The following is a 95308-nucleotide window of genomic DNA, read 5'->3' as shown; positions in this document are numbered from 1 at the left end:
GCGACTTGCCACCGATTCTGCTCGGTAATGGCAGCCAGAAATAGCCCTAGCAACACGATCGGGACACCAAACGCAATCCCAAGCTGTTGCCATATCAATCGATTCCGAAATGGCGACGCATTAACGTTCCATTCGAGGAGTAGTTTGGCATGATTCACAGCAGCCTCTCTTCCCGTGCAGACCGGTTTATGGCCTGCACGATACATGAACGAGAGACCGCTGAAAAGGGGAACGTTGTCAACCGTTAGCAGATATGTTACGACGGTGCCTGACGCTCTCATCCCATTTCCAGCTCGCGCCGGCCTAATGTGCTCATACGACCCCACATCACTGCCAACGCTGCCACGGCAAACGGCATCAGCTCAACAGTTGCCATCAACGCCACATCCTCGGCAAGCGTCGTCTCTTCGTCGAGGAAGCGCAGCACACGCTGGATCGGGTTATGACGGAACAGATTGGCAAAAAAGCGATGCCCCGGTGTGCGGCCCGCATCGAGCACATTGAGCAGCACGCTATCCATCCACGCATGGCGGTTGAAGCGCGGTTGTGGGTAGAACGGGTGGCCGTGCTTAAGCAAACTCTCAACAATCTGCCGCGTCTGCCATTGAATGCGTTGGAAGGTATAGCCAGTAGACGGCTTGCTCATCCCGCCGGCGGTGCCGATATTGAGCACGTGAGGGCTAGGACGCAACGGCAGCGGTACATCACTCATCGGGATGACGCCATATTCGATGTGGGTAATCTCGTACCGGTCGATCCCTAACTGTTCAGCAATGTACCGCTGCAAGCCGGCTTCATACTCGGCTTGGCTGACCAATTGTGGCGAAAAGATAGTGTACTCGACAAGTGCAGTATGGGTATCGAACGGCAATACGTAGCCAAACCGCACATCGTTTGACTGCGGGATGCGAAAGTCCATAAAGGTAGCTGCTTCGGCGTCGAACACCGGTTGCGGGGTCGTGATCACCCACCCTTTAAAATGCTGCAACCACGAATGATAGCCGGGAGGCGCTGGCATCGGTCGATACACACTGTTGAAGCCAAATCGTGCCGTATAGGTCTTCCCGCCAACAGTGACCGCCACCCCGTTAGGCACGTCAATAAACCGCTCGACCGTGCCTTGCAGGCGGGTAATCTGCGGACGCTGCGCCATCCATTCTTCAACAAAACGATAAAAATCGATCCCCTGTATCAACTTGTACTGATACGGAGCGATCGCCAATCGCGCTGACCAGTGTTTGTCGTACAGCCAAAGATGATCCCAGCGTCGTGACACCACTGCTTCAAATGGGCCGGTTCCTATTTCCCAAAAGCACCATGTGCGATCGTTGCGCCGCATTTGGTTGGGGTCTATCAAGAGGATCGTGTGTTCGGCCAGTGCGCTCTGCCCAAGGTGATAGGCCAAACTGAGACCGGCGGCACCGGCGCCGGCAATGATGTAATCGTAGTCCATACGCCCTGTTCTCCCTGCGGCCATTTGGCCTGCCCTCTTTGCATTATAACCCGGAGTGCTATACTAAAAGCGGCAAGATCGACCCAATGCTGGTCGATTGGCCCATTCGTCGCCTATCTTTAAGAGGTTTTGTATGGGAGCAGTCATCAACGCCAGCGTTCGCCTACGAGAGGGCCTTCACTTTACCGCCGTCGCCAATTCAGGCCGCCCGATTGAACTCGATAGCCCCCATGAGGGCAATACAGATCTGGTCGGTCCTTCGCCAATGGAGACGGTGCTTATGGCGTTGGCCGGTTGTTCAGCAATGGACGTGATCAGCATTTTGCGAAAAAAGCGCCAACCGGTGGCCGGGCTGGAAGTGCGCGCCCAAGGGGTGCGCGGCGACGAGTACCCTAAACCGTACACCGAAATCGAGCTGGTCTACCGCTGCGCCGGTGAGGTTGATCCGGCGGCGCTCGAACGCGCGATCGAGTTGTCACGCGACCGCTATTGCCCAGTCTGGCGTATGCTTGGCGCCACGGTGGATATTCGCTATCGCTACGAGATCGTGCCGTCGTTGGATGAGGCAAACTAGCGCGTTCCAGTCGGCAGCACCGAGACGGCCCAGCGGGCCGTCTTTTTTACCCCACCACCCTTCGCCCGCTGTTCACGCTCCTGTCTACGCTCTTGTTGATGCACGCCTGTTATGCTGCTTGACGTGAACAAGCTATGCTGAACAGGAGCACTAACTGTATGACGTGGATTATTGACGCTTCCCACTCGACTGTGACCTTTTCGGTTCGCCACATGATGATCTCGAAGGTGCGTGGCCGCTTTAGCCGGTTTGACGGCACGGTCCATTTTGATGAGCAGAACCCGGCCAATTCGTCGGTCAATGTCACCATCGACGCGACCAGCATCGACACCCGCGACGAGCGGCGCGACGGTCACCTGATGTCGCCCGACTTCCTCGATGTCGCCAACTATCCAACGATCACGTTTGCCAGCAAGCGAGTTGAGATCATTGATGAGACGCATGGCCGCATTATCGGCGATCTGACCATCCGCGGCGTCACTCGCGAAGTGACCCTTGAGGTTGAATACAACGGCCAATCGAAGTCGCCGTGGGGCACGATCAGCGCCGGCTTTAGCGCCAGCACCAAGATCAACCGCAAAGACTGGGGCCTGACGTGGAATGTCGCGTTGGAGACGGGTGGCGTACTGGTTGGCGACGAGGTGACCATCGAGATCGAGATCGTCAAGCAGGTGCCGCAAGAGGAGTCGGTCGCAGCGTAAGCCACTGGTCCATTATCCCGTCGCTACAGTGGGAACACAAAAAACTGGTATACTTGATCATGAAGCCGCGTGACGCGGCTTCGTTCGTGGAACATATCTGGTGAGGAGGCTATGTCGCTGCAACCTATCGTCGTCTACGGCACCAACTGGTGTCCTGATTGTCGCCGCGCTCAGCGTGTGCTTGACCAGCATGGCGCGCCGTATACGTACATCAACATCGAACACGATCCGGACGCAGCCGAGTTTGTCGTGAAGGTCAACAACGGCAATCAGAGTGTGCCGACGATCGTCTTCCCCGATGGTTCGATTTTGGTGGAGCCATCGAACCGGGCTTTGCAAGAGAAATTGAGCCAGTTGGCGTAATTGGTAGGGGCAGAGCGCTGCTCTATCCGCATCAGGCAGAGCAGCGCTCGTTGCTGAAGCGGGCACAGTAGCAGGGTACAGCGGCGCTGTGCCCGTACTGTTTCCTGTTTAGTGTTCCTCAGAACGTTTGGCTGTTTGTGCGCTGTAGGTGCTCTCGAAAATCTTATCAGCGTTGCCGGCCTCAAATCCTTCGCGGCGATGTTCGCGACGCAGTTCGTGCGATGGCAGATTGGCAAAGGCATCAAGCGGGCGCCGCTCGGCAAATTCGACATACGACCCCGCAATTTGGTGGCGCTCGCCGCCGGCGAATTCGGCCCAGATCATCTCGGCGACGGTGCTCGACTGTAACAGTTTGCCATCGGGGCTGACCTTTATCTTGCCGCCGGCGTCGTTGAGCTTGAAGCCGTGCCGTTCAAGGAAGGCGTTGAAATCGGCAATGGTGTTGTAGCCGTTAGGTAAATTATGCACCGTAATCGTAAAGTGATTGAGGTAGTAGCGGTTGTAGATCACCCACGCGGCATACTCACTCTCGACGGCCAAGCGTTGATAATCGGCCCACGTGGGCAAGCGCCAGAGCGGACGGTGCAGGAAGTCATCTACCCGCGCCGCATCATCCAAATCGAGCGAATCAACCGGATCAGCGGTCACTTCATCGGTATAGCTGCGAATAATAGCTGCCGCTTCCGGCGAAAGATCGCTAACACGCAACTCAGAGATGAAGATGCGCGGCAGATCAGGGCGTGGCGGAGAGTACCAGAAGGCATCGAGCTTCTTGGCCGGGAAGTGATAGCGGTCGCGCCGCTCGTAACCGTAGTGCAGAAAAATCTTCTCGAGCGAGCGAATGCCAAGCTGCGGTACTCCCATCGTGCGGAACGCGATATGGTCATTCTCGATCTCTTCAGGGGAAGCAATAATCCCTTCGGCGACCATCGCCTGCGCGATAGCAGTCACATCCGGCACCCGCTCACGGTAACGGCGCATCAGTCCAGCTAATACCTGCTCGAAGATGTAGATGCGGTCAGTGGTTGTCGTCGTCATAGCTCCTCGCCTACAATAATCACCACCACACCGGCGTGGTGGCATATTCATAGTGGTATCTTACCTTACCACCGGAGCTATGCGGTATCGGTCAAAAGTTGCACTCGACGGGGCCAAGCCATCACATATGGGCAGAGCAGCGCTCTGCCTCTTACGACACCGCCACCACCGAATAGATCAACGGCAGCCAAACTCGCACCTCGGTACCGTGGCCGGGACGTGAAATAATCGTCACCTGCCCATCGAGCGCCGCCGCCCGCTCGCGCATCTGGCGTAACCCCAAATGGCCAGCCGGTGGCTCTTCGCCGGGATTAAAACCAACCCCATCATCACGCACGTGAATAATCAGACCATGATCGCGCACGCCGAGTTTCACCCATACCCGGCGCGCTTGGGCGTGTTTCGCCGTATTGTTTAACGCCTCCTGCACAAACCGAAACGCCGCCAATTCCAATACTGGCGGCAGATCGGGCGGTAGTTCGTTCAAATCAATGCTAATATCCCAGTCGTTTTGCTCGGCGAACTCAGCCACAAACCGGCGTAGGGCACCGGTAAAGCCGAGTTGACCAATTTCAATTGGGCGAAGGGCAAAGATCGCGCGCCGCAATTCTTCTATCTGCGCCCGCAGATTGGCTTTGAACGTGGCAAATTCTTCACGGAGTCGGGCCGGGTCTTGTTCAAGCCAATCTTCCCACAAATTGATCCGCATGCGCATGAAAGCCAGCGACTGGGCCACACCATCATGCAGATCACGAGCGATACGGGTTCGTTCGGCACTGATTGCCCGTTCAACTGCTGCCACACTCGCGATAGCTCGATCACGCCGCCGACTATTTACGATCGCTTCAGCCAGCTCGCTGGCAACCGTCGCGAGTAAGGGTTGACGCGCTTCGTACAGTGCAGTTTCACCCTCCTTGAGAAACGCTTCGATCCAACCGATGGGCTGCACTTGCCGTTCGGCAAGGGGGAGAATAAGACAAGATGCCCAACCGCACAGGTATTGCGGACGCAATATCGTTGGCTGTGCCGGCAAGGTTGGCATTATCCGTAAGCCAAATGCCGCTCGTGCTCGTTCGAGGGCGCCAGCATCGATGCCGGTCACCCGTGCCGTATACGGCTGGCCCTGCTCATCGGTTAGCACAATCGTCGCTGCGGCAGCATCGACCAACCGCGCCGGCAGCGTGATCGCGTAATCAAGTACCTCATCAAGCGTAGCACTTGATGCTACGCGCTGGTTAATCTCGTACAACAGTTCTAGCCGCTCGTTACTCTCGCGCAACGCTTCGAGCATCCGCGCTTCGTTCGAGATCCGCTCACGCTCTTGCCGGATCGCCCAACTGAACACGATCCAAATCGCGGCAAACGCGAGCACCCCCCATACAATCGGATCAACCGCCCGCCCAGCCGGTGTCTCCATTGCTGTATCAAACAATAATCCTTCAACCAGCCGGGTGAGTGCAAACAGCAACCCGACCACCGCTGCAAACGGCCAGCGCAGCCGAACGAGTAATTCGATAGTGTTCCGCGGCGGCGATTTCATGGGTAGCTCACTAGCACTCGTTCAAACGCTCGATAGTGTAATGGCAACGCCTGCTCAAGATGTCGGTCAGCCACTGCCCATGTATGTGCGCCATCGGGCAAGGCAGCTACCGGCACAGCGTTTGCGATACCCAACGTCGCCAATGCGCGCAAGAGATACTCGCCGCGGTAGAAATTAGAACCCCACGGCTCGATATGTTCAGGGCCGTATTGTATCATCCACGTAATTCGTCGCAGTGCCGCCCGATCAGCTTGTAGTAACAGGCAAACCGGATTATGCATACGCATACGTTCCGGGTCACGCGGACGCCCAAGCGCCGGATCGAACATCGTCGCGTTGAGCAGGGTATCGTAGCGCCGCGCCATTCGCCCGCCGTCGCTGGCATACGGAAACGAGCCATCGTAGGCGCTGACGCTGACAAACAGCTCAGGGCGGAGCGCCACTGCCTTGACTGCCATATAGCCACCGAGCGAGAACCCGGTCAGTGCCCGCGCTGCTGGATGCGCACCGAATTCGCGCTCTAATAACGGCAACACCTCATCGAAAAAGAAGGTGGCGAAGCGGCCACTGCCAACACCGGGGGCATCGGCTAGCGCCGGCGCGACAAAATCGGCCAACAAACCGGGAATGCGATTATCGGCGCTCGCCAAACCGGGCATTGCCAACAACAACGGCCCCACCTCACCGCGCGCCCGTACCCGCTCGTAGACATCAATCGCGCTGCCGATCCGGCTCTCATCTTCACGCCGGTTGACCCACTCGCGCTCGTGGCCGCGCAGCAAATAGACCACTGGCAGCGGCGGCCCGTCTGGCTGATAATCTGGCGGCGCATAAACATACATCCGCCCGGTCACACCTAACGCTGCGCTCGGCCATTCCAACAGGCGAGCGCGTGGATCAATCTCCATACTCCTGCTCCGGTCTTCACGTTGATGCTAAACGCAAAGGCGCAAGGATGCAAAGCTACGCTAAGGCCCAGAGAGTGCACCTAGTATGTCCCCCCCACCTCACACCCTTCGCTCCCTTCGCGCTCTGGGCCCTTTGCGTTAGGCCGACATTGCACTCTGCGCGCTTTTCGGCACTACTTGCTTTGGCTCGCACGCGGGGGTAAAGTGTGCTACATGTATAGGCCCAGCGTTCCACCAAAGACTTGAGGACGCCCAACTTGCGTATATCTTCCTCACCCCCAACACCCTTCGCGCTCTGTGCATCTTTGCATTTCCCATCCTTCGCACCCTTCGCGCTCTATGTGCCTTTGCGTTGCTTCCTTTACGCCTTAGCCCCCCCGCACCTAAACCTCAGCGATGGCCTGCCGCGATTTAGCCTGTTCGCGCAAAATAAACTTCTGAATTTTGCCGGTCGAAGTCTTCGGTAACGGCCCAAAGGTAAACTTCTTTGGAATCTTATAACTCGCCAACAACTGCCGACAATGCTGTTGCAACTCCTCTTCCGTCACAGAAGCCCCCTCGCGCAATTCGATAAACGCATGCGGCACTTCACCCCACTTCGGATCAGGGGCTGCCACTACCGCCGCTAGCATCACCGCCGGATGCTTATACAGCGCATCCTCAACCTCGATCGACGAAATGTTTTCACCGCCCGAAATGATAATATCCTTTGCCCGATCGGTAATCTTGATGTAGCCATCGGGATGCACCACTGCCAGATCGCCAGAATGGAACCAACCACCCCGAAACGCCATTTCAGTCGCCGATGGGTTCTTGAGATAACCTTTCATCACAATATTACCGCGGAACATGACCTCACCCATCGTCTCGCCATCCCACGGCACCGGCTTCATCGTCACCGGATCGAGCACACTAATCGCCTCTTCAGCATGATAATTCACCCCCTGCCGCCCATTCAAACGCGCCTGCTCTTCAATCGGCAGTGATACCCACGCTGGTTGCTTGGCGCACACCGCCGCCGGGCCATAGGTCTCGGTCAGACCGTACACGTGGGTAATGTCAAAGCCAAGCTCAGTCATCGCCTGCAGCACCGCCACCGGCGGCGGTGCAGCCGCAATTAATCCGCTCACCTTATGCGTACCTTGACCGGCGCGCCAGTGGGCCGGCGCATGATTAGCAATCAGCGAATGGACAATCGGCGCGCCACAGTAGTGCGTCACGCGATACTGTTCAATCGCGTGCCAAATCAACTTGGCATCCACCTTCCGCAAACAGATGTTCGTCCCCGCGTTCGCCGCCATCGTCCACGGGAAGCACCAGCCATTGCAATGGAACATCGGCAGCGTCCACAGATAAACGGCATGGTGCGGCATTCCCCACGAAACGATATTCGAGAGTGCATTGAGATACGCCCCGCGATGGTGATAGACCACGCCTTTAGGATTAGCGGTCGTGCCCGACGTATAATTGAGCGAAATCGCCTCCCACTCATCAGCGGGATAGATCAGCTCGAACTGCGGATCGCCACTCGCCAGAAATTGCTCATAATCGAGCGCACCAAGCCGGTCACCGGGGCCAGTGTACTCTGGATCATCCACATCGATCACCAACAACGAACGGCCCAACCGGTCAAGCGCGTCTTTCACCACCGGGGCAAACTCGCGGTCGGTGATCAACACCTTGGCTTCGCCGTGATCAAGAATAAACGCGATGGTCGCTGCATCGAGCCGGACATTAATCGTATTGAGTACCGCACCGGCGCCGGGCACGCCGAAATGGCACTCGTACATCTCTGGCGTATTGCTCAGCACAGCCGCCACCGTATCGCCGTGACCAACCCCGGCGGCGCGTAGAGCCGACGCCAATCGCCGTACACGCTCATAGACCTGTACCCACGTATAGCGACGCTCGCCGTGGATTACTGCCGGCAACTGCGGATGCACCAGCGCTGCCCGTTTCAGAAACGACAATGGCGTCAGCGGCACATAATTCGCAGCGTTTTTCTCCAATCCGATGTCGTAGATGTTACCCATGACCTCCTCCTGCGCTCGCGCTGTGGCATGCGCTGCACCACCCATGCAACAGCCAACAGCGAATCACACCTTCGCGGTTTTACTTTTAGATCCAAATGATATGTATAGTATCTCCTATAACCCGCCCCCACGCAAGTAAGAGCATAGCGGTGCAATGCCCCCAGCCAGCCAGTAGAGACGGCGCAGTACGCTGCTCACAGTTAGTACGATCCGTCTGCCGCTCTGCCCCAACTAGGCCGTAAGGGCAGAGTGCTGCTCTGCCCCCACTTCCCGCTCACATTAACGAATCTCTATCGCAAGACCGATTGACAACGTGATCAAACGGTGTATACTTCACATACGGGTTACGGGGATGCTCTGGTTTCGACAGGGAGTGAACGTCGTAGACTGCAGGTCGTGCCGCCCAGTCACGTAAAAGGGGCAAGGCAATAACTGCCAACAATAACACTCGGGTTCAGCCTCGGCTGGCCCTCGCTGCCTAAGAGATTTGGCAGCGCGCTCCCCGCAGCTCCCCCGATGGCTGCGGCTTGAGCGTCATGAGTCGGGTGCTCCGGTAGCGCTCGCCTAAGCGCGACCGGCTAAGACAATAGGCTGGCCCACCGGTCGCTCTGCCACTCGCGCGACCACGGGCGAGATAAAGCGAGGGGCTAAACCTGTAGATGTCTACGATCTAGCTTTCTGGACGGGGGTTCGACTCCCCCCATCTCCACCAATCAAGGGTTGTGAGGCTTCACAGCACGCAGGGCGATCAGATGATCGTCCTGCGTGTTGGTTTTACTGCGCTCACCCCACCCCCTCTCCCGCAAACGCGGGGCGTAACGGCAGGCCGGGTTGAGTTGGTACTCGTTGCCAATCCCTCTCCCGCAGGCGCGGGGCGTAACGGACGGGCGGCTAGAGACGTGGCCTGAGACGATCCCCTCTCCCGCAGGTGCGGGATGAAACGCCACGGCGCGAAGCAAGCCAAGACGCAGAGGGATGAAACGCCACGGCGCGAAGGACGCAAAGGGCGAAAAGGAGTTTTGAATGAGGAGCATCCTTGACGCCCTCGGCGGTAAATGTCTTACCCCATCCCTTACCCCTCCCCTATGTTCGGGCCTTTTGTGTCTTTTTGTGGCTATGCCTCTCAGCAGCTTGCTCGCTCCCGCCGTCAGGTAGGTGTGGGGACTAAGAAGGTGAGAGACGAAAACTCAAATTCCCCTATCCATGTGACCGTACATGTCACAACGCCCTGCTATCCTGTACATAGCCGAATCGCACGACGACATATCGTAATTTTAGAACTAGGCTGCAACCCTGCGGTCAGGTATGCTAATTACAACAGCGTTGCGGTGCCTGTGACCATCAGCATCTCGTAAAGGAGCTTGTATGGCCACCCAACCACCCGATCCTTCTCCTATCCCACCCCACCATTTCGCGACGCGCTGGCTCGGACGTGCGCTCTTGCAAACGCCAGAACTTGTTGTCTTACTACCGTGTATGGTGTGGATTAAAGTTACCGGCTGGTCACCGGTAGCGTTAACGTTTGGCGCATTGAGCGGTCTTTGGTTTCTTGCTCGTTATCTGCTGTTATGGCGCGCCTGGCAGCACTTTCAGAACGGACACTACCACAAAGTCACTGCTTTGGCCAGCACCGCGCACCGCATGTACCCCTACTCCGCGGAGGTGTACTGGCTGTTGGGTATTAACGCGTTACAACGCAATCGCATCAAATTAGCTGTTGAGTATCTCCAGCAGGCTTGCCGGCTTGATCAGGATAACCCTAAGTTCTACGCTGCGCTAGCTGCTGCGCATGTCTTAGCCGAAGAAACGGACGCAGCACTCCGCTGTGCGCGGTATGCGCGCTATTTGCAACAAAGCATGTCTGAGGCAACTATGACTCTGAGTAATTGCGCTAAAGAGGATCGGCAGATCGAGAACTATTTGCGCGCTGCGCTCCCCTATGCCCGCCGCCCATCTGATCGCGCCGTCATCTATTGCGCGCTCGTCGACCACTTACTCAAGACTGGGCGACGCACCGAAGCGGTCTCCTACCTTGCACAAGCGATCCGGCTGGCCCCGGCTTGTCCGCCTGCCACTCGCAGCTCATTGCACTACCAGCTTGGTACGCTGCTTTGGCAGTGCGGCGAAACTGAAATGGCCAACGAGCAATTCCGCGCCAGCCTGAAGGTTGACCCGCACGGCCTGTATGCCGCCAAAGCATGGCGTGCAGCGACGCTTGGCCTTGCCGATCAGGCAGCGACGCCGGATTGCGGGCAGCCACAGGCACGCGGCGAGGTCATTGAGTTTGCACCGGAACAGGAAAAAGTTTCAAACTCGGCGTAGCACGAGCAATCGGCTCAGTCACCTAACAACCGGAAGGAAATAGCGCATATTACTATCATCACGCGCTCGTCAACAGAATCGAAAGGCCAACGAGGAAAAGAATGATCACCTCCTTGTTGGCCCGATTCGTTTATTCGTTTACTCATTCCCCCATTCGTTGGATATAATCGAGCGGGTTTTGGTTCACCCACCGGCCATCGCGCCAGACCCATACCTGATAGTCGAGGTGCGGCCCGCTCGACATACCGGTCGAACCGATGTAGCCGATCAGATCACCGGGATTGACCCACTGCCCATCGCTGACCGCAAAGCCGGCAAGGTGAGCGTAGCCGGTGCGGTACTGCTCATTCGTCACCCAAATGTGATTGCCGGCTGGCCAGCTCTCGCGCGTCAACGTCACGCGCCCGGCATGGGTCGCATACACCGGTTGGTTCCACGTCCCTTCGGGATCAGCTTTGCCGTCGCCATCGCTATCAAGGGCGAGATCGATCGCACCCCAGACGCTAGCCGGCGCATGCGTCCCCACCCCATATCCTTGCGTTATCACCGTATGAGCTGCCCGCAACGGGTTGCCGCTTGGCACGAGCGCCGCATCGAAGCCGCGTCCTTGGGGCTGGGCCACACCGACTAACGCCTGAGCCGGCGCTGCTGCCGCATTGGCAACACTCGCCTCGCCAGCGCCCACCGGGCCGCGCCAGCCGCTCAACACGCGCCGGTTACTGTTGGCCATGCCGAGTAAGACAAAGGCAGCGAGCGCGATGATAAGGATGATTGCGATGTTCCGCATAGAACTTCTGAGTGTATGGTTGCCAATACTATGATGGAGTGCGGCAGTTGCACTGCCGCATCAAGAACTAGTATTACCCCACGATGCCCTAGACACTTCATCACGGATTAGACCAGCGCAGCAAAAGCTGTAGACCAGCGTCTTCAGGTTTCACATCGTAGCGACAAGCGTCTGAGACCAAACCGGTACAACGCAATACCGCCACGTCGTGACCTCACGGCACCTGCCCGGCTCGCCACCGGTCAACAAGGCTCGTCACCACGGTAATATAGCCCTGCACATCATTCTCAAAGGACGGCGCGTAGATCGGAATCACGTCGGCTACCGTCTGCAAGCCACGCCCGCGGATATATTCCACGTCGATGAGGCGATACCAATCAGCAATCCCGGTCTCCCAATCGGGATAATCGCGGAAGCGGCCATAGCAGGTAGGATAGCCGGCGCAGATAATGTTGCCGACATTGTGGGTCGTGCTGCCATCTGGCTTGCGCCCGGCCCAATTGAGGTTGGTGCCCGCGCTGCTCTCGTGGATGAAGAACGCGACGGCGTAAGCCGGATCGATGTTATATTCAACACCCAGCCGGTACCAGATCTCGCCAGTGCCAGCCGCTGGCGAGTCGTAGCTGCGCAAAATCTGGTCGATCTGCGCCGGCGAGAGGCTAGGAGCAACGCGCAACCGGTGATCACCCGGTGACGGCATAGCAGCCAAAGCCATATTCGCGGTCACTTCCTGGCTGCCGATGCCAGTACGATTGTACTGGAAACTCAGAATTGGCGATGAAGGCGACACCATCCACGCAAGGGCGATCACCACCACACTTATCACCCCAACCACGGCCATGACCAGCGGGTGGCTGAACCAGCCAGCAACCGGTGACGGTGTGAATCGCCGCGCCGGTAGCGGCAATGCTATTTCTTCAGCAAACACCTCATTTGGCAACCGTTCGGCGAACGTGGTAGAGACAGAGCGAACAGGTTGCGCAGGCCGTTCGGCAACGGCTACCTCTGCTGTTGTGCGGGTGCGGGCTGGTTCGTATTGGACTGGCGTTAATGGCTCACGCGCCATCGGAGCCTGCGCTGCCCCGTATCCGCCGGCACCACTCTTCACCGGCGAGCAAGGGGTAGCGGCTATATCCGCTTGGGATGTACGTACCCCGAGCGTGGATATTGGTCGTGTACTGCCAGTTGGTGCGCTTGACCTACCTGCTTGCTCGGTACCACCACGCACCGACGCGCGATCTGGCACAGTACGGCGCGGTTGGGATGCGCTTGCCGAACGCACTGGCCGCTGAGCTCGCTCGTATGCTGCCCGTACATCGTCTGGCACGCGCAGACCGGGCAGCGCTTCTAGCGCGCGCACGCAGTGGGGCCGCTCGGCGAACGCCACGTCGAGATCGGCGGTCAGATCGGCCAGTGGTTGCGACGGAACGCGCTCGGTAGCTGGGTCTTCGATTGGGAAAAGCGGTTGACCCAATTTTCGAGGCCGCTTACGGTGAGGGTGCGCGCTCACTTGCTCCGCTCCTGCGCCAGCCGGTGCCACTCTTCCGGGGTGGGCAAACGAAACATGCCATCACGGTTGAGATAGACCAGTTGTTCGTGGTGGATGGTGACCAACAGATCGGCAAGACCGTCACCATCGATATCCTCTAATGATAATACCACAGGCGTCAGATCTTCGTGTAACCCAAACAGGTAGGGGCCTTGCCACGTCTGCGCTTGGGCCGGATCGCCGCCGGGGAAGGCAACGATCACCACCTGCCGGTCGAGATTCATCGCAATGAAGCGCGACGGCTGGCCAACCCGCTCCGCAGGCAAGCCCGCGTAGCCGGTGAGATGCGTGGTGCGCGGACGCCCATACCGCCAATCGTCGATTATGATACGACCAAAATCGGCGACAGTTCCCACAACGACAATCAAGGCCGCCACTGCCAACACCGTCACCATCCCTTTGATGATACGACCAGCCGCATCTACGCGCCGCGTCGGTTGCAATTCTCGACTGGTGGTCGCCATGCCAGCCCTCCTTTCGCGATCATCACGTTGCGACCTGCCCTGCCGCACTACTCTTCCCGTGGCGCCGATCAGTGATGACCGGTTTAATGAACACTTTTTTTTCTCGAACAGGTCGAACAATTGTTCTAATTGTAGCAAGAAACACGCGGTTCGTCAAGCGGTTGTTTTGCGTTGTAATCGGGCAAATCCGCTATAGAAACTGAACGCTGGTAGTACGATGGTTCGCCGGGCAGGTACAATATGAACAATTAGTAATGCGTGCTCGCGCCAGCGCCGGCGCTTGTCTCCACCCGCGCAACGGCAGTTTCCCGTAAGTTTTTTCATCGATAAGGAGTGCTATGCGGTATCTGCTTGATCAACGCTCATACGAGGAAATGTTGGCCCGCAAGAGCCATCCCCGTGATTGTTACGTGCGCAATCAAGAGTATTGCCACCACCTCTATATCGATGGCGTCAAACACACGGTCGCCCGCGCGTATATGCCTGCTTGAAAGAAGCACAAGCCAAAAATGACATTGACGCGCTGCTTCACTTGCAGATGCATGTGACCGACCTCGAACGCTTGATTGGCGAAGCGCGCGCTCGCGGCGAGAATGTGGCTGCGCTGCGTATGCTCGGCGACCCACCGCCCTCTGATGATGAAGCTCGCCCCCAAATGAGCAATTCGTTTCTGCCGCTACAGCCGGCCACGATTGATGAGACCGGCCTGAACCGCACCTTCCTTACCGAGCAATTTTTGCGCATTCTTTACAATAAAGGCCGCGCTACCGGCATGGAATTGGCCGAGTCGATGGGGCTGTTTTACCGCGTGATCGAACAGATCATTATTGATCTGCGCAATGTCGAACAGATCGATATCGTCGGCCAGCGCGGGTTTGGCGATATTAACTACGAATATGTCTTGACGCCGCGCGGCCACACCGCAGCTCAAGCAGCAATGGAAAAAGTGCAATATGTTGGCATCTGCCCAGTGCCGCTCGACAAGTGGATTGAGTCGGTCAAAGCACAGACGGTGAAGAATGTCAAAGTTACTCGCCGCAATATCCGTGATGCCTTTGAAGGGCTAGTAATGGATGAGTCAATCTTGAATATGGTTGGCCCTGCCGTCAACTCCGGTTCATCGGTGATGCTTTTTGGCTATCCCGGCAACGGCAAGACGACCATCGCCGAGCGGATTACTTATCTGATGGGTGATGATATCTTCATTCCGTATGCCGTTTACGCCGATGGCGCGGTGATCAAAATGTACGACTCGGTCATTCACGAACCACCCCGCCGCCCGCTCCCCGAAGAGACCGAGTACGACCGACGTTGGATCCGGATTAGTCGTCCGGTAGTAATCGTTGGTGGCGAGCTGACGCTCGAACAACTCAATCTGGTCTATAACCCGACATCAAAGGTCTATGAAGCGCCGTTCCAGATGAAGGCCAAGTGTGGCATCTTCCTGATCGACGACTTTGGCCGCCAGCAGGTGCGGGTGTTTGATCTGCTTAACCGCTGGATCGTGCCGCTCGAAAAGCGGTATGACTTTCTCAATACCGTCTCTGGGCAAAAGATTCAGATTCCGTTTGACCAATTGATTATGTTTAGCACCAACCTTGACCCCAAGGATTTGGGTGACGATGCACTCTTGCGCCGGATTAAGTTTAAGATTGAGGTGATTGACCCCACCGAAGAGCAGTGGCGCGAGATTTGGAAGATTATGTGCAAAGTGCGCAAGGTTCCATACGATGATCGCAGCATCGATTATCTGATCGCGAAGTGGTTTAAGCCTGATCAACGGCCATTCCGTATGTGCCAGCCGCGCGATATTCTCGATCAGTTAATTGCGATCGCCCGCTATAATATGGAAACGCCGACTTTGAGCCCTGATCTGCTCGATGCGGCGTGCCTGTCGTATTTCCCCAGCAAGGAGAAGAAGAACTTTGGCGCCAAAGTGCGGCTGGATTTATAATCGTATTGTGCCAAACCAATGGTATGGCAGCGGCGCACGGCTGTGCGCCGCTATTGGTTTCGCCACACCGCGCATCACCCCCGAGCTATGCCTAACACCTCTAGCCACCCACCATACATTGCGCCATAATACACAGACCATTTCGCTATTGATTCAAGATCAACAGGTTCTTTTCATCAGCAAATGCCCTCGTTCTGATTGAGCTGGATAGCTTTCTAATGCCTCGCGTCTTTCTTCACAAAGAATCAAACCACAGTTGCAATCGGTAGACAATTGATCGTAATTCCGTTATAATTCTAAAGCGGTACAATACTTTGTGGGGCAAGTCACAGCTATATTACTGCTGCCAGCACGGGCTGGCAGCCGGTTATTGTCTGTTTGTTGCGCAGATGTTGGTTTGGGGAAGGATGGAACGATGACAGGAGTGCTCACCCTCACCCGCACGTCGGTCGGCAAGAAGGTGATTATGGCGCTGACCGGCTTTGTTTTGGTCGGCTTCGTCGTGTTTCACATGTACGGCAATCTCAAGATGTATCAAGGGCCTGAAGTCTACAATGCGTATGCCGCCGGCCTGCGCGAACTCGGCTACCCCGTTTTCGGTCATGAACACTTGCTCTGGGTCGCGCGCTTTGTCTTGATCGCTTCGGTCTTTCTGCACATCTGGGCAGCCACCAGCTTGACCTTACAAAGCCAGCGTAGTCTGCGCGCCAGCAGCATTTCCACGGTGCGCCGCTATGGCCAGCATAAGCGCCAATCCGGCTATGCCGACTATACGATGCGGTTTGGCGGCGTTTTAATCTTTCTCTTTATCGTGTATCACATCTTGCATTTGACCTTCGGTGTGGTCGGCTACGAGCCGGGTCAATTTATCCATCCCCACGGCGACACCTACGAGACCTATCAGAATGTCGTCTTCGGTTTCCAGAATCCTCTCATCGTTGGCTTCTACCTGTTGACAATGGTCTTCCTTGGCTTACACCTCTACCACGGCGTCTGGAGCATGTTCCAAACGCTGGGTTGGAACAACCACACCTACGATCGGCTGTTGCGCGGCTTGGCCATCTTAGTGGCGGCAGCCGTCTTTATCGGTAACGTCTCCTTCCCGTTGGCGGTCTATTTCGGCTTCGTCGCCTAACGGGCCGCCCCAACGCTAGAAGAACGAGGAATTCCGCATGAGCGAGATCAAGCATGAGACGACAGTTCGCACCGGGACGCGACAGGTTGAGTTCGTGAGCGTGCTCGACTCTAAAGTGCCAAGCGGGCCAATCGAGCAGCGCTGGGATAAGCATCGCTTCGAGATGAAGCTGGTCAACCCAGCCAATCGCCGGAAGTACACAATTATTGTCGTTGGTTCCGGCTTGGCCGGCGCCTCAGCCGCTGCGACCCTCGGCGAAGCAGGCTATAACGTGCTCTGCTTTTGCTATCAAGACAGCCCGCGCCGCGCCCATAGCATCGCTGCGCAGGGCGGAATCAACGCCGCTAAGAACTATCGCAATGATGGCGATAGCATCTATCGCCTCTTTTACGATACGGTGAAGGGTGGCGACTTCCGCGCCCGCGAGAGCAATGTCTATCGCCTTGCACAGGTCTCGGTCAATATTATCGACCAGTGCGTTGCTCAAGGCGTGCCGTTCGCCCGCGAGTACGGCGGTCTGCTCGATAATCGTTCGTTCGGCGGCGCGCAAGTGGCCCGCACCTTCTACGCTCGCGGCCAGACCGGGCAGCAATTGTTGCTCGGCGCTTATCAGGCCCTTAGCCGCCAGATTGCCGCCGGCACAGTCAAGATGTTCCCGCGCACCGAGATGCTTGATCTGGTGGTGGTTGATGGCCGCGCGCGCGGGATTATCACCCGCGATATGGTGACCGGCAAGATTTCGCGCTATGTCGCTGATGCTGTGGTGCTGGCCACCGGCGGTTACGGCAATGTCTTCTACCTCAGCACCAACGCCAAAGGCTGCAATGCCACCGCGATCTGGCGCGCCCATCGCCGCGGCGCGTTCTTCGGCAACCCCTGCTTTACCCAGATCCACCCGACCTGCATCCCGGTCAGCGGCGATTATCAGAGTAAGCTGACCCTGATGTCTGAGTCGCTGCGCAATGATGGCCGGATTTGGGTGCCAAAGAAGAAGGGTGATCCGCGCCGTCCGCAAGATATTCCCGAATCTGAGCGCGATTATTACCTCGAAGAGCGTTACCCCAGCTTCGGCAATCTGGTGCCGCGTGACATCGCCTCGCGCGCAGCCAAGCAGGTCTGTGACGAGGGCCGCGGCGTCGGCCCCGGCGGTCTAGGGGTGTACCTCGACTTCTCTGACGCGATCAAGCGCCTTGGCCGTCAGAAGATCGCCGAACGCTACGGGAATCTGTTTGACATGTACAAGCAGATCACCGGTGAAGATCCGTATGAAACGCCGATGCGTATCTATCCCGCCGTCCATTATACGATGGGCGGGTTGTGGGTTGACTATAACTTGCAGAGCACCATCCCCGGCTTGTTTGTGATCGGCGAGGCCAACTTCTCGGATCACGGCGCGAACCGCCTCGGCGCATCGGCCTTGATGCAGGGGCTGGCCGATGGCTATTTCATCTTGCCCTACACCATCGCCAACTTCCTCGCCCAAGTCAAACCCGGCGGCCTGAGCATTGACCGGCCTGAGTTTGCCGAAGCTGAAGCTGAGATTAACCAGCGCATTAATCGCTTGCTCAGCATTCGCGGCAAGCGCACGGTCGATTCGTTCCACCGCGAATTGGGCAAGCTGATGTGGGATAAGTGCGGCATGGCGCGCAACGCTGTCGGTCTGCGCGAGGCCTTGGCCCGCATCCCTGAGATCCGTGCCGAGTTTTGGGAGAATGTTAACGTGCCCGGTGAGGCCGGCGATCTCAATCAGGCGCTCGAGAAGGCTGGCCGTGTGGCCGATTTCCTCGAGTTGGCCGAGCTGATGTGCCTCGATGCCCTCCACCGCGAGGAATCGTGTGGCGGCCACTTCCGCGAGGAGTACCAGACACCCGATGGTGAGGCGCTGCGCAACGACGAGCAGTTCTCGTATGTGGCGGCGTGGGAGTTTACCGGTGATTTGGCTAAGCCGCGCTTGCACAAAGAGCCGTTGGTCTTTGAGTACGTCAAGCCGACCCAGCGTAGCTATAAGTAAGCATAACTGCCGCCGGTTGGGAAACCAGCCGGTGGCCGGAGACACCTATGAAGACGATGAAGATTACGCTCAAGATCTGGCGGCAGAAGAACCGCTCGACACCCGGCGAGTTCAAGACGTATGTGATGGATAATGTCAACCCTGATATGTCGTTCCTCGAGATGCTCGATGTGCTCAACGAGGAGCTGATGTCGCGGGGTGAAGAGCCGGTGGCGTTTGATCACGATTGCCGCGAGGGTATCTGCGGTATGTGCTCGCTGATGATTAATGGCATCGCCCATGGCCCCAAGAATGCCATTACCACCTGCCAATTGCACATGCGCAGCTTCAACGACGGCGATACGATTACGGTTGAGCCGTGGCGCGCAGCGGCGTTCCCGATCCTCAAGGATTTGGTGGTTGACCGCAGCGCCTTCGATCGCATCATTCAAGCCGGCGGTTATATCAGTGTCAGCACCGGCTCGGCTCCTGATGCCAATACTATTCCGGTTCCCAAGACCGCTGCCGATCGGGCAATGGACGCAGCGGCCTGCATTGGGTGCGGCGCATGCGTGGCAGCCTGTCCCAATGGCTCGGCGATGCTCTTCACCGCTGCTAAGGTGACGCACCTTGCCCTCTTGCCGCAGGGCCAGCCCGAACGCTACCAGCGCGTGGTGAATATGGTGGCGCAGGCCGATTTCGAGGGTTTCGGCAACTGCACCAATATCGGCGAATGCGCCGCCGTTTGCCCCAAGGAGATCAGCCTCGAAACGATTGCCCAGCTCAACCGCGATTTGATCGGGGCGGCATTGCGCGGGATCGAACCGAATACGCCGATCGCGCCGGCTACCGCGCGGTGATGACGTCATTCAGTGTTGTTGTTATTGGAGAGACGCACATCCGTGCGTCTTTCCATTTTACCCCAACCGTTCTGCCCGGTACCGTTCCCGTAATTCGTCGATGCTGGTCAACCGGCCAGCATCGTCTTCCATATACCAATATTCCCACCCGTTATACGCCGGTTTACCCTGCGCTCTGGCCGCAATGGCATGGATCGACCCGCTGACTCCGTTCCATACCACATGGCCATCGGCTTTGACTACCGCTACCACTGTCCGATCACGCGAATAGAGCCGCTCTCCAACCTGCACATAACCGGCGGCTACCAACTCGCCGAACGCTACCCGCGGCGCCTCCCGGCGCGAGGGTGTCATCAGCAACGCCACGCTCTCTGGTGCAGGAATGGCATCAATCCGCTCGCGCGCAATCGCAACATACGCCGGGTCTTGTTCAATCCCAATAAAACGCCGGCCCAGCTTTTTCGCCACAGCCCCGGTCGTTCCGGAACCGAAGAATGGATCGAGCACCACGTCACCCGGCTGCGATGAAGCTATGATCACCCGGTAGAGCAACGCTTCCGGTTTTTGGGTTGAATGCGCTTTCTGACCGTTCAGCTTGATGCGTTCCGCTCCGGTGCAAATCGGAATGCGCCAAACGTTTTGCATCTGTTTGTCGTCGTTCAGATGCTTCATGGCATGATAGTTGAAGGTGTATGTCTTTTGATTGGCTGACGTTTTGGCCCAGATGAGCGTCTCGGTGGCGTTCTGAAAGCGAGTGCCGCGAAAGTTGGGCATCGGGTTGGTCTTGTGCCAGATCACGTCATTCAAGATCCAAAAGCCGAGATCCATCATAATTGCCCCAACCCGAAAGATATTGTGGTACGAGCCGATGACCCAGATTGTGCCGCTCGCTTTCAAGACCCGCCGGCATTCGCTGAGCCATGCCCGCGTAAAGGCATCGTATGCTTGGAGATCGCTAAACTTATCCCATTCGTCATCCACCCCATCAACAATCGTCTGATTAGGTCGGCGTAACTCGTTGCGCAATTGCAAGTTGTAGGGTGGATCGGCAAAGATCAGATCGACCGATTGTGCGGGAAGTTGCGGCAATATATTGAGACAATTTCCACAGAGAATCTGATCAATTGGCAGTAGTGATGTGAGCATAGAAAATACCATGTTTCGTTCATAGAGACAGACTGGCGGGCCGTCTCTACCCGATCAACGCCAGCGGCTGGCGTGATGATTATCGCACCGCCTTCCGTATATGCGCATATTCGCCTGCCACCTGCTCAAGCACTGTCAATGTCGTTGCTGCCGTACGCTGGTACGAAAAGCTAGCCGCCCGCGCCAACCCGCGTGCGCTGAGATCTTCCCGTAACGCTTCATCTTCCAGCAACCGGTTGATCGCCGTCGCCCAACCGGCGACGTCGTCCGGCGGGATCCGGATCGCTGCCGCCCCGGTTACTTCTGGCAACGAACTCGCATCGCTGACAATCACCGGCGCGCCGCAAGCCATGGCTTCCAGCGGCGGTAGCCCAAACCCTTCATAACGTGATGGATAGACAAAGATGGTGCATGCCTGATACAGCAGTGGCCCATCATCCACCGGTACGTCAATCCGGCAAACCGCCGCGCCAAGATCGAGATCGGCAATCAGGGCGTCAATGTCGGGGAAGAGGCGCGGATCGCGCCCTAGCGCCCGCCCAGCGATGGCTAACGTTACTTGCTTATGTCGACTTCGTACCAGCGCGAATGCCCGCAACAAGGTTTGCAGATTTTTGCGTTCGTCAAGCCCGCCGACGTAATAGATAAACGGCGGTTGGATACCATAGCGGGCAGTAACGAACGCCTGCGCCACTGCCCGATCAACCGCCGGACGGTACTGCTCGCCGGCAGCAAGATATGCAACGGTGACTCGTTCCGGTGGCAAGCCAAGATAGTTGAGAATGGCGCTGCGACTAAAGTTCGAGAAGGTCAGGACATGCGTGCTGCGCAGAGCCGCACGGCAGGCCAGCGCCATATAGGCGCGCACTAGCCAATTGCCGCGATAGGCCGGTAACAGAAGCGGGATCAGGTCGCCAATTGTTGTCACCACCGGCAACCGCGATCGCAACGGCGGTGCAAAGTACGGCACAAATATCACAGTTGGCTGGCCGTTACGCGCCAGTCGCCCAGCAATGGCCGGCACGGCAATCTGCTCGAAGATCACTTTCGCAATTTGGCGCGGGCCGCCAATCTTAACCGTGATAGCCTCGATCCCAACCGGAACCGCCGGCAGCGCCGCATCAGCCGGTAGCAGCAGGACATAGCGATGCTGCGGGGCAAGGCGGTGCAACCATGGCAACAAATTATGCAGATATTGGCCAATGCCTACTAATGGCTGGGGCCAAAAGCTGCCATTAATGACGATCTGCACGCCGGACTCCTCAACCATATGCGAGGACGGGGAGATGGTGATAGCGGTGTCTTACTGTAATAATAGCCGATTTTGCCGGAGTTGTAGCAACCGCTCCGCACGCAACGTTTGACACAGCCGATCACCGGTGTGATAATCGCCGCTACGCCAAAGCACTTGCTGGTAGAAAGGCAGCTCGAATATGCAGAACCATTCTTCCGGACTCAAACTCGAATCATGGCTCGTCACCGCCGGACGTTCCGCTGAACCCGGCGCTCCGCTCAATGTGCCGCCGATCCCGGCCTCAAATTTCATCCTTGGGCAAGGACGTTCGTATGCACGCACCGATTCGACGCCAACGTGGGAAGCGCTCGAAGAGATCGTGGGCGGGCTTGAAGGCGGGCACGCCGTTGCCTTCGCTTCCGGGATGGCAGCCGTGGCCGCAGTGTTTGACCAGCTTGCCGCCGGTGCGTTGGTTGCCATCCCTGACGATTGTTACCAAGGCGTGGCCGGTTTAGCGATGGCCGGCGCTGCTCGCGGGCGCTGGTCGGTGCAGCGGATCGCGCTGACCGACACCGCCGGTTGGCAGCAGGCCTGCGCCGAAGCTGATCTGATCTGGCTAGAGTCGCCTTCAAATCCGCTGCTGACCGTCGCTGATCTGGCAGCGATCTGCGCTGCGCCGCGCAAACCCGGCGCGATCGTGGCGGTTGATAATACGTTTGCGACCCCGCTCAATCAGCAACCACTCGCCTTTGGGGCCACGGTGTCGGTGCAGTCGGCCACCAAGTTTATCGGCGGCCACTCCGATCTGCTAGCGGGGATCGTCACTACCCGCGACGAGACGCTCTGGCGGCAACTGCAACGCACCCGCGCTTTGACCGGCGCTACTCCCGGTACGCTAGAGGCTTTTTTGGCGGTGCGCGGCGCGCGCACGCTGGCTATCCGACTCGAACGAGCGCAGCGCAATGCGCTAACGTTGGCCCAACGGCTAGAACAGCACCCGCTCGTGACCCGCGTGCGCTACCCCGGCCTACCCTCGCACCCCACCTATGCGGTTGCCAAGCGCGTGCTCAAAGGCTTCGGCACGATTATCTCGTTCGATGTGCGTGGTGACGCCACTGTGGCTGATGCGGTCTGCCGCAACGTCCGCCTCATCCGGCACGCCACCAGCCTCGGTGCGGTCGAATCAACCATTGAACGGAGGGCCGCCATTGCAGGCCAAGAACACCTACCGCCTCCCTTATTGCGACTGAGCGTGGGGATTGAGGATGGCGATGATTTGTGGGAGGATCTCGACAACGCCATTCGAGCGGCGAATTAACCCAACCGCTTTCGTTCGGCCCGCAGATGGGCAGCTAGTGCTTCGACCGGCGGAAACTCGGCTGCCCAATCATCGTTAGCCGGCCAGAACGAATCGAGGCCCCGCGCGCCGGCTCGTTCGTAGGCGAGCGCCTGCGCCATCAGTTCAAGGCGATCAATCGCTTTGACGAGCCGCGCCTCTCGCGAGGCGCCATCAGCGTATTCATCCCACAGGGCGATATATTCGGCAGCGCGGGGCAGATGCCCGATCAAGCTCTCTAGACCATCCCGCTCGGCTTGGCGCTTTGCTTCTTTCCCCAACAATCGGGTCGCCGAAGCCGGTAGATCACCGAGAAGCGATTCGGCCAGATCATGCAATAGCGCAATGGCTAACAGCCGGCCCCGATCGATACCCTCAATCTGATCGCCGATCAGCAAGCAGAGCACTGCCACGCCATACGAATGCTCAGCAATGCTTTCGACATCGCGCACACCCCGTTGCAGCCAACCGGTACGCGGCAAGAGCTTTAACGATAGCAGACGCGGGATCAAGGCGCTCAGATCGGGCTGATCCATGCTTCTCCCTTCGGATATCAGACCACAAACCGCTAGCACAGCGCCACAACCGCAACTGCGCCTTAATCATGCGCTGGCTCAGACGACGGATCGACGCTACTCTCACGCGGCGCAAAGAGACGCACAGCGCGCAAGGTAGCAATCATCTGTGCCGCCTCCTCCGTCATCCGTACAATCCGATCAAGGCTGGCGCGCAACGACATATCATTCACCTCTTCGCGCACCAGTTGCGCCTCCCCCATCATGACGGTCAACGCCTGACTGATGTGATGAGCCACTGCGCGCACCGCTATCCGCGCCTCGTCTACCTCGGTTTTGAGCCGTTCATATTCACGCACCTGTAACCGGAGCTGGTCGTAACTCACCGCCCGCCGTAAGGTGTGGCGCAAGGTATCGTGATTGATTGGTTTCGTGAGATAATCAAATGCTCCCAGCGATAACGCCTCAAGGGCAGCCTTGGGCGAATCATTGGCGGTGGTGACAATAATCAACGGTCGATCTGGCTCCATCGCCAGCCAATTCAAAATATCGAAGCCGCTGCCGTCAGGCAAACCGAGATCGAGCAAAATAATCCGCGGGCGGCGGGCCAAAATCGCTAGTCGCGCCTCGGTCACATTGCGCGCTGTATCAACCGCATACCCGTCACGCCGCAACATCGTGGTGAGCGATAGTTGCAGAATGTGGTCGTCTTCGACGAGCAAAATTGGTTCTTGCACCGGATTGTCCTCTCTAACAGTGCATGAAATCGTAACACAACCGACCCAATTCTTTTCTACCCGCTATAATACTTGGCACTGCGGGCAAACATAGGTGCTGCGCTGCGCCACGACCATCCGCTCAACCGGCGTCTGACAACGCGGGCACGGTTCGCCCTCGCGATCGTAAACATTAAAATGCTCTTGTTGGCTGCCGCGGCGACCGTAACCATCCCGATAGTTGCGCAGTGAGCTGCCTTGATTAGCAATTGCTTCAGCCAACACCTCTTGAATCGCATGGTGTAAGGCTGCGATGTGTTCAGCCGCCAACGCCCCTCCCGGCGTGAGTGGATGGATGCGGGCCAGCCAAAGCGCTTCGTTAGCGTAGATATTGCCAATCCCGGCGATTAGGCGTTGATCGAGCAAGAGCGCCTTAATCGGTGCGCGCCGGTCGCGAAGCCGCTCGGCCAGCACCTCTGGCGTAAATCGCTCTGCCAGCGGTTCGGGGCCATGAGCTGCGTCAAGCATCGCCAACCCCTGCGGGTCGAGCAGATGTACCCGGCCAAACTTGCGCTGGTCGTCAAAGATCAAGCGCCGGCCATTGTCAAGGTCGAGGGCAAAATGGACGTGCGGCGCATCGGCGGCTGCCGGTTCGGCTACCAGCAGATGACCCGACATACGCAGATGGATTGCTAGCGTCCACCCACCATCGAGGTGCAGCAACAGCCACTTCGCCCGCCTCCCGATCACTTCGATCCTGCGCCCGGCCACTAAGGCAGCAAAATCCGACGCCGGCGGCGTTAGCATCCGCGGCCAATCTAGCTTCGCCAAGCCGATAATGGTGCGGCCCACTAATTGCGCTTCCAGCGAACGGGCTACCGTCTCGACTTCAGGTAACTCGGGCATCGCCGTCTTGCCTATTCACGCCACTCAGCCGCGCCGTCGGCCCAATGTTCCTGCTTCCAAATCGGCGCAATCTCTTTGATCCGATCCATAATGTAGGCAGCAGCAGCAAAGGCTGCATCGCGATGCGGCGCAGCTACCACCACCAGCACCGCTGTCTCGCCGATCTCTAGCCGGCCTACCCGATGATGGACGCACACCTTCCCGATCGGCCAGCGCTCCCGCGCTTCATCGGCGATCTGGCGCAACACCGGCACCGCCATCTCGGTATAGGCTTCGTAGACCAAAAATGCCGTTGGGCGTCCGCCGAAGTGATTGCGCACGACACCGCTAAACGTCACCACCGCACCGTCATCCGGCGTTTGCACTACCGCGACCAACGGGGCCGGATCGAGCGGTTCGGTGGTGATGACAAATGGTTCGACCATACTTGACCTCCTCGTTTTACCACCGAGGCGCAGGGGTACAGATCGATGCGCACATCGTTCCTTCCGCGCTCGTCCCCAGCGCCCTCTGTGGTAACCTCACCCGCCGCTGACCGGCGGGATGAAGGCGACCTCATCGCCATCGACCAGCACTGTGGTTGGCTGGCCAAACTGCTGATTAACGGCAAACAGCAGCCTTCCGGTATAGCCAGCTAGTCGCGGGTACTCGACCACCAACTGTTCCCACAACTGGCCGACGGTAGCGCCCTCAGCCAACGTGTACTGCGCGGTCGCCTTCCCAACAATATCGCGATGCCCGGCAAAAAACCGCACGGTGACGGTGATCATCCTCCACCTCCTCGTTACAACCGCGCTTCCATACCGCCATCGACAGTAATCACCGCCCCGGTCAGATAGCCAGCGGTCGGGCTGAGCAGGCACAAAATGACCCCGGCTACCTCTTCGGGAGTACCGAGCCGGCCTAGCGGCGCGCGGCGGGCAAAGGCCCGCAAGGCCTCGTCAGGACGTTGGGCATTAACTAGAGCGGCGTTGGCCCGCAAGAGGGAGGTATCGATCAAGCCGGGGCAGACACAATTAACCCGAATCCCGTCGGGTGCGCCATCAAGCGCCATAGCTCGTGTCAAGGCAATCACGCCGCCTTTGGAAGCCGCATACGCAGCCCAGCCCGCTTCGGCGCGCAAGCCGTACACCGAGGCTACATTGACAATCGCACCGCCGCCGCGCCGGCGTAGTTCCGGCATCACAAAGCGCGATACCAGAAAAACGCCGGTCAGGTTCACATTAATGATCTCCTGCCAGAGTTGGAGGGTTGTGCTTTCGATCGTGCCCGGCTGCTGAATACCAGCATTATTGACAAGCAGGTCAATTCCGCCAAACGCCAACACCGTCTCGTTGGCAATGCGCGCTGCATCGGCTTCATCGCTCACGTCGGCGATCACGGCGAGCGCGCGGCCACCCCACGCATTGATCCCTGCGACCAGCGCCGTAGTCGCCGCTTCATCGCGGTCGGCGATGACGACTGCTGCGCCTTCGCGGGCTAACGCCAACGCCGTTGCCCGCCCGATCCCCTGCGCGCCGCCGGTGACAATGGCGACTTTGCCTTGAAATTCCATACGACCTACTCCACATCGTGCTCAGCAGGCAAGACCGGTCCAGTTCCGGTTGGGCGCAGCGCCTCAGCGGCGACCCGCCGCCAGAAGGAGCTAAACCGGCGCGGTGGCTCGCCGCGCCACGTCACAAACGCCGGCAGTTCATGCACCACTACCTGCAACCCGCTGGCACGCAACTCTGCCACATACTGGCGAAAGCGCGGCGCAACGCTCGCTGTCACATGTACCGCCGTCGCCTGCTGCTCGGCGGCAAACGCCCGTACTTCCTCCACCACCACTCCGCGCCGGATGCTACCCGTCCTCCCGGCGATCGCCTCCAGCGCGCATTCGTACAGAAAGAAAAGCCGCTTGAAGCTCAGTTGGGCTGCTGCCAAGAACGGCTCGTCAAACACAAAGATCGCCGGTGCAACCGGGTTGGCCAGCAGCGCCGGATCGGTTGGGCTGAGGCTATCACCGTGGAGCCACACGACCGCGCCGTTCATCGCCGCCCCTCAAGTTCCGCTAGTGACACGCCAAACAGGCGCAGAGCCAGATTCTCGTAGCTATCGTCGAACGGGCAACCGCCGGATGCTAACGGGCAACGCGCACAAAACTCGCCGCCGCTAAACCGTTCGACATTTTGGCGATTGAAGATATACGGTTTATGGCTAAAGGTGCTCCCGACCCACTGCCACGACAAGCTGTTCGAGGCCGGATCGCCGTCGAGCAGGTGGCGGTAGAAGAGGTCAGCCCCTTCGCGCCAATCCACGCCGAGCCAGTGTTGCAGGTAGGCAGCCACCCACATGCGGGCATGGTTGTGCATATAACCGGTGGTGTACAACTCATGCAACGACTCGTCGATACACACGAGACCGGTAGCTGCCTCGATCACTTCTGGTGGCAACCGTCGGCGTGCAACCCGCGCACGCTGTTTGGCCGGCTCAATGTCCTGATGGATCCGATCACCAAGCTGAGCGTAGACGAGCTGCCAAAATGCACGCCATGCCAGTTCATTCACGAACTTTTCTGTATCAGGAGTGTGTCCAAACCGACTCAGAATCGAATCGCGCACTTCGGCTAGCGTCAGCACCCCGTGACGGATGTATGGCGAGAGGGCGGAAACGCCGCGTTTCGCAACATCATTCCGGGTCCGGGCATAGCCGCGCGCATCGAACGCGCGCAGCCGGCGTAACGCCGCCCGCCGCCCACCCCGGATTGGCGCAGGCGTCGCCGGGCCAGCGTACAAGCCATCGAGCGCGCCGGCGAGATACGCCACCTGCTCAGCACGAGTTGTCAGATCGGTCCGAAGCTGCATTGTTTTGTTTCGATATTTCTCTTCTTTATCGAGTATACCACGAGTTGGAGGGGCGATTGTAAGCACGATCAGAGTAGTGTTGGTAACACCCGTCTCCGCTGGTAAGTGCTAGTGAACAAAATGAGGAAGAGGCAAGCGGTTAACCATTGTTCAGAAGAAAGTATCGTACCTATTAAGATGCTTGACCGAGCAGAAATTCTGGTGTCAGTAGCTCGGGTGCAATCACTTGTTCACGAGGCAAATAAATAGCGACTGGGATCGACAAAGGAGCAAGATATTGACACATAAGCGGTCCAACCTCCCGCCACGAGAGACCACCTAAACCACAGCCGAGTGCTGGTATTGCCAATGACTGTATGCCTTCGGCCGCATAGTTTTCTTGCAACCATTGCAAACCACGCTCAATGCCTTTGAGGTCTGATTTTTCCCGCCAATGGCGCTTGGTGGCAAAGAGCAAAAACCATTTATTTACATTGGGATTAGTTAGTAAAACTGGATCATCAGCTAGTTCTTCTTCAATCAACGCTTCACGCCGATAAAGATATGGCTTTCCTATCTGTAACTGCTTCTTCCTACAAGCAGCTTGATAGACCACGTAGACGTCAGGAAATTGATATTTGGCCCGCGATGCCAACCCTTTTCCCATCACACAAACGGTATTGACGCTGATCGTCAGCGTTTGTTGGTGCGAGAAGAACATGTCACCATCAACCAAACTGATTGTATCGGTAAGGCGTTTTGCATAGTTTGGTTGGAAAAACATTTTTGGTTCAGGTACAACGTTACCTGAAAAAACGCCCAGAAGCTTACGAACGCTTTCAGCAACTTCTTGGTCTGAGGTGTAAATAGTTTGCAGATACGACGGCGGGATGCGATCTGGAACTAAACATTCAGCCATTATCTGACGTTTTGAACCATCAGCAACATTCCACCACTCATTATCTAAGATGTTCCTTAACGAAGCGATACGCTGTAATCCTTCAGCTATCGGCAGGATGCTTGATAACGAATGGGCGGCATTCCCATCAGAAACAAAACAACCCGGTACCTCCATCACGCTCGGATCTACTCCAATCACAACTACATTCCGCTTACCCATTTCACGAACGACGCGATAAAGCATCGGATTGCGCGGTTGAAAGTAGAGATTAGCGAATTCCTACAAGCTTCGTCCATCGGGAGCGCGCCGTTCACGGCGACGTGAAACGATGTGCATATCATATATTGGGGTTGGCGAGAGATTTTTCGTCTCTACTTGCGCATGGGACAAGATGCCATGTTCGACAATAGAAGGGAGGTTATGAAGATGGGTGATGTAGAAAAGGCTTCTGATGGTTGGTTTATTTCTTGGCATTGTGAAGCACAATGTAACTCTTATTTCCAAACTCGCTGATAACAAAATGATGTATAATGATAATACATTTGTTCTAATCTCGCAACTTATGAATACACCGCCTACGGATACGCCTTTGGCGTCGGCGTGCGGACATCAGGACGATAGATAGGCTGTAAGGAGGCTACGATAGCACGCACCTCGTCAAGCGTATAACCAGTTGCGTCAAGTGCGAGACGCACACTGGTATAACGGCGATCCGTATTTGATTCAACAGCTATCCGATAGCGTTGCCCACGTGTCGGCTCGATCCGTACTCGCCACGAACCGATAATCTCATTTGGGATGGAGCTATCGATTCCCGGCAGCCGGTCAAAGGTAATGATAAGCCGCTTCCCACGACCAACATAGATTGCGCCCGAGCCATTGTTACCATGCAAGCGGAGGAATAGCCATCGTTCGATCCCGGGGGGTGATTTCGCCGGTAATACTAATGAGTCCGTTGGTGGTAAACTGGCCAAATCTTGGAAACGAATAAGTGTCCATTCAGGATCGATCAGGGATTGCACCTCTAGCCCGGTTGCTTCGGCTCTGCCATTCCATGCCCGCTCGAAGGTGAAGGCGTCGCGGATCTGCTCATTGGTAACCAACCAATTGAATTCAACCAACTGCCAGACCACCCGGCTAGTCTGTGTGCCGCCGGACGGCTCAAACAGTTCGGTAATGCGCAACACATGACCGTCATCCACACCTATTGCCATCAGCACGGTCACCGGATCAGCTACATCAGCAGGAAAATCAACCGGACTCATCCCGCGAAAACTGACGATATACGCTAACCGCTCACCGATCCGTTGCCGGCCCAGCAAGCGCAGATCAGGCGCCGCTGCGGCTTGTTGCAAGTAGTTAGGCGGGATATTCCACGGCCCGCTGGCACGGCGGGCTAAAAATGCAGCCTGTTGCTGTTCCAGACTGGCTGAATGCACCGCTAAAGCCGGTTCGTTTGGCAGTGCCGGTACCGGCAGGTCACCATACAGCGCCGGCGCATATGCTCCGTCAATCGCGTAATACAAACGACTCGCGCCATCGCCTAACTGAAACTCATACGGCGCGCCGCCGTCAACGTGGCGCAATTGCAAGCGGTGGCGGGCCAGATTGTCGCGGTCGTGCCAGATTTCGGCATATAATGGGGCGACGGTGCGATTGTTGAAGTACCACAGGGTTTGATAACGCGCATACCACACCGGTGGGCCTTCCGGTTCGGGGATGCCGCCATGAGCCAAGGCCCACGCCACTAAATCGTCTGCCCGTACTACCGGTTCGTTTGCGCTGGTGGTCACGACCGTCACCGGATTTCTACCGGGCACTATGAGTATTGCAACAAGCGCCACCAGCGCCACCACCGGCGCCACCAGCGCAACTGGAGCGATGCGCTGGCTCGGTGTCGCCGCTGCGCGTAGCAACCGATCGGTCAGCTTCACCGGCATTGGGAACGTCTGCACATAGTGACGCAGAATAAGCGTCAGCTCGCGCGTCGCCGCCTGCCATTCGCGCTCGAAGATCCGGCAATGTGCGCATCCAGCCAGATGCCGCCGTACCTGTTCAAATGCGCGGAGATGCTGGGCCGGATCGATCAACGCTTGCCGCACCGGCACGCACTCATCACTGCTTACCTCCGCCGGCAGCGAATGGCGCAACATGGGAGCCAACGTATGCACGGCTTGCTCAAGAGTGTGGATCGCATCCTCCGGTTCTTGGCCGAGCATCTTAGCCAACCAGACGCCATCCACTCCCAACCCGCCATACGCCAACACGGCCATCCGCTGCGGCAACGGCATCGCCCGCAACGGCCCCAGCACCGGCGCGGCTGCCGGCGCCGGTCGCCGTTCCAGCGGGCGATCGGTATAGTTGGCAACTGCAAGCCGGTAAAGACGGGCAATCAGTTCATTAGATTGCCAGCGCTCAGGCTGATGCTTGCCGAGATCGGCCACCCATTGCCGCAATAACCGCTGCGCTGCCTGTTCGTCCGGCGCAAGTGCCAAGGCAATGCTATACAGCGTATCGCCCGTTTGCGCCAACCAACGTGCCAGATTAGCTTCGATCATGGGTTTGCTCAGAGTGCCTCGACGCAGCGGCATCATCTGCCAGTTGTTGCTGCAACCGCCACATTGTCTTAATCCGCGCTCGATGCCACGCCGCGCTCTTGGGGCCAGTCTCACGCAACAGGACGATCCGTTGCAAGGCGGTACGCAAGAGAGCGCGCCGTTGCGCTATCATTTCGTCAATATTCTCGGTCGTCATAGCGATACCACCACATCAATTGGCAACCATCCGCTCAAACCGCCGCCCGGGCCGCGCTCCCGGAACTGGCACCGATGCCAGCACTTCATCGATCACCGCATTCGCAGTCACATTGCGCACCCGCGCTGCCGGGCTGACGATCAGGCGATGGCCAAGCACCGGCTGCGCCAGCGCCTTCACATCATCAGGCATCACATAATCACGCCCGTTCAACGCCGCCCACGCTTGCGCCGAGCGGTACAACGCCAACGCGCCACGGGTACTTGCGCCAAGGTAGATGTCGGCATGGGTGCGGGTCGCCGTCGTCAACGCCACAATATACTCGACGATCAGATCATCAACGTGAACCTGCTTAATCTCGTCTTGGAGGGCCAGCAACTCGTCGATTTCAACCACCTTTGGCAACGTTTCCAGCGGGTGGCCTTCGCGCTGCCGTTTGAGAATTGCAATCTCGTCGATCCGATCGGCGTAGCCAAGATGCACCCGCAGCAAAAAGCGATCGAGTTGCGCTTCCGGCAATGGAAAGGTGCCTTCGTACTCGATCGGGTTTTGCGTTGCCAGTACCACAAACGGTTGCGGCAGCGGATGGGTAATGCCATCAACCGTGATTTGACGCTCCTCCATCGCTTCCAACAACGCCGACTGCGTTTTGGGGGTAGCGCGGTTGATCTCATCGGCCAGCACAATCTGGGCCATGATCGGGCCGGGCCGAAACTCAAATTCGCGGGTTTGCTGGTTAAAAATCGAGACCCCGGTGACATCACCGGGTAACAAATCGGGCGTACACTGAATCCGTTTGAAACTCGAACCGATTGAGCGAGCAATACTCTTGGCCAACATCGTCTTACCAGTGCCGGGCACATCTTCGATCAAGACATGGCCGCGGCACAAGAGAGCTACCAGCACGAGCTCGACAATCCGGCGCTTGCCGATAATCACTTGTTCGACATTCGCCACAATGCGCGTAGCTACTTGCTGAACATGTTCCACATGCACCTCAATTCGGATTATTGTCATCTTGATGCAACAGCAGTATACCACGATCACTGCGCGCAAGCCGGGCGCTCACTCGATAAACCTGTTCAACCACCAGCCCGATCCCTACTCCCTTCTCACTATTCCTATGGTATTCTGATGCAAACAGTATGATACGGAGGTCTAGCAATGCTTGAGCGCGTGGCGGTTCTCTACAACCCATTAAGTGATATCTCGATCCAGTTATCACGCGAAGTGGTTGACTGGTTTAGCGCTCGTGGTATCAACGCAACGCGAGGTATCTCGCAAGAGTTTCGCGATCAGCCGCAACTAGTCGCCGATTGCGACTTGATGATCGCCCTCGGTGGTGACGGCACTGTCTTGCGCGCCGCCCGGCTCTGCTTTCCCCATAACATTCCTGTCTTGCCCGTCGCGCTCGGGCATCTCAGTTTTATGGCCGAAATCGGCCCCGACGAGATATATAGCGGCTGCGAACAGATTATCAATGGCGGCGGATGGTTCGATGAGCGGGCACTGGTGCGCGCGCAACATTGGCGAAACGGACAAAAACTCGGCCAGCATACCGCACTGAACGAGGTGGTCATCTCGCGCAGCGATCTAAGCCGGATCGTCAATGTGCATGTAACGATCGATGATAGCCCGCTGACCACCTACCACGCCGATGGAGTGATTGTCGCAACGGCCACTGGCTCGACGGCGTATGCGCTCGCCGCCGGCGGCCCGATTGTTGATCCTCGTTCGCAGGCGCTGGTGTTGGTGCCAATCGCGGCTCACCTTACAAACATTCCTTCAATGGTATTGCACGAGGACGCCGTGGTGACGATGCAGCTCCGTTCGCGTCATCATGCGTTATTGGCAGTTGATGGCCGCGAGAACATTGATCTGATCGAAGGAGACGAAGTGGTAGTGCGCCGCAGCCCACAAGTCTGCACTTTTGTACGCCTGCGCCCGAGCAATCAGTTTTACACTCAATTAGTTGCCCGTTTGCGTCGCTCATAAGATGCGCCGATTACGCTCAACAGCACGATATGCGTTACACTACAAGTATAGTGGAGAGGGCATAAGGAGAAGACGAGGTATGATTCGTTACACAGGCGCTTCGGTAAGTGGGCGGATTTACGCTCCGGTCGAGGCCATTTGGGAACTGGTCAGCGATGTCGAGCGCCATCCGCAGATCGCCGGCAGCGGCGAAGTGCAGGCCGTGACCATCCGCAACGGGCGACCGCTCGAGGTTGGCGCAGTGTTTGAGTCACAACAATTTATGCGTGGCATTCATTATGTCACCGCTAACCGGATCGTGATATGGGATCCGCCGTACCGTTTTGCGTGGCGCGTTGGCCTGCCGAGCGCGCCCGGCATTGCCCAAATCTGGATGTTTACGCTCCAACCGGAAGCCAATGGCACCCGCGTCACAAATGGCGTCGCCCTGATTTACGCGCTGCCGACCTTCTTCCCATTCTCGTTGCTGCGCAGGAAGATGGCCAAAGGCTATGCCAATTCGATGCTCCCGACGCTCGATAATCTGGCCCGCATGGTCAATGCCCCGCCGCCAGACGATGTGCGCGTGATTACCGAGCCGCCAGCCGAGCTGACCGCAATGTTGCCGCCGTTAATTGTGCCCGGTGCGACGATAGTTGCTGCGGTGGTCGCCGCCGTCGCCGGCATCCTCGCCCTCCGCCGCCGCGACTCGCGGTAACATCAAGGCGCAGAGAGCGCAAAGGACGCCAAGTATTGAAACGCAAAGGGACGAAGAGCGCAGAGAACGCAAAGGTTGTTTAGATGGTCTCCCAAGTGTACTGGGAGACTATTTCATATTGTACGATGAAAACATTACCGCAAAGACGCTGAAGAGACATACCGCATGCACAGTTACGAAATGATCCAAAAACTCCACGCTCTTTGCGTCTTTGCGTTTAAATCATTTGCGTCGCTACCCTTTGCGCCTTTCGATCACGGCAACGGTATACCAAGCGTTGTGCTGCCGCCACGCGCCCCGCCACCGGGAAAGATCGACCGCTCGGCCACAATGGGCTGGTTGCTGCGCACGATCGCGGCCACCGCAGTTTCGTTCGGGAAGGCTTCGTGCATCGCTAGCGTATACCGCGCGCCTGCCGGAATCCGCACGCTCAGCTCGGTCTTGGTACCGTCACCGAAGATCGCTTCAACCGTCACAATTGCCGCCAGCGGACTCACATTGCTGAGGCAAAGGTAATACGCTGCATCGCTGGTGCGGCCATCAATGAAGGCCCACCGATAGGCCGGAGCATACGCTCCGACGCCAATCGTCCCCACCGTGCCGCCAGCAAAGCGCATCGCACGCTCAACCGCGACGGGCCGGTCGGCAACCACTTCTGTAGCAAAGCCAAGATCGGGCACGACTTCGTTGGCGTCAATGACCAATTGCGCCCGCGGCGGGATGGCGTAGCGCCGCGTCGCTGCCACTCCTTGCGGGTCGCGGAAGATGGCCTCGACATTGGCCGGTTGGTTATTGGGATTCAACACCAACAACTGGGTGCGAAACCCGCCTTCGGTAGTGCCCTCGGCAAATAGCCAGCGCCGCGAGAGCGTATCAATGCCTCGCCCGTTATGTAACCCGCTCCCACCGGGGCCAAACCGCATCGTGCGCTCAACGGCGACCGGCTGGCCGGCGATCACCCGAATGCCAAAGCTGGCATCGGCCAACGGGCGAGTGCCGTCGGACAAGGTAATATCATGTACCGCGACCACCAAGCGGTTGCGCGCCCCGATCTGCACCTCTTGCGCAAAGACCTTCCCGTCTCGCTGCATGTAAGTGATTTGAGCGCGGGTGTCGCTCGGCTGCGGGTTAAAGATGATCAAGTAGGTCTGCGTCTGCTCGGTGGTGCTGCCCTCGGCAAAATACCACACCCGCGAGAGCCGGTCGATACCCGGCCCACTGTCAATATCACTGGTCAACGCCATCGAGCGCTCGGCTAAGATTGGCTCGTTCGCTTCAACGATAGCTGGCAACGCATTTGCGCCGGGCACAACCTCGTTCGCATTCAAATCAGCTCTACCGCCGCCCGGCACTTGCACGTCGCGCACCACTGGCTGGCCGGTAGGCGGGAAGAAGGTGATACGAGCGGTAGCAGGCCGTGACGCCGGATTGTACAAGCTGAGACGTTGGCTATAGCCGGCAGTATTACCCTCGGCGAAATACCAGCGCGCGCGCACCGTCGCGCTATCGGCTTGCGCGCGCAGCGCCGGCAAGAGCGCGCGGAAGGCGGGATAAGGGTCAGGCGCAGCGGCGTACACCTCATAGTGGCCGGCAATCGTTGGGCGTAACCCGCCGCCCGCCGCCAGTTGCTGCCCGTTTGGCGCAATGTTGTAGGTCTGAGTGAGCCACGCCAGCAGCGCCACCAACCGCGCTTGGGCCGCCGGCGCCGGCGGTTGATCAGCCGGGGTGAGCAAGGCAATCTGTACATCAGCCGCGCTGCCGGCTACCCGCCGCACCAGCGAGGTCGGCCCGCCCAAGCGCCCCTCAAATAGATTGCCTTCGCTATCAATAATGTAATGGTAAATCAGATCGTCCCAATCGAGCACCTTGGTCTGATAGACCAGCAAGGCGCGCAGGTAGGCAAGTGTCGTCGCCGGCGAGGCATCAACCGGCACTTGGTGAATCACAATCCCCTGCGGATCGCGCCGGTCAGGTCGGGCCGCCGCCGGTTCCGCCCAATCGGTGCGCGCAATTTGCAACGGGCGCGGCGTCAGTACCGGCAGACCGAACATAATCGGGCGTTGCGGCAGGCCGGCAGCAAAGATTGGCGGCGTGATCTGCGTCGCCAAATACGAGACGGTCACATCATTCAGCACTGCCGAAGCGCGCGGGATTTGGCTGGTAAACGTCGCCCGCAGTTGCAAATAGCGGCTATCCTCCGGTAAGGCCAGCGGCACGGCTGTGGTCAGTGCATCAGGATCGGCAGCGGGCGGTTCATCGGCCACCACCAGCGGCTGCCACGGCCCCCACCCCTCGTCACCATCGGCTGGCGGTGTCGCCCGCGCCCGTAGCTCCAACCGGAGATCGGTGCCCTCAACCAGTTCGGCACGCCAGACAGCGCCGGCAGCATTCGTAGCAAACGCCGTTTCAAACGGCGCCGAGATGAAGCTGCCTTCACGCGCTTCGGCATCGAGCCGCAATTCACCGCCGGCATTATTCGTCACCAGCAAGCCAGTGATAGCGCCGGCTTGCCAATCGCGCACACTGCTCAACCGCCAACTCGATACTTGCGCCGCCAGACTGCTTGGTCGCGCCGCCACCGAATACGTCGCCGCTACCATCGCTGCAAGCGCGATCAGCAGACCAATCCTCAGCGCTACTTGTCGGATCATAACCTTGTGCCCCGCTGCCAGAGCGACCAATGCCACTCGGCCCAGATAGGCTGTTGTCAACCATGCGTGTGATTTGTGCAAATAATTATACTGGCAGCAACGCGATTTCGTCCACTTTTTTTCGCAAAAATGAATGACAATCACATCGAAGAGACGGCCTGTGAGGCCGTCTCTGCAACGTGTAAGTTCTACACCGTGGGAACGGCTGGTTTACGGCGCAGGCCGCGCCGCACCATTAAACGCACCTTTGTAAATATTGGCCGAGTCGTACAATAACCATCCTGCTGCTGCTTCCGGCTGCTCTTCGGTTGCATCAATCTGCGCCCGTACCTCAGCCGGGCCATACTCAACCACCACCGGCGCCCACGGGTCGGTATGGTCTTGCAACCATGGCCGCTGTTTGCCGTAGCTCGCCATCATCTGCCGACCACCGTTACGCACCGCAATTTGGATCGTTTCATAAGGAAACTTCACTGGGACCGCGATGTTCTCTAGCCCACCCCACCATAACGACGGATACGGCATCGGGCAGACGTAATCGGCAAACTCACCCATCCGGGCCATATCTTGCGCAATTGTCAGCGACGGGCCATTAACTACCCGTCCGAAGACATCAACCGACATAAACGCGCCGGCAGCGTTGACCGCATAATGCGCACGCTGCATAAACTCCAGAATCACTTCATACATCCGGCCCGGATCCGTCACTGGATCGATTGGCTCGCTAAAGAGCAGCTTTTCGCTAAACTCGGTGTATGGCCCAAACCAATCGGGGAAGCGGATGTAGTCAAAATTGATCTCGTCAAAGCCCATTTGGGCCGCTTCTACGGCTAACGCAATGTTGTAATCCCATACATTTTGGTTGGTTGGATCGAGGTAGGCGTACCGAATTCCCGGCCCCGGATAATCGGCATAGACTTCGCCGGTGGAACGCAGCCGGATCGACCATTCGGGCCGGGCATCTGACAAGGCATTGTCATGCGAGAAGAGCTGAACTCGCGCAATAGTATAGATGCCGCGTTCTTTTGCTTTGGCTAGTATTGAAGCGAAATCAATCCTTGGCGTGCTCAGACCCAATTCACGGGCTAGCGGCACTTGCGAGTCGTAGTAGACCATGCCAAGATCATCGCGGAGATCACTCTTAATATCGATCACTATGGTATTCAGCTCGGTGCGATCGATCAGGTCGAGGAAACGATCGACCAAGCGCGGTACCGACGCTACCGCCGCCGTGATATAGATACCACGCACGTAGAAGGGGTCCAGCTCGATCTGCTCCGGCATATTGCCCGGCTCAATCGGGATGACCTTCTTGGCGTACCCCGGCGCCAGTACTTGCACGAAACCACGTTCAGGCAGGTTGGGTAAGCGGAATCGACCTTCCCGGCTGTCGTTGATCCGTACAAAAGCGACGGCGGTTGACGTCAGTGTTTCAGTCGCGATGATTGCTGCGTTCAGCACCGGCTGGCCGGTTGTGGCGTCAACCAACCGGCCAAAGAGGGTGTCAGGCCGGAGCGTCACATCAAGCGCGGTCGTCCGGGCAAACGGCTGCGTAACCGCGGCAAAGCCCTCAGCCTCAACGGTGATTTCACCGCGTTCAGGTATCTCGCGCAACAGATAGCTGCCATCAACACCAGTCGTTGCGCTCAGTTCACCCAGTGTCACCTTCGCCCCGGCCACCGGCTGGCCAGTGTAGACATTCGTCACCACCCCGCTCAGCGTATTTGGACGTAAACTGACATCGAGCGCCGTCGCCCGCGCTATGGTCTCCGTAACCGGCGCGTAATCAGGTGCGCTCACCGTGACCGTAAACGATTCCGGCACACCGGTAAGGGTATACGCGCCAAAACTGTTAGTCACCGCTTGCGTAGCCTCGTTGCCCTCCAACCGCACTTGCGCACCACTGATCGGCTGGCCGGTATAGAGATCGGTCACTACGCCGCTGAGCACATTCGGGCGCAATGCCGTCGTGATGGTCACGGTCAAAACCCCGCTCTGGCCGACACCGGGTTGATCGGCGAGGGGCAGGTTGAGCGGCTCGTAAGCGGGAGCTTGCAGCGCCAAGGTATCTTCGGGCCGCCAGCGTTCAGTCTGAAAGCGGCCTTGCTCATCGGTGGTCAGCGTCTGATCGCCAATTGCCACCGTTACGCCAGACAGGGGAGCGCCGGTATACGCATCGGTCACAACACCGGTCAAGACAACAGGCTGGGCAGCACATCCAGCCAACACTGCGACAATCAGTGCGCAGAGAATCCAGAAGCGCACAATGCGCTGGGTAAACAACGTCATGGTTGCCAGACTCCTCTAGGTGGAATGAGCCGGGTGTCAGGTCTCACCGGTTGGGGGTATCTTAAAAGGTTGATGAGCGAATGTCAAACATTGGAACAGTTGATTCATGAAGCGCATTGCCACGCTACACGCGTTGCACGAACGGCGCCGGCTGCTCGATCACTACCTCATAAATGAGGTGTTCTTCCTGTTTGCCTTTGAGACGGGTTGCCCCCAATTCTCGCAGCGGGTACGGCGACTGGCCGCCGAGCGCGTTGACCAGATGCGACGAGACGATAATCTGGCCGGCTTGCGCAATCCCGCACAAGCGCGAGGCAGTGTTGACCACATCACCGATCAACGTATAGTCTTGGCGTTGTTCGGAACCAATATTGCCAACCACTGCCGGCCCATAGCTAATCCCAATCCCCATCCCGATCTGTAGATTCAGCTCTTCTTGCCACCTCTTGGTCAACCGCGCAAAGGCTTGCTGCATCGCCACGGCTGCCAATACCACTCGTTGCGGATCGTCAGGATGCGCGATTGGCGAGCCAAACACCCCGATTAAACCATCGCCAAGGAACTTATCAATCGTGCCGTCGTAGGCATAAAGCGCATCGGTCATCGAGGTAAAATAGCGGTTAAGAATACGCTCGACTAGCACCCGCGCATCGATCTGCTCGGTCAAGGTGGTAAAGCCGCGCATATCGGCAAAGAGTACCGCCACGGTGCGTTCAGTCGGCGCGCCGAAATCACTGCCGGCGCTAAGCAGCCGTTCGGCCACTTGCGGCGAAACATAGCGGCGAAAGACGCTGCGCACCCGCTCGCGCTCTTGTCGTTCGAGCTGTTTGATCGCGCTGATGTCACGGAATACGACTACTCGCCCTAGCTCCTTCGCTTCACTGCTGCACACCGGCGCAATGCTAACGCTATAGTGCAAGTTTGGTTGCGGCTCAATTTCCACTGTGGTCGGCGCATTGCGTTCAAGGAGCGGCATAATCGAGCGCAGCGCCGGACACACTTCCACTCCTTGCCCGTGATGCAACGCCGGATCAATCTGCAAGCGCTCACGCGCCGCCGGATTCGCCAGCAGCAAGCGCGCATTAGGGTCGATCAGCACGATCGGATCGGTCGCGCTGCGCAACACCGCATCGAGGGTTGATCGCTCATCATTCACCACCCGATACAGACGGGCATTCTCAAGAATTTGCACGATCAGACTCGCGACGGTAGACGCCATCTCTAATTCGGTCTTTTCAAACGGCCCGCGCTTCGTCGTGTCAAGACAAAGCACTCCCTGCGTTTGGCCATTGACCACGAGCGGCACCAACAACACGTCGCGCACGCCTCGCCCCGCTAGAAATGCCTGTAATGGCGCCAAATCGGCTCGTTCGGGCAAATTCTCAATGTGCTGCGGCTGCTGTAAAGCGGCCACTTGCGCAGCTAGAAACGGATGTTGTTGAACAAACTTGGCTAGATCAGCATCATGCAGCGCTACCATCCCACTCAACGCGACCACCGTATCGCTAGGTTGCAGGCCAAAGAGCAAGATCGCGGCCTGCTCGACCCGAAAGATGTGCGCCACCGTCTCGATCGTATGGTGCAGATTCTCTGGGGCAGCAAATTGAGCTGTCAATGCTAATGACAGGCGATTAATCTCACTCAATTGATCAATCCGGCGCTGCTCACTCTCAAACAGACGAGCATTGCCGATCGCAATCGCAAGTTGGTTGGCAATCGCCAGCAAGATCGCTTCATCGTTGGCGCTAAAGGCAGATGGATGCAGACTGCGTACCTCAATCGTACCTAACACCTCACGCGGCAACAACACCGGCACGCTGAGCGCCGAGCGCATGCGATCTTCCTCGGGCAGCACCGGTGCAAACCGCACATCTTGGGCCAAATCATCAATGCGCAACGGCTCACGATGACGGCACACCCATCCGCTAACCCCTTGATCGATCCTAAACGAAATATGGTTAGCATCTAACCGGTATGCGCCGGCAACCGCCTGTACCACAAGGCGATCATGCTGTCGAATAACAAGCGCGACTAGCGGGTAGCCAAACTGGTAATGGATCATCTGCACCAATAGCCGGCCTAGTTGATCCATCTGCATCAATTCTGACAACAGCCGGTTAATATCGTTGATCCGGCGTAATTCCTCCGCGCGCCACGCCAGCAACTCTTTCTGTTGTTCGCTGAGCCGGTAGAGGCGGGCGCTTTCCAGTGCCAACGCGCTTTGGGCTGCAACTGAGGCCAGTAATTCGAGATGTTCAACCGTAAAATATCCCGGCGTATGATGCACGAGCGTAATCACGCCCCACGCGCGGTTATCGCGGACGATCGGCATCACTGCCACTGAACGCACATCATTGTGCAGATCAGAAGTCACCAGCCAGCGCGAATCAAGCCGCGTGTCGTTGATCAAAATGGGGCCGCGATCGCGTAACGCAAACCCGGCCACGCCATACCGTAAGATATCTTGTAATTCGGCTGTCGCCGGATGGCGGCTGCTCGAATAGAGGAGCACCTTCTCTTCGACAAAACCGGTCAGAATAATGCTGGCTCGAATCGCACCGACTGCATCGGCGAGGTGGTTGAGAAAGCCGGTCAACAACACATCGAGATCAATACTGGAACTGAGGTCACGCGATAAGTGAAGTAATAGCTCGGTTTTGCGCTGCTCTTGCTGCAAGCTGCGTTGCGCCCGTTGTAACCGTAACAATGCCCGCACCCGTGCGAGCAAGAGGTTGAAATCAACCGGCTTGACCAGCACATCATCAGCACCAGCATCGAGGTTGCTGACGCTCGTATCAAGATCGGCATGGGCCGAAACAATAATGATCGGGATGAAGGGTTTGGAACGATCCGCTTTGATCCGCCGGGTTACTTCGGCGCCATCAACACCCGGCAGCGCCAGATCGAGTAGGATGAGATCGGGAGTGATTAATTGCAAGAAGCTTAACGCCTCTTCACCCGAAACCGCCACCGAGACGCGGAAACCGTCACGGGCAAGCACTGCCTGAAAGATGCGACGGATATCAGGATCGTCTTCAACCACCAGAATATGAGCCGGCTCGGGCATAGTCACTCCCAGACACGCCTGTATCTTTGCTTAAGTATAGCATGCCTAGGAACTGTATTCTCAAGAGTAACAATGAAAACAGCATCACGTAATTTGTCCGGCTATCACGATTGTTCCAGTCGGACCGGGACTACCGGGCGCTGGCTCGGCTGTTATCGCCAACGTTATACCTTGTCGAGCGCTTTCGTTCGGCAAAGGTATTACACCATAACCACTGGCATCAACCGTAAAGATACCACCGCTTACCGGTGCAGCATTGTTCTCGATCAACCAAAGTTGGTACACTATATGATCGGCTAACGGCGGCAATGAAACGATTAAGAATACATTCCCGGCTGTATCGCGGAAGATGGCACCCTTTCCGGCATCACCAACAAGCGTAGCCAACGGCGTAGGATTGGTAAGTACCACCATCATTTGCTGCGCTGAGGCCTGTGCCGTTGCCGCTAACGATTGTGATTGATCGCGCTGCTGGGTCACAATAGTTAGTTCATTACGCAAACTATTGAGTGATCCAATTAAAACCAGCAGAACGATGAGTAGGAACGTTGATAGACTGCCGAGACCAATCGTCCAAGCTCGCCAACGACTTGATCGTTGTCGGGAAGTCGATTGCTCTGTGGGTGAACGACGCCCCAGCGCATAATCTATTGTCCGTTGCCGCCACTCCGGCGGTAGCGCGGGCCGATCAAGACCGTATGGCAAGAGATCGGCTGCAGCACGCAATTCTGTTAACGTCTGGTATAATTCGGGGCGCTCCGCTAACAAGTGCTGCACCCGTGCCCGTTCAGACGGCGCTAACGCATCGAGTGCATACGCAGCCAGCAGATCAACTATTTCGTCAGGTTCCCCTGATAATTGCTCCATACGAATCACTCCCATCGCGACCGCAGTATATCGCGTAGTTTGATTAACCCAAGTCGCAATCTGGTTTTCACCGTACCGAGTGGTTCCCCAAGCCGTTCGGCAATTTCAGTTTGGGTGAGACCACCATAGTAGGCCATTTCTATCGCTTGACGTTGTGCTGACGGTAAATCGGCCAGCGCCGCCCGCACCGCCTCATACAGGATACGCTGCTCAACATCGCCTTCTACGCCGCCTGCTGATGGTGGCAACGTCCTTACGTCAATACCGGTAACTTCGCGATGACGCGCTCGTTCACGCTTACTCCGTAAGACGTCGATAGCTCGGTGTCGCGTAATCCCGATAATCCATGCCGCTACCACACCGGTCTGGCGCTGAAAACCTCCTGCCGTCTGCCAGATGCTCTGAAAGACATCTTGCATCACCTCTTCAGCAGTCTGGCGATCGCCGGTCACCCGCAACGCAATCGCGTAGACAAGTGATGCGTATCGATCATACAATACGCCCAAGGCGGCCTCTTCACGCTGCACTATTAAATCGATCAGCAGTTCATCGGTCAGAGTACGCAAACCGGATTCTTCAGACTGTTCAAGCGGCATCGGATGCGAGACCTCTTTTTTCAGTCGCACGATTACGTTGGTGTATTGTAGCGGAAGCGCGATTGCTCAAAATCTGTCTCTGCCTGTCTCTTCCATCACCGCACAAGGTTGTTATTCCAGATAAACCCTGTCATGACAGACACACAGGCCTGTCATAAGCTTAAACGCTCTGACAGGCCTGTGTCAATCCGGTTCGGCTTGTCTACGTTAGAACACCTTTGTGTACGGTTGTGTCGGATCAGATTTTACGTTGCCAAGTACGGCAGTAATCTGAGCCGCTGACGGAGCACTCACCGGCCCAATGAAACCTTGACCACCCTGCAAGAATGGCGCTAGCGTTGGCACCGCATCCGAGACGTTGTAGTAGATTGGCAGTGGCAGCGCCAGATTATTCGGTGCAAAACCGCCAATCTCGCGGATTAACGCCAAATGCTGCGCCTCGCTACACGCATGTTGGGCAGTCGTGCCGGCAATACGATCTAAGCCCAGCTCGGCAAACCGGCGCGTTGCAGCCAGATACGCACCCACAAATGCTGTCTCGGCATCAGCGCCTACCTGCACAAACAGCGCCGGATCGCTCAACAGATTGGCAGGTACGTAAAACTGATTGGTGAGTGCTCGCCCACCATTAGACACCAAAAAGTCGAGGTGATACTTCTCGGCATCGAGTGCTAACTTGAGATAAAGCACGTCTTCGTCATCTAGGCGAAACTTAGCGGCTGTCAGTGCGGCATAGTAGAATGTCGTAGCGAGTGTTTCGGCTGTCGCCGCGAGATTCAAAATGAGTTGCGGTTCGTCTTTGCGATCATGACCACTGGCAGAGGCAGGACGAACGCCAAACAGATTTGCAAAGCTTGCTACCACGAGTCCGCCACCAAGACCGGCCACCCCCTTGATCAGACTTCGGCGAGAGAAGACACTCTGCTGCGTGTGTTCTGCTGTCACGATGGTTCCTCCACTGAGATGTGTGATTGGCGCATACCCTTGTATGCCCCTTCACCATATCTATGCGAAGGATACGTGCTTTTGGATGTATCGAACTGCCAAAATGAGACCAGACTATCCACAGTGGGTGCGAGTATAGCGTCAGCTCTCTTAGCAGACTACCGTTACCCGAAACGAGATCCGTTCTAGCCTATTTCCACAGCTAGCGCGACTGTTTGCGCGTGAATATCAACCGTATCGCTCACCTGACGAGCATAGCCGCCGGCCATCGTCACTGCAACCGGCACCCCCACCGATCGACAATAGGCAAAGACTAACCGATCACGCTCGGCCAGACCGGCTTTTGTCAAGCTGAGCCGCCCTAACCGGTCATCATAGTACGGATCGGCCCCGGCGAGGTAAATGACAAGATCGGGTGTAATAGTAGCGAAGGTTTGGCGCAACCCCCATTCTAAGGCATCAAGGTAAGCCGAATCACCGGTCGCGTCAGGCAACGCTATATCGAGATCGCTCTGCTGTTTGCGGAAAGGAAAATTGTGCGCACCGTGGATCGAGAAGGTAAAGATTGTCGGGTCGCCGGCCAGAATAGCGGCCGTGCCATCACCCTGATGGACATCGCAATCGATAATGGCGATACGGCGCGCGCGACCTTCGGCTTGCATGACGCGCGCGGCAACTGCTGCGTCATTAAAGACGCAATAGCCGGCGCCGGCATCGGCAAAGGCATGGTGCGTGCCGCCGGCCAGATTGACACCAACCCCCTCACGTAAGGCGACGCGGCAGGCAGCTATTGTTGCCCCTACCGACCGACGTGACCGCTCGACCATCTGCGGCGACCACGGAAAGCCAATGCGGCGTAATTCGGCACTACTGAGTTGCCCGTTTAGCACTCGATCGATGTAGGCCGGAAGATGGGCATGGGCTAGTTCTACCACACGCGCCGGTTCAGGTACGTGCAATCGTTCAGGCGATACGATTCCCTCTGCCAATACCCGCTCACGCAACAGCGCGTATTTCTCCATTGGAAAGCGGTGGCCCGGCGGCAATGGTAAGACAAAAGTGTCAGAATAGAAGACCCGCATTTATTCAACCATACTCACAGTAGCTTTTCGCCGACGCTCTTCACCCAGCCAACGCAGTGCTCGCACGACCAGCAATACGACCGTGAGTGGCACTAATAAGAGGCCGACCACCGCGCTGTAGACTGGCAATTTGTCACTGCCATTCGCGCTCAGGATCAGGTAGAGCGTATAGCTAAGGTAATAGACCAGCAACAAGCTCCCCTCGCGCTGCGAAACGATCCGGCGCGTGATAAAAATGGGCACACAGATGAGGGCCGCCCCAACCATCACCGGCAGATCGAGCCGGATTGTTTCGGCAGGCACTGCAATTGGCTGGGGCGAGAACACCATAGTTAGCGCCAGCACAAAGAGCAGGTTGAGCACATTGCTGCCAATCACATTCCCCACCGCAATATCGCGCTCACCACGCATACCGGCAATCACCGAGGTAGCAATTTCGGGCAACGAGGTGCCGATAGCCACGATCGTCAAGCCAATGATCAGCTCGCTGACGCCAAACCACGTCGCAAAAGTCACCGCACTATCTACCAGCCAATTCGCCCCTAATACTAACAGGGCAAGACCGCCCACCATCATCGCCACCTGCCACACTCGCACCCTCCAGTGATGGTGATGAGCGCGTTGTGGATGGGGCTGACTAAGATGCACGCCACGCGGCCATATCACCCAAAGATACACGATCAATCCGAGCAGCATAATCACGCCGTCAACCCGCGACAGCGATTGATCAAGCGCCAACAGCAAGGTCAAGACCGACGCACCAATCATGGCCGGCAGATCACGGCGAAAGATCTGACGATCGACCGGCAGCGGGCCAAACATCGCCGCTACACCCAAAATCAGCATAACATTAGCGATGTTGCTGCCCACAATATTGCCAAGTGTAATAGCACCTTGCCCATTGAATGCTGCTTGCAGACTCACAGCAATTTCAGGCGAACTCGTCCCTACCGCCACTACCGTCAAGCCAATAATCAAGGGCGAAACGCCAAGGCTGGCGGCAAAGCTGGCGGCGCCGCGCACGAGCAGATCAGCGCCGAACACCAACAACACAATCCCGGCCCCAAAGAGAGCGATGACCATACGTCCTTCCTAACACAACGCGCCCCCTGTCAATGACAGGGGGCGGAGGAGTCCCGCGCACGAGCCAGTTGAGGCGCGACCGGCTCGAAGGGAAGCGTTAATAACGCCGACCGCCGAAGCCGCCGCGATCACCGCGATCACCGCCGGAACGAGGGCCGCGCGAACCCTTATCCTCGGCTTCATTGACCCGAATCTCACGACCGTTAATTGGCTGGCCGTTCGTTTGGCTAATCACCTTCGCCACATCGGCAACTTCCATCTCGACAAAGCCAAAACCGCGCGACCGGCCCGTCTCACGATCATTGATCACCCGCGCGCTGCGCACATCGCCATAAGCCTGAAAGAAGGTCTCGAGCGTTGCATCATCAACGCTCCACGCCAAATTGCCAACAAAGAGCTTCACGTACATCCGGTCCCACTCCCTCCGCGTTGCTTGCCCAACGCAGTCACTCACGGGGCTTGCGCCCACAAACCACGCCTCCAAAACTGCACGCTACTCACTTCGCCTCACAGCGGGTAGCGGTCCACAGCGCCGCGTGCTGATCCTCGGGCGTGGAGGTCGTGCGGACAAGGGAGTCGATCGGGCCCAGACGGACGAACAGACTCTCGCGGCGACGTGACGCTGTGTAACGGCTATAGTGTAGCACATTCGCCGCGAGATGAAAAGACCTTTGAAGTTTCAGTTAATAGATAGTTACGGAAATTCTTGCCATCCCCTTGTTGGCATTGTGTAGGCGCAACGCGCTCGACGCCGTCTCCCGCTGGTACGTTCATAATCCCTGAACGGACGGTTCCTACTCGCTCCTGTTATTGCGAGGGGCGGTAGGGCATCGCGGCGCTATGCCTGAGGGAGATGCCACGTCTCCGACGAGCCACGCTCGCGCCAGCCCTTTAATACTGCCGCCCGATCAAGCTTTGGGTAAGCGCGCGCAAGCGGTCGCGCGCGGCAGCCGCGGTTGCTGTCGGCGGTTGCACTACCTCCAGCGCGGCAAAGGCAGCTTGATGGTGGTCGTTCGCGATCGCCGCGCAATAGGCGCGTGAACCGACAGCGTCAAGGATCGCCAACACCTCGGCAACGGCCGCATCATCGAGCGCCGGTTGGCGATAAAGTTCGACCAGCCGTGCCCGATCTGGGCTATGGGTCAGGGCATGCACCACCGGCAAGCTCACCTTGCGCCGGTAGAGATCGGCAGCAAACGGTTTGCCCGTCTGTTCCGGCGCACCCCAAATACCCAGAATATCATCTTCGATTTGGAACCCTAGCCCCAACGCGCGGCCAAAATCAGCCAGCGCCGCCACCGTGGTGTCAGGCGCACCCGCAGCCCGCGCCCCCAGTTCGGCGGCACCGGCAATCAGCGCCGCCGTCTTCCCGCCGATCATAGCGAGATAATCCTCTGGCGTGATGCTCAAATCGCCCTCGAAGCTCAGATCGAGGTACTGCCCTTCGCAGATGCGCAGAATGACCTCATCAAACCGGCGCAGAATGGCCAACACGCGCTCAGCCGGCAAGCCAGCCTCGGCTAGCCGGTGAATGGCGAGGTGAGCTAGCACAAACATCGCATCGCCGGCATTGATGCCATGGGCTAGACCCCAGATATTCCAGAGTGTACGTCGGCCCCGTCGCAGCGCGCTGTCATCTTCGATGTCGTCGTGGATCAGCGAGAAGTCATGCAAGAGCTGGATGCCGGCGGCCAAGGGCAAGGCTTGCTGCGGATCGCCGCCAGCAGCCGCGCACGCCAATAACACCAACTGCGGCCGGATCAGCTTGCCCGGATCGGCCTCCGCCGGAGTCAAATCCTCGTTCCGCCAGCCGAGATGGTACTCCTGCATGGCGTAAAACCGATGCAACCGCCCTTCGACCACCGGAAACACTGCCCGCATTTCCGCTTGAATCTGCAATCTAACGTCATGTTCTAGCGTCATAAGCATTACAATTCCATTACAATTCGCGATAAACTTGCCAATCAGTGACCCAAAAACAACAAAAGTAAGGTTTTCTGAGAATTTACTCCCTTTTTACGACAGAACATCGTATAGATGTTTAGACAATAGTACTACATGTCATCATCGTGTAATGTTCATATCTTCTCTAATTGTGCTACGCAGCGTACACTCGCCATGTAAGAACTGACCGATTACCACGTTTCATTGACGCAAACGAACGAGGTGTTGTTATGGCATTTAACCTGCGCTTTCGCTTTAGCCCCACTAAAGATGGTCTCGTCAAGGTATTAGGCCCGCTCGAGACAGAGATTATGCAGATCCTCTGGCAAGAAGGTTCAAGCACCGTCAAGAAAGTGCATCGCAAATTGGCTCAACAGCGCGATATTGCCTACACCACCGTCATGACGACGATGAGCCGGCTGGCCGATAAAGGTGTGCTCAACCGCGAGCGTGATGGGCTAGCCTATGTCTACACCCCGGTCATCAGTGAAGACGAGTTTGTCAATCTAGTGGTACGGCAAGTGCTCGACGGGTTACTCGATGATTATAGTGACACCGCCATCTCGTACATGGTCGATTATCTCGCGCACAACAATCCCTCGGAACTCCGCCGTCTGCAGCGTGAAATTGCCCAGCGCTTGAATGCCTAAACCACCTCGCTTGGCCAACCTGCGGGCAGCCACCCAAGCAACCCGCAGGTTGGCGCTCGTTTACCCGGCTGCCTCTCCCCACAGATCGTAGGCGGTCGCCTGCGTTACCCGCACCGGTACCACGCTTCCTGCTGGATGCGATCCCCACACAAAGACCTGACCATCAATTTCAGGCGCGTCGCGGAACGAACGGCCCACGCTGAGCGGACTGCCATCATCGGTTGCCCCATTGCCCTCGATCAAGACCGTTAAGGTGCGGCCGATCCAGCGCTGGTTGCGCGCATACGAAATCGCTTGCTGCAAGCGCATCACTTCATGCCAGCGCCGCTCGATCACCTGTGGCCGCACTTGATCGGGCAACTCAGCGGCCGGCGTACCCGGTTCGCGTGAATAGCGGAAGACTCCCACTCGATCGAGTTGCGCAGTCTGCAAAAATTCGAGCAGCGCGTTAAACTCGGCAGTCGTTTCACCGGGATAGCCGACAATGAACGTCGAGCGGATGGCAATATCGGGCATCGCAGCGCGCAATTCGGCGATGAGACGCAACGTGCGATCGGTATCCGGCGGGCGCCGCATGCGACGGAGCGTAGCCGGATGGGCGTGTTGCAAAGGCATATCGAGATAATGACAGATCTGGGGATGCGCGGCCATCGTTGCGATTAGGCGCTCGCTGATGCCGTGCGGGTAAGCGTACATCAGCCGGATCCAGATATCCGGCGGCGTCACTTGGCACAGCTCTTCAAGCAGAATCGCCAACCCGTCTTGCAAGCCGAGATCACGGCCGTAGTCAGTCAGATGCTGCGCGACCAGCACAATTTCGCGCGCACCTTGCGCCACCAATTCTTGCGCCTCGGCCAACACGGCCCCAACCGGCTTCGAGCGCATATCACCCTTGAAGCTGGGAATGGTGCAGAAGGCGCAGCGCAGGTTACAGCCATCCGAAATCTTGAGATAGGCGGAAGGAGTGTGGCGCGTGCGCCGGATTTGCGTCGTGCGCCAATCGGCATACGAGACCGGCTGCTCAGCAGCAGAGGTCAGGATCAGGGGAATCGTGGCCGCTGCCGGCGCAGACGCCAACGGGATCACCGGCTGCGCTAGTTGACCAACCACCGCGCCGATCTGCGTCCACTGTTGGGTACCGAGCGTCGCATCAACACCTTGCACCTTCGCCACCTCACCCGGATGGCTCTGGGCCATGCAGCCGGCGGCGATCAGGCGCTGGTCGGGCCGTTTGCGCTCACCCAATTCCTTCAGCACGCCGAGGGTCTCGGCCCGCGCTGCGGCAATAAAACTGCATGTATTGACGATAATCACATCAGCATCCTCAGCGGTAGCCACGGCTTGATGCCCCTGCGCGCTGAGCAGGCCGTCCATTCCTTCGCTATCAACCGCATTTTTCGGACAGCCCAGCGTTACGATATGGTATTTCATTGGTGATGTACTCGTGATTCCTTTGTTTTGTTTATCTAGCTAATCAGCAATCTCTCTGCATTATAGATCGAGTTGGGCAGTACCACGGTGAAGCGCGTTGGTTGATATTTGTGTCGGGTTGCAGCTATACCAAAAAGAAAGGACAGCGCTCATCGCGAGCACCGTCCTCTCCTGCCACCAAATAGGATTACTCAGCGATAATTGGTCATTTGCAGCGGCACCGGAATCTCACCCTCGCGTTCACGCAGAAACGCAATCACCGCCTGTAACTCATCGCGGCTCTTGCCCACTACGCGCAGTGTATCGCCTTGAATCCGCGGCTGCACTTTAGGAAAGCGATCGCGGATCATTTTGCTCAGCTTCTTCGCCAGTTCGCTATCGATCCCGCGGCGCAACGTCACCACCTGCCGCACTCGTCCGCCACTCGCATCAGCCGGTTTGCCGTAATCAAAAATCTTCAACGACAGTTTCCGACGCACAGCTTTCGTTTCCAGCACATCGCGCACACTGCGCAATGACAGCTCGCTATCAGCTTCGATCACCAATTCGGTCTTGCTCAAGGTGATGGTCACGCCTGCATCTTTCAGATCGTAGCGCGTCTGCACTTCGCGCAACGTCTGATCAACCGCATTCACCAACTCTTGCTGATCAAAATCTGAAACAATATCAAAGCTGTTTTCGCTAGGCATTGTTACCTCCCACAACCAGAGAAACGCAGGTTTGACCGATCAATTCGGCGGCCACGACCAATTCACCGGCTGGCCGGGCACGGTGCCGAGCGGCCCTTGCTGTAACCCGTTCACCGTGACCTCGACATCGGTCGGATTACCGGCACGGATAAAGACCCGGCGCTGCGCGGCGAAGACCTGTTGCTCGCCGGCACGCATGATCGCCTCAAAGACGGTTGTGCCGTCAACCTGCACCCGCACCCATGAATTCTCATTGCCACGCACATTAGGCACCCGTACCTCGATCACGATCGGCGCTGCCGGGGTTGGGCTTGGCTCAGGCAGCACTAGTACGAAAGGCGTGACCGCCACCGGCGACGGGGTAGGCGTTGCGATGAGGCTGATCTCGGTCGGGAGCGGGCTTGGCGTCGGCAATGGCGAAAGCGGCTCAATGGTGGGAGAGGCTGCGACGCCGGCCGACGGCGTCGCACGTTCGCCAATGCGGCCAAGGGCGCTGAGACCTACATACGCAAGCCCGATCAACGTTAAGGTGATGAAGAAGATGGCAAAAAAACCGGGGAGGACATACATTCGGGTGCGGGGCGGATTGGTTGCCGGAACAATGCGGATCTTATCGGTTGCACCGCGCTCGCGCCGGTAGAGCTCGATCATCTCATCAACGGGCAAGCCGAGGTATTGCGCATAATTCCGCACAAAACCGCGAGCAACCACATCACTCGGCAATCGCTCGAACGCGCCTTCTTCCAATGCCTGCAACGATTGCAACAAAATACGGGTGTCCGCCGCCGCCTGCGCTAATGAAATACCATTTGCCTCTCGCGCTCGCCGGAGACGCGCGCCCAGCTCACTCATAATACCACCCTTCCACCGCACCAGTGACGTGCTACCACCCTCCCTATGGTATCGCCTATTAGATGCCTTTTGTCCTGCGGGCAGTATACCATACCCGCAACCATTTAGTGACAACCGTTTGACAAAGCAATCATAGCGGCGTAGGCGAAACGCTATGCCGCTATCGTTCGTATCATGGAACGTAGCAAACGACCACGCGATCCGGCTGCCGCCTTGCCCAATGCGCGTAGGCGCAGTCATAGCTATAGAATGAAAGGAACGCTTATGATGAGTAGCATATTTATGATCGCAATGATCATCGTGGGTCTCATTGTGGTAGCCCTCATCGGATCGGGCATTTTCTGGTTTTTGGTGCAGATCGGCGTGATCGTGCAAAAAGCGGCTGAACCGCCGACCCAAGACTACGGCAGCTATTCGCTTGATCAAGGGCGTGATATCAGCGAGCGCGAGCGTTAAGAGGAGACCTATGCTCAGTCAGCGCGAACGAGAAGCAGTTATCATCGGCAGTGCGGTCGGGGTAACGGCCACTATCATTGGCGTTGCGCTCGCCGGTGAGCCGCTGTGGATGCATGCGCTTGCCATTGGGGTGGCAGGCAGCCTCTTGTGTGGATTAGCAACGCTGTTCAAATAGAGCACCGTCAGGACCAAAGATTGACGATGCCCTATTCGCCAGCCGCCAGCTCAGGATAAACGGCCATCCGTTGCTCGGTTTGGCGTTGAGTAAGGCGTTCGATCCGTGCCGCCACCTCGCGCAACACTCGTGGCTTATCAATCGTTAGCAACACTCGATCGCGCATTACGATCCGGCCATCAATGATCACCGTGCTGACATCGGCAGGTTGGGCGCTATAGAGCAAGGCCGCCGCCGGATTATGGAGCGGTTGGATATGCGCGGTCGCACATTGCACCAGCGCCAGATCGGCGCGCGCACCCACCTGTAACACGCCAATATCATCCCATCGCAATGCGCGCGCGCCGGCGGCGGTCGCCAACTCAAGCGTCACGCCGATCGGTAAGACGCGCGCATCGCTGTTGCGCAGCTTTTCCAGCAGGGCCAACAGACGCGCCGACTCAAGCACATCATAGGTATTGTTGCTGGCCGCGCCATCGCTGCCAATTGCCACCGTAACCCCAGCGGCCCGCATGGCCGTCACCGGCGCCACTCCAATCCCCAGCTTCATCTCGGTCTTTGGAGTGACCGCCACTGCCACCCCATAGGCAGCCAGGGTCGCAATATCTTCCGGCGAGACATGGGCGACGTGGGCCGCAATCGCTGGTACATCAAACAGGCCGGTGTCGCGCGCGAGCTGCACCGGCGATTGGCCGTGCGCAGCTATACTCTGGGCGACTTGCGCCGCCGTTTCGGCGAGGTGAATGTGGATGCCAACACCCAGCTCACGCGCCGTCTGCCCCACCCGGCGCAAGAACGACGGCGTGCAAGTATACGGCGCATGCGGCCCCATCCAGACCCGGATCCGATCACCAGCGGCGCCGTGCCACTGTTCGGTAAACTGGCGGGCGCGAGCCAATTGCTCGTGCTCATCAGCGCCAGAGAAGAGCGTCCACGCCAGCAGCGCGCGCATGCCCGACTCTTGCACCGCTTGCGCGATCGCGTCGGCGACAAAATAATGATCGGCCACGCAAGTTACGCCGGATTCAATCATCTCGGCTATCCCCAGCAAGGCCCCCCAATAGACATCTTCTCGCGTTAGATTCGTCTCCAGCGGCCAGATAAAGCTATTAAACCACTCTGCGATCGGCACATCTTCGGCCACGCCGCGAAACAAGCTCATCGCAATGTGGGCATGGCTATTGATCAGGCCGGGAATGGCTAACTGGCCCGCACCATTCAGCGTCTCACGGGCAAGACCGGGGCTGATGGCCGGGGCTATCGCGACAATGCGTTGCCCGGCGATAGCAATATCATGCTGCGGCAAGATCGCAGGCGTGCCATTGGCGATCTGAAGGACATCAACGCGCTGAATGAGCAGATCGTACATTGCGCTTCACAATTAAACTATTGCATAGCGGATCGTATATCCATTGTAAGTGGAATACCAACTTCTGACAACTGCTTGTCAAAAACGAACATTTGTGCTATCCTTATTCTAGCGCCGGCACTGTATAAACGACAGAAATCGGGCGCGGCGGGAAGAACTCAGTACGGAGAGTCGGAGGAGGAACACTATGCCGGCCAAACCCCAAAGCGAGCGGAGCGTCACCCGCACGTATCGCACCGCGATCAAACTTGGCGACGATTTTATCACCATTGAAGAGACTATCACCCTACCAATTGATGCCGACGAGCAGATGGTGCAGCAAGCGGTTGATCTCGGCTGGCGCATCTTCCGCAGCCAGCGCGAGGCGGTTGAGCAACAAATTGCGCAGATTCGTGAGCAACATACCGCAGCCACCGCTATTACCGTGCGCGACCCCGACGCGCCGGCCAGCGAACGTCAGCGCAACTTTATCGCCTCGCTCCAACAAGCGCTGGGTTGGTCGGGTGAAAAGTTAGCTGCCTTCGCCCAAGAGCACGGCTACGATCTGGTTGCCCTCAACAAAGGCCAAGCCTCGGCATTTATTGACGAATTGCGGCGCGTGCAAGAAGAACAGCAGCGATTGGCGGTCGCCGAAGAACGCGCTCGCTACGCGAACCAACCGGTTTCTGACAAACAGCGCAACGCTATCTTATCATTGGCGCGCGAACTCACGCTCGACGCCGACGCCGAAGCCCAACGCCGGTTCAACGCTGCGGTTGATCAGCTTACTAACGAGCAGGCGGCAACCTTGATTAGCGAATGGCAAGCGCGCCAACGCGCCAGCGCCGCGAACAAACGCAATGGATAGCGCCAACGCATCGCCTCCCCGGTATGGGTACAACGTTGTTGCGCCTGTGGCCGCAGCTCAGCGCCGGGCCGCCAAGGTCGCGCACGGCGCGGCCCATCCCGTTACGGACGCTCCCTGCCCGGGCCCGGCAGCGCCGGGCCGCCGCCGGGCGCGGCGACTTGACACGGCTACTACGGCGCGTTAGACTGAAGGTGTCATTGCTGTTTTGTGCATTGGAATGCTGTTGCGAGACTATCATGGATCGTCCGCTGCCAGCCCGGGTGCCCCGCGCGCGCCGTTCATGGCCGTGGCGCATTATGGAATGGGTGCTCGTGCTCACCGCACTAGCCGGCTTGGCTGCACTGCTTAGCTATGGCGCGATCTTGTTGGGCGAACGGCTGCTGGCCGAACGGATCTATCCTAACATTAGCGTGCGTGGCTTGCCAATCGGCGGTCTGACCCGCGCCGAAGCCCGCGCTGTTCTCCAGCGCCGCTATGCCGATTTCCTTGCCGCGCCGGTCACCCTGAGCTTCGATGGTCAGCTCTGGCGACCGGCGGCTGAAGACCTTGGCCTCAGTTTGGCGATTGACGAGGCGCTCGACGCTGCCTTTGCCCTCGGTCACGATCTTCATTGGCAAGCCAATACCCGCATCGCCGCCGCCACATGGCAATACGGCGTTGATCTGCCGCTGCGCCTGCGCTTCGATCAGCGCATTGCCCAGCAAACGTTACGCGCCATCGCTGCCGAGATCGACCGCACACCGGTTGAGGCCAGCGTAGAACTGCGCGATGGGATCATCTTCGTTGGTGAAGAGCAGTGGGGTCGGCAAACGCTGATCGATGACACGATCGCCGATATGACCGCCGCCGTGCAGAGTCTGCAACCGCAAGAGGTGGTGATCCGCACCCGCCTACTCGAACCGCGAGTGCGCGATGCTGACCTCGCCCCCACCGTCGCCGAATTGCAATTACTGCTGCATGGCCCGATCCAGCTCGAAGGCCGGGGCGGCCAGTGCCCCGCCGGTTGCCGCTGGGAATGGCCGGTCTCGCACATCGCCGCGTGGATCAAGCTTCGCAGTCTCACCGCGATCGATGGCCGCCCGGCTATGGCAGTGATGATCGATCAGGCCGCTATCCGCGCCGCACTCACCCCCATCGCCGCCGTACTGCGCGAAGAGGGCGGCTTGCCCCGCGTTGATTGGAATAACGGCAACTTGCGTATCCGCACCCCCGGCACACCCGGACGCGGTCTCGCAGTCGAAGAGGCGCTGGCCCGTATTAATGGCGCGCTCTATAGCCACGAGCGCACCGTAAACTTGCCCATGCGCGAATTACCCCCACCGGTTACTGCTGATAACCTCGCCGCGCTGGGGATTACCGCGCCGGTTGGCGTTGGGGTGAGCTCGTTCCGCAACTCAGCCGAGTACCGCATTACTAATATTCAAGCTGGCGCACGCCAGATGGACGGCGTACTCATCTCTCCCGGCGCAACGTTCTCGTTTAATACAACTCTCGGCCCCGTCACCCCAGAACGCGGATTCGTCGAGGGGCTGGCTATCATCGCCAACCGCACCCAAAAAGAGTGGGGCGGCGGCCTTTGCCAAGTCAGCACCACTGTCTTCCGCGCCGCTTTTTTCGCTGGCTTGCCGATCACCGAACGCCACGAGCACTCGTTCCGCATCGGCTGGTACGAAGAGCTTGGCGAACCGCCCGGCCTCGATGCCGCCATCTTTACCGGCGTCCACGATCTACGGTTTGTCAACGATACCGGTGGCTGGCTGCTCTTGACCAGCAAGGTTGATCTGCAACGCCAACAATTAACGATGATCCTCTACGGCCCGCCGAGCAACCGCCGGGTAGAATATGCTTACCGCATTCTCGAACGCACCCCGGCCCCGACCCAGCCAATCTACATTGACGATCCCACCCTGCCGGCTGGCGTGATCCGGCAAACCGATACCGCGCGCGGTGGGTTGCGGGTCGAAGTCTATCGCACCGTCTATACCAACGGCGAAATCAACCGGCGCGATACGATCCCCACCACCTTCCAACCATGGCCCGACATCTTTGTACGCGGCACCGGTCGCTAAACGCACCGCTGTGCCTAACATTCCCACCACACCGCCAGCTTGGCAATCTCTGCTATACTAAGGAAGAGTTGTTTGTGCAACTACTCTCGTGAAGAACATCACGAATAGAACATAACGAAACGAAAGGTGTAGCGGAATGAAAGCGCGCGAGATCATGACCCGTGATGTGATTTGCATCACTGATGACGCCTCGGTCGAAGATGCCGCCCGCCTAATGGCGCGCAACCGAATCAGTGGCTTGCCGGTGATTAACGGTCATGGCATCTTGGTCGGCCTTGTCACCGAGCACGATCTGATCGCCAAAGAGGGGCGCACGGTCAAAGAGATTATGACCCGCAGCGTGATCAGCGTTAGCGCCGACACCGAAGTCGAACAGATCCAGCACCTCCTCACCAACCAGCGCATCCGGCGGGTGCCGGTGGTCGAAAACGGCAAAGTGGTTGGCATTGTCAGCCGGTCAGATCTTGTGCGCCAGATCGCAATGCGTTGGGTGTGCGGCGTCTGCGGTGAGATCGTGCGCTCGCTCGAATCGCCCAAACATTGCCCGCGCTGCGGCGCTGACGCCAGCGCTTTCACCCACGAAGTGGTGCCGCCGGGTATGTAACCGTGATGTGGCGTGGGGCAGCGGTTGCCGTTTGCGCTCACGTCATACTCGCAACCGATTGATCGGTCACCAAGCTGCTGCTGTGCCATCACGCAGTAGACTGTTGACCTGACGTTCATCAAACAATTGCGTCCCGCCAGACTAGGTGCGCGTCTGGTTCATTTCAAGCGCGTTACACGCCCACGGGGGCGTGGCGAACATACCAGATGGCGCGTCGCCGCGGCATATGGCAATACTAACCTGTGCCGAAGCGAAGCGCCCAGCATACGAGAGGAGTCTTTACTATGGCCGAAGTAGCCGAATCGGCTCAGCCCCTCCTTGAGCGCGCTACCGCCGATGAATTGAAGCATTACTACTATCAGATGCTCCTGTTGCGGCGATTTGAAGAGCGCGCCAGCGAAATGTACGTGAAAGCGAAAATTGGCGGATACTGCCACCTCAATCTCGGCGAAGAGGCCACTATCGTCGGCCTCATGGCCGCCCTTACTCCCGACGACTACATCTTCACCAATTATCGCGAGCACGGTTACATTATTGCCCGTGGCGTGCCACCCGGCCCGGTGATGGCCGAACTGTTCGGCAAAGAGACCGGCGTTTCCGGCGGGCGCGGCGGTTCGATGCACCTGTTCGACCGTAAAACCAACTTTATGGGTGGCTATGCGATCGTCGGCGGGCAAGTGCCGCTCGCCGTTGGCGCCGCGTATGCGCTGCGCTATCAGGGCAAGCCGGGTGTGGTCATCGCCCAAATGGGTGATGGTACCACGAACATTGGCGCGTTCTACGAGTCGTTGAATCTAGCTAAGATCTGGAAGTGCCCAGTGCTCTTCTTTATCGTCAATAATGGTTACGGTATGGGCACCTCGGTGGAGTCCGGTTCATCCGAGCCGGATCTATGGAAGAAGGGCGCTTCGTTCCGCGTCTACGGCGAACGGGTCGATGGCACCGATGTGCTGGCGGTGCGCGATGTGGTGCGTCGCTTGCGCGCCCGCGCCGAAGCCGAAGGCGAGCCAGCAATTATTGATGCGGTTAGCTTCCGCTTTCGCGGCCACTCGGTGATTGACGCTGATCGTTACCGCGACCCTGAAATGGTACGCCGCGGACGCGAACTGTACGATCCGATCCGTAAGTTTGCCGCGCTCCTGCTCGATCATGGCGTTGTTGACGATACATGGCTGAAGAGCGTGGCCGATCGGGTTGAGCGCGAGGTGCAAGAGGCGATCGATTTCGCCAACAATAGCCCCGATCCGAAGTTTGAAGATCTCTATAAGTATATGTATGCGACGCCGGTGCCAAATACACCGACCGCCGAAGACGCAATCCGCGCTGTGAAGATTAATCGCGGCGAGTTTTAGCGGTTGGGTGGAGCACAGCTATAACGATGATCCGGCGTGTCTAAACAAGTAAGAGGTTGCTCTATGCCTGTGATTACGTACCGTCAGGCGTTAAACGATACGCTTGGCGAGGAGTTAGCCCGCGATCCGAATGTGCTCTTGATGGGCGAGGAGATCGGGGTTTTTCAAGGTTCGTACCGTGTGACCGAGGGCCTGTTGGCCGAATTTGGCCCTAAGCGAGTGGTTGACACCCCAATCGCCGAGGAGGGATTCGTTGGCGTCGCCATCGGCGCAGCGATGCTGGGTCTGCGCCCGGTGGTCGAGATTATGACCATCAATTTTATTCTGGTTGCGATTGACCAGATCGTCAACCATGCCTCGAAAATCCACTATATGTTCGGCGGGCAGGTGAGCGTGCCGCTGGTGATCCGCACGCCCTCGGGCGGCACTGGCCAACTGGCAGCCACCCACTCGCAGTCGTTCGAGAATTGGTTCGCCTACTGCCCCGGTCTCAAGGTCGTCGCCCCAGCAACCCCCTACGATGCCAAGGGCTTACTCCGCACCGCGATCCGTGATGACGATCCGGTGATCTTTATCGAGTCGCTGGCCCTCTACGACACTAAAGGCGAGGTGCCGGAAGACGATGATTTCGTGGTGCCAATCGGCGTCGCCGAGGTGAAGCGGCAGGGTACCGATGTGACGGTTGTGTCGTATTCGCGCATGACCGCTATCGCTTTGCAAGTCGCCCAGCGTATGGAGCAAGAGGGGATAAGCGTTGAGGTGGTGGATTTGCGCTCGCTGCGCCCGCTCGACCGCCCAACGATTATCGAGTCGGTCAAGAAGACCAATCGCGCCGTAGTGATCGCCGAGGATTGGTATTCGTATGGCGTGACCGCCGAGATTGCAGCGACCATTCAGGAAGAGGCATTTGATTATCTCGATGCGCCGGTCTATCGGGTCGCCGGCCTCGAGGTGCCACTTCCCTACGCCAAAGACCTGTCGGCGGCCTCGAAGCCGAATGCCAATAGCCTAATCTATGCCATCCGGCAGGTTATGCGCGGCACGAAGCGTATGCGCTGAACGCAGCGATGTGAGGCGAAACGAAACACCTTCTCCCCGCCTGCAGGGAGAGGGGCTAGGGTGAGGGATTACACCCCCCCATCTATAAAGATGCATATGCATAGTATCAATCATGGGAGGCTCCATGGGTGAAGTAACCATGCCTCGTCTCTCCGACACTATGTCGGAAGGTACGGTGGGCCGTTGGTTGAAGAAGATCGGCGATCCGATCGCCGTGGGCGATATTATCGCTGAGATCGAGACCGATAAGGCCACGATGGAATTGGAGGCATTCGAGGCCGGTGTGCTCCAGCAGATTTTGGTGCCTGAAGGGCAGACTGTGCCGATCGGGCAACCGATCGCGATTATTGGCGATAGCTCAGCGCCGGTAGTGGCTGCCCCGGCTGCGCCGGCACCCGCAGCGGCAGCGCCCACGACGGCAACGCCCGCCCCAGCCCCGGCAGCGCCCGCCGCAGTGGCTGTGCCGCCTACGCCCGTCACCGTTGCTACCGCTGATGAGAACGGTCGCATCAAAGCATCACCGGTTGCCCGTCGTTTGGCAGAAGAACTAGGGATCGATCTGCGGCAAGTGGTCGGTACTGGCCCCGGTGGCCGGATTATCAAGGAGAACGTCGAGGAATTCGCCGCTCGCCGTGGTACGGCTGCACCGGCCCCCACGCCAGTCGCTACGCCAACCCCTGCCCCAGTTGCTGCACCAGCCCCTGCGCCCGCCCCCGCCCCAACTCGCACGCCGGCCCTCGCCCCCGCTCCTACGCTGGCTGGCGCTGAGCCACTAAGCCGGATGCGCAAGGCGATCGCGCGCGCGATGAACGAGAGCAAACCCGGCGTGCCTCATATCTACCTCACGATCGAGGTTCATGTCGATGCGCTAATGGCGCTACGCGACCAGATCGCCGCCAGCGGCACCCGTGTCTCGGTCAACGATCTGGTGGTGAAAGCGGCGGCCAAGGCGCTCGCCAAAGTGCCCGCCGTTAATACCAGCTTTAGCCAGACTGCTGACGGCCAGCCGGGGATTGTGCGCCATAGCCAGATCAATATCGGCGTGGCCGTCGCCCTCGATGATGGATTGATGGCGCCGGTCGTGCGCGACGCCGACAAGAAGAGCATTAGCGTGATCAGCGCCGAAATCCGCGATATGGCTTTGCGCGCTCGCGAAGGCAAAATCAAGCAGAACGAACTTGAAGGCGCGACCTTCCAAGTCACCAATCTCGGCATGTTCGGCATTGTCGAGTTTGGCTCGATCATCTCAGTGCCGCAGGCCGCTTCGCTGGCCGTCGGCGCAGTGCGTAAAGTGCCGGTGGTGCGCGATGATCAGATCGTGATCGGGCAGGTGATGAATCTGACCCTCAGCGCCGATCATCGCATCGTCGATGGCGCCGTGGCTGCGCAATATCTGCAAGAGCTGCGCAAGTTGCTGGAAGCGCCGATGACGATCATCGTCTGAAAAGGAAAACGCAAAGACGCAGAGTGCGCAAAGGGTTTTGGATGACCGTCTTTGGTGGAGGGTACTCATCCAACAACCCTTTGCGAGCTTTACATACTCTACATCTTTGCGTTAAAATCCCTCCGCACCTTCGCCCGCTTTGCACCTTCATCCCCATAGGAGGATTGCTATGACGCTCGACCTGCCATCCGGCCCGCTAGTTGAAACCGATTGGCTGGCCGCTCACCTCGGCCATCCCAGCCTGCGCATTGTCGATATGCGCGGCGTCGTCTTGCCGCCGACTGCTCCCAAACCCCATTACTTCCCCCGTCACGAAGACTACACCGCTGGTCACATTCCCGGTGCAGTCTATATTGACTGGACGCGCGACATTGTTGATCTCGACGATCCGGTGTTGGTGCAGGTTGCGCCGCCCGCCAAAATCGCCCACGAGCTTGGTCAACGGGGGATTGGCGATGATACGGTGGTGGTCGCCTACGATGACTGGTATTCGATGTTCGCCGGTCGCCTGATGTGGGTGCTGCGCTACTACGGTTTCGAGCAGGTGCGGATTTTGAACGGCGGCTTGGTTAAGTGGCTTGCCGAAGGCCGCCCGCTCACTACTGACGTACCCAACTACCCGCCGGCAACCTTCACTCCGCGTCCGCAACCGCATCTGCGCAAGACCGCCGATCAAGTATTGCAGGCGCTGGGCAGCGATCTGCTCTTGATCGACGCCCGTAACGAACAGGAGTATCGCGGCTTGGAATCACGCGCTACCCGCGGCGGCCATATCCCCGGCGCGCACAACGTCTTCTACCAGAGTCTGGTTAGTGGGCCACACCAAACCTACCTCTCACCCGATCAGCTCCGCGAACGCTTTCTCACCGCCGGAATTGATCCCGCTGCTGTCGCTGATCGAGAGGTGGTCGCCTACTGTAACGGCGGCGTTTCGGCTACTCCTGTTGCCATCGCTTTCGAGATCGTTAGCGGTCGCCGCGTCGCGATCTACGATGGCTCGTGGAATGAATGGGGGAACGATCCTGAAAAACCGTTAGAACGATGACGCTGGCTGAGGGTAGGTTAGCGCCCAACGAGAGACACGCCGAGACTGTCAGCAGTTATTTTCTCCAGTTATAGTACGTGGTTTCATAGTCCAACCTTGGAACCGTTGAGCAGAGGAGTATCCACAATGCACCCATCATTTGCAGGCAAGGTAGCTCTTGTGACCGGTGCTGCTTCTGGTATCGGGCGAGCGAGCGCGTTAGCCTTCGCACAGCAAGGAGCAAAGGTCGTTGTTGCCGATGTATCCGTCGAAGGTGGAGAAGAAACCGTTCGTATGATCAAGGAGATCGGCGGTGATGCACTCTTTATTGCCACCGATGTTTCTCGGTCAACTGAGGTAGAAGCACTCATTCGTCACACGGTCGCTCACTATGGCCGGCTCGATATTGCCCACAACAACGCCGCTATTGAAGGTGCGCTCGCGCCTACGGCCTCGTACACCGAGGAAGACTGGGATCGCACCATCAATGTCAATCTTAAAGGCACATGGCTTTGCATGAAGTACGAAATCTTACAAATGCTGCACCAAGGCGGCGGTGCGATTGTGAATACGGCATCAGTGGTCGGGTTGGTTGGTACGATGGGGCTGCCTGCGTATTGTGCATCGAAAGGCGGGGTCATCCAATTAACGAAAGCTGCGGCCCTCGAATATGCAAAGGCCGGTATTCGCGTGAATGCGATTTGCCCCGGCGCTACCTATACGCCAATGCTGAACCGCCTATTAGCGCAGCCGGGAGCCGAGACCGGTATGCTGGCTACGATCCCGCTTGGACGGATTAGCCAACCCGCAGAAGTTGCAGCAGCGGCGGTGTGGCTCTGCTCAGACGCGGCTTCGTATGTCACCGGTCACGTTATGGTGGTAGATGGCGGCTTGATTGCCCAATGACGTTTTGACACGCTTTACAACAGACATTCCGAAAACAGTGATGGAGTGCGACCGTGTAACCGCCGCACTCCATCTCTATAGCGATACACCCACTGTCTTATCGGATACCGATATTTACAGTCTACTCTTCTCACCTATGAAAGCAGCGGGTTTCCCATTCTTACTACGCCCGTTCCAACACACTCAAAATCACGTTCGGGAAAATACCCAATGCCAGCACTCCTACCGCCGTAATCGTCAACGCTGCCGCCACTCCGCGCGACATCGGCACCGGCGTCATGTCAACTGCCGGTTCGATGAACATGACCTTCAGCAAGCGCAGATAGTAGTAGAGGCTGACAATCGTCATTACCACCGCGATAACGACCAGCCACGTTGCACCGCTTTGCCAACCGGCCATGAAGATATAGAACTTGGCGAAGAAGCCGCCGAGCGGCGGAATACCAGCCAGCGAGAGGATGCAGACGGTGAAGAGCAGCGCCAAGGGTAAGTTACGCCGCGCCAGACCACGCAGATGCTCGAAATCATCGCCCCCCACCTGCTGGCCGATCAGCGCCAACGCACCGAACGCGCCGATGTTGGTTAGGCTGTAGATGATCAGGTAATAGAGCAGCGCGACCAAGCCTTGCTCGCGGTCGAATTGCTGCGCCGCCGCCCAAGCCAGCAAGCCCAGCACGACAAACCCAGCGTGGGCAATACTCGAATAGGCCAGCAGACGTTTGGCATTATTCTGCGGCAACGCCGCCAGATTGCCGAACACCACCGTCAGCAAGGCCAGCACCGCTAGCACCCCTGTCCAACCGCCCGCTGCCTCACCCAACACTGGCGCACCGGCCATCGCCGGGAAGGTCTCAGTTAGCAGACGGAAGAGTAGAATGAAACCCGCCGCCTTCGAGGCAGTCGAGATAAAGGCCGTGATCGGTGTCGGCGCGCCTTCGTAGACATCCGGCGACCAAGCGTGGAACGGCACGACCGCCAATTTGTACCCCATCCCGGCAACGATAAACAACATCGCCAACGTGATCAGTCCGCCGCCTGACGGCGTAAATGCACCGATACGGTCAAAACGGGTGAGATCGTTCATGTTGGCGGCTCCGCTCACCCCATTCAGCGCCGCGCCAAAGGCTATGCTCATCCCATAGAGCAAAATCGCCGACGAGATAGCCCCAAACAGGAAATATTTCAACCCCGCTTCCGCCGAGCGAGCTTCATTGCGGAAATAACCGGCTAGCAAGTAAAGCGGGATCGAGGTAAGCTCGATCGCCAAATAGGCTAGCAACAGTTCTTTGGCCCCCACCATCAGGCACATGCCGAGCGTGGCAAAAACAATGAGTGCATAGAATTCGCCGGGGTGCGCAGTGGGCCGCACATCGAGACAGAGCAGACTGATGAGCAGAGCCGAGCCAATTATCAGTAGCCGCGCGATCATGGTCAGATGATCGACCACAAACACACCGGCCACCGGATCGCCTCCCGGCCCGCCGCTCTGCAAGTTGCGGATGATGTTGGTAAAGAAATTGACCGGCGCTGTCTCTGGCAATTGATAGAGGTAGCCACTCTGCAACAGCGCCACGGCCAGCACCATCACCAACCCAATTGAGGTGAGCGACGCCGATGACTTGACCCGTTCAAGCTGTGCTTCCGGCGTGCGTCCCCATTTTTCGAGAATATCCGACCCTAGCACCAACAGCGCCAGCACCAGCAGCAAAATCTCTGGCAAGAGGCGCGGGATGTCGGTTAGTTGAAACATACGTCCCTCGTTGTGATGCTCACAAACCCAGCCGTGTTGATACTGAAACAATTCAATCCAAAATGTTTCTTGGTGGGGTCGGCGACAGCCGGCCGTCGCTACGGTTGTTGACTACCGCAACGCCACAGCCACCTCACTCAACCGCGCCGCCAGCGGGCGCACCGCGGTATCGATCAGCTCGGTCATCCATGCCGGATACAACCCCAGCCCAACCAGCACCACCGCCAGTATCAACGCGCCGGTATACTCTTGCCACGTCAGTTTGGGTAGGTGCAGAAATTCGGGATTCTTCACCTCATCGTAAAACACCGACCACACCGCGCGCAGGATATACGCACCAGTGATCGGAATACTCAGTGCCGCAATCACCGCTATCAGCGGATACCGCTCCCAGACGCCGATGAAGATGTTAAATTCGGCCCAGAAGCCGGCTAACCCCGGCATACCCATCGAGGAGAGACCGCCGAGAATGAACATCGCTGCCGCAAACGGCATCACCCGGCCCAACCCGCCCAATTCGGGCAATTGGCGGGTGTGGGTGCGGTCGTAGATCATCCGCCCCACGACCGCGAAGAAGAGGGCCGTCATAATACCGTGGGCAAACATTTGTAACACTGCCCCCATCAGCGCAATCTGTGTGCCGGCAGCGAGTGCCATGACCACCAAGCCCATGTGGCTTACCGACGAGTAGCCGATAATGAACTTGGCATCGCGTTGCACCATCGCGATGCTCGCGCCATAGACAACGTTAAAGATGGTGAGCACGGCAATAATCGGCAGCCAATCACGCGCCCCCACTGGCATCAGCCACATCGCCGCCCGCAGACAGCCATACGCGCCCAACTTCATCAGCACGCCGGCGTGCAACATACTCACCGCCGTCGGCGCAGCCACGTGGCCGGTCGGACTCCACGTATGGAAGGGGAACATGCCGGCTAACACGCCAAACCCGACAAACAGTGCCGGGAAGAGCAGCCATTGCAGGTTGCCGGAGATAAAGCCTTGCTCGGCCAGCACCAGCATGTTGAAGGTGCGCAGGCCACTACCAAAATAGAGACCAATCATGCCGATGATCACCAACGCGCTGCCGGCCATCAAAAACAGGGTCAGCTTCATTGCGCCGTACTCTTTGCGCGTGCTGCCCCAAATGCCGATCAGCAAATACATCGGCAGTACCGCCAGCTCATAGAAGACAAAAAAGAGGAAGAGGTCAAGCGCGCTGAAAACACCGTAGACGCCGGTAGTAAGCAAGAGCAGCCACACCCAATACTCTTTGGTGCGCACGTCAATATTCCAGCTCATCAGCGAGCCGGTGAAAATCACGATTCCGTTGAGCAGCAGCATCGGCAAATTAATCCCGTCAACACCGAGCAAGTAGCTAATGCCGAGCTGCGGAATCCAATCGAGCTGTTCGATAAACTGGAAGCCACCCTTCACCGGATCGTAGGCCAAAAAGACCGACAACGACAAGATGAGCGACAGTAGCGCGAATCCCGCTCCTACCCACCGCATAAGGTCGGGGTAGCGATCGGGAATGACGGCGATGATGATCGCCGGTACCAGCATGCTTAGCCAGATCAGGCTCAGCCACGGCACATCGGCGGGAAGTGTTATCAACCCCATGCAATCACCTTTGCGCAATCCGGCAGTGGTCAGAGCGTTTATCCCAACCACCGCGCTGGTTTCAGACCTACCCCAACACGCGCGTAAAGATAGCGACCAATTGCCCAGCGGCAGCGTTGCCCAAGGCCATCAATGGCGCCGGATAGACACCAATCAACAACGACAAGAGCAAGATCGGCGCCGTTGTCCAGAACTCTTGCGGACGTAGATCGGCGATTGCGCGCGGGTTGCCGGTGGCCGGGCCGAGGAAGATGCGCTGGAACATCAGCAGTAGTGCCAGCGCCGTCACCACCAACCCGATCACCGCCAGCGCAGTAAAGAAGGGCAGCGTCGCCCATGCGCCGCGGAAGATGAAGAATTCGCCGACGAAGCCGGCCAATCCCGGCAAGCCGAGGTTGGCAAAGAGGGCGATCCCCATCACCCCGGCAAAGGCCGGCGCGCTGGCGCGCAAGCCACCCAAACCGCTCAGCTCCCAACGTCCGGTCCGCTCGTACAATGCCCCCGCCAGATAGAACAGCGCGCCGGTGCTGAGGCCGTGCGCCACCATCTGCACCAAAGCGCCGTTGATCGCGCTGGCCCGCGCCGCAACACCCGCCTCGCCTGCCGCCGCTGCCCCAGCAATCGCCAGCATCACATAGCCCATGTGGTTAATCGAGGTGTAGCCGATTAGGCGCTTGATGTCGCCATTGACTTGGTTCAATGCGCCGAAGGCCCCGGCCACCACGCCAATCACCGCCAGCGCCGCCAACGCTGGCGCAAAATACTGCGCCGCGTCGGGAGTGAAAGGCAACAGCAACCGCAACATGCCATACGCCCCCATCTTGCTCATCACGGCCGAGAGCAAGATGCTGGCCGCAGTCGGCCCCTCGGCGTAGGCGTCGGGCAACCACGTGTGGAACGGCCAGACCGCCAGCTTAATCGCAAAGGCAATGAAAATCGCCCACATCGCGATGCTGCTGTAGAGCAGCGGATAGCGGCCTAGCGCATTGGTCACGCCGAGCTGCTCAAGATAAGCAAAGAGAATATCGCGCAGATTGCCTTCGACGCCAGCCACCGGCAAGCCTTGCCCCAATCGGCCCAGCGCGATCAGATCGAAGGTCGGATAGCCGGCCTGCCGCACCGATAGGTAGATTAGTTGGAAGAGTAGCAGCATGCCAAGTGAGCCGGCCATTGTGTAGACAAAGAACTTAAATGCGGCGTAGCGGCGCTGTTCGCGGCCCCAATTTTGAATCAGGAAGAAGGCCGGCACGAGACTGAATTCCCAGAAGATGAAGAAGAAGAAGAAATCGAGCGCGACAAAGTAGCCGAGCATCGCCGCTTCGAGCAAGAGCAGCAACGCCAGATGCGCCCGCACCCGCGCGCTAACGCCCCAACTGGCGATCACTGCCACCGGCGTCATCACCGCGGTCAGCAACACCAGCGGCATGCTCAGACCATCAACACCAAGAAAGTAATCAACCCGGATGGCCTGAATCCACGGTACTCGCTCGACCAACTGCACCACGGCTTGCCCGCTCGCCACCGCATTCGGATCGAACCGCACCCAGATCAGACCGGCTAACAACAGCGGCACCCCCGTCCACGCCAGCACACCGGTCTTGATCGTCCGCTCATCGAGCTTGAGCAGCCATGCCAACCCGATCAAGGCAATGCCGGCCAGCGGCGACAGCACCAACAAGGTCAGCCACGGCACGCCATCGGCGGCAGGAAGAAGATACTCTGGCAGATTCATACGCTACCGCCCAATCACATACAGCCAGAACACAGCCAGCGCCAAGAGACCGCTAAAGACATAGATCAAGTAATCTTGGGCCTTGCCAGTCTGCAACCGGCGCGCTTGGCGGCCAGTGCCTTGAGTACCGCTCGCCAAGCCATCCGGCCCGTCATTGAGCAAGGTGTCATCAATGATGAAGTTGACCTTGCCCAAGCCGAAGGTAAAGCGGCCCATACCATCAACCAGCCGGTCAATCACCGAGCGGTCGAGCAGCGACCACGCCGTCGCAAGGCTCGTCGTTAGCCGACCAATCGTCGCCGCGTACAACTCATCGATTCGGTACTTAGCGTTGAGCACGGCAAACAACCCCGGCGCGCGCGCCGCCAGCGGGTCGGTATCCATCGCAGTCGCGAAGGCGTTGCGGTAGCCATACCAGCCCAGCGCAATCCCGACCAACGCAATCAGCAACGACAACCCAGCCACTAGCGGATTGAGCTTAGCCGCCTCTTGCCCCCACAGGCTGGCCAGCCAATGCCCGCCGGGGCCGTCGAACGGTAGATTAAACGCGCCGGCAGTAACGGCAAAGCTGGCTAGCACCACCAGCGCCGCGATCATACGCGGGTCTTCGTGCCAGTGCTCACCGTGATCGTGATCGTGGTGATGATCCTCGTGCCCGTGCCCAGCATGGCTGGCGGGAGCGTCCGGGTTCTCAAACACCACCGGATGCGCGCCGCGATACTCACCAAAGAAGACGAGCCACCACTGGCGAGTCATATATACAGCCGTTAGGAAGGCAGCAACACTCAGAGTAAGATAAACCGCCAGATTATGCTTGAAGGCATCGAGCAAAATCTCGTCTTTGCTCCAGAAGCCGGCAAACGGCACAATGCCGGCCAGCGCCAGATAGCCGGCGGTATACGTCCAAAACGTCCACGGCAAGCGGGTGCGCAACCCGCCCATGTTGCGAATGTCTTGCGCCGTCTGCTGGGCAGCGTATTCGTCGTGGTGATGAATGCGCTGGATCGAGGGCTGCTGCTCCATCGCGTGAATAATCGATCCTGACCCGAGGAAGAGCAACGCCTTAAAGAAGGCATGGGTAATCAGATGGAACATCGCCGCCACCCAACCGCCCACACCGAGAGCCGCCACCATAAAGCCGAGCTGCGAGAGCGTGCTGTAGGCCAGAATGCGCTTGATATCAAACTGGGCCAGCGCAATTGTCGCCGCAAAGAGGGCGGTAAACGCACCGATAAAGGCCACCACTCCCAACGAGGTTGGGTCGGCGGCGAAGAGGGGGAAGGTGCGCGCCACCAAAAAGACGCCGGCAGCTACCATCGTCGCGGCGTGAATGAGGGCCGACACCGGTGTCGGGCCTTCCATTGCATCGGGCAACCAGACGTGCAGCGGGAACTGGGCCGATTTGCCGACTGTGCCGCCAAAGATCAGCAACGCAATCCCGGCGGCGTGGCTCAGACCGAGCGCACCGGTCTCGCTCGCCAGCCGCTCAAGCAGCGGCGGGTGGAAGATGCCGCCCTCCTCATTACCAAAGGAAATCCCGCCAGCCTGCGCATAGAGATAGACGATCCCCAGCAGCAGCAAGACATCGCCGATGCGGGTGGTGATAAACGCCTTCACGGCGGCGCGGGCCGCGCTGGGCCGCTCGTACAGGAAACCGATCAGCAGGTACGAGCAGAGACCCATAATCTCCCACGCCATAAAGAAGAGGAGCAGGTTATCGGCCATGCTCATCAGCAACATCGCCGCCGTAAAGAGTGCGATAAAGCTAAAGAAGCGGCTCTGGCGCGGGTGCGCAGCCATATACCCGATTGAGAAGAGGTGAATGCAGGTTGAGGTGATTGTCACCATAGCCAGCATCGCCGCCGCCGCGCCATCAATATAGATACCCATCTGCAAGGCGGTATCGCCGGTTGGCGCCCATACGAAACGCTGCACCACGTTCGGTTCAGGGAAGGCAAACGCGCCGTGCTCACTATGATGGGCCGCGAGTTGCACCAGCTCACCGTGGTGCAAGGCCCACCCGCCGGACACCGCCGCCAACAAGCCGAGCGCCAACACCGTCGCGACCATCATCAGGCCGGTGGCCAGCCACGCGCTCGCCATCGCCTGCCGCCGGATCGGCGTCAACGTGATGATGGCACTGGCCAATAACGGCAACAGCGGAATCAGCCATGCATTTTGCAAGAAAAATGCCATACGCGCTCCGGGTTAGATCAACACCACTCTCGTTCGCACGTACCGTTACCCACGCAGTTGATCCACTTCGTCGGCATTGACGGTCGCATAATGGCGATAGACCGCAATCACCATCGCCAAACCGACCGCTGCCTCGGCAGCAGCCACCGCAATAATAAAGATGGCAAAGGTCTGGCCAGTGATGTAGCGCGGCTCGAAATAGCGCCAAAACGCGACCAGATTGACATTGACGGCATTGAGCATCAACTCAACACCCATCAACACCCCAATCAGATTACGGCGCGATAGGGCGCCAAACAACCCAATGCAAAAGAGGGCGGCGGCCAGCGTCAGCACCGCCGGCAATGGCACTGCATTCAGCATCTGTCACCCCTCACTGGCGGGGCGCGTCTCGCGCGCCACCGGCTCGGCCTCAACCGGTTCAGGCGTTTCGGTCTGGGTTGTACGTTCACGCAGGCGCTTCAACTCTAATTCCTCCGCCAACGTCAACACTTTGCGCCGCCGCGCCCGCTCTTCAAACGCAATCACGATCGCGCCGATCAGGGCCACCGTCAACAGCACCCCAACCACTTGAAACTGGATCAGGAACTCGTTCACAAACCCACGACCCAACTCGGCGGGACCAGCAATCGGTTCCGGCGTACCCAACGGCGGGGCTGGCGGCACATTCCACTGCTGGTTAATCAAGGTTGGCGTCATCACGGTAGCAAAGAGCAACACAGTGACAACGAGCACCACTGGCCAGCGCGAAGTCAGTTGGCGTACCCCCTCGCCGCTGATCTGGCGCGTGAGCATAATCGCAAACAAGATCAGCACTGACACCGCGCCAACGTAGACCAGCACCTGCACCACTGCCAGAAACTCAGCTTCAAGCAGCAGATAGAGCGCGCCCACACCGAAGAAACAGGCGATCAGCCACAGCGCCGAGTGGATCACATTGCGCACCGAGACCACCATCGCCGCCGCAACCAGAATAAAGAGGGCGATTAGCCCAAACACCATTTGGACAACGACTTCCATCACACGTTCCTGCTGTCTGAATTGCGTAACGCAAAGGCGCGTCGCGCAGCGATTGTACAACTACGCCGCCGCGCTCAACTCTTCCAGCTCGGCCCGGCGCCGTTCGGCCTGCGACGCCGCATAGACGCGCGTCAGCCACAAATAGACCCCCAGATTGATCGCCAACGTCACCACAAACGCCGCTAACCAGCGCAGCACTGGCGACCAACCGACCGTGATCAACATCCCTTCGGCAGGACCCCAGCGGGTGAAAGCTACCCACAACGCCGCGCTAAACAGATTGGCCAGTGTCCACGGAATGAGAAACTTCCAGCCGAAATCCATCAACTGATCGATGCGCAGCCGGGGGAAGGCACCGCGCAGCCAGACCATCACAAAGAAGAAGATGTAGGTTTTGAGCAAGAAGTAAAACACGCCCAAAATACCGGCCAGCACATTGAACAACCCGTTACCGTTGGGATTCGCCGGAGTAATGCCTTGCGCGTAGAGCCAGCCGACCCCCGGCCCTTGCCAGCCACCGAAAAAGATGATTGCGGTGATCGCGCAGAGCAGGAAATTCAACACATATTGGGCAAGATAGAAGAGACCAAACTTCATGCCGCTATACTCGGTCATGTAGCCGGCGACAATCTCAGAATCGGCTTCGGGAATATCAAACGGGGTGCGTTCGCCTTCAGCCAGCGCAGCGATAAAGAAGGCGACGAAGGCTACAAAGCCAACCGGGGTAAATACAAACCAACCTAACCCTAGATCGGGAACGCCGGGCAGATCGCGGTTGCTGATGATCAAGCCGGCCTGATAGGCAATAATCTCATTGATCGAGAGCGAGCCAACTATAATCACTATCGCGATCAGCGACAACACCGCCGGAATTTCGTATGACACCATCTGGGCCACGGCCCGCATCGCCCCTAACAGCGAAAACTTGTTGTTGCTCGCCCAACCGGCCATCATCAAGCCGACTGCACTGATCGACGAGATCGCAAAAAAGAAGAGCAAGCCGGTCGGCAGATCAACCGGCACCATCCCCGGCCCCCACGGCACCACCGCAAACATCAAGACTGTTGGCGCCACAACCACGCACGGAGCGAGGAAATGCACAATCCGGTCGGCAGCCTGCGGCACGATGTCTTCCTTAGTGAACATCTTGACGCCATCAGCAATTGGTTGCCAAATGCCTTCGGGGCCGACCCGATTCGGGCCGACACGATCTTGCATGCGCGCGATCACTCGGCGCTCGTAATAGGTAAAGAAGAGCATCTGGAGCGGCGCAACGACCAACACAATCGTGACGATCAGTATGTAGCTGAGTAGGTTCAGCGCCCATTCCGGCCATCCCCAACCTAAAGCGCCGTTGATTAAGGCAGTGAGCATGTCGTACATGGATGTCTCCGTCATAGAGCCACACTGCCGTGCGGCTTTACATCCCTCTCTCTGACTTATTATCAGGAGCCACACGAACGTGCAGCTCTACGAACCGTCGCCGGATTGTTGTTTCTTGGCCGCATTGGCGGCGCGGATGGCCGCCAGCCGGGCGGCTTTGTCAGCCGGCGGGGCGGCGGGTGGTGCATCCGCTGGCGTGTCGCCTGCCATGCCATCAGCGGGCGCGACAGGCAGCGTGGCCGGCGCTTCGCCAGCAGCGGCTTTCTTGGCCGCATTGGCGGCGCGGATGGCCGCCAGCTTCGCCGCTTTGTCAGCCGACGGCGCAGCTTCGCCAGCCGGGGCCGGTGATGGTGGCGCCGGCGCAGCCTCCGCTGGCGTTGCGCTCTCGCCGGCCTGCGCTGTTTTGGCAGCGCGAATCGCCGCTAGCTTCGCCGCCTTCTCTTCTGGCGTCAACTTGCGTCCTTCCGCTGGCGCAGCCGCTGGAGCTGCCGGCGCAGCCGCCGCTGCTTGCGCTGCCTGCACCGCTTGTGCCGCCAACTCAGCCCGCCGCGCCGCGATCTTCTCGGTTAGCTGCGGCGCCAAGCCAATAACGTCAGGCCGGCGGCGCACGTTGCCCTGCAACTTCTTCAACGCACTCTCGCGTACCTCAGCCCACATCGTCGGCGCAATCTTAGCGTAGTAGCTGATTGGCCGGAGCAACTGCTCTTTATGCACCGTCAACCGAGTGTGATCGTCGGTGGACAACTCAAACTCGTGATCCATCTTGATCGCGTCGAACGGACAGACTTCAGCGCAAAAACCGCAGCTCATGCAGGCATCGTACTCGATGATAAACTCAGCTACTGCCGGCACCGGCTTACCAGTCGCAGGGTCTTTGGCCTGTGTCATGTGAATAACCTGCGGCGGGCAAATCCGTTCGCACTGAAAGCACGAGGTGCAAAGTTCGTGACCCGTCTCGTCATCGTAGAGCAGGATCGGCATGTTGCGGTAGGCTTCTGGAATGCGCGGCTGCTCCTCTGGATATTCAATGGTAAAGGTGCCGTGAATCTGGCTATAACTGCGATTAAGCTTAAACGACTCCTTCCAGTGCTTCCAGACCACCGCCATCCCACGCAACAACCCACCACCCCACCGCACGCGGGTATCGTCGCGCTGCACTTCGATTACCCGCCCACGCGGAATCTCTATCTCAAACGGTGAGGCTGTCATCGATCCACCTCCCCCATCACGATATCAATACTGCCAAGGATGACCACAATATCAGCCACCTTATAGCCGCGGCACATATCGGCGAGCGGCGTGAGGTTGATAAACGACGGCGCGCGCACCTTGTAGCGGTACGGTTTCGTACTGCCATCACTCACCAGATAAAAGCCGAGTTCGCCTTTAGGCGACTCTATACGGGCATATGCATCGCCAACCGGTGGACGCACATTCTGGCGCGCTTTGGGGTTAATATGACCACCCTTAGCATCGGGCAACTGCTCAAGCACCTGCTCGATAATCCGCTTGCTCTGGCGCATCTCCTCGATCCGCACCAGAAAGCGGTCATACACATCGCCCACCTTGCCAATTGGCACATCAAAATCGAACCGGTCATAAACACTGTACGGCTCGGCCTTGCGCACATCATACGGAATGCCCGAACCGCGCAAGACCGGGCCGCTGACGCCATACGACAGAGCCACTTCCGGCGGCAGAATGCCGATCCCGATCGCCCGTTGTAACAAGATCTCGTTATCGCGCAGCAACCGCTCCAGCTCATCGATATACGCCGGCAGCGCGCGCAGCAATTCGCGCAAATTGGGAATGAATTCTGGGGGCAGATCGCGCACCACGCCACCGAAACGAAAATAGTTACACATAAGGCGCGCGCCACTCGCCATCTCAAAGAGATCGAGAATTTTCTCGCGTTCGCGCATCCCAAATGCCAGCGGCGTCTGCCAGGCTCCCATATCGTTGATCATAAAGCCAACCGCGCTGGCATGGTTAAGAATCCGGGTCAGCTCGACCATCAACACCCGGATATACTCAGCCCGTTCGGGCACCTCAATCCCGGCCAGCCGCTCGACCGCCATGGCGTAGGCATGGTTATTGGCCATGGAATTGAAATAGTCGAGCCGGTCGGTGTAGGGCATATTCTGCAAATACGAATTAGCCTCGGCGATCTGCTCGTGGTTGCGATGCAGATAGCCAAACACCGGCTTCAGATCAACCACCGTCTCGCCGTCAACCGTCACCAGCATGCGAAACACGCCGTGGGTTGACGGGTGTTGCGGGCCGATATTGACTTGCAGCTCTTGAGTCTGGAGCATAGCAGCACCGGTTTTTCTATGCTGATAGCCCATTCGCCTCTGGCGAGATCAGGCTACATTGATTGATTTAGCCTCAAACCGAATCTATGAGCGTAGCGGTTTTTTGCCGAAGGCGGTAGAAAGGCTCACGCTATACGTTGCAGCCTGCATTCGGCGCGCTTAGTGCATACACGACGCTGTTCATAGTAAAATACATCGGCATCACTGCTCTATTACCCCTCGCTCTCGCCACCCAAATACTTATCCCCCTGCCGGGGAAAGTCTTTGCGCATGGGGAAACCTTCAAACTCATCCCACATATAGATGCGGCGCAAGAAGGGATGCCCGGTAAACTCGACCCCAAATAAATCGAACGCCTCACGCTCGTGGAAGTTGGCGGCAGGCCAGTGCGGCGTCAACGACGGCACTACCGGCTCATCGCGTGGCACACGCACACGCAACACGACACTCGAACCGCCGGTCGGATGGTAGAAGCGATAGACCAGCTCAAAACAACCGGCATAGAGGTAATCAACCACGGCAATATCCGACAGATAGGCATAACCGAGCGTATCACGCACCCAGAGCGCCGCTGAAACCAGATAATCAGGCCGCACAAGGGGGTCGGGCGGGTTAAACAAACCGGGTTGTGGCCCATGCGCAGGCGGCGGCGTTATCGCCAGCGGTTCCGCCTCGACCAACGCAGCCGGCAATGCCGTGGCAAGGCGGGCACGCAGCTCGGCAGGAGTCATCTCAGGCATCGCTCACCCCGCTCCGCTTCAAATCATCGGCGGCGATCTCAGGCGAGATACCGCGTGCCTTCAAGGCATGCTCCAATTCAACTTCCGGATCCATAATCGGGAACTGACGCACCACTTCAGGATGCTCGATCTGGCCTGACCGCCGTTCGCCGTGGCTCGGCGAGGTATACGAGCTGAGCAGCGGCAAGCCGCCGACCGGATCAACCAGCTTACCGTCAATCTCAAGCCCCTTGGGGCCGAACGTAGGCACTGGAAAATCGCTGGTTTGCGGCTTGTCGCCACTGCCGTACCAACGCACCCGGCCTAGTTTCTGCTGATCGATCTGCTCTTGCAGCGTCATCAGCGCGTGCAGGAGAGCTTCGGGGCGCGGCGGGCAACCGGGGACATACACATCAACTGGGATAAGCAAATCGATTCCACGCAACACGTTGTAGCCATCGCGAAACGGGCCGCCAGACGTAGCGCAGGCCCCCATTGAAATCACATAGCGCGGCTCGGCCATCTGGTTATAGAGCCGCACCACCTGCGGAGCCATCTTCTTGGTCACAGTGCCGGCCACGATCATCAGATCGGCTTGGCGGGGCGACGCGCGGAACAACTCGGCGCCAAACCGGGCCACGTCGTAGCGACTCAGACCAAACGCCATCATCTCGATTGCACAACAGGCCAACCCAAACGCCATTGGCCAGATCGACGAACGGCGGCCCCAGTTGTAAAACCGATTGATGGTCGTCAACAACACACCCTGCCGCTCAAGTTCGAGCTGGGTCGGATCGACATCAGCCATAATCACACCCACTCTAGAGCGCCTTTGCGCCATTCGTAGAGCAAGCCAGCAAACAGCATGAGGAGAAAGATCGCTGCCGCAATCAGGCCATAGAGACCCACTACATTGAATGCTACCGCCCACGGATACAAGAAGATTACTTCAATATCGAAAATCACGAAGGCGAGGGCGTAGAGATAATACTGCACCTTGAATTGAACGTGGACATCGCCGATTGCTTCCAACCCGCACTCGTAGGTGCTGGTTTTCAGCGGCGTCGGGCGTTTCGGGCGTAGGAAGAAGGCGAGCACAAGCGGGATCAGCGGGAAGCTGATTGCAGCAAGCAGAAAGATGCCTATCAGAGCATAGTCGGCAAGCATTGCCTATCCTCCGTTGGGCGGGTGAAACGAAAAAGGCGATGAGAAGTATATCACAAATACGTACCAACCGGCGCAACCTTCCGGCCAGAATTTTAATGAGTATTAATCATAGTTGGTAGCGAAATGACAACTATGTGCCGGCTGACGGCTCGAAACGTAGTTCGACCCGGCCAACCCGAATCGCATCGCCGGGATGGACTTCGGTCGGCTCGGTCACTTCAAAGCCATTCAGGAAGGTGCCGTTGGTGCTATTGAGGTCTTCGAGGATCCAGACGTTACCGCGACGCTTGAGGCGCGCATGCTCGCTAGAGAGAAAGGTATCATTCAGCACAATATCACAGTGCGGGCTGCGCCCGATCAAGGTGTCGGGATTAAGGGGAAAGGTCTTGCCAACCGCCACCCCGCTCTGGCCAGAAATCGTCACCACCAACTGACCATAAGGACTCGCAACAGTCGGGGTTATGGCGGGACGAGCTAGATCGCGCCGGATCACCTGCACGACCTGCCAGAGAAAGAAGTACAGCAGAAAGACGACCGCGACTCGCAGTAAGAGCAAGATAATGCCGATCGAGATGCTGGCGATATCGAAAAACATCGGCTAGCCCTCGCGAAAGGTCAACTCAAGCCCACCTAGCGAGACGACATCACCATCGCGCAACGCGCGTTCAGCGATCCGTTCACCATTCACAAACGTACCGTTGGTGCTGCCGAGATCAGACAGCCAAAACTGGCGTTGGCGGTAACGCAACTGGGCATGCTTGCGCGACACTCGCGTATCTTCCAGAATAATATCGTTGTCGAGGCCACGGCCAATCGTCACCATGGTGGTCTCGATCGGCAGCGCCTGTGGTTCGTGGCCGGTATGCAAGAGCAGAAACGCCCCGGATGAGCGGCCAACGCCCCGATCAGCCTGCAAAATCATCGTCATATTTGGCTGGTCGGCTTGGCTATCGCTCATTTCAGCCACCACTTGGATCGAACGGCGCGGCACCGAGGGGTCTTCAGCCAGCACAACCCGCGGCCGGTCAAGCAGGCTAAAGTTGCGTTCAGCAGCCAGCTCACTCAGATAGGTCGCCATCTCTTGTTCGAGCTGCTGGCGCACCGGTTGGAATGCGGCAAAATCTTGCGGATGCAGATAGGCGCGGTAGAAACTCGGCACAATCACCCGCTTGAAACTAAGCTTCTGATTGCTCTCCATTGCCCTTTCAAGCCGGCGGGCAATTTCGATGGGCTGGATCGGGCTGCGGAACATCCGCGCCACTGATCCTTCAACCATCTGCTCCATAAACTGTTCAAAGCGACGTAGGGCAGACATAGCTTCCCCCCGCAGAACATCAGCTTGGCCGCGCCCCAGCGGCAGGCGCGCGCACCGGTTCGCCAAGGTAGATTGGTTCGAGAGTGGTCAGATCGTCGTAACGCTGTTCGAGGTGGCGTTGCCATGCTAGCTCGGCCAAAAAAGCGGGCCGGCGCAGACGAGCGGCGGGCAGCGGCAGCACCGCCTGATCACCTAAACCGCGTCGCAACCCAGCGATTGTAGCAGCGTCCAGATCGCCGCAAAACAACGCCGGCCCGCTCACCTCGGCACACAGCTCGCTGAGGGTCAGATTACGGTCAGGAGCAAGGCGTTCGAGCCGGTCACGCGCAGCAAAAGGCGCGGTCGCATAACGTTCCCGGCCTAACCGGATCAAGGGATAGACAGGCAACGTTGTGGGCACATATTGATACGCCAACGCATCGAGCGTCGGGATACCGATCAACGGGAGATCAGCAGCCAAGGCCATCCCCTTTACCAGACTCAAACCAACCCGCAAGCCGCTCCAGCTCCCCGGCCCCAGCCCCACGGCGAGCACGGTAATATCAGGCGGCGCCGCGCCAGCATAGCGCAACAACGCATCGATCTGCGGCAACAGCTGGGCAGTATGATTCCGCCCTGACTCCCATACGCTTTCGGCGAGCGGGCCATGAGGGCCATAGAGCGCCAGACCGGTGAGGGTGGTAGCGGTATCGATCGCGAGCAACATTAGCCGAACGTTGCCTCCTTAAACATTGCCAGCAGCTCGCGGTAGCGAGCGCCGTGCGGCGCCAACCGCACCCGCCGCTTGGTCTCGCTCACATAACTCAGCGTAATATGCACATGGTCGGGCGGCAATGCCGCTGCCGCTCGTTCAGGCCATTCGATCAGGCACACGCCATTGGTCAGCCAAAGTTCATCAAGGCCAATCGTAGCCAACTCAGTCACGCCGCTAACGCGGTAGAGATCAACGTGATAGATCGGCAACCGGCCATGCGCGGCGTCGGCGCGATACTCATTGATCAGCACAAAGGTGGGGCTGGTCACCGGGCCGTCATACCCCAACCCGCGCGCAATCCCCTTGATCAGATGAGTCTTGCCGGCGCCAAGCGGCCCCGACAACAGCACCACATCGCCGGCGCGCAACAAATGGCCGAGCCGGGCACCGATCCGTTCGGTTTGCACCGGGCTATGGCTGATAAAATCGAGATCGTGCGGCGTTTGCGCCGCCGGTAACAATGATTCGGTCATAGCACTATTCTACCATAGGGGAGGAGACAGACAAGGATAGCAAGACGGGCGGGTTGGCAACCCGCCCGTCCCCGCGATCATCTTTTATCATCCGAGGTCAACTGCCGGGTTAAGACCAGTAGCCGCATTTGTGCTGGCCGGGGGGAGATCAGTGGCAAGCGTCATCGTCGCGTGACGCAACTCTTGGACAGTACGGCGAGCTTCATTGCTAAAGACGCCGTCAACGGCAATTAGCAACCCGCGGGTTAGGCGCCGGAGGAAGAGCATTTCAGCAAAATCTTGCACATCAGCAGCGGTAATGAGCGCGCGGCGCTGAACCAGCACCGCAACCATTTGACCAGATGGTTCGGCCAAGACCAACAAACAGCGCGTCGCACGCAACTGTTCGGCAGTGATAACCTGATAGCCAAGCCGGCGGGCATGGGCGGCGGCTTCACGAGCGACTACATCCATCGTTACCCTCCTCCATTGAGGACACTGGTCTCGCACGCGGGCGACGGGGCGTTACGCTGATGGGGGAGATTCGTGCTCAGTATATCACACTTCACACCGATTGATGCAAGTTCACTTGAGATGATGACGGCTGTCAGTGCAAGGGCGCGGAGCGCCCGAAGCAATCTCTCTTTCGCGCCACCAATGGCTAAAACTGGCCCTTCCCATACTCGCAGGAGCTTCCTTCGCCGCCGGAGGCGGCTCGCCTTGACAGGAGGGGTGTGGAATAGCGCCCTTCAATACGCATTCTCTTGCCGGCCAGTGATGAAGTTAATAATTGTGCGCAAAATGATCTTAATATCGAATAGCAGCGACCAATTTTCCACGTAATAGAGATCGTAGCGGGTGCGTTCTTCGATGCTGGTATCGCCACGCAAGCCATTCACCTGCGCCCAACCGGTCAGACCGGCCTTCTCTTTATGACGGCGCATATAGCGCGGAATCTGCTGGCGGAACTGTTCAACCCAGCGCGCCTGTTCGGGACGGGGGCCAACGATTGACATCTCACCGATCAGAACATTGATCAACTGCGGTAACTCGTCGAGGCTTGTGCGGCGCAACCACCGGCCAACGCGCGTCACCCGCGGATCGTTCTGCACCGTCCATGTACCAAACTGTTCAGCATCGGGGCGCATTGTACGAAACTTAATCATCCAGAACGGCTTGCCATCGAGGCCCACGCGCTCTTGTAAAAAGAAAACCGGGCCACGCGACTCAAGCCTGATAGCGAGCGCGATCAACAGCATCACCGGCGCCGCAAACAACAACACCAACGAGGCCACCACTAGATCGAGGCCACGTTTCAGCGCCCGATTCCACGGATTATCGAGTGCAGCATTCTTGACGCTGACTAGCGGCAAATCGCGCAGATCGCCGATCGAAACCTCATTGTTGGTAATCAGTTGGAAAGTATCAGGGTAGACCTTAATCTCGACCGACTCATCTTCGGCCAGCGCAATCACTTCCACCAGATCCTGCGAGGAACGACCCGAGAGGGCGATAATCACCTCATCGGCGCGCGTTGCCCGGATCACGCGGCAAATATGTTCGGTGCGACCGAGCACCGGCAAGCCATCGACAATCTCACCAATCGGGACGGTATCGGAGAGAAAGCCCTGCACGCGATAGCCCAATTCGGGCCGGCGGCGGATGGTATTCCACACCAAGCGACCGGGTTCGCGCGCGCCGACGATCAACACCCGGCGGGTATCAATGTCAAAATAACGACGCAACGCATAAACCAACGCGCGATGCAGGAAGCGGCCAAGCAGACAGACCGCCACTGCCAACCCCCAACCCTGAACGAGAATATCGCGCGTCCATGGCATCTCTTCGCCGCCGAACTCGCCGATGAGGGCATTGATGAAAATGACCAAGACCATCGTAAACGAGACTGCCGTCACCACCTTCACTGCTTCATCAAGGCGTGAGGCGCCGCGTTTCATCTCGTAGAGGCCATGGCTAGCAAACACGATCAGAGCGGTCACGCTGCCAAGCACACTCAGGCGGAGGGGAGTCAGTGGATCGGCAGGCATGCGAAACCCGGCAGCGGCGAGCGAATCGGTGCCGAAGGCATAAGCAAGCTGCGCTGCCAGATTCAGCGCCGCCATATCAAGAACAACTAGCAGCAAGCGTAGCAACGCGCGCCACGAGCGCGGGCGCAGCAACGACCGCACTTTAACTGACGCGGTGCGCGTTGGATGGGAGGAGGAGATTGCGGCCAAGCGCCCACAGCTCCTTTACAGTGATACCCAGCTCGATCAGGCCATTGAGCGGCGCCGGCGTAGTTGCGGCGTAATGTTTGCGATGAAACAGCCGCATCGCATCGTAAAAGGCGCGAATCGACGGGATCGGGCGGCGACTGGAAGCGGCCCGCTTGTAATGGTAGACCGTCACCGCAGGATAATAGACGATCTTCCAGCCATACTGCTTGATCCGGTAGGCCCAATCGAGATCTTCGCCATACATAAAAAACGTCTCGTCGAGCAGGCCAACTTCGCGCACCACCGCTGTGCGCACCATCATGCATGCCCCCACTACCGAATCGACTTCGGTTTCAACATCAGGATCGAGGTAGGTCATGTTGTAGGCGGCAAAACGACGACTGCGCGGGAAGAGGCGGGACAGACCGAACAGGCGGTAGAAAGCGATGGCCGGGGTGGGAAAGCTGCGCCGGCAGGCTAAATCGAGCGAGCCATCGGGCAAGAGCAACTTTGGCCCTACCGCCCCTACCGCCGGATGGTACTCAAGATAATCAACCAAGCCGTCAAGCGCACCCGGCGGCACAATCGTATCGTTATTCAGCAACAGAATATAGACCGGCGGATCGGGCAAGGCCAGTATTTGGCGCAAGGCCAGATTATTGCCGGCGGAAAAGCCACCGTTGACCGGACTTTCAAGCAAATGCACCCACGGAAACCGCTCCCGCACGAGCGCTGCACTGTCATCGGTCGAGGCATTGTCAACCACCCATACCGACAACGTACAACGAGTGGGAGCAGCGGCGATCGAGGCCAAACAATCAGTGAGCAGATCGGCCCGGTTATAGTTGAGAATGACAACGGCAAGACTGGTCATTGCACGCCCGTTCGGTCAGTTTTAGCTTGCTGACGCACCCTCAGTATACCACAAGTCCCTCTTGTTTTATATGCAAGAAGTGAACAAGAGATGTTCAAGGTGCAAGCAACGTGGTTTGAGGCTTTATAATGCAAAATTAAATATCAACACCTCTTGCTTGACAATGCCTGTCAAGCGTATTATACTGGCCGAAAAGGGCGCGATATTTTGCTTATCATTACACGCTGTCAATGTCAGGGCAGTGGACAGGCGCGATGGAGACAGGCGGTCGCCGCGCCAACCGTCAGCAGAGGGAGTCGCTATGAGCAGAGCAAAAGCGAAAGACCCCCGCTTTCCCGATTTTTCGTTCACCGTCGTTGAGGGTGCGCGATCGACGCGGGTACCGGGAGGGCGCACGATCGAGGAAATCGAGCCGGAGTACAAAATCAAAGGGCGCACAACCTTTAGCGCACTCTTCCGCTACGATCCCTTCGATTTCTGGGTAGGTCCGTTCTACGTCGGGTTCTGGGGATTTGTGTCGGTGATCGGCATTATTTTTGGGACGTATTTTTACGTGAATGGCACTATTCTAAATGGCCCCTACTCTATCCCCCAAAACTTCTTTGCTGGGCGACTCGACCCACCGCCAGCCGAAATTGGTCTCGGCTTCGCTATGCCGGGCCAGCAAGGGTTTGAGTGGCAGATGACGGTGCTCTTCGCTACGATCGCCTTCTTCGGCTGGATGATGCGGCAGGTTGACATCAGCATGAAGCTCGATATGGGCTACCATGTACCAATCGCATTCGGCGTCGCCTTTTCAGCGTGGTTAGTGCTGCAAGTTATTCGGCCGATCGCGTTAGGAATGTGGCATGAAGGCTTCGTCCTTGGCGTCATGCCCCACCTTGACTGGGTGTCGAACTTCGGCTACCGCTACAACAACTTTTTCTATAACCCATTCCATGCGATTGGCATTACCGGTCTGTTTGCCTCTACATGGTTACTTGCTTGTCACGGCTCGCTGATCCTGAGCGCAGCACAGTACCGTGGACCAGAAGGCGGTGACATCGAAAACGTCTTCTTCCGCGATGTGCAGTACTATTCAGTCGGTGAGTCGGGTGTCCACCGTCTTGGCTATATCTTCGCCATTGGCGGCATTCTGTCGGCTGATCTCTGCATCTTGCTATCAGGCTGGCCGGTGCAAGACTGGGTGAGTTTCTGGAATTTCTGGAACAACCTCCCCTTCTGGAGCGGCGTCTAGAGAGGAGCGCATTGGTATGGCAACAATCAACATGACGCCGGGCGATCTGGAACTGGGCCGGGATCGCGGTCGCATTGGCAAACCGATTGAGGTTCCTCTGCTCGAGAATTTCGGCTTCGATAGCCAGCTTGGCCCGTTCTACCTTGGCTTTTGGAATACAGTGGCCTATGTCACCGGCGGCATCTTCACCTTCATTTGGCTGGTAGTGATGCTGGCACAGGTGAACTATAATCCGGTGGCGTTTATCAAATACTTTGTCGTGCTGCAGATCGATCCGCCGTCGTCACGCTACGGCCTGAGCTTCCCGCCGCTGAATGAGGGCGGTTGGTGGTTGATCGCTACGTTCTTCCTGACGGTGTCGATTTTCGCGTGGTATATGCATATCTATACCCGCGCCAAGGCGCTCGGTATTAAGCCTTATCTGGCCTATGGTTTCACCGGCGCAATTGCGCTCTATCTGGTGATCTACATTATTCGCCCAATGTGGATGGGTGATTGGTCGGAAGCGCCGGCTCACGGGATCAAAGCTCTGCTCGATTGGACAAACAACGTGAGCGTGCGCTACGGCAATTTCTACTATAACCCGTTCCACATGCTCTCAATCTTCTTCTTACTCGGTTCGACACTCTTGCTGGCAATGCACGCCGGTACGATTTGGGCACTCGAGAAGTATGCTGCCCACGAAGAGTGGGATGAGATTCAGGCGCCCGGTACTGGTACCGAGCGGGCGCAACTCTTCTGGCGCTGGTGTATGGGCTTCAACGCCAATGCCTACTCGATCCACCTGTGGGCTTTCTGGTTTGCGTGGCTGTGTGGTATCACCGGTGCGCTTGGCGTTTTCTTCTCGATGCCCGATTTCGTGAATAACTGGTTCCAGTGGGGTATTGAGGCTGGTATTGCCTATCCGCAGGGTCCAACACCCTTGCCCTAACCTATACACCGCCCACCTTCCTCCAACCCCTCACTTGCTGTGTGGCAGGTGAGGGGTTTTTATGTGACAGCGCGACAGAGGCAAAAACGCGAAGGGAGGATCGCTGTCTTCACTCCTCTCCATACCTCTGCGCGTTGTGGGCTTTTTCAGCGTGGTAAGGCAACTAGATTTTCATCTCTTCACACCTTGGCGCTCGTATTAACAGTTTCAGCCACCCGCTCGACCGGCATCCCCAACGCTAACACCATTGCATTGACCAGTGGTTGCAGCGCCGCTGGTACGGCGGCGCTATCAATAATCCACACTTCATCGCCAACCAGCAACTCAAACGCGAGCACGGGCTGCAAACGGCGAATCAGACCGCCGGCGACGATCCGGTAGGGGCGCAAGCGCAAACCCGTGATCGCGGTGCGATCGATCTGTTGCTCCCGTGGCCGCCCGACCCGGCTGGATTGGCGAATCGTGAAGGTCTCGGCATCGAGCATGATTTCATTGGCGGTGGTGGCAATCGCGTAGCCTCCCACCAAGCGTTGGATCGCCAAGCCGCCAAACAACCCGCCGGCAGCAGCGCTGAGGGCAGCCGTGGCAAAACCGAACTCTTGCAGCGATGCTAACACGCCAGCGAGTAACGCGGCCATGGCAATGGCCATTAATACCCCGCCACCGGCAAAGAGCGGAAGAGCCGCAGCGCGATTCGCCTGCGGGTATGACCGTAAATGCAACCGATCAGGTTCAGCAACAATGACTTGATAGTACGGGGTGAGGCCGAGACGGCGACCGAGGCGTTGACGCAGGGATGATGTCATAGCATTCCACAATGAACGATGAGCAAGGCTTCCTCTCTACGATCCTACCACACTTGCACGAATCGGCAGATCGTGCTATACTCTAAGCGCGATGCGGGAGTGGCTCAGTTGGTAGAGCGACACCTTGCCAAGGTGTAGGTCGCGGGTTCGAATCCCGTCTCCCGCTCCAATCAAGACCGGCGCCGGAGCGCTGGTCTTTTCTATTGTAAGAACCAAACCTATGACTCTGCTCAACGCAACGAATCTCAGCAAATACTACGGCGCTGAGCTGATTTTCCACGATGTCAGCTTCCAAATCGCGCGAGGTGAAAAGGTGGCAATTGTCGGCATGAACGGCACCGGCAAGAGCACCTTGCTGCGCATAATCGCCGGCTATGAGACGCCGGATAGTGGCAGTCTTAGCCTTGCCCGCGGCACCCGCGTCGCCTATCTTGCCCAAGAGACGCGCTTCAGCGACGATCTGACCCTCTGGCAAGAGATGGAAGCGGCGCTGGCCGAGATCCGCGACTGGCGCGCCGAACTGGCCGCCCTTGAGGGCCGGCTGGCCGATACGTCCGCCCCCGATTGGGAAGCAGTAATGGAACACTACGGCGAACTGAGCGCTCGTTTTGAGCATGCCGGCGGCTACGAGATCGAGCATCGCATCGAACGCACGCTGCACGGTCTCGGCTTCCGGCCTGAACAGTTCCACCAGCGCATGGGCCAGTTTTCGGGCGGGCAAAAGACGCGGGCCGCGCTGGCTGCCGCTCTGCTCAGCGACCCCGATTTGCTGCTGCTCGACGAGCCGACCAACCATCTCGATATGCAGGCGCTCGAATGGCTCGAACAGTTCTTGCGCAATTGGGATGGCACCCTGATCGTGGTCTCGCACGACCGCTACTTCCTCGAGCGGGTGACGAAACGCACGCTAGAGATCAGCTTTAACCGGCTGGAGGATTACCCCGGCAGCTATGAAAAGTATTTGGCGCTCAAGGCCGAACGGATGGAACGGCGGCTGAAAGAGTACCAAGCCCAGCAAGCGTTCATCGCCCGCACTGAAGAGTTCATCCGGCGCTACAAGGCCGGCCAGCGCGCACGCGAGGCCAAAGGGCGCGAAAAACGGTTAGAGCGGCTCAAACGCGAGCAGTTGCTCGACCGTCCAAAAGAGGCGGCCAAACTGCGCGTTGCGCTCGACAGCCAATTGCGGTCGGGGGAGCTAGTCTTGCGGCTCGATGGGTTGGTGGTTGGCTATCACGGGCCGCACGGCGACGGCAAGCCGCTGTTGCGGGCCGATGACTTGACCATCCGGCGCGGCGAGCGGGTCGGGTTGCTCGGACCAAACGGCTGCGGCAAGACCACCCTGCTCCGCACGCTAATCGGGCAATTGCCGCCGCTGCAAGGCGTGGCCCGCTTTGGCCACGAAGTGCGGGTGGGTTACTACGCGCAAGGCCATGACGTGCTGGAATGGAACAATACCGTGCTGGAAGAGGTGCTGCGGGTAGCGCCAAGTCTTGGTGAGGGGCCGGCGCGCAACCTGCTTGCCCGTTTTCTCTTTACCGGCGACGATGTGTTCAAGCGCATCGCCGACCTCAGCGGCGGCGAGCGATCGCGAGTGGCACTGGCCCAACTGACGCTGCTGCCGGGTAATCTGCTCTTGCTCGATGAGCCGACCAACCACCTCGATATTGATGCGCGCGAGGCGCTCGAAGCGGTGTTGAAAGAGTACACCGGTTCGATCTTGTTTGTCTCGCACGACCGCTACTTTATCGACACACTGGCCGATAAGTTGTGGATTGTCGAGCAAGGCCGGATCAAGCAGTTCGCCGGCAACTACAGCGAGTATATGGCCGCCCAGAGCGCCGCGCCGCCTACACCAGCGCCTAAAACCGCCGAGCCGAAGGCCGCGCCGGCCAAACCGGCCCGACCCGACGACACCGAGCGGGCCAAGCAGCGCCGGCTAGCCGCTTTAGAAGCCGAAGTGACCGCGCTTGAACAAGACCTTGCTCGCCTGAGCAGCGAACTCGACGCGGCCAGTCAAGCGCGAGACGTATCCCGGCTAACGGCGCTAGGAGCGCAGTACGCCGAACTCGAACGGTTGCTGGCGGAAAAATACGCCCAATGGGAGCAACTAGCGGCGTGAGCAGGAAGGGTGAACCGCTCAGAGAGGTCTATGATCTACCACGATTACGCCCCGATCTACCATGCCGCCGGGCAAGCCGCTTTTGGCACGGCGCTGGCGCAGATCATCCTTGCCCACCTGCCGGTGCTGCCGCAGCGCACGCTTGATCTCGCCTGTGGCACCGGCGCAGCGGCGTTAGTGCTGGCGGCTGCCGGCGCAACAGTCGTGGGAGTTGACAGTTCACCGGCTATGCTGGCCATCGCCCGCGAGCAGGCACACCAGCGCAGGTTGGCGATCGAATGGATCGAGGCTGACATCCGCGCATTGCCGGACGACCCGCGGTTGCCGCCGGGCAGTTTCGACCTCTGCACCAGCCTCTTTGACAGCCTTAACCATCTCACCGATGATGATGATCTAGCCAAGGTCTGCCGGGCAGTAGGCCGATTGCTGCGTCCCGGTGGGCAATTCATCTTCGACCTCAACACCCTCGCCGGTTTTCGCACGTGGCATGAATACGATCAGGTGCTCTTCGACGGGCGCGATCTGCTCGTTGTCAACCGACTGCACTTCGATGAGCACCAGCAACGTGCGTATGGCCGGTTCGTCTGGTTTCAGCGGCGCGGGGAGCGGTGGTGGCGCGGGGAAGAGACCCACTGCGAACGGCCATGGAGTGACGCTCAGATCGCCGCAGCACTCGCTGCCGGTGGATTACGTTTGGTTATGCGCCTCACCCCGCAATGGACGCCGGCAACAGATGATGCGCCGCGGGTGGTGTATATCAGCGAGAAGTATGCTGAGTAAGATCAGAACACCCCTGACTCGCCACACCAAAACCTGAACAAGCAAGCATAGAGCATCTGCGCTCGGATGATCGGACAAGTATCGGCTCGCACTTTGTGATAGTAGCCGTGATCCAAACGGTTATCCCTTTACCCATGCGTTAGGGTTACCAACAACTACTTATCGGACGAATAAAGGTCATTGCTCTAACGAAACACAATCATACTTGTTAGCAGACTGAGAGAGAACATGGTACTGTTTAACCCACACAAAAATAAAAAAGACTACGTAGGAGCAGTAGAATGAGCAATGCATCAACTAGACTACCCTCTCTCTACCGTATTATTCAAGAAGCGATAGCGCCAGATGTCCCACCGTTCACAGCAACGAAAACGACGTTAGTTGATCTTAGTCACACCTTAGAAGACTGTGTGCTACGCAACAAATTACCAAGCGTCATCTTCACCGGATTTCAAGAGAGCAGCCACTGGCGGAAAGAAACACAACGCTACCTTGAATTAGCCCACATTGCCAGTTCAATCTGCATTTTTGCCGGTGGCACTCCACCCATACCCGAAGAAAAACATATCGCCGTCACCCTCGAACCAAGTGATCCGCTCAGACAAGAATGGTTTGTTCTCGTGTTAACTGAATATTTTTGTGCAGTTCTTTGTGGGCTTGACAATCAACTAGCGGTGGATAACGAAGGTGATCGCACATTTGAAACCATTCTTACGTTCCAGCCGGAAGTTGTTGAGAAAGTTATCGATATACTGATGACGACCGTTGAACGTTATCGACCTGATCGAGCAGCCGAACTCCGCCAAGCACGGCAGAACTTTCCACCTCGCTCGCCGCAAGGCCCCTACCTCACCCAAATTGTAGGTGCGCTAATGGAACACATGCAACGGCGCTACAATCAGCAGCGTCAACTACTGATTGAGCTACAGCAGCTCAACGAACGGCAACGCACATTAGAAGAAACCATCGCGCAACTAGGAGTGCCAGTAATACCACTGCTTAAAGGCGTTCTTCTCTTACCCCTCATTGGCAGTATTGACTCACAACGTGCTCAACGAATAATGGAACAGCTCCTGACCGGCATTGCCGAGCAAGCGGCTGATGTTGCGATTATCGACATTACCGGCGTGCCAATTGTTGACACAGCAGTCACAAATTACCTACTGCAAGCGATCCGTGCTGCCCGCCTGCTTGGAGCACAGATCATCCTTACCGGCATTCATGCATCAGTGGCGCAGACGATGGTCAATCTTGGCATTGATCTCGCCGACGTCACCACCAAGAACAACCTTCGGGAAGGGATAGAGGCAGCGCTTGGGGTACTGGGGCTTGAAATTTGCCGCAAACGGAAGAGTGGCACGACATCTGGTGAAGTGTAGGAAGGGGCGACAGACTTGTCGCCCCTGATCATGAAACGGAAGGGTGAAACGCCATCTACTGAGTCGTAGGAAGGAGCAACCAATCGGTCGTCCCTGATCACTCATCGTACAATTGCAGCAACTCACGCCACTCACCGGTCAACTCATCGCGGCGAGCAGCGTAGTAGACGTGAGTCACTCCCTGCTCGTCAACATAGACCAAATCGACCTGCGAGCGCATCGGGCGCAGATACCCAATATTGCCCCACCAGCGCACCTTTTCTTGGTCGAGCGGCATATCTTGGTGGTACATGCGAGCCGCATACTCGCGCACCGTGCCGGGTTCGATGTCTTGCAAGCGCCATGGTGCGCTGCTGACATCACCAGTGCGCAAATTACGGAAGACGTACAGCCACTCACCCTCTTCATTGCGCGTGGCGCTCACGACCTCGATGCCGGTGCGAGGGCGAGCGACCCGGATTAGCGCCAGCCATGCGTCAGAGAGCTTCTCGCGGGGCACATTGTTATACTCTTGCACCGCGCCACTCTCTTTATCCTTCATCACCAGATCGAAGCGGGGCTGGCCATCGTTATCGAGCGAAATTCGCACCAAACCACCTCTGCCGCGCCAGCGGATGCGGCGTTCACCCCACGTCTCGATTTCAGACGGCGGCGGCGGCGCTTCCACCGTCTCTTCCTGATCGAAATCGGCGGTATCGGTCTCGACGCGAGTACCGGCCTCGGTGAGCAGGCTCATCCACGCTTCACCCAGCCCCCAATCGCTCACGCCGTAGAAGATATGGTCGATCACACCATTCTGGTCGCGATGCACCAGATCGTACTTCACGCGCGAACCCTGCCGGTAGGCGCGCCAGAGGCCAAGCCGGCCACGCCAGCGCACTTGGCTGTGCAAATCGATCCGGCCATCGCGCAAATCTTCGTGACGGCCAATCGCATAAGCCCACAACCCCTGCGCGCGGTCGCGAGTCACGCCGGCAGTCGTGCGCAGATCGCGCACCTCGTAAACCCACGTCCCACCGCGGCGCTGACTGCCGACAATTTCGACGCCAGAGCGGGGCAATTCGAGCGTCTCGCCATTCTCGAGTGGCGACGGCTCACCAGCGGCAATCGCCTGCCGGCAAAGCTGGATAATCTCGCTGCGGTTAGCGGCCACCGTCTCGCTATCGCGGCGGACATACACCGTGCCGTTGCTGCCAACATACGGCGGCGGCTCATGCGCCTTCACCTCGACCCGGATCACATCACGGCCTTCATAGTGCATCAGCTCGAATGACAAATAGGGGGCAGGGATTAGATTATCCACCACACTCTGGCGCAGTGCCTCGGTAATCTGGTCAGGCCGTTCCACCCCGATCACCTTGCCGCCGGGATCGCAGCCCACGATCAGCACCCCGCCGCCGATATTCGCCAACGCCGCCACATCGGGCCAGAGCGCCGCCGCTGCGGATGGATCGGCCACCGCGCGCAGCAATTGGCGATCAGTGCTACCGCTGAAACGGGCAACATCGAGCGACCACTGCTTCTGATCGCGCTTGGGCACGCGCACCCGGTCAAAGTCTTGGCTAGAAAAGAGCGCCTTGAGCGCCTCGAAACTACGATCAGGCAAGAGCGCCTCGAAATAGCGATCGCCGATGCCGTGGCGATGAGTCGCTTGTGCGTCAGCCTCGGCCAAGCGGCGCAGACGATGGGCATCACTGCCTTGGATGCAGAACATGCGGCGCTCATAGTGCTCGGTCTTGCCGTTGTAGAAGCCGGGCGAAGTGAACTTCTCGTGATCGGTGTAGAAATTGATAAATTCTAGCGCGTGGAGGTAGGGGCTTTGCGTCACCGCCACCCGCGCTTGACCGCTTGTACCCATGCGCAAGGTCTCGGTAATCACGCCATTAGGGCCATTGGCATGGGCAGCGATCACAATACCGCCGGCGCGATGAATAATCTCGTAGGCTTCGGTGACATGGCGGGTATTGGCCACACTACACACCCCACCCTTCAGCAACTCGGCGGGAATGCCGAGTTGGAGCAGGGTAGCCTCAATCAGACTCAGCGGACGGTTGGGCGGAAAAATGCCGATAATGTGAGCGCCAAAATGGGACGTAAATTCAAAGCCGGGCAATACCATAATCTTGTCGAGCAACCGGCGGTACTCGGCCAACCGCGCCTCTTCCTCACTAGTGAGCCGCCCTGCCTTTTCGAGCGTGGTTAGAAACTCAATTTCGCGTTGGAACTGCTCGTAGCCGGCGACGGTATTGTGATCGGTAAAGGCAATGATTTCAAGACCGCGCCGCTCAGCTTCCTGTAGTATATCAAGGTAAGAAACGTTTGGTTCGGCGTAATCCTCAGACGCAGGCGTGTGTAGATGCAAATCAACCCGGATCCAGCGCATCCCGTTGCGCGCTTCTCCCATTGTATTCATATCATGAAAGCCTTAGATATTCAGATCTTTTTTAGCCATGTTTTTCTGTCTTTTTTGTTTTTATCTTGTCGTTTCTTGTCATCAAACGATAGGAAGCTCCTCCTTCCTAACGACAGAGTGAGCCGACTATGCCGGCTCATAGACACACTTTTCACCATGTACTGATAGTATACCAGATCAACACGGAGTTGATTGCACAAACCGCTGCTCGCACAACCAAGCCCGGCAATGCACCAGCTTGCCCAAGAGCGGCAAAGGCCGATCACGCTCACCAGTGCGATGACGCACCCGTTGCTTGAAACCAGCACAGCCAGCCCGTGACCGCCGAGCTTGCCCAACAATCTGTTGCTGTCATCTGTCTGGCTGCAAACTTGATTCAAAGCCATTGTCAACGTTTAATCAATATCAAAAATATTCATGGTTAGAACTAGCATGATGTCAAAGTATTTGCTATAATGCAATCAACGTCGGATACGACATTGAGGTAAAGCATTTGCACGCCGAGCCGAGATCGTGGTTGTAACGTGGCCCGGCCAGCAAAGGGCAGTCACAGCGCACGATCCAAACTCGACTAGTGAGCCATCATCTCACTAGCTCCTTCAGAGGAGCGAGCAGTCAATGGCCGGCGAGCCGATCAGCGTTGCGATAGTGCTCGCCCCATGTCGCACCGGCCAAGTGAGGTTGAAATGGTGGGCAGTAGAGCTGTGCTGCCCCAAGATCAGGCTGTGTCAACGACGACGCAGCAGATCGCCAGAGCAAGCAACGATGCCGTGCTACAGTGTGAGACAGCGGTAGGTGGTAAGCATCTAGCATGCGCTGTACCCTTGCCTGTCCTCACAATGCGATGATGCGTACTTCCATTTTTCAGCGGAAGCGACAGCCGCATAACCCTACCGCTCGCTGGCGGTTGCAGCGCCCGGCGCTGCGAGCAGCTTGCTGCCGATGACCTTTGCCGAGCGCTGTCATCGCGGCAGGAAAGAGGAGAGTCCTATGTCCCATTCAAGTGGATTCGGCCTGCAGCAGACGCGCACCATCATCAGTGAGCTAGAACAGTTTTTGGCCGATTTGAAACAGGAAGATGGATTGAGCGAAAACACCATCACCTCGTACCGTTGCGATTTGCGCACAGCGGGAACCGTCTTGAGCAAAGATCTTACGGCCATTACCGCGAGCGACATCCAACACTTTCTGGCTAGCCGGAAAGAGCAGCCGGGCACCACCAACCGGCGGATTGCGAGTCTGGGCCGGTTTTTCCGCTGGGCATTCGCGCGTGGGTATGTGACTCACAATCCGGTCGAGCAGATCAACAGCCGGATTCCGACTGAACACCATCCGCAACCGATTGCCAACGAGACCGAACTGCGCGCACTTGATCAGGCCATCGCCGCAGCGCCGCAACCTTACCGGCTGATCTTCACGCTGCTGCGCGAGATCGGCATTCGCACCGACGAGGTGCTCAATCTCAACCTCGGTGATGTCATTCTTGAGCCGGGGCGCGAGATGCTGCTGGTGCGCGATAGCAAGAGCGGGAATAAGCGGATGATTGCGCTAACCCCTGACGCGATGCCGCGTTCGTTGCGCGGGTTGCGCAGTTGGGTGCGCGAGATGGAGCATTTACCGCCTGATACACCGCTCTTCCGGTCGTCGCGCGGCACACGCGCATCGTACGATACGCTGCACCGACGCTGGGTGGCGGTGTGCAAGGCAGCCCGGCTGATGGATATCGTTGATGGGCGCGAGCAGCCGCGTTACACGCTACACCACCTGCGCCACACCGCCGCTGCCGAACTGATTACCTTCTACCCAGAGCAGGTAGTACGCCGGATTCTGGGCCATCGCGATCCGCGCTCAACCCGCCGCTACACCGAGCTGGTGCGCAACCAGCCCCGAACCGCCGAACGGACGGCCCATCTGCACCCGTCTCCCCGGCGCGAGGCGATGTGAGGTTATGACAACGGTGCGATAAGGAAGGCGCGGATT

87 protein-coding genes, 1 tRNA gene, 1 other RNA gene and 1 pseudogene (1 of these 90 running past the window's edge) are annotated in these 95308 nt (G+C 58.0%); 31 read left to right on the top strand and 59 right to left on the bottom strand.

Annotation, left to right across the window (positions count from 1 at the left end; genetic code table 11):
• Nucleotides 1-277 precede the first annotated feature (277 nt).
• Complete coding sequence (locus tag Q1A59_RS02915; RefSeq protein ID WP_298404342.1) at nucleotides 278-1453, bottom strand: lycopene cyclase family protein; 1176 nt, start codon at nucleotides 1451-1453, stop codon at nucleotides 278-280.
• A gap of 133 nt (nucleotides 1454-1586) precedes the next feature.
• On the opposite strand from Q1A59_RS02915, the gene Q1A59_RS02910 reads away from it, so the two are divergent.
• The 3 genes from Q1A59_RS02910 to Q1A59_RS02900 all read left to right on the top strand — a co-directional run bounded on the left by Q1A59_RS02910 (nucleotide 1587) and on the right by Q1A59_RS02900 (nucleotide 3091).
• Nucleotides 1587-2027 carry an OsmC family protein gene (locus tag Q1A59_RS02910; protein WP_298404345.1) on the top strand — a complete coding sequence of 147 codons (441 nt, stop codon included), beginning with the start codon at nucleotides 1587-1589 and terminating at the stop codon, nucleotides 2025-2027.
• A 158-nt stretch (nucleotides 2028-2185) separates the two neighbouring features.
• Nucleotides 2186-2728: a YceI family protein gene (locus Q1A59_RS02905; protein WP_299643786.1), complete on the top strand. Its 543-nt coding sequence runs from the start codon at nucleotides 2186-2188 to the stop codon at nucleotides 2726-2728.
• A 111-nt stretch (nucleotides 2729-2839) separates the two neighbouring features.
• On the top strand, nucleotides 2840-3091 hold the full coding sequence (locus Q1A59_RS02900; RefSeq protein WP_298404351.1) for a mycoredoxin: 252 nt from the start codon (nucleotides 2840-2842) through the stop codon (nucleotides 3089-3091).
• A 108-nt stretch (nucleotides 3092-3199) separates the two neighbouring features.
• Here Q1A59_RS02900 and Q1A59_RS02895 read toward each other — a convergent pair whose 3' ends face one another.
• The 4 genes from Q1A59_RS02895 to Q1A59_RS02880 all read right to left on the bottom strand — a co-directional run bounded on the left by Q1A59_RS02895 (nucleotide 3200) and on the right by Q1A59_RS02880 (nucleotide 8610).
• Entirely contained in the window at nucleotides 3200-4129 is a 930-nt protein-coding gene (locus Q1A59_RS02895; RefSeq protein ID WP_298404354.1) for a DUF1338 domain-containing protein, read from the bottom strand.
• Nucleotides 4130-4280: 151 nt separating this feature from the next.
• Nucleotides 4281-5669, bottom strand: a complete 1389-nt coding sequence (locus Q1A59_RS02890) for a sensor histidine kinase (protein ID WP_298404356.1) — start codon at nucleotides 5667-5669, stop codon at nucleotides 4281-4283.
• Entirely contained in the window at nucleotides 5666-6577 is a 912-nt protein-coding gene (locus Q1A59_RS02885) for an esterase family protein (RefSeq protein ID WP_298404358.1), read from the bottom strand. The genes Q1A59_RS02890 and Q1A59_RS02885 overlap by 4 nt, the downstream gene beginning before the upstream one ends.
• A gap of 383 nt (nucleotides 6578-6960) precedes the next feature.
• On the bottom strand, nucleotides 6961-8610 hold the full coding sequence (locus Q1A59_RS02880; RefSeq protein WP_298404361.1) for an acyl-CoA synthetase: 1650 nt from the start codon (nucleotides 8608-8610) through the stop codon (nucleotides 6961-6963).
• 348 nt (nucleotides 8611-8958) lie between these two features.
• On the opposite strand from Q1A59_RS02880, the gene ssrA reads away from it, so the two are divergent.
• Nucleotides 8959-9322: a transfer-messenger RNA gene (gene ssrA, locus Q1A59_RS02875) on the top strand.
• Between the two features lie 653 nt (nucleotides 9323-9975).
• Entirely contained in the window at nucleotides 9976-10932 is a 957-nt protein-coding gene (locus Q1A59_RS02870) for a lipopolysaccharide assembly protein LapB (protein ID WP_298404364.1), read from the top strand.
• Between the two features lie 142 nt (nucleotides 10933-11074).
• Here Q1A59_RS02870 and Q1A59_RS02865 read toward each other — a convergent pair whose 3' ends face one another.
• The 3 genes from Q1A59_RS02865 to Q1A59_RS02855 all read right to left on the bottom strand — a co-directional run bounded on the left by Q1A59_RS02865 (nucleotide 11075) and on the right by Q1A59_RS02855 (nucleotide 13732).
• Nucleotides 11075-11719, bottom strand: coding sequence for a M23 family metallopeptidase (locus tag Q1A59_RS02865; RefSeq protein ID WP_298490161.1), 645 nt, complete (start codon nucleotides 11717-11719; stop codon nucleotides 11075-11077).
• Nucleotides 11720-11933: 214 nt separating this feature from the next.
• Nucleotides 11934-13193, bottom strand: coding sequence for a glucosaminidase domain-containing protein (locus Q1A59_RS02860; RefSeq protein ID WP_299643780.1), 1260 nt, complete (start codon nucleotides 13191-13193; stop codon nucleotides 11934-11936).
• A gap of 32 nt (nucleotides 13194-13225) precedes the next feature.
• Nucleotides 13226-13732, bottom strand: coding sequence for a hypothetical protein (locus tag Q1A59_RS02855; RefSeq protein WP_298404377.1), 507 nt, complete (start codon nucleotides 13730-13732; stop codon nucleotides 13226-13228).
• A 338-nt stretch (nucleotides 13733-14070) separates the two neighbouring features.
• On the opposite strand from Q1A59_RS02855, the gene Q1A59_RS02850 reads away from it, so the two are divergent.
• The 5 genes from Q1A59_RS02850 to Q1A59_RS02830 all read left to right on the top strand — a co-directional run bounded on the left by Q1A59_RS02850 (nucleotide 14071) and on the right by Q1A59_RS02830 (nucleotide 19671).
• Nucleotides 14071-14223, top strand: a complete 153-nt coding sequence (locus Q1A59_RS02850; RefSeq protein ID WP_299643777.1) for a hypothetical protein — start codon at nucleotides 14071-14073, stop codon at nucleotides 14221-14223.
• 53 nt (nucleotides 14224-14276) lie between these two features.
• Nucleotides 14277-15686: an ATP-binding protein gene (locus tag Q1A59_RS02845; protein WP_299643774.1), complete on the top strand. Its 1410-nt coding sequence runs from the start codon at nucleotides 14277-14279 to the stop codon at nucleotides 15684-15686.
• Between the two features lie 415 nt (nucleotides 15687-16101).
• A complete protein-coding gene (locus Q1A59_RS02840; protein ID WP_298404382.1) occupies nucleotides 16102-16821 on the top strand; it encodes a succinate dehydrogenase cytochrome b subunit in 720 nt (239 codons plus the stop codon).
• Nucleotides 16822-16858: 37 nt separating this feature from the next.
• Complete coding sequence (locus tag Q1A59_RS02835) at nucleotides 16859-18832, top strand: fumarate reductase/succinate dehydrogenase flavoprotein subunit (RefSeq protein ID WP_298404385.1); 1974 nt, start codon at nucleotides 16859-16861, stop codon at nucleotides 18830-18832.
• A gap of 56 nt (nucleotides 18833-18888) precedes the next feature.
• A complete protein-coding gene (locus Q1A59_RS02830) occupies nucleotides 18889-19671 on the top strand; it encodes a succinate dehydrogenase/fumarate reductase iron-sulfur subunit (protein WP_366144840.1) in 783 nt (260 codons plus the stop codon).
• A 57-nt stretch (nucleotides 19672-19728) separates the two neighbouring features.
• On the opposite strand, the gene Q1A59_RS02825 is transcribed toward Q1A59_RS02830, so the two are convergent.
• Both Q1A59_RS02825 and Q1A59_RS02820 read right to left on the bottom strand, forming a co-directional pair.
• Nucleotides 19729-20817 carry a site-specific DNA-methyltransferase gene (locus Q1A59_RS02825; RefSeq protein WP_298404389.1) on the bottom strand — a complete coding sequence of 363 codons (1089 nt, stop codon included), beginning with the start codon at nucleotides 20815-20817 and terminating at the stop codon, nucleotides 19729-19731.
• A 79-nt stretch (nucleotides 20818-20896) separates the two neighbouring features.
• Nucleotides 20897-22069, bottom strand: coding sequence for a glycosyltransferase family 1 protein (locus Q1A59_RS02820; protein WP_298404392.1), 1173 nt, complete (start codon nucleotides 22067-22069; stop codon nucleotides 20897-20899).
• Nucleotides 22070-22250: 181 nt separating this feature from the next.
• On the opposite strand from Q1A59_RS02820, the gene Q1A59_RS02815 reads away from it, so the two are divergent.
• A complete protein-coding gene (locus tag Q1A59_RS02815; protein ID WP_299643768.1) occupies nucleotides 22251-23369 on the top strand; it encodes a PLP-dependent aspartate aminotransferase family protein in 1119 nt (372 codons plus the stop codon).
• Here Q1A59_RS02815 and Q1A59_RS02810 read toward each other — a convergent pair.
• The 12 genes and pseudogenes from Q1A59_RS02810 to Q1A59_RS02750 form a co-directional block, all read right to left on the bottom strand.
• Entirely contained in the window at nucleotides 23366-23923 is a 558-nt protein-coding gene (locus Q1A59_RS02810) for an HD domain-containing protein (protein ID WP_298404398.1), read from the bottom strand. The genes Q1A59_RS02815 and Q1A59_RS02810 overlap by 4 nt on opposite strands.
• Nucleotides 23924-23985: 62 nt before the next feature.
• The gene (locus tag Q1A59_RS02805; protein ID WP_298404400.1) at nucleotides 23986-24639 is read right to left on the bottom strand and encodes a response regulator; all 654 of its coding nucleotides are present in this window, start codon (nucleotides 24637-24639) and stop codon (nucleotides 23986-23988) included.
• Between the two features lie 63 nt (nucleotides 24640-24702).
• Nucleotides 24703-25524, bottom strand: a complete 822-nt coding sequence (mutM, locus tag Q1A59_RS02800) for a bifunctional DNA-formamidopyrimidine glycosylase/DNA-(apurinic or apyrimidinic site) lyase (RefSeq protein ID WP_299643764.1) — start codon at nucleotides 25522-25524, stop codon at nucleotides 24703-24705.
• 11 nt (nucleotides 25525-25535) lie between these two features.
• Nucleotides 25536-25949 (bottom strand): molybdenum cofactor biosynthesis protein MoaE, encoded by a 414-nt coding sequence (locus tag Q1A59_RS02795; RefSeq protein ID WP_298404406.1) that lies wholly within the window; start codon nucleotides 25947-25949, stop codon nucleotides 25536-25538.
• Between the two features lie 96 nt (nucleotides 25950-26045).
• Nucleotides 26046-26294, bottom strand: a complete 249-nt coding sequence (gene moaD, locus Q1A59_RS02790) for a molybdopterin converting factor subunit 1 (RefSeq protein ID WP_298404409.1) — start codon at nucleotides 26292-26294, stop codon at nucleotides 26046-26048.
• Between the two features lie 14 nt (nucleotides 26295-26308).
• Nucleotides 26309-27079: an SDR family NAD(P)-dependent oxidoreductase gene (locus Q1A59_RS02785; protein WP_298404412.1), complete on the bottom strand. Its 771-nt coding sequence runs from the start codon at nucleotides 27077-27079 to the stop codon at nucleotides 26309-26311.
• Nucleotides 27080-27084: 5 nt separating this feature from the next.
• On the bottom strand, nucleotides 27085-27558 hold the full coding sequence (locus Q1A59_RS02780; RefSeq protein ID WP_298404415.1) for a hypothetical protein: 474 nt from the start codon (nucleotides 27556-27558) through the stop codon (nucleotides 27085-27087).
• The gene (locus Q1A59_RS02775) at nucleotides 27555-28370 is read right to left on the bottom strand and encodes an FAD-binding domain-containing protein (RefSeq protein ID WP_298404418.1); all 816 of its coding nucleotides are present in this window, start codon (nucleotides 28368-28370) and stop codon (nucleotides 27555-27557) included. Before Q1A59_RS02775 ends, Q1A59_RS02780 begins: the two co-directional genes overlap by 4 nt.
• A gap of 172 nt (nucleotides 28371-28542) precedes the next feature.
• Nucleotides 28543-29724, bottom strand: a pseudogene (locus tag Q1A59_RS18125) (DarT ssDNA thymidine ADP-ribosyltransferase family protein).
• A gap of 101 nt (nucleotides 29725-29825) precedes the next feature.
• On the bottom strand, nucleotides 29826-31808 hold the full coding sequence (locus Q1A59_RS02760) for an anti-sigma factor (RefSeq protein WP_299643759.1): 1983 nt from the start codon (nucleotides 31806-31808) through the stop codon (nucleotides 29826-29828).
• Nucleotides 31795-32004, bottom strand: coding sequence for a hypothetical protein (locus Q1A59_RS02755; protein WP_298404423.1), 210 nt, complete (start codon nucleotides 32002-32004; stop codon nucleotides 31795-31797). Before Q1A59_RS02755 ends, Q1A59_RS02760 begins: the two co-directional genes overlap by 14 nt.
• Before the next feature lie 15 nt (nucleotides 32005-32019).
• The gene (locus tag Q1A59_RS02750) at nucleotides 32020-32994 is read right to left on the bottom strand and encodes a MoxR family ATPase (protein ID WP_298404426.1); all 975 of its coding nucleotides are present in this window, start codon (nucleotides 32992-32994) and stop codon (nucleotides 32020-32022) included.
• A gap of 174 nt (nucleotides 32995-33168) precedes the next feature.
• Between Q1A59_RS02750 and Q1A59_RS02745 the strand changes: the two genes are divergently transcribed.
• Both Q1A59_RS02745 and Q1A59_RS02740 read left to right on the top strand, forming a co-directional pair.
• Nucleotides 33169-33999: an NAD(+)/NADH kinase gene (locus Q1A59_RS02745; protein ID WP_298404429.1), complete on the top strand. Its 831-nt coding sequence runs from the start codon at nucleotides 33169-33171 to the stop codon at nucleotides 33997-33999.
• 79 nt (nucleotides 34000-34078) lie between these two features.
• Nucleotides 34079-34696: an SRPBCC family protein gene (locus Q1A59_RS02740; RefSeq protein WP_298404432.1), complete on the top strand. Its 618-nt coding sequence runs from the start codon at nucleotides 34079-34081 to the stop codon at nucleotides 34694-34696.
• A gap of 254 nt (nucleotides 34697-34950) precedes the next feature.
• Here Q1A59_RS02740 and Q1A59_RS02735 read toward each other — a convergent pair whose 3' ends face one another.
• The 10 genes from Q1A59_RS02735 to Q1A59_RS02690 form a co-directional block, all read right to left on the bottom strand.
• Entirely contained in the window at nucleotides 34951-37347 is a 2397-nt protein-coding gene (locus Q1A59_RS02735) for a peptidoglycan recognition family protein (protein WP_298482273.1), read from the bottom strand.
• Between the two features lie 210 nt (nucleotides 37348-37557).
• On the bottom strand, nucleotides 37558-39636 hold the full coding sequence (locus Q1A59_RS02730) for a putative glycoside hydrolase (protein WP_299643753.1): 2079 nt from the start codon (nucleotides 39634-39636) through the stop codon (nucleotides 37558-37560).
• A gap of 124 nt (nucleotides 39637-39760) precedes the next feature.
• Nucleotides 39761-42703 carry a GAF domain-containing protein gene (locus tag Q1A59_RS02725; RefSeq protein ID WP_299643750.1) on the bottom strand — a complete coding sequence of 981 codons (2943 nt, stop codon included), beginning with the start codon at nucleotides 42701-42703 and terminating at the stop codon, nucleotides 39761-39763.
• Nucleotides 42704-42787: 84 nt separating this feature from the next.
• Complete coding sequence (locus Q1A59_RS02720) at nucleotides 42788-43570, bottom strand: anti-sigma factor (protein ID WP_299643747.1); 783 nt, start codon at nucleotides 43568-43570, stop codon at nucleotides 42788-42790.
• 5 nt (nucleotides 43571-43575) lie between these two features.
• Nucleotides 43576-44196, bottom strand: coding sequence for a sigma-70 family RNA polymerase sigma factor (locus tag Q1A59_RS02715; RefSeq protein WP_298490170.1), 621 nt, complete (start codon nucleotides 44194-44196; stop codon nucleotides 43576-43578).
• Between the two features lie 177 nt (nucleotides 44197-44373).
• The gene (locus tag Q1A59_RS02710) at nucleotides 44374-45111 is read right to left on the bottom strand and encodes a ferritin-like domain-containing protein (RefSeq protein ID WP_298404446.1); all 738 of its coding nucleotides are present in this window, start codon (nucleotides 45109-45111) and stop codon (nucleotides 44374-44376) included.
• A gap of 185 nt (nucleotides 45112-45296) precedes the next feature.
• Complete coding sequence (locus tag Q1A59_RS02705; protein WP_298404448.1) at nucleotides 45297-46193, bottom strand: histone deacetylase; 897 nt, start codon at nucleotides 46191-46193, stop codon at nucleotides 45297-45299.
• Nucleotides 46194-47276, bottom strand: a complete 1083-nt coding sequence (locus Q1A59_RS02700) for a calcium/sodium antiporter (protein WP_298404451.1) — start codon at nucleotides 47274-47276, stop codon at nucleotides 46194-46196.
• Nucleotides 47277-47373: 97 nt separating this feature from the next.
• Nucleotides 47374-47685 carry an RNA-binding protein gene (locus tag Q1A59_RS02695; protein ID WP_298404454.1) on the bottom strand — a complete coding sequence of 104 codons (312 nt, stop codon included), beginning with the start codon at nucleotides 47683-47685 and terminating at the stop codon, nucleotides 47374-47376.
• A gap of 482 nt (nucleotides 47686-48167) precedes the next feature.
• On the bottom strand, nucleotides 48168-49199 hold the full coding sequence (locus tag Q1A59_RS02690; protein ID WP_298404457.1) for a polyprenyl synthetase family protein: 1032 nt from the start codon (nucleotides 49197-49199) through the stop codon (nucleotides 48168-48170).
• A gap of 251 nt (nucleotides 49200-49450) precedes the next feature.
• Between Q1A59_RS02690 and Q1A59_RS02685 the strand changes: the two genes are divergently transcribed.
• Complete coding sequence (locus Q1A59_RS02685; RefSeq protein WP_066790203.1) at nucleotides 49451-49870, top strand: BlaI/MecI/CopY family transcriptional regulator; 420 nt, start codon at nucleotides 49451-49453, stop codon at nucleotides 49868-49870.
• 60 nt (nucleotides 49871-49930) lie between these two features.
• Here the strand turns inward: Q1A59_RS02685 and rimO are convergent, their stop codons facing one another.
• The 3 genes from rimO to Q1A59_RS02670 form a co-directional block, all read right to left on the bottom strand.
• Nucleotides 49931-51301, bottom strand: a complete 1371-nt coding sequence (rimO, locus tag Q1A59_RS02680) for a 30S ribosomal protein S12 methylthiotransferase RimO (RefSeq protein WP_298404465.1) — start codon at nucleotides 51299-51301, stop codon at nucleotides 49931-49933.
• A gap of 191 nt (nucleotides 51302-51492) precedes the next feature.
• Nucleotides 51493-51990, bottom strand: coding sequence for a YajQ family cyclic di-GMP-binding protein (locus Q1A59_RS02675; RefSeq protein WP_298404468.1), 498 nt, complete (start codon nucleotides 51988-51990; stop codon nucleotides 51493-51495).
• A gap of 39 nt (nucleotides 51991-52029) precedes the next feature.
• Nucleotides 52030-52842 carry a RodZ domain-containing protein gene (locus Q1A59_RS02670; RefSeq protein ID WP_299643739.1) on the bottom strand — a complete coding sequence of 271 codons (813 nt, stop codon included), beginning with the start codon at nucleotides 52840-52842 and terminating at the stop codon, nucleotides 52030-52032.
• Between the two features lie 264 nt (nucleotides 52843-53106).
• On the opposite strand from Q1A59_RS02670, the gene Q1A59_RS02665 reads away from it, so the two are divergent.
• Nucleotides 53107-53298 carry a hypothetical protein gene (locus Q1A59_RS02665; RefSeq protein ID WP_298404473.1) on the top strand — a complete coding sequence of 64 codons (192 nt, stop codon included), beginning with the start codon at nucleotides 53107-53109 and terminating at the stop codon, nucleotides 53296-53298.
• A gap of 10 nt (nucleotides 53299-53308) precedes the next feature.
• Nucleotides 53309-53473, top strand: coding sequence for a hypothetical protein (locus tag Q1A59_RS02660; RefSeq protein WP_298404476.1), 165 nt, complete (start codon nucleotides 53309-53311; stop codon nucleotides 53471-53473).
• A 31-nt stretch (nucleotides 53474-53504) separates the two neighbouring features.
• Here Q1A59_RS02660 and Q1A59_RS02655 read toward each other — a convergent pair whose 3' ends face one another.
• Complete coding sequence (locus tag Q1A59_RS02655; protein WP_298404478.1) at nucleotides 53505-54842, bottom strand: amidohydrolase; 1338 nt, start codon at nucleotides 54840-54842, stop codon at nucleotides 53505-53507.
• 187 nt (nucleotides 54843-55029) lie between these two features.
• Here Q1A59_RS02655 and Q1A59_RS02650 point away from each other — a divergent pair, with 187 nt between their 5' ends.
• From Q1A59_RS02650 to Q1A59_RS02615, 8 genes are all read left to right on the top strand, one after another.
• Nucleotides 55030-55689, top strand: coding sequence for a hypothetical protein (locus Q1A59_RS02650; RefSeq protein ID WP_298404481.1), 660 nt, complete (start codon nucleotides 55030-55032; stop codon nucleotides 55687-55689).
• Between the two features lie 236 nt (nucleotides 55690-55925).
• Nucleotides 55926-57758, top strand: a complete 1833-nt coding sequence (locus tag Q1A59_RS02645; RefSeq protein WP_298404484.1) for a VanW family protein — start codon at nucleotides 55926-55928, stop codon at nucleotides 57756-57758.
• A 136-nt stretch (nucleotides 57759-57894) separates the two neighbouring features.
• The gene (locus Q1A59_RS02640) at nucleotides 57895-58362 is read left to right on the top strand and encodes a CBS domain-containing protein (RefSeq protein ID WP_066791345.1); all 468 of its coding nucleotides are present in this window, start codon (nucleotides 57895-57897) and stop codon (nucleotides 58360-58362) included.
• 284 nt (nucleotides 58363-58646) lie between these two features.
• On the top strand, nucleotides 58647-59714 hold the full coding sequence (gene pdhA / locus Q1A59_RS02635) for a pyruvate dehydrogenase (acetyl-transferring) E1 component subunit alpha (protein ID WP_298404490.1): 1068 nt from the start codon (nucleotides 58647-58649) through the stop codon (nucleotides 59712-59714).
• 63 nt (nucleotides 59715-59777) lie between these two features.
• Nucleotides 59778-60773, top strand: a complete 996-nt coding sequence (locus Q1A59_RS02630; protein ID WP_298404493.1) for a pyruvate dehydrogenase complex E1 component subunit beta — start codon at nucleotides 59778-59780, stop codon at nucleotides 60771-60773.
• Nucleotides 60774-60897: 124 nt separating this feature from the next.
• The gene (locus Q1A59_RS02625) at nucleotides 60898-62217 is read left to right on the top strand and encodes a dihydrolipoamide acetyltransferase family protein (RefSeq protein WP_298490175.1); all 1320 of its coding nucleotides are present in this window, start codon (nucleotides 60898-60900) and stop codon (nucleotides 62215-62217) included.
• A gap of 169 nt (nucleotides 62218-62386) precedes the next feature.
• A complete protein-coding gene (locus Q1A59_RS02620; RefSeq protein ID WP_298404499.1) occupies nucleotides 62387-63262 on the top strand; it encodes a sulfurtransferase in 876 nt (291 codons plus the stop codon).
• Between the two features lie 126 nt (nucleotides 63263-63388).
• The gene (locus tag Q1A59_RS02615; RefSeq protein ID WP_298404502.1) at nucleotides 63389-64147 is read left to right on the top strand and encodes an SDR family oxidoreductase; all 759 of its coding nucleotides are present in this window, start codon (nucleotides 63389-63391) and stop codon (nucleotides 64145-64147) included.
• A 163-nt stretch (nucleotides 64148-64310) separates the two neighbouring features.
• Here the strand turns inward: Q1A59_RS02615 and Q1A59_RS02610 are convergent, their stop codons facing one another.
• The 19 genes from Q1A59_RS02610 to Q1A59_RS02520 form a co-directional block, all read right to left on the bottom strand.
• Entirely contained in the window at nucleotides 64311-65897 is a 1587-nt protein-coding gene (locus Q1A59_RS02610; RefSeq protein WP_298404505.1) for an NADH-quinone oxidoreductase subunit N, read from the bottom strand.
• Nucleotides 65898-66008: 111 nt separating this feature from the next.
• The gene (locus Q1A59_RS02605) at nucleotides 66009-67520 is read right to left on the bottom strand and encodes a NuoM family protein (protein WP_299643731.1); all 1512 of its coding nucleotides are present in this window, start codon (nucleotides 67518-67520) and stop codon (nucleotides 66009-66011) included.
• Between the two features lie 67 nt (nucleotides 67521-67587).
• Entirely contained in the window at nucleotides 67588-69252 is a 1665-nt protein-coding gene (locus tag Q1A59_RS02600) for a NuoM family protein (RefSeq protein WP_299643728.1), read from the bottom strand.
• A 3-nt stretch (nucleotides 69253-69255) separates the two neighbouring features.
• Nucleotides 69256-71448 carry an NADH-quinone oxidoreductase subunit L gene (gene nuoL, locus Q1A59_RS02595; protein WP_299643726.1) on the bottom strand — a complete coding sequence of 731 codons (2193 nt, stop codon included), beginning with the start codon at nucleotides 71446-71448 and terminating at the stop codon, nucleotides 69256-69258.
• 45 nt (nucleotides 71449-71493) lie between these two features.
• Nucleotides 71494-71811 carry an NADH-quinone oxidoreductase subunit NuoK gene (nuoK, locus tag Q1A59_RS02590; RefSeq protein ID WP_298404515.1) on the bottom strand — a complete coding sequence of 106 codons (318 nt, stop codon included), beginning with the start codon at nucleotides 71809-71811 and terminating at the stop codon, nucleotides 71494-71496.
• Between the two features lie 3 nt (nucleotides 71812-71814).
• Complete coding sequence (locus Q1A59_RS02585) at nucleotides 71815-72468, bottom strand: NADH-quinone oxidoreductase subunit J (protein ID WP_298404518.1); 654 nt, start codon at nucleotides 72466-72468, stop codon at nucleotides 71815-71817.
• 60 nt (nucleotides 72469-72528) lie between these two features.
• Nucleotides 72529-73851 carry an NADH-quinone oxidoreductase subunit NuoH gene (nuoH, locus tag Q1A59_RS02580; protein WP_298404521.1) on the bottom strand — a complete coding sequence of 441 codons (1323 nt, stop codon included), beginning with the start codon at nucleotides 73849-73851 and terminating at the stop codon, nucleotides 72529-72531.
• Nucleotides 73852-73938: 87 nt separating this feature from the next.
• Nucleotides 73939-75060: a 4Fe-4S dicluster domain-containing protein gene (locus tag Q1A59_RS02575; protein ID WP_299643721.1), complete on the bottom strand. Its 1122-nt coding sequence runs from the start codon at nucleotides 75058-75060 to the stop codon at nucleotides 73939-73941.
• Nucleotides 75057-76166, bottom strand: coding sequence for an NADH-quinone oxidoreductase subunit D (locus Q1A59_RS02570; RefSeq protein WP_298404527.1), 1110 nt, complete (start codon nucleotides 76164-76166; stop codon nucleotides 75057-75059). Before Q1A59_RS02570 ends, Q1A59_RS02575 begins: the two co-directional genes overlap by 4 nt.
• Nucleotides 76167-76378: 212 nt before the next feature.
• Nucleotides 76379-76906, bottom strand: coding sequence for an NADH-quinone oxidoreductase subunit C (locus Q1A59_RS02565; RefSeq protein ID WP_298404530.1), 528 nt, complete (start codon nucleotides 76904-76906; stop codon nucleotides 76379-76381).
• A complete protein-coding gene (locus Q1A59_RS02560; protein ID WP_298404532.1) occupies nucleotides 76899-77693 on the bottom strand; it encodes an NADH-quinone oxidoreductase subunit B in 795 nt (264 codons plus the stop codon). The genes Q1A59_RS02565 and Q1A59_RS02560 overlap by 8 nt, the downstream gene beginning before the upstream one ends.
• A gap of 2 nt (nucleotides 77694-77695) precedes the next feature.
• Nucleotides 77696-78052 carry an NADH-quinone oxidoreductase subunit A gene (locus tag Q1A59_RS02555; RefSeq protein WP_298404534.1) on the bottom strand — a complete coding sequence of 119 codons (357 nt, stop codon included), beginning with the start codon at nucleotides 78050-78052 and terminating at the stop codon, nucleotides 77696-77698.
• 130 nt (nucleotides 78053-78182) lie between these two features.
• Nucleotides 78183-78647, bottom strand: a complete 465-nt coding sequence (locus Q1A59_RS02550; RefSeq protein WP_298404536.1) for an FHA domain-containing protein — start codon at nucleotides 78645-78647, stop codon at nucleotides 78183-78185.
• A 3-nt stretch (nucleotides 78648-78650) separates the two neighbouring features.
• Nucleotides 78651-79367, bottom strand: coding sequence for a DUF3662 and FHA domain-containing protein (locus Q1A59_RS02545; protein ID WP_298404539.1), 717 nt, complete (start codon nucleotides 79365-79367; stop codon nucleotides 78651-78653).
• 19 nt (nucleotides 79368-79386) lie between these two features.
• Nucleotides 79387-80073 (bottom strand): tRNA (adenosine(37)-N6)-threonylcarbamoyltransferase complex dimerization subunit type 1 TsaB, encoded by a 687-nt coding sequence (gene tsaB, locus Q1A59_RS02540; RefSeq protein WP_298404541.1) that lies wholly within the window; start codon nucleotides 80071-80073, stop codon nucleotides 79387-79389.
• A complete protein-coding gene (gene tsaE, locus Q1A59_RS02535; RefSeq protein WP_298404544.1) occupies nucleotides 80073-80594 on the bottom strand; it encodes a tRNA (adenosine(37)-N6)-threonylcarbamoyltransferase complex ATPase subunit type 1 TsaE in 522 nt (173 codons plus the stop codon). The genes tsaB and tsaE overlap by 1 nt, the downstream gene beginning before the upstream one ends.
• An 87-nt stretch (nucleotides 80595-80681) precedes the next feature.
• Nucleotides 80682-81047 carry a hypothetical protein gene (locus tag Q1A59_RS02530; RefSeq protein WP_298404546.1) on the bottom strand — a complete coding sequence of 122 codons (366 nt, stop codon included), beginning with the start codon at nucleotides 81045-81047 and terminating at the stop codon, nucleotides 80682-80684.
• Nucleotides 81048-81322: 275 nt separating this feature from the next.
• On the bottom strand, nucleotides 81323-82810 hold the full coding sequence (locus Q1A59_RS02525) for an undecaprenyl-phosphate glucose phosphotransferase (RefSeq protein WP_298404548.1): 1488 nt from the start codon (nucleotides 82808-82810) through the stop codon (nucleotides 81323-81325).
• Nucleotides 82764-83663 (bottom strand): glycosyltransferase family 2 protein, encoded by a 900-nt coding sequence (locus Q1A59_RS02520; protein WP_298404550.1) that lies wholly within the window; start codon nucleotides 83661-83663, stop codon nucleotides 82764-82766. Before Q1A59_RS02520 ends, Q1A59_RS02525 begins: the two co-directional genes overlap by 47 nt.
• Before the next feature lie 301 nt (nucleotides 83664-83964).
• Between Q1A59_RS02520 and Q1A59_RS02515 the strand changes: the two genes are divergently transcribed.
• Both Q1A59_RS02515 and pufM read left to right on the top strand, forming a co-directional pair.
• Nucleotides 83965-84900 carry a photosynthetic reaction center subunit L gene (locus Q1A59_RS02515; RefSeq protein ID WP_298404552.1) on the top strand — a complete coding sequence of 312 codons (936 nt, stop codon included), beginning with the start codon at nucleotides 83965-83967 and terminating at the stop codon, nucleotides 84898-84900.
• 16 nt (nucleotides 84901-84916) lie between these two features.
• Nucleotides 84917-85831 carry a photosynthetic reaction center subunit M gene (gene pufM, locus Q1A59_RS02510; RefSeq protein ID WP_298404554.1) on the top strand — a complete coding sequence of 305 codons (915 nt, stop codon included), beginning with the start codon at nucleotides 84917-84919 and terminating at the stop codon, nucleotides 85829-85831.
• Nucleotides 85832-86010: 179 nt separating this feature from the next.
• Here pufM and Q1A59_RS02505 read toward each other — a convergent pair whose 3' ends face one another.
• Complete coding sequence (locus Q1A59_RS02505) at nucleotides 86011-86637, bottom strand: hypothetical protein (RefSeq protein ID WP_298404556.1); 627 nt, start codon at nucleotides 86635-86637, stop codon at nucleotides 86011-86013.
• Nucleotides 86638-86730: 93 nt separating this feature from the next.
• Between Q1A59_RS02505 and Q1A59_RS02500 the strand changes: the two genes are divergently transcribed.
• The 4 genes from Q1A59_RS02500 to Q1A59_RS02485 all read left to right on the top strand — a co-directional run bounded on the left by Q1A59_RS02500 (nucleotide 86731) and on the right by Q1A59_RS02485 (nucleotide 90915).
• A tRNA-Gly gene (locus Q1A59_RS02500) sits at nucleotides 86731-86806 on the top strand.
• A gap of 51 nt (nucleotides 86807-86857) precedes the next feature.
• Complete coding sequence (locus tag Q1A59_RS02495; protein WP_298404557.1) at nucleotides 86858-88756, top strand: ABC-F family ATP-binding cassette domain-containing protein; 1899 nt, start codon at nucleotides 86858-86860, stop codon at nucleotides 88754-88756.
• A 30-nt stretch (nucleotides 88757-88786) separates the two neighbouring features.
• A complete protein-coding gene (locus tag Q1A59_RS02490) occupies nucleotides 88787-89536 on the top strand; it encodes a class I SAM-dependent methyltransferase (protein WP_298482276.1) in 750 nt (249 codons plus the stop codon).
• 281 nt (nucleotides 89537-89817) lie between these two features.
• On the top strand, nucleotides 89818-90915 hold the full coding sequence (locus tag Q1A59_RS02485) for a DICT sensory domain-containing protein (protein ID WP_299643711.1): 1098 nt from the start codon (nucleotides 89818-89820) through the stop codon (nucleotides 90913-90915).
• A 97-nt stretch (nucleotides 90916-91012) separates the two neighbouring features.
• Here Q1A59_RS02485 and Q1A59_RS02480 read toward each other — a convergent pair whose 3' ends face one another.
• Together Q1A59_RS02480 and Q1A59_RS02475 are read right to left on the bottom strand one after the other, a co-directional pair.
• Complete coding sequence (locus Q1A59_RS02480; RefSeq protein WP_298404561.1) at nucleotides 91013-93328, bottom strand: RNA-binding domain-containing protein; 2316 nt, start codon at nucleotides 93326-93328, stop codon at nucleotides 91013-91015.
• Between the two features lie 20 nt (nucleotides 93329-93348).
• Nucleotides 93349-93714, bottom strand: a complete 366-nt coding sequence (locus Q1A59_RS02475) for a hypothetical protein (protein WP_299643708.1) — start codon at nucleotides 93712-93714, stop codon at nucleotides 93349-93351.
• A gap of 604 nt (nucleotides 93715-94318) precedes the next feature.
• Between Q1A59_RS02475 and Q1A59_RS02470 the strand changes: the two genes are divergently transcribed.
• The gene (locus tag Q1A59_RS02470) at nucleotides 94319-95272 is read left to right on the top strand and encodes a tyrosine-type recombinase/integrase (RefSeq protein ID WP_298404564.1); all 954 of its coding nucleotides are present in this window, start codon (nucleotides 94319-94321) and stop codon (nucleotides 95270-95272) included.
• Between the two features lie 2 nt (nucleotides 95273-95274).
• On the opposite strand, the gene Q1A59_RS02465 is transcribed toward Q1A59_RS02470, so the two are convergent.
• Nucleotides 95275-95308, bottom strand: the 3' portion of a protein-coding gene (locus Q1A59_RS02465) for an alpha/beta fold hydrolase (RefSeq protein WP_299643704.1). The gene runs 797 nt beyond the window's last position; 34 of the gene's 831 nt are visible here — the last part of the coding sequence; its start codon lies beyond the right edge, outside the window; its stop codon occupies nucleotides 95275-95277.

Source organism: uncultured Chloroflexus sp., assembly GCF_937951745.1.
Classification (GTDB): domain Bacteria; phylum Chloroflexota; class Chloroflexia; order Chloroflexales; family Chloroflexaceae; genus Chloroflexus.
This window is presented reverse-complemented; position numbering and strand designations above follow the sequence as displayed.

Bases quoted from the DNA above. Each gene is read 5' to 3' on its own strand.
- Q1A59_RS02795 (WP_298404406.1), bottom strand. From the start codon at position 25,949: ATGGTCGAACCATTTGTCATCACCACCGAACCGCTCGATCCGGCCCCG.
- Q1A59_RS02700 (WP_298404451.1), bottom strand. From the start codon at position 47,276: ATGGTCATCGCTCTCTTTGGGGCCGGGATTGTGTTGTTGGTGTTCGGC.
- Q1A59_RS02915 (WP_298404342.1), bottom strand. From the start codon at position 1,453: ATGGACTACGATTACATCATTGCCGGCGCCGGTGCCGCCGGTCTCAGT.
- tsaB (WP_298404541.1), bottom strand. From the start codon at position 80,073: ATGTTGCTCGCGATCGATACCGCTACCACCCTCACCGGTCTGGCGCTC.
- Q1A59_RS02900 (WP_298404351.1), top strand. From the start codon at position 2,840: ATGTCGCTGCAACCTATCGTCGTCTACGGCACCAACTGGTGTCCTGAT.
- Q1A59_RS02865 (WP_298490161.1), bottom strand. From the start codon at position 11,719: ATGCGGAACATCGCAATCATCCTTATCATCGCGCTCGCTGCCTTTGTC.
- Q1A59_RS02620 (WP_298404499.1), top strand. From the start codon at position 62,387: ATGACGCTCGACCTGCCATCCGGCCCGCTAGTTGAAACCGATTGGCTG.
- Q1A59_RS02840 (WP_298404382.1), top strand. From the start codon at position 16,102: ATGACAGGAGTGCTCACCCTCACCCGCACGTCGGTCGGCAAGAAGGTG.
- pufM (WP_298404554.1), top strand. From the start codon at position 84,917: ATGGCAACAATCAACATGACGCCGGGCGATCTGGAACTGGGCCGGGAT.
- Q1A59_RS02670 (WP_299643739.1), bottom strand. From the start codon at position 52,842: ATGAGTGAGCTGGGCGCGCGTCTCCGGCGAGCGCGAGAGGCAAATGGT.
- Q1A59_RS02720 (WP_299643747.1), bottom strand. From the start codon at position 43,570: ATGGAGCAATTATCAGGGGAACCTGACGAAATAGTTGATCTGCTGGCT.
- Q1A59_RS02565 (WP_298404530.1), bottom strand. From the start codon at position 76,906: ATGCCTGAGATGACTCCTGCCGAGCTGCGTGCCCGCCTTGCCACGGCA.
- Q1A59_RS02475 (WP_299643708.1), bottom strand. From the start codon at position 93,714: ATGGCTTTGAATCAAGTTTGCAGCCAGACAGATGACAGCAACAGATTG.
- Q1A59_RS02480 (WP_298404561.1), bottom strand. From the start codon at position 93,328: ATGAATACAATGGGAGAAGCGCGCAACGGGATGCGCTGGATCCGGGTT.
- Q1A59_RS02560 (WP_298404532.1), bottom strand. From the start codon at position 77,693: ATGGCTGATGTCGATCCGACCCAGCTCGAACTTGAGCGGCAGGGTGTG.
- Q1A59_RS02610 (WP_298404505.1), bottom strand. From the start codon at position 65,897: ATGTTTCAACTAACCGACATCCCGCGCCTCTTGCCAGAGATTTTGCTG.
- Q1A59_RS02625 (WP_298490175.1), top strand. From the start codon at position 60,898: ATGGGTGAAGTAACCATGCCTCGTCTCTCCGACACTATGTCGGAAGGT.
- nuoK (WP_298404515.1), bottom strand. From the start codon at position 71,811: ATGCTGAATGCAGTGCCATTGCCGGCGGTGCTGACGCTGGCCGCCGCC.
- Q1A59_RS02740 (WP_298404432.1), top strand. From the start codon at position 34,079: ATGATTCGTTACACAGGCGCTTCGGTAAGTGGGCGGATTTACGCTCCG.
- Q1A59_RS02755 (WP_298404423.1), bottom strand. From the start codon at position 32,004: ATGACGACCGAGAATATTGACGAAATGATAGCGCAACGGCGCGCTCTC.
- Q1A59_RS02725 (WP_299643750.1), bottom strand. From the start codon at position 42,703: ATGCCCGAGCCGGCTCATATTCTGGTGGTTGAAGACGATCCTGATATC.
- Q1A59_RS02830 (WP_366144840.1), top strand. From the start codon at position 18,889: ATGAAGATTACGCTCAAGATCTGGCGGCAGAAGAACCGCTCGACACCC.
- Q1A59_RS02675 (WP_298404468.1), bottom strand. From the start codon at position 51,990: ATGCCTAGCGAAAACAGCTTTGATATTGTTTCAGATTTTGATCAGCAA.
- pdhA (WP_298404490.1), top strand. From the start codon at position 58,647: ATGGCCGAAGTAGCCGAATCGGCTCAGCCCCTCCTTGAGCGCGCTACC.
- Q1A59_RS02735 (WP_298482273.1), bottom strand. From the start codon at position 37,347: ATGATCCGACAAGTAGCGCTGAGGATTGGTCTGCTGATCGCGCTTGCA.
- Q1A59_RS02660 (WP_298404476.1), top strand. From the start codon at position 53,309: ATGCTCAGTCAGCGCGAACGAGAAGCAGTTATCATCGGCAGTGCGGTC.
- Q1A59_RS02575 (WP_299643721.1), bottom strand. From the start codon at position 75,060: ATGACAGCCTCACCGTTTGAGATAGAGATTCCGCGTGGGCGGGTAATC.
- Q1A59_RS02835 (WP_298404385.1), top strand. From the start codon at position 16,859: ATGAGCGAGATCAAGCATGAGACGACAGTTCGCACCGGGACGCGACAG.
- Q1A59_RS02815 (WP_299643768.1), top strand. From the start codon at position 22,251: ATGCAGAACCATTCTTCCGGACTCAAACTCGAATCATGGCTCGTCACC.
- Q1A59_RS02685 (WP_066790203.1), top strand. From the start codon at position 49,451: ATGGCATTTAACCTGCGCTTTCGCTTTAGCCCCACTAAAGATGGTCTC.
- Q1A59_RS02490 (WP_298482276.1), top strand. From the start codon at position 88,787: ATGATCTACCACGATTACGCCCCGATCTACCATGCCGCCGGGCAAGCC.
- Q1A59_RS02850 (WP_299643777.1), top strand. From the start codon at position 14,071: ATGCGGTATCTGCTTGATCAACGCTCATACGAGGAAATGTTGGCCCGC.
- Q1A59_RS02630 (WP_298404493.1), top strand. From the start codon at position 59,778: ATGCCTGTGATTACGTACCGTCAGGCGTTAAACGATACGCTTGGCGAG.
- Q1A59_RS02690 (WP_298404457.1), bottom strand. From the start codon at position 49,199: ATGACGCTAGAACATGACGTTAGATTGCAGATTCAAGCGGAAATGCGG.
- tsaE (WP_298404544.1), bottom strand. From the start codon at position 80,594: ATGACCGAATCATTGTTACCGGCGGCGCAAACGCCGCACGATCTCGAT.
- mutM (WP_299643764.1), bottom strand. From the start codon at position 25,524: ATGCCCGAGTTACCTGAAGTCGAGACGGTAGCCCGTTCGCTGGAAGCG.
- Q1A59_RS02905 (WP_299643786.1), top strand. From the start codon at position 2,186: ATGACGTGGATTATTGACGCTTCCCACTCGACTGTGACCTTTTCGGTT.
- Q1A59_RS02515 (WP_298404552.1), top strand. From the start codon at position 83,965: ATGAGCAGAGCAAAAGCGAAAGACCCCCGCTTTCCCGATTTTTCGTTC.
- Q1A59_RS02530 (WP_298404546.1), bottom strand. From the start codon at position 81,047: ATGGATGTAGTCGCTCGTGAAGCCGCCGCCCATGCCCGCCGGCTTGGC.
- Q1A59_RS02605 (WP_299643731.1), bottom strand. From the start codon at position 67,520: ATGGGGTTGATAACACTTCCCGCCGATGTGCCGTGGCTGAGCCTGATC.
- Q1A59_RS02745 (WP_298404429.1), top strand. From the start codon at position 33,169: ATGCTTGAGCGCGTGGCGGTTCTCTACAACCCATTAAGTGATATCTCG.
- Q1A59_RS02470 (WP_298404564.1), top strand. From the start codon at position 94,319: ATGTCCCATTCAAGTGGATTCGGCCTGCAGCAGACGCGCACCATCATC.
- Q1A59_RS02825 (WP_298404389.1), bottom strand. From the start codon at position 20,817: ATGCTCACATCACTACTGCCAATTGATCAGATTCTCTGTGGAAATTGT.
- Q1A59_RS02910 (WP_298404345.1), top strand. From the start codon at position 1,587: ATGGGAGCAGTCATCAACGCCAGCGTTCGCCTACGAGAGGGCCTTCAC.
- Q1A59_RS02665 (WP_298404473.1), top strand. From the start codon at position 53,107: ATGATGAGTAGCATATTTATGATCGCAATGATCATCGTGGGTCTCATT.
- Q1A59_RS02705 (WP_298404448.1), bottom strand. From the start codon at position 46,193: ATGCGGGTCTTCTATTCTGACACTTTTGTCTTACCATTGCCGCCGGGC.
- Q1A59_RS02600 (WP_299643728.1), bottom strand. From the start codon at position 69,252: ATGAATCTGCCAGAGTATCTTCTTCCTGCCGCCGATGGCGTGCCGTGG.
- Q1A59_RS02855 (WP_298404377.1), bottom strand. From the start codon at position 13,732: ATGGCGACCACCAGTCGAGAATTGCAACCGACGCGGCGCGTAGATGCG.
- Q1A59_RS02880 (WP_298404361.1), bottom strand. From the start codon at position 8,610: ATGGGTAACATCTACGACATCGGATTGGAGAAAAACGCTGCGAATTAT.
- Q1A59_RS02785 (WP_298404412.1), bottom strand. From the start codon at position 27,079: ATGGAATTTCAAGGCAAAGTCGCCATTGTCACCGGCGGCGCGCAGGGG.
- Q1A59_RS02870 (WP_298404364.1), top strand. From the start codon at position 9,976: ATGGCCACCCAACCACCCGATCCTTCTCCTATCCCACCCCACCATTTC.
- Q1A59_RS02890 (WP_298404356.1), bottom strand. From the start codon at position 5,669: ATGAAATCGCCGCCGCGGAACACTATCGAATTACTCGTTCGGCTGCGC.
- moaD (WP_298404409.1), bottom strand. From the start codon at position 26,294: ATGATCACCGTCACCGTGCGGTTTTTTGCCGGGCATCGCGATATTGTT.
- Q1A59_RS02655 (WP_298404478.1), bottom strand. From the start codon at position 54,842: ATGTACGATCTGCTCATTCAGCGCGTTGATGTCCTTCAGATCGCCAAT.
- Q1A59_RS02895 (WP_298404354.1), bottom strand. From the start codon at position 4,129: ATGACGACGACAACCACTGACCGCATCTACATCTTCGAGCAGGTATTA.
- nuoL (WP_299643726.1), bottom strand. From the start codon at position 71,448: ATGGCATTTTTCTTGCAAAATGCATGGCTGATTCCGCTGTTGCCGTTA.
- Q1A59_RS02780 (WP_298404415.1), bottom strand. From the start codon at position 27,558: ATGAACGGCGCGGTCGTGTGGCTCCACGGTGATAGCCTCAGCCCAACC.
- Q1A59_RS02760 (WP_299643759.1), bottom strand. From the start codon at position 31,808: ATGATCGAAGCTAATCTGGCACGTTGGTTGGCGCAAACGGGCGATACG.
- Q1A59_RS02505 (WP_298404556.1), bottom strand. From the start codon at position 86,637: ATGACATCATCCCTGCGTCAACGCCTCGGTCGCCGTCTCGGCCTCACC.
- Q1A59_RS02810 (WP_298404398.1), bottom strand. From the start codon at position 23,923: ATGGATCAGCCCGATCTGAGCGCCTTGATCCCGCGTCTGCTATCGTTA.
- Q1A59_RS02640 (WP_066791345.1), top strand. From the start codon at position 57,895: ATGAAAGCGCGCGAGATCATGACCCGTGATGTGATTTGCATCACTGAT.
- Q1A59_RS02650 (WP_298404481.1), top strand. From the start codon at position 55,030: ATGCCGGCCAAACCCCAAAGCGAGCGGAGCGTCACCCGCACGTATCGC.
- Q1A59_RS02520 (WP_298404550.1), bottom strand. From the start codon at position 83,663: ATGACCAGTCTTGCCGTTGTCATTCTCAACTATAACCGGGCCGATCTG.
- Q1A59_RS02570 (WP_298404527.1), bottom strand. From the start codon at position 76,166: ATGCTCCAGACTCAAGAGCTGCAAGTCAATATCGGCCCGCAACACCCG.
- Q1A59_RS02695 (WP_298404454.1), bottom strand. From the start codon at position 47,685: ATGTACGTGAAGCTCTTTGTTGGCAATTTGGCGTGGAGCGTTGATGAT.
- Q1A59_RS02545 (WP_298404539.1), bottom strand. From the start codon at position 79,367: ATGTCTGCCCTACGTCGCTTTGAACAGTTTATGGAGCAGATGGTTGAA.
- Q1A59_RS02555 (WP_298404534.1), bottom strand. From the start codon at position 78,052: ATGCTTGCCGACTATGCTCTGATAGGCATCTTTCTGCTTGCTGCAATC.
- Q1A59_RS02645 (WP_298404484.1), top strand. From the start codon at position 55,926: ATGGATCGTCCGCTGCCAGCCCGGGTGCCCCGCGCGCGCCGTTCATGG.
- Q1A59_RS02730 (WP_299643753.1), bottom strand. From the start codon at position 39,636: ATGACGTTGTTTACCCAGCGCATTGTGCGCTTCTGGATTCTCTGCGCA.
- rimO (WP_298404465.1), bottom strand. From the start codon at position 51,301: ATGAAATACCATATCGTAACGCTGGGCTGTCCGAAAAATGCGGTTGAT.
- Q1A59_RS02495 (WP_298404557.1), top strand. From the start codon at position 86,858: ATGACTCTGCTCAACGCAACGAATCTCAGCAAATACTACGGCGCTGAG.
- Q1A59_RS02775 (WP_298404418.1), bottom strand. From the start codon at position 28,370: ATGCAGCTTCGGACCGATCTGACAACTCGTGCTGAGCAGGTGGCGTAT.
- Q1A59_RS02585 (WP_298404518.1), bottom strand. From the start codon at position 72,468: ATGGAAGTCGTTGTCCAAATGGTGTTTGGGCTAATCGCCCTCTTTATT.
- Q1A59_RS02485 (WP_299643711.1), top strand. From the start codon at position 89,818: ATGAGCAATGCATCAACTAGACTACCCTCTCTCTACCGTATTATTCAA.
- nuoH (WP_298404521.1), bottom strand. From the start codon at position 73,851: ATGTACGACATGCTCACTGCCTTAATCAACGGCGCTTTAGGTTGGGGA.
- Q1A59_RS02885 (WP_298404358.1), bottom strand. From the start codon at position 6,577: ATGGAGATTGATCCACGCGCTCGCCTGTTGGAATGGCCGAGCGCAGCG.
- Q1A59_RS02615 (WP_298404502.1), top strand. From the start codon at position 63,389: ATGCACCCATCATTTGCAGGCAAGGTAGCTCTTGTGACCGGTGCTGCT.
- Q1A59_RS02550 (WP_298404536.1), bottom strand. From the start codon at position 78,647: ATGTTTTTCGATATCGCCAGCATCTCGATCGGCATTATCTTGCTCTTA.